Raw genomic sequence first — 114,422 nt, forward strand, 5'->3', positions numbered from 1 at the left:
CGCGGGCAACGATGTCCGTGGTGCCGCCAGCGGCAAACGGCACGATCAGGCGGATCGGCTTGTTCGGATAGGTTTGCGCCATGGCGCTGTGGCACAGGCCAAGGAGGGCCAGGCAGGCTGCGCTGCCAACATTCAGTACTGCTTTCAAGAGAGGCTCCCGAGGGTTCTAAGTATATGAGCGGACTGCTCGGCCGGGCGCGGGATACGGCGATCTGTGTCGACGTTGCCCTTGTTTATCCCGCCGACGCGCCGCAACGTTCCGCGGCAAGGGCTGCCGCGGAGCGCTGGAGTTTCTGGATTGGTTCCGTGATGCGGAACCATGTTCCGCAATGTGCTCCAGGCGCAATTCAACCGTGAAAGCTTGGCCGGCGGAATTGGTATCAACCCGCGTATGGATCGCAGCGCGGAGCGGGTAGGGCGAACGTATCGGCAGCCGCGGAAACTTGCATTGCGTGGCCTGGGCGCCGATGAGCCAAATGGAAATGAAAAAAGCCGGAAGCATTGCTGCTTCCGGCTTTTTGGAATTCGCTGGTGGGGCGTGAGTGACTCGAACACTCGACCTACGGATTAAGAGTCCGCTGCTCTACCAACTGAGCTAACGCCCCAACGAAGTCCAAGATTATAGCTAGCCGATTGTGACTATGCAATAGCTATTTTGCTGTTTTTCAAAGACCCCCTGTCTGGCCCAGAGCGAACTTGCGGCAGTGTTCGAGATAGACGACCTCGTGGCTGGCTATCAGGTCCAGCACGCTAGACCAGAGCCAGGACGGGGCATCGAGTTGCTTTGACCGGTTGCGGGCCAGTTCGGCTGGCCAGTCGCGTTGGGTGGCGAGATCCATCTGGCGCGCGTGGGCGTTGCCGAGCACCTCGCCGAGGTACATCGCGACGCGGCTGGCCTCCTCCTGGGGCAGCGTATCGATCTCCAGCTTCAGGTCCTGCGGCAGCAGTTCACGGATGAAGGGCTTCTTGCTGCTTGTCTTGGATGTCATGGTGTCGGGGGCGCCGCGCGCTGGCAAGAGGAAAGGGCCGGTCTGGCGGCGTCGGCCGTCCGGCGAACTGATGTCAGCGTACTCCATGCCATGCCGGCTCGCTGCCATTGTCACGCGCCCGTGGGCGGCCGGCGCGCATGGCCAGCGGCTACAATGCGCTCGTCTTCCATGTCCGCGGCCCCCGCTGCCGCGTCGAGCCAGAATCCGGAGCCCGTCATGCATGCCAGAGTCCTGCGCTACCTCGATGAGGTGGTGAACCGCGGTTCGATCCGCCAGGCCGCGCTGCATCTGCACGTGGCGCCGAGCGCGATCAACCGGCAGATACTGGACCTGGAGACCGAACTGGGCGCACCGCTGTTCGAGCGCATCAACAAACGCCTCCGGCTGACTCCGCTGGGCGAGATGGTGCTGGCGCACGTGCGGCAGACGCTGCGCCAGCACGAACTCTTGCGCAGCCGTATCGCGGCCGTCAAAGGTGTGCGCCAGGGCGAAGTGACAGTCGCCACGACCGCGGGGCTGGCCGGGTCGCTGATGCCTTCGCTGGTGCACGGCTTCCGCCAGCAATATCCGGGCATCCTGGTGCGCCTGCTGGATCTGCCCGTGGCGGACATCGTCAGCACCGTCGAGCGCGGCGATGCCGACCTCGGCCTTGCCTACGAACTGCCCGACATCGCCGCCTTTCGCATCCTGGCCAGCAGTGACTGGCATATCGGCGCGGTGGTCGCGCCCTCGCACGCGTTGGCTGCGCAGCCTTCGACGCTGCTAGGTGAATGCCTGGCTTACCCGGTGATCCTCCCCGCGCCGTCGCTGTCGATCCGCGCCATCCTGGACGAGGCCTTCGCGCGCGCGGCCATGGAGGTGTCGCCTGTGACCGAGACCACTTCGACGGCATTGATGCGGCGCCTGGTCATGCTTGGGTCCGGCGTCGCTTTCCTGAACCCCCTCGATGTGCTGGAGGAGCGCGCGCGCGGCGCGCTCGCATGGGTGCCCTTGCGCGACGGCAAGCTGCCGTGCCAGACGTTGCGGCTGGTGGCGCGCGCGCGCAACCCGCTGAGCCCGGCGGCGAGTCTGATGGCGGAGCGGATCGGCGCAGGCCTGGCGGAACTGTTCGGGAGCCTGCGCTAGATCGGCCCGCTGGACCTGGCCCTGGCGCAACACGGTGGCTGTGCTGTTTTTGCGTACACCGTCGGTGGAATTCGATGCTTTGCGGCTGGCCGCCGCCGTCTTAGACTGTCTGAGCCGGTCAATACGACGCCGGCTGGCCAGCCCCGGCGCTGCATCGCTATCCACCCCTGATCCGAAGATCCCGTCATGACTCTCATCCTTATCAATGCAGACATCCTGGTTACCATGGATGTGCAGCGCCGCGAGATTCCGGGCGGCGCGCTGGTAGCCCAAGGCCCGTCGATCGAATGGGTGGGCGCCAGCGCCGAGTTGCCGCAGCAATACCGCCGGCTGATCGACGAAGGCCGCGCCGAGGTGCTCGACATGCGTGGCCAGGTGGTGATTCCGGGTCTGGTCAATACGCACCACCACATGTACCAGAGCCTGACCCGCGCCGTGCCGGCCGCGCAGGACGCGGAGCTGTTCTCCTGGCTGAGCAATCTCTACATGTTGTGGTCGCACCTGACGCCGGAGATGATCGATGTGTCGACCCGGACCGCGATGGCGGAATTGATGCTGTCCGGCTGCACCACCACCAGTGACCATCTTTATCTTTACCCCAACGGCTCGCGCCTGGACGATTCGATTGCGGCCGCGGCGCAAATGGGCATGCGTTTCCATGCCGCGCGCGGATCGATGAGCGTGGGCCGCAGCAAGGGTGGCCTGCCACCCGACTCGGTGGTGGAGGAGGAGCGGGCGATCCTGAGCGACAGCCAGCGGCTGATCGAGCAATACCACGACGCTTCGCGCCATGCCATGCTGCGCGTGGTGGTGGCGCCATGCTCGCCGTTTTCCGTGTCGCGCGACCTGATGCGGGAGTCGGCGATGCTGGCGCGCAACTATGGCGTGTCGCTGCATACCCACCTTGCCGAGAACGATAACGACATCGCCTACTCGCGCGAGAAGTTCGGCCTGACGCCCGCGCAGTACGCCGAGGAACTCGGCTGGGTCGGACCCGATGTGTGGCACGCGCACTGCGTCAAGCTGGACGACGAAGGCATCGCGCTGTTCGCCCGCACCGGCACGGGCGTGGCCCATTGCCCTTGCTCCAATATGCGGCTGGCTTCAGGCATTGCGCCGGTGCGCGCGATGCGCGATGCCGGCGTGCCGGTCGGCCTGGGGGTGGACGGCAGCGCTTCGAACGATGGCGCTCATATGCTGGGCGAGGTGCGCCAGGCGATGCTGTTGCAGCGGGTAGGATACGGGCCCGCCGCCATGAGCGCGCGCGAGGCACTGGAGATTGCCACCCTGGGAGGCGCGCGCGTGCTGGGCCGCGACGATATCGGTGCCCTGGCGCCGGGCATGTCGGCTGACTTCGTGGCCTTCGACATGGGGCAGGTGGCTTACGCCGGTGCGGGCCATGATCCGGTGGCGGCGCTGGTGTTCTGCACGCCGGGCAATGTCGCTACCAGTGTGATCAACGGCAAGGTGGTGGTGCGCGACGGCGAGCTGCGCACGGTGGAATTGTCGCGCGTGCTGGCGCGGCACCGCGGGCTCGCGCGCGAATTGTTCGAGCGCGCAAGCGCAGGTTGACGCGAGTCCCGGATGCGGCGCGCGCATGACCCCACTCGAGTGGGGCTGCGTCATGTCTCCAACGTATTCACACTAGGCGACGGGACGTTCTCGGAGCGCCCCTGACCCTTCTCAGCCTGCGACAACACAATTGTCGCGGGCTTTTTTTTGTATGTTTTTATGAGGAGATTTTTTGGGGAGGGGGAGATGCGCCAATGAAAAAAGCCAGAAGCATTGCTGCTTCCGGCTTTTAGAATTCGCTGGTGGGGCGTGAGTGACTCGAACACTCGACCTACGGATTAAGAGTCCGCTGCTCTACCAACTGAGCTAACGCCCCAACGAAGAAAAAGATTGTATCATTGTTTTTGCGTTTGTCAAACCCCTTCCTGCGAATTTTTCCTGCGCGAGCGGGATCGCGGATGGCATGTACGAACTGCCCCGGTTCCTGCAGCGATGCGAAGGCGCAGGGGCTTTTTCATGCACCGGATCCATGCATTCATGCCATGGGAACTCGCCTGGTGCATCGGCAGTCATGCTTGGAGACGAGCGAGGCGTAGGCCTTTGCGGACGAGTCGGGCCGACCCATGTTAGGATGAATCTTCACTTGCAATGGAGGGCTGTACCGATGGATATCAAATTCCAAGAGCAAGATCGCTACGATATCAATAATGAAGGCTTGCTATTCCACGCTGTTGTCAACGGCGAACAAGTCACCTGCGTGGTGACGCGCGAAGCGCTGTGGGAAGGCTTCAGTGCCGACCAGGTCTTGTCGCTGGAAGAGGCTTTCCGCGCCGGACGCGAGACAATCGAGCGTGCCGCCGTGGTGCTGATCGAGCAGGGCGCCGCCCAGCCGGTGGTGGTCAAGCGCGCCCATGTGGCGCCGCTCTGAAACGGGGCTCAGGCCGGGTCGGTCATCGGTCCGATCCCGGGCTAACGTTTCATGTTGTTGCGGCTTCTCGCCGCGTGGCGCCGGTTCCACGCCGGCGTTTCTCTTTTCCGTTCCCGCGTTCATGCCTTGCCGGGTTCAGGTCACGTTCCAGATCTAGTCGTACTTTTTCCTACGCCGCGCCATGGAGCGCTCCGCCCGGGCGGCTTGCGCATTCCTCGAAGATTCGCGCCTGGCATTGCGCGCACCCGGCGGGATCCAGGCGGGCAATGATGGTGTGCAGCGCCTGCCGCTTGGTGGAGAAGATATGCCCGTCGCCCAGCTTTAGCGCAAAGCCGGTCTGATCCCAAGTCTGCAGAACCTGCGTGCGCGGACGGTGGAAATACAGGTCGCCGCCGGTGGCACGCCGTTCGGCCAGCTCGCTTTCCCACATTTCGGCGCCGGCCAGGTCGATGAAGTTCATGCTCTTGGTCATGGCCAGCAGATGGATCTGTCCAGGATGGGCGCTGCGTGCTTCGTGCAGCCGGTCGGTGACGTACTGGACAGCGCCGAAGTAGATTGCGCCTTCCATGCGCAGCAGCTTGAGTTGAGGACATTCCGGCTGCGGGCGGTGCAACTCGTCCAGCGGCGTAAAGCGGCGGTCGGGATCGTCCGCGTCGGGCACCAGGCTGCGCACAGCCGGCCGCGACGTGCGATAGAGATAGGCAACCAGCGACAAGATGGTGCCGAGCAAAACCGCCATTTCCAGACGGATGGCCAGCGTGGCGGCAAAGGTGCTGATGGCGATGGCGAATTCGGTCCGGCTCAGGCTGGCGATGCGGCGCAGCCGGGAGAAATCGAACAGGCCCCAGGCCACCAGGATCAGCATCGCGGCGATTGCCGCGAGCGGAATCCTGGCCAGCAGCGGTGCGCTTGCGGTGACCAGCACGACCAGCAGCACGGCCGAGAAAATGCTGGCCAGCGGCGTCTGCGCGCCCGCTTCATAGTTGGGCATCGAGCGGTTCAGCGAGCCGCAGGAGATATAGGCGGAGAAGAAGCCACCCGCGATATTGGACAAGCCCTGGCCGATGAACTCGCGGTTGGCGTCGATGTGCTGGCCTGAGCGCAGGGCAACCGCCTTGGCGATCGATATCGACTGGCCGAGCGCCACGATGGTGAGCGCGGCGGCGATGCCCAGCAGGTCGGGGATGGCCTGCCAGGAGATGTCGGGCACGTGCAAGGGCGGAATGGCCGACGGTATCGGGCCAACCACGTTGACGTGGCGCGCGCCTTCGCTCCAGCCCGGCGCATTGAGCAGCTGGGCGATGCCGTAGCCCGCCAGCAGGCCGATCAGCATGAAGGGCAGCCGGCGCGAGACGCGCTTGACGGCGAGCGTGACCGCCAGCGTGACCGCGGCCACGGTGAACGCGCTCCAGTTGATGGTGTCGGCGTTGTCGAGCAGGAAGCGCACTACGCCGAAGGCGCTCGTGCCCGTGGGCACGGCCAGCCCGAACAGGTCCTTGAGCGCATAGAGCCCGATCAGCGTCGCCGCGCCGCAGGTGAAGCCAAGCAGCACCGAGGGCGAGATAAAGTTGGCGAGCGAACCGAGGCGCAGGGTGCCCACGGCAAGCTGCAGCAAGCCGACCATGACGGTGACGGCAAGCGCGAGATTGATGTACTCCGGACTGCCGGCAAAGGCCACTGGACTCAGCATGGCGAACAGCGCCAGCGAGTTGGCGTTGGTCGGCCCGGACATCACGTGCCAGCTCGACCCGAACAAGGCCGCCACGATGCAGGGGATGACGGCCGCATAGATGCCGTACTGTGGAGGCAGGCCGGCGAGGGTGGCGAAGGCTACCCCCTGCGGCAGCACCAGCACGGCGCCGAGCAGGCCCGCGATCAGGTCGGCGCGCAAGGAGGCCGGGCTTACGCGGTGCCGCCATGCCGGCAGCAGGCGCCCAAGCACGCCGCCTGTTCCGCCTTGCGCTGCAGGCACGGTCATGCGCGCGGGTCTCGCTCGGTGAAGGTTTCCAGCAGTTCGTCGAGCGCGCCATAGACCTTGCCGAGCCGCTCGGCGCCGATCATCTGCTCGAGCTCCTCATAGCGCCGGTCGATCAGCGGCTCCATCTCGGCGATCACGGCGCGGCACTTGTCGGTCAGCGAGATCAGCTGGCGGCGCTGGTCCGTGGTGGAGCGGGAGCGAAGGATCAGGCCCGCTTCCTCCATGCTCGACAGCATGCGGGTCAGGCTCGGGCTCAGGATGAGGCAGGCATCGGCGACCTGGTTCGGCTCCATTTCGCCCTGCTCGCTGAGGGTGCGCACCACGCGCCATTGCTGCTCGGTCATGCCGTGCTGGCGCAGGATGGGCCTGAAGCCCGCCATCAGCGTTTCGCGGGCTTGCAGCAGCAGGTGGGGAAGGTTGCGGTGGCGGAAGGTGGCCGGTTTCATGCCCGCAAGTGTAGCTGTGCGGCGGCCCGGAAGCGAGACGGTGGCTTCCCGGATATCCCGAACGCTGGCTTGCGCATACCGCTTTAACCCAGGGCGAGCGTCGCAACCACCGGCGTGTGGTCCGACGGCTGCTCCCAGGTGCGCGGCACGCGATCGATCACGCAGGCGCTGCAAACATCGCGCAAGGCCGGCGACAGCAGGATGTGGTCGATGCGCAGGCCGGCATTGCGGCGGAAGGCGAACATGCGGTAGTCCCACCAGGAGAAGCTCTTCTCGGGCTGCTCGAACATGCGGAAGGCATCGGTCAGGCCGAGCGCCTCCAGCGCCTTGAAGGCGTCGCGCTCCGGGGGCGATACCAGGTTCTGGCCTTCCCACTTCTTGGGATCGTGCACGTCGCGGTCTTCGGGCGCGATATTGAAGTCGCCCAGCAGCGCGAGCTTCGGGTACTTCGCCATCTCCTCTTGCAGCCACGCCGTCATCGCCTGCAGCCAGCCCAGCTTGTAGGTGAACTTGTCGGAGTCCGGCGCCTGGCCGTTGGGGAAATACGCGCACACCAGGCGCACGTCGCCGTAGGTGGCCGCCACCACGCGCTGCTGGGCGTCGTCGTAGCCGGGGATATTGCGCACCACGTCGGTGGGCGCCGCCATGCTAGCGTTGCGCGCCAGGATCGCCACGCCGTTGTAAGTCTTCTGGCCGGTGAACACGCTGTGGAAGCCCGCGCTCTCCAGTTCGGCCAGCGGGTACTTGTCGTCCGGCATCTTCAGTTCCTGCAGGCACAGGGCGTCGATCGGCGTGTCGGCTTTTTCCTGCTCGATCAGCCAGCCCAGCACTTGCGGTAGCCGGACCTTGAGCGAGTTGACGTTCCAGGTGGCGATTCTCATCTTTGTTTGTCCTATTGATCTAAAGATCTAAAACGCATTTTACAGGGCTGGAACCCTTTGGCCCCGCCCGGCCTTTCACCAACGAACACCTCGTGGATCACGCTCCCGGTCCGGATCTGGCCGCCGGCCGCATCGCCTGGTCGCTGCGCTGCGTGGACGCCGCCCTGATTCAGACCCACGTTTCATGCAAATGGCGCCAGGCAACGCGGGCGTCGCCTGCAAGCACGAACAGCGCCGTGGCGCGCCGTTTGGACGCGCCCTCGTTCCAGGTCTGCGTTTCGCGGTAGGTGACCGTGGCCGAGTCAGCATCCTCGTACACGAGCGTCAACTCATCGATATCGATCCGCAGTCCGGCCCTGGCGCAACGCAGGCGTGTGAAGAGCGAGGGAAGCCGCGTTCTTCCAGCCGTGTTCCGTTCGGCGAGATCATGCTGAAGCCTGGCTCGAATCGTTGAAGCAGCTTGTCGAGTACCGGGTCGGGGCATTCGGCGTTGGACAGCCATTGCTCGATCAGCGTGTGGGTGTCCAGCGGCGCCAGGGTTTGTGCGACGCTGGAGCAGATGCCGCCTCCCACCCCCATCAATAGAAACGTACACGCGCCGCGTCGGCGCCAAGGTCCGCGGGTTCATCGACCACCTGCGCGATTCCGGCGCGCGAGGCAGTTGATTCGCACGTTGCTGGCCGGACGTAAGCCGGCGCGGCCTCAAGGCTTGAAGGAGCCCTCGATGGCATAGCGCGAGCCCGGATGCACCAGGCGCGCCAGCGTAATCGGCGAGCCCTGGCTTTCGGTGCGCCGGACCACGATCAGGCAAGGCTCGGCCGGCTTGATGCCCAGCAACTCGGCCTCCTGCTCGGTGGGCAGTTGCGCCTCGATCGAGTACTGGGCCTCCCATAGCGGTGCCACGGTCAGCAGGTAATTGGTGGGCGTGGTCTTGGTGAAGTCCACGTCCAGGTAGTCGGGTGCGCGGGCGGGGTTGACGTAGCGGTCCTCGCACAGCAGCGGCACGCCGTTCTCGCTATGGACGATCAGGGTGTGGAAGACCGGGCTGCCGACGGGCAGTCCCATGCGCTGAGCCAGGGCCTCGTTGACCACTTCGGCGCGCGCCATATGCACGTCCGAGCGATGACGGTGGCCGCGTTCGGTGATCTCGTCGTGCAAGTCGCGGATGGTCAGGGTAGACGACGCGCGGTAGGGCTGGGTGGCGAACGTGCCCACGCCCTGTACGCGCTCCACCAGCCCTTCGGCCTGCAGTTCGCGCACCGCCCGGTTGGCCGTCATGCGGCTGACGCGGAACTGCGTGACCAGTTCGGACTCCGACGGCATCAGCGTGCCCGGCGGCCAGCGCCCGGCACTGAGTCCTTCCTTGAGGTAATTCTTGATGTGCGCGTAGGCGGCGGCGGGTGGCAGGTAGGTCATGGCACGCATATTACTTGACCGGGCTTGTCTAGCCAATTTCCATTTTTCGAAGACTCCCGGGTAGCAGGGCGGCAAGGCCCGGCCCGGATCAAGGTAGTCCCGACTCGTTGATTTATTGTCCTTTCTTGTATATACAAGAATAAGCAACCGGGAAGTGACTCCCGGGTGAAATAAGAAGGATAAGAAGGGCTGCATCTCCCTGTATCCCGCGCTCGCCGCGACCTGGTTCGGCACGGCCAATCTCGGGTCCATCCTCGGGGCGCTGTATATCGCGGTCGGGGTTGCCGCGATGGCCGGCGGTAGCCTCGCGGGCTGGCTCTTCGATACCTACGGCAATTATTCGGCCGCGATTGCAGCGAGCGGATGCTGCGCGTTGGCTTCGGTAGCGTGTATTGCCCGTGCCGGCCGCCATGAAAAAAGCGGCTCGATATGAGCCGCTTTCTCCGTTACGCTTCCTTGCTTTCCCTTACCCTGCCTTATGCCACCGCCATGCCGCCGTGCCGCAGCAAGGCGTCGATCTGCGGAGCGCGGCCGCGGAATGCGGTGAAGGATTCCATGGCCGGGCGGCTGCCGCCCACTGACAGGATCTCGCGGCGGTAGCGCGCGCCGGTCTCGGCGTCCAGCACGGTGCCGGAGAGCTTTGCGGCTTCTTCGAACGCGGCGTACACGTCGGCGGACAGCACTTCGGCCCACTTGTAGCTGTAGTAGCCCGCCGCATAGCCGCCGGCGAAGATATGGCTGAAAGTATTCGGCCAGCGCGAAAGCGGGTGCTGCGGCACCACGTGGGCGTGATCGTTGATCTCCCTGGACAGCGCCAGCACGGATTTCTCGCCCGCGGGGTCGAAGCCGGTGTGCAGGTGCATGTCGAACGACGAGAACACGATCTGGCGCAGCGTCATCATGCCGTTCTGGAAATTCTTGGCGGCCAGCATGCGCTCGAACAGGTCGCGCGGCAGCGGCTCGCCGCTGTCGACGTGCGCGGTCATGTCGGCCAGCACCTCGTATTCCCAGCAGAAGTTCTCCATGAACTGCGAGGGCAGTTCCACCGCATCCCATTCCACGCCGTTGATGCCGGACACGCCCAGTTCGCCCACCTGGGTGAGCATATGGTGCAGGCCGTGGCCGAACTCATGGAACAGCGTGATCACTTCGTCGTGGGTGAACAGCGCGGGCTTGCCGCCCACGGGGGCCGTGAAGTTGCAGGTCAGGTAGGCCACCGGAGTCTGCACGCGGCCGCCATCGAGCTGCTTGCGGCCACGGGCGTCGTCCATCCACGCGCCGCCGCGCTTGCCTTCGCGGGCGTACAGGTCGATGTAGAACTGCGCCAGCAGTTCGCCTTCAGGCGATACCACGCGGAAGAAGCGCGCATCGTCGTGCCAGGTCTGGGCCTGGTCGGGCTCGATGCGCACGGAGAACAGCTTCTCCACCACGCCGAACAAGCCCTTGAGCACCTGGGGTTCCGGGAAATATTGCTTCACTTCCTGCTCGGAGAACGCGTAGCGCTGTTCGCGCAGCTTTTCCGAGGCGTAGGCCACGTCCCACGGCGCCAGTTCGGTCAGCCCGAGTTCGGCGGCGGCAAAGGCCTTGAGTTCGGCCCAGTCCTTCTCGGCGTACGGGCGCGCCTTGGCGGCCAGTTCGTCCAGGAAGCGCAGCACTTCCGCCGGCGATTCCGCCATCTTGGGCACCAGCGACACCTCGCCGAAGGAGGCGTAGCCGAGCAACTGGGCTTCCTCTCGGCGCAGCGCCAGTTGTTCGCGCATATTGGCGGTGTTGTCCCATTCGGCCTTGCCCTGGCCGTACTGCCCGGCCAGCTCCGAGGCGCGGGTGACGCTGGCTTCGTACATGGTCTGGCGCAGCGAGCGGTCGTCCGCATATTGCAGCACCGGGAAATAGGACGGGAAGTGCAGGGTGAATTTCCAGCCCGGCTTGCCGTCCTTCTCGGCGGCGGCGCGGGCGGCCTCGAGCGCGTCTTCAGGCACGCCGCCGAGCCGGCTTTCGTCCTCGATCAGCATTGCGTAGGCGTTGGTGGCATCGAGCACATGATCGGAGAAAGCCTTGGACAGCTGGGCCTGCTGTTCCTGGATCGCGGCGAAGCGGGGCTTCTTGTCTTCGGGAAGTTCGGCGCCGCCCAGGCGGAAGCCGCGCAGTTCGTTTTCCATCAACTGGCGGCGGGCCGCGCTCATGGTGGCGAATTCCGGGCTGGCGGCGATCGCCTTGTACTTGTCGTAAAGCGCCAGGCTCTGGCCGAGCGAGGACCAGAATTCGGTCATGCGCGGCAGGTTGTCGGCGTGCGCCTGGCGCAACGGCGGCGTATCCGCCACGGCGCTCAGGTGGCCGACCACGCCCCAGGCGCGTCCGAGCGGCTCGGTGGCGGCTTCCAGCGCTTCCACGGCATTGGCCCAGGTGGCAGGGGTGGCGGGATCCTCGGCGCGGTCGACCGCGGCCTGCGCGGTAGCCAGCAGCACGTCGAGCGCCGGCCCGATGTGCTCGGGGCGTATCTCGGCGAAACGCGGCAGGCCGGTGAAATCCAGCAGCGGATTGGCACCGGTTGCGGTGTTGGCTTCGTTGGCTTGGTTAGCGGCTTGGTCCATGGCGTCTCTCTTGGCGGGGCCAGTAAGGGCAATACCCCGCACATTGGGGCGGGGCGGCAGGATTTCCAGTGCGCTGCCGTGCGGGCGCGCATGACGCGCGCGCCCGCACGGCGGGCGGTCTTCAGCCGGCCGCGCGCTCGGCGGCTTCCAGCGTATTGATGAGCAGCATCGTGATGGTCATCGGACCCACACCGCCCGGTACCGGTGTGATATAGCCGGCCACTTCCTTGACGCCGTTGAAGTCGACATCGCCGCACAGCTTGCCGTTGTCGTCGCGGTTCATGCCCACGTCGATCACGGCTGCGCCCGGCTTGACCATATCGGCGGTGATGATGTTGCGCTTGCCCACGGCGGCCACGATTACGTCGGCATCCCGGGTATGCGCAGCCAGGTCGCGCGTCTTGCTATTGCAAATGGTGACGGTGGCGCCGGCCTGCAGCAACAGCATCGCCATCGGCTTGCCGACGATATTGGACGCGCCAACCACCACCGCACGGGCGCCGCGCAGCGGGAATTGCACCGATTCCAGCATCTTCATGCAGCCATAAGGCGTGCAGGGGCGGAACAGCGGGGCGCCGGTCATCAGGGCGCCGGCATTGGCCACGTGGAAGCCGTCCACGTCTTTTTCCGGGGCGATCGCTTCCAGCACTTTGTGGCTGTCGATATGCTTGGGCAGCGGCAACTGCACCAGGATGCCGTGGATATGCGGGTCGCGGTTCAGGGTGTCGATGCGCTCCAGCAGATCGGCCTCGGACAGGTCGGCCGGATAGCGGTCGAGCGAGGAGTGAAAGCCATTGTCGTCGCAGGCTTTCACCTTGTTGCGCACATAAACCTGGCTGGCCGGGTCTTCGCCCACCAGGACCACGGCCAGGCCGGGCCGGTGGCCGCGTTCGGTGAGGCTGGCGGCGCGTCGGGCGGCTTCGGTACGGAGTTGCTTGGCAAGGGCGTTGCCGTCGATCAATTGGGCGGGCATGGGATGGGCGCGGAAGGGCGGGAGGTGGTCAAAGCGGAATTATAAAGGTTGACGCAACCCGGGGCGAAGTAGCTTGGGGCGCTGGTAGCATGTCCGCATGCCTGCCCTGACTCCCCTCGTTACGCCTGGCACGCCAGCCGAACATGCCGTGCTGCTGACATTCAGCCTGGCCGGACTGGCCTGGGCGCTGAGCCGGCGCCCCTGGCAACTGCTGCGCCGCGACGCCCTGCAGAATGGTTGGCTGGGCGCGCTGGTATTGCTGGCGCTGCTGTGGACATTGAGGGCGACGCTTCCGGGCGGCATGGTGATCCAGCTGTTTGGCGCCACCCTGATGGTGACGCTGTTCGGGCTGCCGCTGGCCCTGCTGTCGCTGTTCGTGGTCGACCTGGTGTCTTTGCTCGGCCTCGGGTACCTGGCCGGGCACGGCTGGGCTCAGCTGGACTGGGCCGCGCTCTGGCCGCGTTATGTCTGGATGGGGTTGTTGCCGGCCTTGCTGTCGGCTGCGCTGCAGGGCGCCATGCGCCGGCTGTTGCCGCGCCATCCCTTTGTCTTCATCCTTGGCCACGGCTACTTTGCCGCCGGCCTGGCCGCGCTGGGCGCCGGTGCGGGGAGGGCAATCTGGCGTAGCTACAGCGTGGGCGATGGGGTGCTGTCGCTGCCCGATACGCTGACCGCGGTGCTGATCCTGGCGTTTGGCGAGGCGTTTCTCACGGGCATGCTGGTGGCGGTGTTCGTGGTCTACAAGCCGCAATGGGTCGTGACCTTCCGCGACGAGGAATATCTCAGGCGCTGAGCGGGCAGCCCGTCCGCCGGCCAGGCGAGGCCGGACTGCCGTTCTTCTTTCTGGCGCGGGCTCAGCTGCTCTTGGACAGGGCCAGGCGCAGCAGGTCGGCCACGGTGTTGACGTTGAGCTTTTCCATGATGTTGGCGCGATGCGCTTCCACGGTCTTGATGGAAATGCCCAGGTCGTCGGCGATCTGCTTGTTCAGCCGGCCTGCCACGATGCGCTCCAGCACCTGCTGTTCGCGCGTGGTGAGCTTGCCCAGCAGGTCCTTGGCGGCGCGCTGCTCGCGGGCGGCGGAGTGGTCGGTGCGGGCCTTTTGCAGCATGCGCTCCACCAGCGAGCGCAGTTCGGACTCGTCGAACGGCTTCTCGATAAAGTCGATCGCGCCCTTTTTCATGGTGGAGACCGCCATCGGCACGTCGCCGTGGCCGGTGATGAAGACGATCGGGATATTGATGTTCTCCGCGATCATGCGTTCCTGCAGCTCGGGCCCGCTCATGCCCGGCATCCGCACGTCGAGGATCAGGCAGGAAACCTGGCCCGCGTCGTAGGCGGAGAGGAACTGTTCGGCGCTGGTAAAGCTGCGAACCTGGTAGCCATTGCCCTCCAGCAGCCAGGTCAGCGAGTCGCGCATGGCTTCATCGTCGTCGACGATGAAGACGGTCTCGCCGCGGTGGGAGGTGGGGTTTGGCGTTACGGTCATGAAGTCTCCTGGGACAACAAAGTCATTTGCCGCCAAGTGTAACCGGGCCGGGCGGCAAGCAACAGGGGCCGCCCTGGGGCGCGTGGCAGGGAACCTGGCAGGCGCCTGGCGGCGCGGCCAGCGATTTACTGGTCGATATGCGCCGGCAGCAGGGGCAGCATGATCTTGAATGTGCAGCCGATGCCGTCGGGATTATTCTCCACCCACAGCCGTCCCTGGTGCGACTCGATGATGGAGCGGCAGATATTCAGCCCCATCCCCATGCCGTCGGACTTGGTGCTGAAGAACGGCTCGAACAGCCGTTCCTTGGTGGCCTCGTCCACGCCGGGGCCCTGGTCGATCACGTCGATGCGCATGACCTGACCGAACTCGCCCGGCTCCACGCGCGCGTGCAGGCGGACCACGCCGGTGGCGCGCATGGCCGGCAGGCCGGCCATGGCCTCGACGGCGTTCTTGAGCAGGTTGACCAGCACTTGCTCGATCAGTACCGGATCGACGAACAGAAGCAAAGGCGGAGCCGGCAGCCGGGTCAGGATGGTGACGCGGCGGCGGGTGGCTTCCAGGTCGGCCAGGCCGACCGCGTCAGCCACGATGTCATGCAGGGCGGCTTCGCGCCGCTGCGGCTGGCTGCGCTTCACAAAGCCCCGGATGCGGCTGATGATGGTGCCGGCGCGCACCGCCTGCGCCGAAGTCTTCTCCAGGATCGGGATCAGGTCTTCGGCGGTGCTGCGCCCGGAGCGCAGCCGGGCCACCGCGCCCATGCAATAGTTGTTGATCGCCGCCAGCGGCTGGTTCAGCTCGTGCGCCAGCGACGAAGCCATCTCGCCCATGGTGGTGAGGCGGCTGGTGAACTGGAGCCGTTCCTCATGCTGGCGCGCCATTTCCTCGGCGGCCTTGCGCACGGTGATGTCGGTGGCGATCTGCATCTGCGCCAGGTGGCCGTCCACCCACTGGATATAGCGGCGGCGCACTTCGAACCATTTCTGCATGTCGGGCACGAATACTTCACGCGCGTCCGAAGAGTAGGGCATCAGCTCCGAGGCCGGCAGGCCGGCGTAGGCGTCGACGAAGTCGGTTGCATCGCTGGAGACCTGTTCCTTGTCGATCTCGCCGCCGGCCAGCTTGAGGTGGCCCTCGGCTTCCCAGCCGAACAACTGCCGGTAGTAGCGATTGGCGAACAGCAGTTCGGGCTTGTCGGTGGCCAGCACGGACACCGCGGCATCCAGGCTTTCCAGCACCGTGGTGAAGCGGTCATGCGCCGCGGCCAGCTCTTCGCGGGCGCGCTTGGGCTCGGTGATATCCGTCATCGAGCTCATCCAGCCGGTATGCCTGCCACGGCCGTCCACCAGCGGCGACACATACATGCGGGCGAAGAAGCTGCTGCCGTCACGCCGCATCACGCGCATTTCGTAGCCGCCGGCAGGCGATTTGCCCTGCAGCGTCAGGTCGATCTGCCTCTGCATTTCCTGCTGGTCGTTGGGCGGCCAGTAGGGGAAGGGCGGCACACGGCCGACCAGGTCGGCGTCCTGCCAGCCGGTCATGCGGCAGAAGGCGGGATTGACGTAGGTGATGCGGCCATTCAGGTCGAGCGCGCGCAACCCGATCAGCATGGAGTTTTCCATCGCGCGCCGGAACGAGGTCTCGGCCAGCAGGGCGCGCTGTGCCTCGGAGCGGCGGCTGGTATGCCGCCACATGCTCCACAGGCTCCACAGGAGGAAGCACGACAGCCCGACCACCAGCCACAGCAACATGTTGTTGGGCAGGTTGGAGGCGGGTGGGTAGGCGTCCGCGCGCAATGACAGCGAATGGCCTGGCGGGTCGAGCAGTACCTCGTATGACAGCGCATTGCCGGGCACCGGCCGCAGCGAAGTGCTGGCGCGGATCTGGTTGTTCTTGTCGATCAGCGAGAAGCGGTAGCGCTCGGTCAGCTCCGGCGGCAGGAGGTGGGTCAGGATGCCATTGACGGAGTACAGCGCGCCCAGCGTGCCGAGGAACTCGTTGTCGCGCACGATCGGCACTTCCATCAGCATGAAGCTGTCGCCACGGTCGTTGACCAGTGGGCGCGAGTACACCACGCGCTGGGTTTCGCGCGCGGCGTCGAAGGTATCGAGGACTTCGGGTTCCAGCGGCTGGTCCTGGGTTTCGCGCAGGCGGCCGGCGAATTCCGAGGTGGACGGCAAGGACCAGCGCCCACGCCGGGTAGCGTCGAGCCAGTTGACGAACACGATCTCGGGGTTCTCGCGCAGGATTTCCTGCGCGGCGGTCCGATAGGCGCCCTGGTCAAGCTGGGCGGCGGCGATGTCGCGCGCCAGCGAGGCAAGCTGGTCCTGGTTGCTCAGCAGCGACAGGCGCACGCGCTGCTGGGCCCAGGCCGCGTCGCGATAAAGCGCGTCGCGTTGTTGCTGGCGCTCGGTTTCATGCAGCGACCACAGGATCACCCCCATCGCCACCGTGAACAGCACGATCGCCACCAGCGGGATGAACATGAACCAGCTGGTTGCCACCAGGTTGCGCCAGCGCAGCCACCACAAGCCGCGCGGCGGCCCGTTGACGGCCGCGGGCTCGTCCGCATGGCCGAGCGTATCGAGGTGCGTCAGCGGGCTGGGCGGCGCGGCTAGCGCAGGGTCGCCGCCGCTCGCCTTGGCGGTGCCGGAAGCGGAGGGAGGGACAATGGCGGCGCGGAGGTGGGAAAAGAAATCTTTGAAGGACGGCATGGCGGGATTGACGACTGACCGATCAGTGTAGCGGGATTGCGGGCCCGCGTCGCTTGGGGTAAGCGCCAATGCGGCAGTGCGGCATTCCTGCCGAGGACGCGCGGGGCGACCGGTGTTTCCCGGCAAGGGCTGGCGCGGTGTTGTGGTGCGCTGCGGCAATATTCCGCATTATGAGAAACCATATCGTAATTTGAAAATTAGGCTTGTTTTGCCCAATGTGCTTCCATAGAATCGGTCCGACCGAAAAGTGCGGACGGTAGTGCTGTGTCCGGTCCTGCCAGCTGTATCTGGCAAGCCCGGGCGAAGCGTTAGCGATGGGGATGCGAAACATTCGTGGCCCGCGCGCCGTACCGTAGTCACACCTTCAGGCCGGGGCTCTCACGACATGAATCAGGGGGAGCGCCGAGGCAGGAATTCACCAGGAGACAGTCATGTCAGCTGTACCAGAGCAGATCCTCGGCGCCAGCAGCGCCAACGACGCCGATCCCCAGGAAACCCACGAGTGGCTCGATGCGCTTCAGGGCGTGATCGCCGCCGAAGGCACCGACAGGGCCGCCTTCCTGATCGAGAAGCAGATCGAATACGCACGCGTGAACGGCGTCAATCAGCCGTTCCACGCTGAAACGCAGTACATCAACACCATCCCGGTGGAGCAGCAGGCCCGCATTCCCGGCGACCAGGACATCGAGCACCGCATCCGCTCGTACACCCGCTGGAACGCCATGGCGATGGTGCTGCGCGCCAACAAGCACACCAACGTTGGCGGCCATATCTCCTCGTTCGCTTCCGCGGCCACGCTGTACGACGTTGGCTACAACCACTTCTGGCATGCCCCGTCCGAGAAACACGGTGGCGACCTGGTGTTCGTGCAGGGCCATTCGGCCCCCGGCGTGTATTCGCGCGCCTTCCTGCTCGGCCGCCTGAGCACCGAGCAACTCGACAGCTTCCGCCAGGAAGTGGACGGCAAGGGCATCTCGTCCTACCCGCACCCGTGGCTGATGCCTGACTTCTGGCAATTCCCGACAGTGTCGATGGGCCTGGGCCCGATCATGGCCATCTACCAGGCCCGTTTCATGAAGTACCTGCACAGCCGCGGCCTGGTACAGACCGAAGGCCGCAAGGTATGGGCATTCCTCGGCGACGGCGAGACCGACGAGCCGGAATCCCTCGGCGCCATCGGCATGGCCGGCCGCGAGAAGCTCGACAACCTGGTGTTCGTGATCAACTGCAACCTGCAGCGCCTGGACGGCCCGGTGCGCGGCAATGGCAAGATCATCCAGGAACTGGAATCCGAGTTCCGCGGCGCCGGCTGGAACGTGATCAAGGTCGTGTGGGGCAGCCGCTGGGACCAGTTGCTGGCACGCGACAAGAAGGGCCTGCTGATGAAGCGCATGATGGATTGCGTGGACGGCGAGTACCAGACCTTCAAGGCCAAGGACGGCGCCTATGTGCGCGAGCATTTCTTCAACTCGCCCGAACTCAAGGCGATGGTGGCCGACTGGTCCGACGAGGACATCTGGCGCCTGAACCGCGGCGGCCACGATCCGCACAAGATCTTCGCCGCCTATAGCGCCGCCAACGAGCACAAGGGCCAGCCCACGCTGATCCTGGCCAAGACCATCAAGGGCTATGGCATGGGCGACGCCGGCCAGGCCATGAATATCAGCCACCAGCAGAAGAAGATGCCGGTGGACGCGATCCGCCGCTTCCGCGACCAGTTCAATATCCCTGTCGCCGACGACAAGATCGAAGAAGTGCCGTACGTCACCTTCGAGGAAGGCTCGAAGGAACTGGAATACATGCGCAGCCGCCGCATGGAGCTGGGCGGCTACCTGCCGGCCCGCCGCCAGAAGGCCGAAGCCCTGAAGGTGCCCGAGCTGTCCGCGTTCGACGCGCTGCTCAAGGCCACCAGCGAAGGCCGCGAAGTGTCCACCACCATGGCCTTCGTGCGGATCCTGAACACGCTGCTCAAGGACAAGCAGATCGGCAAGCACGTGGTGCCCATCGTGCCCGACGAGTCGCGCACCTTCGGCATGGAAGGCCTGTTCCGCCAGATCGGCATCTGGAACCAGCAAGGCCAGAAGTACGTGCCGGAAGACCATGACCAGCTGATGTTCTACAAGGAATCGCAGACTGGCCAGGTGCTGCAGGAAGGCATCAACGAAGCCGGCGCCATGTGCGACTGGATCGCCGCCGCCACGTCGTACTCGACGCACGGCATCCAGATGATCCCGTTCTACATCTACTACTCGATGTTCGGCATCCAGCGTATCGGCGACCTGTGCTGGGCGGCTGCCGACATGCGCTCGCGCGGCTTCCTGCTGGGCGGCACCTCGGGCCGCACCACGCTGAACGGCGAAGGCCTGCAGCACGAGGACGGCCACTCGCACGTGTTCCATGCCGCGATCCCGAACTGCATTTCGTATGACCCGACCTTCCAGTACGAGCTGGCTGTGGTCATGCAGGACGGCCTGCGCCGCATGTATGCCGAGCAGGAAGACGTGTACTACTACCTGACGGTGATGAACGAGAACTACGAGCATCCGGAAATGCCGGCTGGCGTAGAGGGCGACATCGTCAAGGGCATGTACCAGTTCAGGAAGGGCGTGGAAAACAGCAACGCGCCGCGCGTGCAGCTGCTGGGTTCGGGCACGATCTTCCGCGAGGTGATTGCCGCCGCCGACCTGCTCAAGAAGGACTGGGGCGTCGAATCCGACCTGTGGGGCTGCCCGAGCTTTACCGAACTGGCCCGCGAAGGCCACGACGTGGAGCGCTGGAACCTGCTGCACCCGACCGAGACGCAACGCGAATCGCACGTGACCAAGAGCCTCAAGTCCGTGCGCGGTCCGGTGATCGCCTCGACCGACTACGTGCGCGCCTTCGCCGACCAGATCCGTCCTTTCGTGCCGCGCCGCTTCGTGGTGCTCGGCACCGACGGTTTCGGCCGCTCGGACACCCGCGAAAAGCTGCGTCATTTCTTTGAGGTCGATCGTCACTGGGTGACGTTGGCCGCACTGAAAGCGCTGGCCGACGAAGGTGCGATCGGTCGCGACAAGGTGGCAGAAGCCATCAAGAAGTACAACCTCGACCCCAACAAGCCGAACCCGATGTCGGTCTAAGCAGACCGGCTGCACGAACCCCCCGCAGAAACGGTAGCGCCGCGCCGCGGGTGCCGGGCAAATGCCCGGCGCCTTGCGGCGCGGCGGCGTGACAGATGCAGGCAGTGAGGGTAACCTCACACGCTCGTGTTTGTCGCGTGCGCCGGCCTGCCCAGGAGACACTGAATGAGTCAAGCGATTGAAATCAAGGTGCCGGATATCGGCGATTACGACGCCGTTCCCGTCATTGAAGTGCACGTGAAACCGGGCGACACCATCAACGCGGAAGATGCGCTGGTGACGCTGGAATCGGACAAGGCGACGATGGACGTGCCCTCGCCCCAGGGTGGCGTGGTCAAGGAAGTCAGGATCAAGGTCGGCGACAACGTCGCCGAAGGCTCCGTGCTGGTGATGCTGGAGCCCGCCGGCGCCGCCGCGGCCGCGGCGGCCCCTGCAGCACCGGCGCCCGCGCCTGCTGCGGCCGTGCCTGCTCCTGCCGCGGCGCCTGCCGCGGCACCGGCAAGCGCCCCCGCGCCGGCCGCGGCCTCGGGCCCGGTAGAAGTCAAGGTTCCGGACATCGGCGACTATGACTCGGTCCCGGTGATCGAAGTCCACGTCAAGCCGGGCGACACCATCAGCGCGGAAGACGCGCTGGTGACGCTGGAATCCGACAAGGCCACCATGGACGTGCCGTCGCCCAGCGCCGGTGTGGTCAAGGAAGTCCGGATCAAGGTCGGTGACAATGTCTCCGAAGGCACGCTGATCCTGATCCTGGAAGGCGCCGCCGCCGCGCCGGCCAGCGCGCCTGCCGCCGCCCCGGCTCCCGCAGCCGCAGCCGCCGCCGCGGCACCGGCTCCCGCCGCCAGCGTGCCGGCGCCAGCCCCCGTGGCCGCGCCCGTCGCCGCGCCGGTCGCCGGCGTGACCGGCGCCGCCGCCCACGCCAGCCCCTCGGTGCGCAAGTTCGCGCGCGAACTTGGCGTGGACGTTTCGCGCGTGCCGGGCACCGGACCCAAGGGCCGCATCACCCAGGACGACGTGCAGGGTTACGTCAAGGGCGTGATGACTGGACTGACCGCGGCTCCGGCGCAAGCTGCTGCCGCGCCGGCTGGTGGCGGTGGCGAGCTGAACCTGCTGCCGTGGCCGAAGGTGGATTTCACCCGCTTCGGCGATGTGGAAAGCAAGCCGCTGTCGCGCATCAAGAAGCTCTCCGGTGCGAACCTGCATCGGAACTGGGTGATGATTCCGCACGTCACCAATCACGACGAAGCCGATATCACCGACCTCGAAGCCTTCCGCGTGCAGCTCAACAAGGAATACGAGAAGCAGGGCATCAAGGTCACCATGCTGGCCTTCATGATCAAGGCTGCTGTGGCGGCGCTGAAGAAATTCCCCAATTTCAACGCCTCGCTCGACGGCGACAGCCTGGTGCTGAAGAAGTACTTCAACATCGGTTTTGCCGCTGACACGCCGAATGGCCTGGTGGTGCCGGTCATCAAGAACGCCGACAAGAAGGGCGTGATCGAGATCGGCCAGGAAATGAACGAGCTGGCCAAGCTGGCGCGCGACGGCAAGTTGAAACCGGACCAGATGCAAGGCGGCTGCTTCTCGATCTCCTCGCTGGGCGGGATCGGCGGCACGTATTTCACGCCGATCATCAACGCGCCTGAAGTGGCCATCATGGGCGTTTGCAAGTCGTACCAGAAGCCGGTGTGGGATGGTAAGCAATTCGTGCCGCGCCTGACGCTGCCGCTGTCGCTGTCGTGGGATCACCGCGTCATCGACGGTGCGGAGGCGGCCCGCTTCAATACCTACTTCGGGCAACTGCTGGCCGATTTCCGCCGCATCCTGCTGTAAGGCGGGCAGGGTGCGCCTGGCCCTCGTGGCCGTGCGCGCCCTCTGCCAGACGTCTGCAACCTGCCGTCCGAAAACAGGAAGGAAGCGAGTCCATGACTACCTGCGTTGTCGTCAAGAAGGCCGGTGAGGTGGCAATTGCCGCCGACGCACTGGTGACGTTTGGCGACACCCGGCTCACGCGTGCCTACGAGCGCAACCAGAAGGTGTTTCCCGTGGGGGACAGCTTTGTCGCGCTCGCGGGCACCACCGCCCATTTTCCGGTCATGCGCAGCCTGCTGGCCGGGCTGGGCGAGGATTGCCGCCTGGGCTCGCGCGACGACGTCTTCCGGACTTTTCTCAAGGTGCATGAAAAACTCAAGAACGAGTATTTCATCAACACCAAGGAAGACGAGGACGATCCCTACGAGTCCTCGCAGATCGTGTGCCTCATCGCCAATCCGGCGGGCATATTCGGTGTCTATTCGTACCGCGAAGTCTTTTCGTTCGACCGTTTCTGGGGCATTGGCTCGGGGCGCAACTACGCGCTGGGCGCCATGCACGCGGTCTACGACCAGCCGGGCCTGAGCGCCGGGGAGATTGCGCGGATCGGCGTGGATGCAGGCGTGGAGTTCGACAAGAGTTCGGCAGGTCCGGTCGAAGTGCAGGTGGTACGGCTCGGTGACACGGCCGGCGACGGCGCAATCAATAACGATGGCGCGGCCCGTATCTGAAGCGGGGCGCGTTCTTGAGGAGCAAAACATGAGTGTGATCGAAGTCCAGGTGCCGGATATCGGCGATTTCGACGCGGTGGAAGTGATCGAAGTGCTGGTCAAGGCTGGCGATACGGTCGAGCAGGAACAGTCGCTGATCGTGCTCGAGTCGGACAAGGCCAGCATGGACGTGCCTTCGTCCGCGGCCGGCAAGGTGGTCGAAGTGCGTGTCAAGGTGGGCGACAAGGTCGCCAAGGGCGCGGTGATCTGCACGCTGGAAAGCGAAGCCGCCGCCAAACCGGTAGCCGCGCCGGCACCGGCCCCTGCGGCCGCTCCCGCGCCGGTCGCTGCTCCGGCTGCCGCACCTGTGGCGGCTTCGCATTCGGGCAGCGCGGACATCACTTGCGACATGCTGGTGCTCGGCGCCGGCCCCGGTGGCTATTCGGCTGCCTTCCGCAGCGCCGACCTCGGCATGAATACCGTGCTGGTCGAGCGCTACGGCACGCTTGGCGGCGTCTGCCTGAACGTCGGCTGCATCCCGTCCAAGGCGCTGCTCCACAACGCTGCCGTGATTGACGAAGCCAAGGCGCTGGCGGCGCACGGCATCCTGTTCGGCGAAGCCAAGATCGACCTCGACGGCCTGCGCCACTACAAGGAAACCGTGGTCGGCAAGCTGACAGGCGGCCTGTCCGGTATGGCCAAGGCACGCAAGGTGCAGGTCGTGCGCGGCATTGGCACTTTCCTGGATCCGCATCACCTCGAGGTGCAGGAAACCGAAGGCGACGCCAAGCAGACCACCGGGAAGAAGACGGTGATCCGCTTTGAGAAGGCCGTCATCGCGGCCGGCAGCCAGGCGGTCAAGCTGCCGTTCGTCCCCGAGGACCCGCGCATCGTCGACTCCACCGGCGCGCTTGAGCTGCCCGAGGTGCCGAACAAGATGCTGGTGATCGGCGGCGGCATCATCGGGCTGGAAATGGCCACGGTGTACAGCACGCTGGGCGCCAATATCGATGTTGTCGAAATGCTCGATGGCCTGATGCAGGGTGCCGACCGCGACCTGGTCAAGGTCTGGGACAAGATGAACAAGAAGCGCTTCGACAAGGTCATGCTCAAGACCAAGACGGTCGGCGTGGAAGCGAAGCCGGACGGTATCTACGTCAAGTTCGAAGGCGAGCAGGCCCCGGCCGAGCCGCAGCGCTACGATCTGGTGCTGGTGTCGGTGGGCCGCGTGCCCAACGGCAAGCGCATCGGCGCCGAGAAGGCGGGTGTGGCGGTGACGGACCGCGGCTTTATCGACGTCGACAAGCAGATGCGCACCAATGTGCCGCACATCTTCGCCATCGGCGACATCGTCGGCCAGCCCATGCTGGCTCACAAGGCGGTGCATGAGGCGCACGTTGCGGCCGAGGCAGCGCACGGCGAGAAGGCGTACTTCGATGTGAAGCAGATCCCGTCGGTGGCCTACACCGATCCGGAAGTGGCCTGGGCCGGCGTGACGGAAGACCAGTGCAAGGCGCAAGGCATCAAGTACAGCAAGAGCGTGTTCCCGTGGGCCGCTTCGGGCCGCGCGATTGCCAACGGCCGCGACGAGGGCTTTACCAAGCTGATCTTCGACGAGGAAACCCACCGCATCATTGGCGGCGGCATCGTCGGCATGCATGCCGGCGACCTGATCAGCGAAGTCTGCCTGGCCGTCGAAATGGGCGCCGATGCGGTGGATATCGGCAAGACGATCCACCCGCACCCGACGCTGGGCGAGTCCATCGGCATGGCTGCCGAGATCTACGAAGGCGTCTGCACCGACGTGCCGCCGCCGCGCAAGCGTTAAGCAACTGCCACGCATCGAGGCCCGCCGCACGGCGGGCCTTTTTATTATCTGATTTGCAATTAACCGCCAAAATTTTCCACGCACCCACTTGTGGCTTCGCCAGCCAAACCCTGCTTGCAGCAGAGGAGGACCGTGGCAGGCCGTGGATCGGCAAATAGCTGGTTTGATGCGAATGAGGGAGGCGGCCAGGCAGGGGAGCTGCATCGCGCCGAGGCTGAAATCGGCACCGCCGGCGCTTGCCGCGGCCAAAAAAAATCCCGGCACATAGCCGGGAATGAATCGATATTGGAATACAAGGAAACCAGATACCGAGGAGACATCGTTAGAGGGCAGGGCGGTTTGATCGCCGTCCGTGCTGCCTTCGTTGGCAAAATGCGCTGGCCGTGCCTGGCGCGCTTTGCCAACGAACCGGCCGAAGCCGGTCCGTTGTCCTGCCTGCGCTAGTTAGGCGGCGGCGGGGGCGGCCTTCTTGGTCGCGGTGCGAGCCGTTGCGCTGGCTTGCTGGGCGGCCTTGGTGGCGGCGCTGGCGGCTGCCTGGAAGTTGCTTTCGGCGATTTCAACAGCTTGCTTGGTGGCCTTCTGGACCGACTCGTAAGCATTGTTGGCGGCGCTGATCGCGGACTTCACGATGGCAACGGTCGACTCGGAGCCGGCCGGGGCGTTCTTGGCGAGGTTCTCGACCAGGGCTTGCACCTTCTTCGAGTTTTCAGCCAGTTGGGATTCGGCAACCTTGGTGAATTCCGACTGGGTTTCCGAGGCGATTTCGTACAGGTGGCGGCTATAGGCCAGGGCCTTTTCGGCAACCGGCTGGATCAGCGAGGACTGGATGGCCAGGAATTCCTGGGCGTCCTTCGCGGACAGGGCCTTCTTGGCGTTGTCCACGTTTTCAGCGAACGTGGCCTTGACCACTTGCAGGTTCAGTTCGACCAGCTTCTCAACGCCTTCGAAGGCTTTGGTGGTCAGGCCAAACAGGGTTTCGAGGTTGGCTTTTTGCGCTGCGGCGACTTGTTCCGGGGTGAAGCTCATGCTGGTCTCCAATAATGAAGTTCAATGTCAGACAAAATTAGGCCGCCCAGATGTCAAAGCGATGACGACGTCACTGCTTTTCGTCAGCCAGCCCCAGGCGTTTGGGGGGTTGCCGGCGCTTCCGCTTGCTCTGCAAAACAGATGGTGCGCCGCAACAATTCCAATTGTAGGGAAAAGAAAACCGGTGTCAAGAACTTCTTGTGCAATGCACAATTAAGTCCAGCTGAAGTCGCCGGAAGTCGACCTGATGCCACATATTGCGCCGCCAGAGTTGCGGATTTACACCAGCTCGGGCGCGGGAAGGGCGGTCCTGGTCGCGTACCTTCGCGCCGGCTCAGTGCTACCATCGCGGTCTGCCCGAGTCGGTGCTGCCCAAGGGTGTGCAACGCAGCGGCCTGCCGGCCAGATGTCCGCCCCAAGTTAATCCCCATGCTCGCCTTCTACGCCGACCACTTTGTCCTGCCCCTGCCAGAGGGCCATCGCTTCCCGATGCGCAAGTACAGCATGTTGAGGGAGGCGGTTGAGCGGGAAGTGGCGGGCCTGACGCTGGCCGAGGCGCCGCGTGCCGGAGACGATGCCTTGCTGCTGGCGCATACGCCAGAATATGTGGCCAGCGTCTCCCGGGGCGCACTGGACCCTGCGCGCCAGCGCGAGATCGGGTTTCCGTGGTCCGAGGCCATGGTCGAGCGATCGCGGCGCTCGGCCGGCGCCACCATCGAAGCATGCCACACCGCGCTGCGCGAGGGCATTTCGGTGAACCTGGCGGGCGGGACGCATCATGCCTATGCCGACAAGGGCGGCGGTTTCTGCGTCTTCAACGATGCGGCGATCGCGGCACGCCAGCTGCGCCGCGACGGCCGGGTGGAGCGCGTGGCGGTGGTGGACCTCGATGTGCACCAGGGCAACGGCACCGCCGCCATCCTGCGCGACGACCCATTCGTGTTCACACTGTCCCTGCACGGCGAAAAGAACTATCCCTTTCGCAAGGAAGCCAGCGACCTCGACGTGGGCCTGCCCGATGGCTGCGACGACGAGGCTTACGCCGCGGCGTTGCAGGAGGCGCTCGAAGCCCTGTTCGCGCGTTTCTCTCCGGATCTGATCATCTACCTGGCAGGCGCCGATCCCCATGAGGGCGATCGGTTGGGCCGCCTGAAGCTCACGCTCGCCGGCCTGGCCAGGCGCGATCGCCTGGTGTTTGACGCAGCCCTGGCGCGGGGGCTGCCGATCGCCGTGGCGATGGCTGGCGGCTACGGCGACCAGATCGAGGACACCGTGGCGGTGCATGCGCAGACCATTGCGCTTGCCGCTCAATATCACGAGCGTTATGCCCGGCGCAAAAGATCGGACACGTTCTCAGCCGCCAGCCAGATCGCGGTGACACGGCAATGAGCGCAACCAGCCAAGTCCGCGCAACGCGCGGCACCCTTTGGATGGCCGCCATGCCGTGGCTGTTCGTGGTGATCTGGAGTACCGGCTTTATCGTGGCCAAGTACGGTATGCCGCATGCCGAGCCGATGACCTTCCTGTTCCTGCGCTTTGTCGGCGTGCTGGTGCTGATGCTGCCCTTCGTGGTGGTGGCGCGGGTGCCCTTGCCGCAGCGCGCCGGCACCATCGACTGGCGCAGGGTGGGGCATATCGCCGTGGCCGGGCTGTTCCTGCAGGCGGGCTATCTCGGTGGCGTTTGGGCGGCGGTCAAACTCGGCATGCCGGCCGGCGTTTCCGCCCTGATCGTCGGCATGCAGCCGATCCTGACCGCGCTGGCGGCTTCGCGCATGGGCGAGACCATCGGACGGCGCCAGTGGCTGGGGCTGGCGCTGGGCATCGTGGGCGTGGGCTTGGTGGTGGCCAACAAGCTGTCGGCCAGCGGGCTGTCCGCGCCGAGCTTGCTGCTTGCCGTGGGTGCCTTGTTGTCGATCACCTTCGGTACGCTGTACCAAAAGCGCTATTGCCCGATGTTCGACCTGCGCATGGGTTCCGTGATCCAGTTTGCGGCGGCGGCGCTGGCCTGCCTGCCCTTCATGTTTCTTGCCGAGACCCGCCACGTCGAGTGGAACGCCGAAATGTTCGGCGCGCTGGCCTGGTCGGTGGTGGCGCTTTCAATCGGCGCGATTTCGCTGCTGTTCCTGTTGATCCGGGAGGGCGCGGCCACCAAGGTGTCCAGCCTGATGTATCTCACGCCGCCGACCACCGCTGTCATGGCATGGCTGCTGTTCGGCGAGAGTTTTCCGCCGCTGGCGGCACTTGGCTTGGCCCTTGCCGCTGGTGGCGTGGCCCTTGTGATTCGCCGCTAATCTTCCTCTTGCGTGCTTCCGATGAAACCGACTGCCGATACCCGTAGTGCCTACCGTCATTTCCAGCCGATCACGACGCGCTGGATGGACAACGACGTCTATGGCCACGTCAACAACGTCATCTACTACAGTTATTTCGATACCGTTGTGAACACCTACCTGATCCGGCAGGGCGTGCTCGATATCGAGGCTGGCGACACCATCGGGCTGGTGATCGAAACGCAGTGCAACTACTTCGCCGCGCTTAGCTTTCCCGACACCGTGGTGGCCGGGCTGCGCGTGGCGCGGCTGGGCAACTCGAGCGTGCGCTACGAAGTGGGCCTGTTCCGCAATGACGACGACGTCGCTGCGGCGCAAGGTCATTTCGTCCATGTTTATGTCGATCGCGCCACTCGGCGGCCAGTACCGCTGCCGCCTGCGCTGCGCAATGCCCTGCAGGCGCTGGCGTGCGAATCCGCGGACGCCGGCGCCTGATCGGGGCAGGGCACAGACGCATGAAGGAGTTGACAGTCATGGATTCGCAGCACAAGCGTGACACCGCCCTGGTAGACCATGCCATCATCACGCGCCGCTCGGTGCGCGCTTTTCTTGATACGCCGGTACCGCACGATGTGGTCAACGAGATCCTGGCGGTGGCCAGCCGGGCGCCTTCCGGCACCAACGCCCAGCCGTGGCGGGTCTATGTGCTGAGCGGTGATGCCAAGCTGAAATTGTCCGCCGACGTGTTGACCGCCTACGACGATCCGCAGCGCGACAGCAAGTACCGGGAAGAGTATCCCTACTATCCGCGCGAGTGGGTGGCGCCGTATATCGACCGCCGGCGCAAGGTGGGCTGGGACCTGTACAGCCTGCTGCAGATCAGCCGCGAGGACAAGGCGCGCATGCATGCGCAGCACTCCCGCAATTTCACCTTCTTCGGTGCGCCGGTGGGCATGATCTTCACCATCGACCGCATCCTGGAGCAGGGTAGCTGGCTGGATTACGGCATGTTTCTGCAGAGCATCATGGTGGCAGCCCGGGCGCGTGGGCTGGATACCTGCCCGCAGGCGGCTTTCACCCAGTTCCACGCGGTCATTGCCAATCACTTGCGCCTGCCGGAGGACGAGATGGTGGTCTGCGGCATGGCCCTGGGGTATGCCGACCCCGCGGCCATAGAGAATACCCTTAGTACGGAACGTGAACCTGTAAGCGGGTTCGCACGTTTCTTGTCATAAGTCTCGTTGGCCGCGAGCTATATTTCATGCATGAGCCGGCTGTGGTCCGGTTGGCTCGGAGGGCCCCGATGAGCGGGCAAGACGGGCGAATCGCTGTGGAATTACCACAGTCCGCGTCGGCCTTGCTGCACGTGTCATGTGATGAATGTGTTGTTTTTTTCATAATGTGGAATTGTTTGCAAATCGAACTTTAAAGAGGCTTCGTAAGTCTTTAATCTTGCTAACAATTTCTTTTTTTCCTAAACTGGCGCAATCCAAGTTGCGCGCTGAATGAATCATGTTCCGGTCTGATTCCCCCCTATTGTTTCGATTCTTCGGCTCTACCCCTCTTACATCGGTCGCCGCCTCTGTGCTGCTGACCGTTTCCATGCTGGCCGCCCCTGCGGTCGATGCCGCGACACAGTCGACGGACACCGCAAAAACCAGCAAAAAGTCGGTAAAAGTCGCCAAGTCCGAGAAAAAGTCGGCAAGTACCTCCTCTAAATCCGCAAAAACCAAGCAAGTCGCCAGCAGCGGCAAGGCTGAGCACGTCACTACGCGCAAGGTCGTGGTACTGAAAAACGGCAAGCGCCAGGTCGTGACGCAGCGCCAGGCTGCGCCGGTGCGCGCGGCCTTTATCCCCGCGAAACCCTCGCTGGGCGAGGCGCTCGGCTTGCGTGACACGGAGGATGCGCTCGCGCTGCGCTCCAGCGTGGCGCTGGTGATGGACCAGAACTCCAACGAAGTGCTGTTCCAGAAGAACGCCGCTGCGGTGCTGCCGATCGCCTCGATCACCAAGCTGATGACCGCCCTGGTGGTGATGGACGCGCGCCAGCCGATGGATGAGGTTCTCACCATCACCGAGGAAGACCGCGACAATGAGAAGCACAGCAGTTCGCGCCTGCGATTCGGTGCGCAGCTGAGCCGGCAGGAAGCGCTGCTGCTGGCCCTGATGTCCTCGGAGAATCGGGCGGCATCGGTGCTGGGCCGCAGCTATCCGGGCGGCCTGCCGGCGTTTGTGCAGGCCATGAACCGCAAGGCACGCGAGCTCGGCATGAACGACAGCCACTTCGTCGATTCGAACGGCTTGTCGAGCAGCAATGTATCGAGCGCGATGGACCTGGTGCGCATGGTCAATGCGGCGTACCGCAACCCCACCATCCGCGAGTACTCCACGCAGACCGAGTATGAGGTCAACGTGCTCGGGCGTACCCAGCACTATGTCAGCACCAACCGCCTGGTGCGCGGCGGCAACTGGGATATCGGCCTGCAGAAGACCGGCTTTATCTCCGAGGCTGGCCAGTGCCTGGTGATGCAGGCGAAGGTGAACGGCCGCAATGTGGTGATGGTGTTCCTGGATTCGGTTGGCAAGCTGTCGCGCTTTGCCGATGCCAACCGCGTCAAGGACTGGCTGGAACACGTGCAAACGGGTCCCGGCCGCCCTTTTCCGTCCTCCCCTAACCTGACGCAGGGGCCAGGTTCCCCCCAGGCTATCCTTTCCGCCCAGCAGCCACGCGGCATCTGATGGCGGAGCCGCAATGACCCGGCACCCACGGACCTGAGGTCATGAAAAACGCGCCGTCCCCGGCGCGTTTTTTTCGTTGGGCGCCGCGGCGTGCCCTGTGCCTACAGCAGCTTGCCCGGGTTCATGATGCCGGCCGGATCCAGCAATTGCTTGATGCCCCGCATCAGGCGCAGTTCGAGCGGGTCCTTGAGGCGCAGGAAATCATCGCGCTTGAGCTGGCCGATGCCATGCTCGGCGCTGATGCTGCCGCCGTAGCGCGCGACCTCGTCCAGCACCTCGGCGGTCAGTGCCTTGCCGTGCTGGGCGGTCCAGTCGCGCTCCGCGCCTGCCGGACGCGACAGGTTGTAGTGCAGGTTGCCGTCGCCGAAGTGCCCGAAGATGAAGGGGCGGATGCTGGGGCTGACGGCCTTGAGGCGCGTCTCCATCGATGCCATGAAGGCGGGGATCTGCTCGATCGGCAGTGAGACATCGTGCTTCAGGTGCGGCCCGTCGGCGCGCTGCGCCTCGGAGATTTCCTCGCGAAGCTTCCACAGGCTCTGCAATTGCGCCAGCGAAGCGGAGACTGCGGCATCCAGGCACAGCTCGCGCTCCAGCGCTTCCCCGATCACGCGTTCGAGCAGAGTGTTGAGGGCCTCTTCGTCCGTGGTGTCGGCCAGTTCCACCAGCACATAGGCGGGATGGCGCTGGGCGAACGGCTCCTGTACGCCTTCCGCATGCCTGAGCACCAGGTCGACGCAATCGCCGGTAAAGAACTCAAAGGCTTGCAGGCGCGCGCCACACTGGGCGAACAGCAGCTCGAAAAGCTCCAGCGCCTGCAGGGGCGACGCCACCGCGGCCAGCACCACCGAGCGCGCATCGGTGCGCGGAAACAGGCGCAGCGCCGCGGCGGTGATCACGCCGAGCGTGCCCTCGGAGCCGATCAGCAATTGTTTGAGATCGTAGCCGGTGTTGTCCTTGCGCAAGGCGCGCAGCCCGTGAAAGATCTCGCCGTTGGGCAGTACGGCCTCGACGCCCAGCACCAGTTCACGCGTCATGCCATAGCGCACCACATTGACACCACCAGCATTGGTAGCAAGGTTGCCGCCGATCTGGCAGGAGTCCTCGGCCGCCAGGCTGAGCGGCAGCAGGCGATGCGCTTCCTGGGCGGCGCGCCGCAGGTTGCCCAGGATGCAGCCCGCTTCCGCGACCATCGTGTTGGCGATGGTATCGATCGAACGGATCGCGTTCATGCGGTCCATGCTCAGCACCACGTTGACCGGACTGCTGTCAGGCGCGGCGCCGCCGCACAGGCCGGTATTGCCGCCGCGCGGCACTACCGGCACCGCGGCCTGCTGGCACAGCGCCAGGCAGCGGGCCACCTCGTCCACCGAGCGTGGCCGCACCACGGCTTGCGCATTGCCACGGTAAAGGCCGCGCCAGTCGGCGAGCCAGGGCGCGACCTGGTCGGGCTCGGTGGCAACCACGTCGGGGCCCAGTGTTTCGATCAGGCGGGGCAGGAAGTCTGTATTTTGCATGGTGGTTCTATCTGGAGAGACGATGCGGCTCAAGCCGCTGAATGGGATGGTTCCTGCCCGGCTGCGGGGGACTCGGCGCGCGCGTGCGGCCGCAGGCCCAGGCGCGCCGCCGCGCCCTGCAGATGGGACACGGCAGCGGCGCGCGCCAGTTCCGGGTCGCCGGCACGGATCGCGTGGAAGAGGGCCAGGTGCTCCTGGTGGACTTGTTCGGACAGGCCATCCTGCTGGCGCGTATTCAGCCGTGCCACATGTACGGCCTGGTGCAATTGCAGGTTCAGGTATTGGAGCAGTTGCAGGTAGTACTTGTTGTGCGTGGCGGTGGCGATTGCCACATGGAAGGCGGTGTCCGCCTCCACGCTGCGGTGAGGATCGTGCAGTTGCGCCGCCAGCCGCTCCAGCAGCGCTTGCATCTCAGCGACATCCTGCGCGGTGCGCCGTTGCGCGGCCAGCGCGGCGGCAGCGCTCTCGAGGTCGAGCCGCAATTCGTAGATGCTGGCCAGTTCGTCGCGATCGATGTCCATCTCCCGTGGCAACTGGAAACCGGCATTGCCCACGCGGGAGCACACCGTGCTGCCCACCCCCTGACGGCTTTCGATCAGGCCCTGGGAGCGCAGGTGTTCGGTCACCTCGCGGATGACGGCCGGGCTCACGCCGTAGTGCCCGGCAAGCTGCTTGCCGGTCGGCAGGCGGGCGCCAACGGGGTAAGTGCCGTTAGCGATCTCGGCGCGTAGTTGCTGGGTCACCTGTTCGGTGAGGGTGATGGCTTTGGTACGCATGCCCGGCAGAATATCGTTATTCAGGTTATCTGAAAACTAAGTGTAAACCCTTGTTGCTGCGGATCGATGCATGAATGGGGAAGTGGGGTTAAGCGCGCCGCCGGCGATTGAGGATCAATGGCAGCCGAGCGGCAACCAAGCGTCAGGCGTCAGCGAAAAAGCAGGAAAGCGGGGTGAAGGCGGTGCAGTGGCCGGGCGGGAAGGGTGTCCCGCCTATCCCCCACCCCCGCTGGGACTCAGGCGGCCACGTCGGTCGCGTAGCCCATGCCGCGCGAGATCTGCAGTGCGGTTTCCTTCAGGTTCTGCAGCCAGCTGTCCTGCAGGCGGTCGGCCGGGGCCGATAGCGAGAGCCCGGCAACCAGCCGGCGCGAATCGTCGTAGATGCCGGCTGCAATGCAGCGCACGCCGAGTTCCAGTTCCTCATTGTCGCGCGCGTAGCCGTTCGTGCGGACCCAGTTGAGTTCGCGTTCCAGCTTGATCAGGTCCGTGATCGAGGTGCGCGTATGGCCGGCCAGCCCGGTGCGGGTGGCATAGTTGCGCACCCGCGCGACTTCATCGGCCGCCAGGAACAGCTTGCCCACGGAGGTCAGGTGCAGCGGCGCCCGTCCGCCAATGGCGCGCACCACCTGCATGCCGGAGCGTTCGCTGTACGCGCGCTCGATGTAGACGATCTCATCGCCCTGGCGCACAGACAGGTTGACGGTCTGGCCCGTCACGCGATGCAGTGCGCGCATCGGCGCCAGTGCCGCGTCGCGTACCGACAGGCGGGCCTTGACCAGGTTGCCCAGTTCCAGCAACCGCATGCCAAGCCGATAGCTGCCGGGATCGGAGCGGTCGACGAAACGGCAGGCCACCATGTCGTTGAGGATGCGATGCGCTGTGGAGGGGTGCAGGCCGGTGGTCAACGACAGTTCTTTCAGGCTGACCGGATCAGCATGCTGGGCTAGCGCATCCAGCAAGGTCATCATGCGCTCGATGACCTGGATGGATGTCTTTCCTGGTGCCTTGTCTGCTTCTGCCATGGGGAAATGTTGCCGTGCGGCAAATTAAGCGGTTGCCTGATTCTATCTCGCATCGTGAAAATTTCAATAGGTGAAATGACATTACCGAAAGAAACTTCAGATTCTGCTGATGACGGATGTGCCGGGAAAGGCATGCAAAAATGCGGCGAATTCACCCGCGCCATGAACGCTTTTGTATGCCGCACGGTGCGCAAGAGCGCATAATTGCGGGGTTTCGGGGTCTGGAAAAGGGAAACAATGCGAGTCGGTCTGTTCGCCACCTGCCTGGTGGACCTCATGCGTCCGGAAATCGGCTTCTCGGTGCTCAAGCTGCTGGAGAAGGCGGGTTACGAAGTGATGGTGCCCGAGGCCCAGACCTGTTGCGGCCAACCTGCCTACAACTCGGGCGAACGCGCCGGGGCGCGCGATCTGGCGGAGAAATTCCTGCGCGAGTTCGAGATGTTCGACTATGTGGTGATTCCGTCAGGCTCATGCGGCGGCATGGTGCTGCATCACTACGCCGACCTGCTGGGCGACGATCCCGAGCTGAATGGCCGCTATGAGGGCTTGCGCTCGCGCGTGTTCGAGCTGACCGACTTCCTGGCCAACGTGGCCAAGATGGGCGAATTCGATTCCAGGTTTGCGGGCCGCATTACCTACCATGACTCCTGCTCCGGCCTGCGCGAACTCGGCGTCAAGAGCCAGCCGCGTGCCTTGCTGGCGCAATTGCCCGGCGTGCAGTTGAGCGAGATGAAGGACTGCGAGGCCTGCTGCGGATTCGGCGGCACCTTCTCGGTCAAGTACGGCAATATTTCGACAGCCATCGTCGACGAGAAGTGCGCCAACATCAAGGCCAGCGGCGCCGATGCCGTGGTGCTGGGCGACCTCGGCTGCATGCTCAATATCGAAGGGCGCCTGCGCCGGACCGGCGACACACGTACCCAGGTGCTGCACATCGCGCAAGTGCTCGCCGGCGACGCCTGAGCCCGGGCGGACGAAAAACAAACCTTGGCGAGACCCCGCTATGCAAGTTCGCAGCATGGAATTCAAGGCGCGCGCGGGCCAGAAGCTGGCCGACCAGCGCCTGCAGCAGAACCTCAAGAAGCTCTCCACCAAGTTCGTGACGGCGCGCGCCGATGCCATCCGCGACATCGATTTCGATGCCACGCGCGAGGCGCTCAAAGAGCGACGTGACCGCGCGCTGCAGAACCTCGACGTCTGGCTGGCCACTTTCGAGGAAAACGCCACGCGCCGCGGCGCCACCGTGCTGTTTGCCGAAACTACCGCGGATGCCGCGCGGCTGGTGGCGGAGATCGCGCAGAAGCATGGCGTCAAGAAGGTCATCAAGAGCAAATCGATGGTGACCGAGGAAATGCGCCTGAACCAGGTGCTTGGCGAGATGGGCGTGCAGAGCATCGAGACCGACCTCGGTGAGTACATCCTGCAGATCAATGACGCGGAGCCGCCGTCGCACATCATTGCCCCGGTGGTACACAAGGACAAGGAAGAGATCGCCGACCTGTTTGCCAGGGTGCACCACAAGCCGCGCCTGACCGATATCTCCGAGATGACGCGCGAGGCGCGCGAAGTGCTGCGGCCTGAATTCCTGTCGGCCGATATGGGCGTGACTGGCGGCAACTTCATCATTGCCGAGACCGGATCGGTGGCGGTGGTGACCAACGAAGGCAACGAGGGCATGTGCACGGTGATGCCACGGGTGCACGTAGCCGTGACCGGCATAGAGAAAGTACTGCCGACGCTGGAAGACCTGGCCACCGTGATGCGGCTGCTGCCGCGCTCGGCTACCGGGCAGGCGATCTCCAATTATTTCTCGCTGCTGACCGGCCCGCGTGCCGAGGGCGAGCGCGATGGCCCCGAGCATATGTATTTCGTGCTGGTTGACGGTGGACGCAGTGGCCTGATCGGGGGCGACTTCCAGGACATGCTGCGCTGCATCCGCTGCGGCGCTTGCATGAACCACTGCCCGGTGTACCAGAAGATCGGTGGCCATGCCTATGGCTGGGTTTATCCCGGCCCGATGGGCAGCGTGCTGACGCCGAGCTATACGGGCCTTGCCAACGCGCTGGATCTGCCACAGGCAGCCACGCTGTGCGGCGAATGCAACCGCGTGTGCCCGGCTTCCATCCCGTTGTCGGACCTGCTGCGCAAGCTGCGCGAGAAACAAATGGAACGCGGCCTGCGTCCCTGGCAGGAGCGGCTCGGGCTGCAGGTGTGGGGCTATGTGGCGCGCCGGCCGGGACTGTATGCCTTCGCCACCCGCATCGGCGCGCGCCTGCTCTCGCGCATGGGCGGCAGCAGCAAGCTGATCGCCAGGCTGCCGATGGCAGGCCGGGGCTGGACCGAGACCCGCGACCTGCCCGCACCGAGCGGACGGACCTTCCGCGAACTCTACAAGGAAAGGAGGGCCCGTTGATGGCCACGACCACTGACAATGCGCCGGCGCTGGCGGCCATGCGTGCAGCGCTTGAACAGCATATCGGCGGCCAGCTCGCCGCCGATGGCCTGGTGCGCAGCTGGCGCGAGGCAGCGCCCGCGCTGGTATTGCCGCCGATGTTCGGGCAGGCGATGGAAGAGTTGCTGCGCCGGCTGGAGATGTCGGCAGTGTTCGCGCAGGACAGCTGCTCGTTTTCGAGTTCGGCGGTGACCGACCAGCTCAAGCGCTGGCTGGACAAGGCGGCCACGGCCTGAACGTGGCCGGCCCGGAAAGCAGAAGGCCCCCGCCGAGACGGGGGCCTTCTGCGTTTTGGCCGGGGCTTAGCCTAGCAGCAACGCATCGTCATCCAGTTGCTCATGCCGTGTCTGCTCGAACATGCGCAGCAGATCCGGCACGTCCAGCCCGGCGCGTTGATCGCCCGACACGTCCAGCACGACCTGGCCCTGGTGCAGCATCACTGTGCGCTGGCCGTAGTCCAGCGCCTGGCGCATGCTGTGCGTGACCATCATGGTGGTGAGCTTGGCTTCCTCCACGATCTTGGCGGTCAGTTCCAGCACGAAGGCTGCCGTCTTCGGGTCGAGCGCGGCGGTGTGCTCGTCCAGCAGCAGGATGCGCGAAGGTTGCAGCGAAGCCATCAGCAGGCTCACGGCCTGGCGCTGGCCGCCCGAGAGCAGGCCGATACGGTCCGTCAGGCGATTTTCCAGGCCCAGGTTGAGCAGGCGCAGCTTGTCGCGGAACAGCTCGCGCGAGGGCTTGTTCAGCGCCGCGCGGAAACCGCGCCGGCTGCCGCGCGCCATGGCCAGCGCCATGTTTTCCTCGATGGTCAGCGCCTCGCAGGTGCCCGCCATCGGGTCCTGGAACACGCGTGCCACCAGCGGGGCACGGTCCCAGGCCGGCTTGCGCGTGACATCGATATCATCGATGGTGATGCGGCCCGAATCGACCATCTGGTCGCCGCTGATGGCGTTGAGGAAGGTCGACTTGCCCGCGCCATTGGAGCCGATCACGGCAACGAACTGGCCGGTCGGGATATCCAGGCTGAGGCCGCGCAGCGCGCGCGTCTCGATCGGGGTGCCGGGATTGAAGGTGAGTTTCAGGTCTTGTGCGCGCAGCATCTCAGGCACCTCCGTTCTTGCGGCCGAACAGCTTCTTGCGGGTTCCCGGCAACACCAGGGCGCCGGTCACCAGTACCGCCGTGACCAGGTTCAGGTCTTGCGCCTTGAGGCCGATGAATTCGCTGTTGAGTGCCAGCGCGATGAAGAAGCGGTAGAGGATGGCGCCCAGCACCACGGCCAGCGTGGTGTACACTAGCCGGCGCGCCGGCAGGATGCTCTCGCCGATGATCACCGCGGCCAGGCCGATCACGATGGTGCCGATGCCCATGGAGATGTCGGAGCCGCCCTGGGTCTGCGCGAACAGCGCGCCCGCGAGCGCCACCAGGCCGTTGGACAGCGCCATGCCGGCCAGCGTGGCGCGGCCCGTGGCGATGCCCTGGGAGCGCGCCATGCGCGGGTTGGCGCCGGTGGCGCGCATGGCCAGGCCGAGCTGCGAGGAGAAGAACCAGTCCAGGCCGAGCTTGGCCACCACCACCACGATCAGCAGCAAGGCCGGACGCAGCATGTAGTCAGGCAGCCAGTCAGGTTGCAGGATGGTGAAAATGGTGGACTCGGTGATCAGCGGCACGTTGGGCTTGCCCATGATGCGCAGGTTGACCGAGTACAGCGCGATCATCATCAGGATACTGGCCAGCAGGTCCATGATCTTGAGGCGCACATTGAGCCAGCCGGTGATGAAACCGGCAAAGGCGCCCGCCACGATCGCCAGCCCTGTGGCGATGAAGGGATCCTGGCCGGAAGCGATCAGCGTGGCCGCCACGGCGCCCCCCAGCGGGAAGCTGCCGTCGACGGTCAGATCGGGAAAATTGAGGATGCGGAAGGAGATCAGCACCCCCAGGGCGACGAGGCTGAAGATCAGGCCGATCTCCAGGGCGCCCAGAAGGGAAAAGAGGGACATGGGGAAATCCAGTTGCTATTTCCGGCACGGGAGGCCGGATCAGGAAAGCCTGGCGCGCTGCCCGGGTCGGGCGACGCGGTACGGGCGTTCCGGGGGCGGGCCCGGATAGAGCCACCTGCGCGCTAACGCGCAGGGTCAGCGTGCCGTGATTACTTGATGACGGTCTTCGCTTCCTTGACCAGTTCGGGCGGCAGCGTCACGCCTTGCTTCTCGGCTGCGCCGGTGTTTACGAACAGTTCCAGCTTGTCGCTGGTTTCCGAAGCAATCGCGCCGGGCTTCTCGCCCTTCAGGATACGCACCACCACCTTGCCGGTCTGATGGCCGAGGTCGCCGTAGTTGATGCCCAGCGCGGCAATGGCGCCACGCTTGACGCTGTCGGTATCGGCAGCCACCAGCGGGATCTTCGACTCGTTGGCGACCTTGACCAGGGCTTCGTACGCCGACACCACGTTGTTGTCAGTGTTGGTGTAGATCACATCGACCTTGCCGACCAGGCTCTTGGCGGCGGCGCCGATGTCGACCGTGCGCGGCGCGGCGGCTTCCTTCAGCGTCAGGCCTTCCTTGGCCAGCATCGCCTTCAGTTCCTTGACCACCACCACCGAGTTGGCTTCACCGGGGTTGTAGACCATGCCAACCGTCTTGGCCTTGGGCACCACGCGCTTGATCAGGGCAACCTGGCGGTCAAGCGGCAGCTTGTCCGACACGCCGGTCACATTGGTGCCCGATGCGCTCCAGCCCTTGACCAGCTGGGCGGCAACCGGGTCGGTCACGCCGGAGTACACCACCGGCACCGACTTGGTGGCGGCCACGACGGCCTGCGCCGACGGCGTGGCGATGGCGACGATCACATTGGGCTGGTCGCCGACGAACTTGCGCGCGATCTGCGCGGCGGTGCCGGTATTGCCCTGTGCGCTCTGGTATTCCCACTTCAGGTTCTTGTCGGCATCGTAGCCGGCGCTCTTCAGTTCGTCGCGCACGCCATCACGGATGGCGTCCAGCGCGGGATGGTCGACGATCGAGAGCACCTTGACGGTCTGGGCCTGCACGGCGCCGCCGTACAGCAGCGCGAGGGCCACGGCGCTGCCCAGGATGGTCTTGGTCGATGTCTTGAGACACTTCATAGTATGGATCTCCCCCGGGAGTGGGTTCTGGGTAATCAGCCGCTCTTGGTTTTCGATGGGTTTGGTCCGCAGTCCTGCCCGGCGGCGCGTGGCGCCGGCCGGCCGGTCCGTTGCGGGAACGACACACCAGGCGGCAGGCAGGCGGTCGCTGGAGCGCAGCGGATACGACGGCGATAAGCCTGCGAGGATACCATTTCCGAGACGCGATTTGCCCTGTTTTGCCCCGTTCTAGTGCGACAGTAAGGCAAAACGGCAGGACCGGAGCGCGCTGCGAGCGGCTCCGGCTGGTGCGCCGGTATCGGTGCGTGGAGCGCGGGAAGGCTACTGGGCGGGGTTGTGAATCTCGGCGTGGATGTGGGCGATGGCCGCGGTTGCCGCTTCGGGCAGGGGCGCCTGCCAGGCGTCGATATTCTCACGCAGTTGCTCCACCGAAGTGGCCCCGACGATCGTGCTCGCCGCGAACCAGCGCGAGTAGGTCCAGGCCAGCGCCAGCGTCGCCGGCGAGATGCCGTGCTCGCGCGCCAGCGCCACATAGCGGGCGGCCGCGGCCAGGCTTTCCGGCCGCAGGTAGCGCGGGCTCCAGTCGGGCGGGAAGCGCGTGAGCCGCCCTCTGGCCTGCGTGTCGAACACGGGATGCGCGAGATCGCCGCCCAGGTATTTCCCGGTAAGCTGCCCAAAGGCCAGCGGGCTATAGACCAGCAGGCTGACGTCGGTACGGAAGCAGGCCTCGTCCAGGCCCTGCTCGTAGCTGCGGTTGAGCAGGTTGTACGGGTTCTGGACCGTGGCGATGCGCGGCAGGCCGTGCAGCTCTGCCTGCTTGACGAACTCGGCCACGCCCCACGCCGTTTCGTTGGAGACGCCGACGTAGCGGATCTTGCCCGCGCGCACCAGTTCGCTCATGGCTTCGAGCTGCGCCTGGATCGAGGCGCACTCGCGCTCGTTTGCCGGATTGAACTGCTTCTGCCCGAAGATGGGCGCATTGCGAGCCGGCCAGTGGATCTGGTACAGGTCGATGTAATCGGTTTGCAGGCGCGCCAGCGAGGCGTCCAGCGCCGCGCGGATGCTGTCCGGTGTCAGGTCGCCGCCGTTGCGGATCCACGGCATGCGCGCCGGGCCGGCGACTTTGGTCGCCAGCACGATACGGTCGCGCTGCTGGCGCTTGAGCCAGCTGCCGACGATGCGCTCGGTGCTGCCATACGTCTCGGCGCTCGGCTTGACCGGGTACATCTCGCCGGTGTCGATAAAGTTGATGCCGCGCGACACGGCGTAGTCGAGCTGGCTATGGCCTTCGGCTTCGGTGTTCTGCTCGCCGAAGGTCATGGTGCCGAGGCAGATGCGCGAGACCTGCAGGTCGCTGCGGCCCAGACGAATGGTTTCCATTGGCTATCCTTGTCAGGCGTTGACGCCCGGTATGGGGAGGGCGGCTGTGGTATCACCGGCTGCCAGCGTCCTGGCAACCCCAATCGAAGCGCGCCTCAGGCCCGCAGGGCGGCGGCACATTCCTTGACCAGCACCGGTCCGCGGTAGATCAACCCGCTGTACACCTGTACCAGTTGCGCGCCGGCCGCAATCTTGGCTTGCGCGTCGGCGCCGCTGAAGATGCCGCCCACGCCCACGATGGGCACCGCATCCCCAACCACCTCGTGCAGGCCCTTGACGACGCGCGTGGACGACTCGAACACCGGGCGGCCCGACAGGCCGCCGGCTTCCTCGCCGTGCGGCAGCCCCTTGACCGCGTCGCGCGCGATGGTGGTGTTGGTGGCTATCACGCCATCGATGCGGTGGCGCACCAGCGCATCGCCGATATTGCGGATCTGGTCGGCGTCGAGGTCGGGCGCGATCTTGAGCGCGAGCGGCACGTAGCGCTTGTGCTGGTCGGCCAGGCGCTGCTGCGCGTCCTTGAGCGTCGAGAGCAGGCTGTCGAGTTCGCTCGCGCCCTGCAGCTGGCGCAGGTTCTTGGTGTTGGGCGACGAGATATTGACGGTGACGTAGCTGGCGTGCGGGTAGACCCGTTCCAGGCAGTGCAGATAATCATCCACCGCGCGCTCGATCGGCGTATCGGCGTTCTTGCCGATGTTCAGGCCCAGCACGCCGCCCTCGGCCTTCCAGCGCGACGCCTTGACATTGGCGATAAACGCATCGACGCCGCCATTGTTGAAGCCCATGCGGTTGATCAGCGCATCGGCCTGCGGCAGGCGGAACATGCGCGGGCGGGGGTTGCCCGGTTGCGCGCGTGGCGTCACGGTACCCACTTCGATAAAGCCGAAGCCGAACGCCGCCAGCCCGTCGATATAGGCGCCATCCTTGTCGAGCCCGGCGGCCAGGCCCACCGGATTGGGAAACCGCACGCCCATCACCGTGCGCGGGTCATCGGCGATGGTGTTGCCGATGCAGCCCGCAAGCCCCAGACGCTTGGCGCGCAGCAGGTTGTTGAGGGTGAAATGGTGGGCGTCCTCCGCATCCATCGAGAACAGGGCGGGGCGAAACAGGGGATAGAGCGCGTTAAGCACAGGGAATCAGCTTGGAAGTCGGGACCAGGGCGGCATTGTAACGGTTGGGCCGGAAGCGGTACTGCCGCGCAGGCGCGACCCGGCTCCAGCCGCCCTCCCGGATACCGGCCATCAAGTCTCCGGCGCTTCCTCGCCGGGCTGCGGCGGAATGATCGGGATGGCAGTGGGAGAGGCAACCGCGACCGCTTCCTGTGGCGAATCGAAGGGGCGCCACTGGTTGGCGGTCAGCACCTGGAGTGGCTGGTAGCGCGCCTTATAGGCCATTTTGCGGCTATCGGCGATCCAGTAGCCCAGGTACAAGTGCGGCAGGCCGAGTTCGCGGGCCTGCTGGATCTGCCACAGGATGTTGTAGGTGCCATAGCTGGCTTTGACTTCCAGCGGGTCGTAGAAGGTATAGACCGAGGAGAGCCCGTCGTCGAGCACGTCGATCATGCTGACCATGCGCAGGCGGCCGGCCTCCGGCGAGCCCGGCGGTTCGCGGAATTCGACCAGGCGCGAGTTGACCCGACTTTGCAGCAGGAACTGCTCATACTGGTCCCGGCTGTCCTGGTCCATGCCGCCACCGGCATGGCGCATCGACTGGTACAGGAGATAAAGCGAATAATGCTCTTCGACATAGGTCAGCGGCGCCACCAGGGCCTGCAGGCTCTCGTGCTGGCGCCAGGCCCGGCGCTGGCTGCGGTCGGGGTGAAACTGGTCCACCACCACGCGGCATGGCGTGCAGGCGTGGCATTCATCGCAATAGGGGCGGTAGGTAAAGATGCCGCTGCGCCGGAACCCGGCGCGCACCAGCCGCGAGTAGACGTCGGCATTGATCAGGTGGGCGGGCGTGGCCACCTGCGAGCGCGCCATGCGGCCATCGAGGTAGCTGCAAGCGTAGGGCGCCGTAGCGTAGAACTGCAGCGCGGAAAGGGGGAGTTCCTTTAGCTTGCTCATGTGTCTGCAACGGCCAGGGATGAAACAGCAACGCAGGTAAGCCGATGGCGCCGTGACCGGACGCTGCGCAGTGTGGCCGGAGGGGCGGGCCCTATGCCCGATCCTGAATCTGGGTCCATCTCTGCAGCACCGTCTTGTCGAAGCGCCACGGGTTGATATCCGGCTGGCGGGTGGCGATGCGGATATGGGCCGCGAACTCAGCACGCGGAATCGGACTCGCCCCGAGCGAAGCCAGATGATCGGTTTCCTGCTGGCAGTCTATCATCGCCACGTCGTGGTTGCCGAGGAACGCGCACAGCGCGGCCAGGGCAATCTTGGAAGCGTCCGTGCGCCGCGCGAACATCGATTCGCCGTAGAACATGCGCCCGAGCGCCACGCCATACAACCCGCCCGCGCGCTCGCCGCGGTACCAGCTCTCCACGCAATGCGCCAGGCCGTTACGGTGCAGCGCACCATAAGCGGCAATGATGTCTTCGGTGATCCATGTGCCATGCTGGCCCTCCCGCGGGGTCAGCGCGCAAGCCTGCATCACGGCGATAAAGTCATCGTCGACACGGATTTCCCAGTCGGGGTCGCGCAGCACGCGCTTGAGGGTCTTGCGGAAGGTGGCGGAAACCCGCAGCGCCTGTGGCGCAAGCACCATGCGCGGATCGGTGCTCCACCACAGCACCGGCTGGCCTTCGGCATACCAGGGGAAGATGCCTTGCCGGTAAGCCAGCAGCAGGCGCTGGGCCGACAACTCGCGGCTGGCCGCCAGCAGGCCGGGCGCGTCCGACCCGGGGCCGAGCGCACGCTCGACCGGCGGGAACGGATCATGCGGATCCAGCCAGGTGATCATGCGGGAGCGGCGGGCAACGTGCCCCTGTTCAGGGTTCGACCGTGGCCCGGCTGGTCAGCGGGCGCATCGGCTTGTCGATATCCAGGCTGTGCAGGCGGAAGGTGCCGTCGGCCAGCCGTCCCGCCGCGCGGTCGGCGAAGAAGCAGCGCAGCGAATGGATCACGGTGGGGAAGGCCAGTTCGTCCCAGGGCACGTCGGCTTCCTCGACCAGCTTCACCTCCAGGCTCTCCTCTCCCGCGGAGATATCGAGATCTTCCAGCGTGGCGAGGTAGAACATATGCACCTGATGCACATGCGGCACATTCAGGATGGAGAACAGCTCCCCGACCTTTACCCGTGCACCGGCTTCCTCGAGCGTCTCGCGCGCGGCGCCCTGCGCGGTGGTCTCGCCGATCTCCATGAAGCCGGCGGGCAGCGTCCAGAAGCCGTAGCGCGGCTCGATGGCGCGCTTGCACAGCAGGACCTTGTCCTCCCACACGGGAATGGTGCCTACTACATTGCGCGGATTGACGTAGTGGATGGTGCTGCAGTTGTCGCACACTGAACGCAGGCGCGAGTCGCCTTCTGGGATGCGCAGCACGACCGCATGGCCGCAGTTCGAGCAGAATTTCATGAGAGGCGTCCGGGAGGAATGGCGAAAGTGTATCACCGCCGATGCGGGCTGCCGGGGGTGCGATGCTAGTTTGGGAAAGGTCCGCGAACGGGGTGGCGGCCATGTAGAGAATTCGTCGCGCAAAAAACAAAAAACGCCCGGAGGGGCGTTGATTTGTTCTGCATCCGACAGCCGGTCGCGTGGATCTGCGTGGCTTTGGTTGCGGGGGCAGGACTTGAACCTGCGACCTTCGGGTTATGAGCCCGACGAGCTGCCAACTGCTCCACCCCGCGTCCGTCGAAGTAAAAGATTATAAGGCAATTCCTTTTGCTGCGCAACAGCTAATTGCGCAGCAACGGGCAAAGGCGCAAGACCATGCCCCTGCAACGCGTGCCAGCGCGATGGCGCACCGTCATTCAGTCCTTGTCGGTGCCGTCCGGGCTGCGCTGCCACGCGCTGGCCGGGAACTGAAAACTGTCTCGCTGCAGCAGGTCGTCTCGCTGCCAGATGACGCGGTCGGGACGTACCGTCAGCATCCAGGTGGTGGTCACGCGCGGGTTGGGTTCGGCGAAGGCGCGCGGCGCCAGCAGCGCGGCACAGGGGCCGTGTTCCGGATCGCGTACCGAGGTGTAGCGGATCATGGCCAGGCCCGCCTCGCGCGCCACCCGGGCCAACGCCTGGCACGCATCGTAGCGGACGGGATCGGTCCACTGCGCCGCATCCTCCACGAAGGGCGGGGCGTCGAGCGCGATGCCGTCGGTGCGAACGCTGACCTGAAACAACGTGTGCGGGCGCGCATCGATGCGCGGCAGCGCAGGACTGTCGAGCAGGAAGCGCCAGCGCCAGTAGCCAAGTTCGGCGCAGGCGGTGCGGATGTCGTCGGCGCCGTAGAACACGCCTGGATCCTGTTCGGCGCGAAAGCGCGAGCCCCACGGCGACGGGGGGTAGCGAAACGGCGTGAACAGCAGGTAATGGAGATGGCGCGCCTCGGCGGGCACGGCGGGCTTGCCGGCGTCGAGCACGGCTTCGAGCACGGCCTGTTCTTCCAGGCTGTCGACCAGCGGCATGGTCGAGACTACGTGCTGGGCCTCCACCGCGCGCCAGAGCGTGAGCGCAAAGGCCTTGCGCTCAGACGCGACCGCGGGTGGCATCCAGATAGTGAACGACACGTACCAGGCCCTCGGTTGTGCGGATCAGGTCGAGCGGTTTGCCGCCCAACGCCAGGTTTTCATTGGCAAGCCAGAGACGGGCCTGGTCGCTGTGTCCGAGGATGGCGTCGAGCGAGCGGAACAGGCGCACGAACAGCACGCCAAATTCCCATTCCTTGCGGTGTGCATCGAGCACATAGCCACCGGAAGCCATTCGGGAAACGGAGGCTGTGCTGATGCCCAGCACGTTGGCCACGCCTGCCTGGCTGATGCCGAGAAAGCCGGCGGCACGCATCACCGCCTTGGTGAGTGTGGTGCCGGGGTCCGGACTGCCGGCAGGAAGATGCTCGGGGACTTGCCTGGGTTGCATCGCCTCGCTCCTGTTTCTTCAGAAACATTATAGGCGGTTTGTTTCGTAAGGGAAGTACTAAACAACGCCGCATCTGTAGGGTTTGGTGGCTTCGGCGGCGGCAAGTTCTCCGGCAATACGATATGTGGCTGGCCAGGTCACACGAGCCCAATAGGCCTAATAAGTCTCGATGTGGAGCCGTCCCTCCGCTTTCATGCGCGCCTCCAGTTCGGCCCAGGGAAGTCCCGCATCCGCGCACGCATCCCCGAACGCGGCGAGCACGCCTTCTTCCATGCCTTTGAGACCGCAGATATAGATATGGCCGTGCGGGTCGTTCAACAGGCCGGCCACGCGCGCGCCGGCATCCCGGATGGCGTCCTGCACATAACGGCGTGGCTGTCCGGAGTCGCGCGAGAAAGCGAAGTGGATATCCAGGAAGCTCGGCGGCAGTTTCATCAGCGGGCCGAAGTAGGGCAGTTCCCGCGCATTGCGCGCGCCGAAGAACAGCATGCGCTGCCCGGCGAAATGGTCAAGGTTGCGCCGCATGCGCTCGGTCATGGCGCGCATCGGTGCCGAGCCGGTGCCGGTGCAGATCATCATCATGCTGGCTTCGCGGTGGTTCGGCATCAGGAAGGTGCTGCCGAACGGGCCGACCACGCGCACCTCGTCGCCGCGCGCGAGGTCGCACAGGAAGTTGGATGCCACGCCGCGAACCGGCCGCCCCTCGTGATCCTGCTCGACCCGCTTTACCGTCAGCGCGATGTTGTTGTAGCCCGGCCGCTCACCATCGCGCGGGCTGGCGATCGAGTACATGCGGATATAGTGCGGCTTGCCCGCCGCGTCGGTGCCGGGCGGCACGATGCCGATGGCCTGGCCTTCCAGCACCGGGAAGAATTGCTGCCCGAAATCCAGCACGATGTGGTGGACGTCGCTCGATGCGTCGTCGGCGGTCAGGCGGTAGTTGCCGGCGACAGTGGCCGTGGCGGGAGCACGCACGGCGTGCAGGTTGACGTAGGGATGCGCGGCCGACCAAGGCGCCTTGGGCGAGGTATGCCCGCTGGTTTCCACCTGTTGCGCCCGCGGCTCCTGCGCGCTTTCCGGCGCGGCCGGGTCGGGTTGGCTCTCTGCCTCGCCGGTTGCCGGCAGCGGCGTGTCGCCAGGCAGTTCATCCCAGAGCAACTGCGCCTCGATTGGATAGGCCTCGCTTTTCAGCATGGTGCGCCAGTTGTCGATGGCACCGGTAGGGCACGGCGACAGGCAGGCGCCGCAACCATTGCATACGTCGGCCTTGACCACATAGTTGCGGTCGTCGTGGGTAATCGCGTCGATCGGACAGGTGTCTTCGCAGGTGTTGCAGCGGATGCAGATTTCGGGGTCGATCAGGTGCTGCCTGATGGTCTCGGGGGCGCCCATCTCTTGTCTCCTTGGCGTGCGGCGGGTCTGTTGCCGCCGCTGCGCCGAACGTTGCCGGTGGGGCAGTCGTTGCGTCAGTTGAAGCGCACGTACTCAAAGTCCATGGGCTGGCGGTTGACGCCGACCATGGGCGGCGCGATCCAGTTGGCGTACTTGCCGGGCTCGGTCACGCGGCCCATCAGCGAGGCAACGAAGGCGCGGTCTTCTTCCGTTGCCAGCCATTCGCATTCACTCGCCTGCCATTGGGCTTCGGTGAGCAATTCGCCGGCGGGCGAGACATGCACGTTGGCAAAGCTGCCGATCTTGCGGTTGAACGCCTTGTGCGGCACCGTCATGCGGAAGTCGATCCCGTGCCTTTCAATCACCTTGTTCCAGCGCGCCACGCCGCCGATGGAATCCTTGATGTAGTCGTCGCGCAGCACCTCGTTGAGCGCGTTGAGCATGGGTACCTCGCGCTCGCCCAGGCGGCCGTCCTGGATATCGAGGATGCGGTACACGTCGCCCTTGAGCACGTGGTCGTCGTTGCGCTTGCCTTCCTCGAAGCGGCCCTTGAGCCCGGCGCTGTAGAAGGTGGCGGCGTTGGACGACTGGTCCGCGCCGAACAGGTCGATCGTTACGCTGTAATGGAAGTTGAGATAGCGCTGGATGGTTTCGAGGTCGATCACGCCTGCCGCGCGGACCTCGGCCGGATCCCGGATATCGCGTTCGCGCATCACTTCGCAGGTGCGCTGGATCACGCGTGAGACGCCGGATTCGCCCACGAACATATGGTGGGCTTCCTCGGTCAGCATGAAGCGCGTGGTGCGCGCCAGCGGATCGAAACTGGATTCGGCCAGCGCGCAAAGCTGCAACTTGCCGTCGCGGTCCGTGAAGTAGGTGAACATGAAGAAGGCCAGCCAGTCGGGCGTGCGCTCATTGAAGGCGCCGAGGATACGGGGGTTGTCCTCGTCGCCGGAGCGGCGCCCGAGCAGCGCTTCGGCTTCTTCCCGCCCGTCGCGGCCGAAGTGGCGGTGCAGCAGGTAGACCATGGCCCACAGGTGGCGGCCTTCCTCCACATTGACATGGAACAGGTTGCGCAAGTCGTACAGGGAGGGGCAGGTCACGCCGAGATGGCGCTGCTGCTCGACCGAGGCCGGCTCGGTGTCGCCCTGGGTGACGATGATGCGGCGCAGGTTGGCGCGGTGCTCGCCCGGCACCTCCTGCCAGGCCGCCTCGCCCTTGTGCTCGCCGAAGTGGATGCGGCGCGCGGGATCGGCGGGCTGGAGGAAGATGCCCCAACGGTAGTCCGGCATCTTGACGTGATCGAAGTGCGCCCAGCCGGAAGGATCGACCGAGACCGCGGTGCGCAGGTAGACATCGTGCTGGTGCGAGCCTTCTGGCCCCATGTCGCGCCACCAGTCGAGGAAAGCGGGTTGCCAGTGCTCCAGCGCGCGCTGGAGCGCGCGGTCATCCGACAGGTTGACGTTGTTGGGGATCTTCTGGCTGTAGTCGATGCTCACGGGATGTCTCCTGGTTATCTTTTTGTCTTCTTTTATTTTGTCTGTCGCGTGTCGCCTTGCGAGTGCCGGTTCAGACGCGGTCCCAGTCGAAACGGGCCTTGTTGCCCGAGCCGAAGACTTTGAGCGCGCCGTGCTCGCCAATGGCATTGGGCCGGTTGAAGATCCAGTTTTGCCAGGCGGTGAGGCGGCCGAAGATGCGGGTCTCCATGGTTTCCGCCGGCCCGAAGCGCAGGTTCGCTTCGAGCCCGGTCAGCGCGTCCGGCGACAGGCTTGCGCGCTCTTCGATGGCGATGCGGATCTCGTCTTCCCAGTCGATGTCGTCGGGCGTGGCGGTGACCAGCCCCAGCGAGGCGGCGCTGATGGCGTCGAGCGGCGCGCCGGCATGGTCCTGGACGGCCTGGATCGCGGCCTCATCCTGGTAGAAGCGCGCGGCCAGCCGCGTCAGTCCGTTGACCATCGGGTAGCGGCCAAAGTTGGCAGCGCAGGCGAACGCGCGCGGCGCGTCGTCCGGCGCGTCGGGCAGGTGCAGCATATAGCTGCGGTCGGCGGCCAGCGCCAGTTCCAGCAAGGTGCCGGCAAAGCACGAGTCCGGTTCGATCAGCGCGAACAGCGTGCGGGAGGAAACTTCCAGGCGCGCGAGCGTGCGCCGCAGCATGCCGATGGTCTCGCGCACGAACCAGTGGCCGGCATGCGCTTCCAGCAGGGCATCGGTGGCCAGCACCTGATGCGGGTCGCCTTCGGTCTTGAGAATCCAGATGCCGATGTCGAGATGATTGGCGCGCAGCGTGAGGATGGCGTCGTCGAGCTCGCGCGCCATCTTCAGCGGCCACCAGTCGGCGCCAGCGGCGAGGATCTGCGCGAGCGTCTGCGGCTGCTGTTTGCGGGGGCCGAATACCGTTAGCGTCGCCTTGCGCGCAGCCGGGTCCAGATGCACCTGGACGGTGTCATAGCGGTAGCCGTGCGCGTCCTGGCTGCGCGACAGCGGCGTGAGCCGGACGCCCGGCTGGTCCGCTGGGCGGTCGCTGTCGGCGGCGAGCGCAAGCGCGCGCTGCTGCACGTGCTCGGCGAAGCGCGCCGGCTTCACCACGGCATCGACCAGCTTCCACTCAAGCGCCCTGTGCCCGCGCACACCCTCGGTGGTGGTGCAGAAAATATCGGCACGGTCGCGCCGCACGCGGCGCTTGTCGGTGACGCGTGTCAGGCCGCCGGTGCCCGGCAGCACGCCGAGCAGCGGCACTTCGGGCAGGCTGACCGCCGAGGAGCGGTCATCGACCAGCACGATTTCGTCGCAGGCCAGGGCAAGCTCATAACCGCCGCCGGCGGTGGTGCCGTTGCAGGCCGCGATGAATTTCAGGCCTGAGTAGCGGCTGGCGTCCTCGATGCCGTTGCGGGTTTCGTTGGTGAACTTGCAGAAGTTCACCTTCCAGGCATGGGACGACTTGCCGAGCATGAAGATGTTGGCGCCCGAGCAGAAGATGCGTTCCTTGGCGCTGGTGAGCACCACGGTACGTACCTCGGGATGCTCGAAGCGGATGCGCTGCAGGGCATCGTGCAGTTCGATATCCACGCCGAGGTCGTAGGAGTTCAGCTTGAGCGCATAGCCGGGCCGCAGGCCGCCGTCCTCGTCGACATCCATGGACAGCGTGGCGACCGGACCGTCGAACGCCAGTTTCCAGTGGCGATACGTCGCGGGGTCGCGTTCGAAAGTGATGGGGGGATGCGAGGTGGTGGCAGGGACGGCCGGGGCGGACATTGTTGTCTCCTTTATGCACTATATTGTCGATCATCCTCTGTGATGAAATATAGTGCACAAATCCGGGCGGCGCAATCCTTGTGCGATAACTTTCAGGCCGGGCGGCTGGCGCACCGGGCGGCAGCCAGCGCCGCAGCTCAGCTGCCCAGCACGCGGAGCTGGGCGCGCAGCGCCTGCAGGGAGGTGTTGGGATCCTGGCCGCTGGTGTCGATCGTCACATCGGCGCGCGAGTAGAGCGGGGTGCGCGCCTGCAAGATGCGGCGCAAATCGTCCATGGCCTCCCGGTTGCCTTCCATCGGGCGCATATCACCTTGCGCCACCACGCGCGCCATATGCTCCTCGGGCGAAGTCTTTACCCAGACCGTGTAGCAGCGCGCCAGCAGCAGGTTGAAGGTGGAGGGCTCCGAGACCAGGCTGCCTGGCGTGGCAAGCACCATGCGATCGTGCTCGCGCAGCACGCGTTCGAGTGCGCGCATCTCGTAGCGGCGGTAGGCCGCCTGTCCGTACAGCGAGTGAATCTCTGCCAGGCTGGCGCCGGCTTCCTGCTCGATGACGCCGTTCAACTCCACGAAGGGTACTTCCATTGCCGCCGCCAGCGCCCGCCCGAGGGTGGACTTGCCCGCGCCGCGCAGCCCGATCAAGGTGATGCGGCGATGACGCATGTCATGGGACGCGGACGGCGCCAGCGCGTGATGGCAGGCTTCGCGCACGCGCGCCAGGTCACCGGCGGGCAGTTGGGCCAGCCATTGCACCAGTTGCGAGAATTCGGAGGCCGGCTGGCCACCAGGGGCATGTTCCGTTTCCATCTCCGCAAGCACCACCGGCAGGGGCACGTCGAGCGCGCGCGCGACCTGCCGCAGCAGCAGCACGGAAGCATTGCCGGTACCGGTTTCCAGGTTGGCGAGATAGCGCTCCGAAACCTCCGCGCCGCGAGCCAGGTCCTTGCGCGACATGCCACGCGCCGCTCGCAGCGAGCGAATGCGCTCCCCGAGTTGCGTCAGGTAGGGATCGCGCTCGCCGGCGGGGCGGGAATCGGAGGAGTCTGGGGCCAGCAGGGGATCTGGATCGCGGCGCATGGACGGCTTTACGTGTCAATGAGATCCGGGAGGCATCCGGATCGGGGTTGCGATTATAAGGGACGGTACGCGCGTGCCATATAGTGCATTACTCTGCTTGCATAATAGTTGATATGCAATAAAATGCATCAACAAAAGAAAGAACAGAAGACACAACAAATACCTGACTCCGTTTCCCCATGACCAAGCGTGACCCGGGGGACGGCATCGAGGAGTGGAGACATGACGCCCCCTGTTGCATCCCCGCCCCCGGTGGCCGGGGCGGGTTTGCCGCCGGCTGCCGTCGCAGTGCTGCCGGCACGGTACAACGCGGCCGCGGACCTGCTGACGCGCAACCTCACCGCCGCCCGCGCCGGCAAGATCGCCTATGTGGACGATGCCGGCACGCTCACCTTTGCCGCGCTCGACCAGCGCAGCAGGTGTTTTGCCGCCGCGCTGCTGGCGTCCGGTGTGCGGCCGGAGGAGCGCTTGCTGTTGTGCGCCATCGACACCACCGATTTCCCCACGGTCTTCCTCGGGTGCCTGCTGGCTGGCGTGGTACCCGTGGCCGTGAACACACTGCTGACGGTCGACGACTACGCTTATATGCTGGGGCACAGCGGCGCGCGCGCGGTAGTGGTGTCGGCGCCGCTGGCAGCCACGATGCGCGAGGCCATCGGCAAGGCCGGCACGGATCCCGCGCTGATGCTGGCCGGGCCCGATGACGCATCCGCCGGCCCGGCGCCCAGCGTGGCCGGGATGGCAGGGAAGGGCGCACCGCTGGAAGGCGCTGCCGCCACGCGACCGGACGACATTGCCTTCTGGCTCTATTCGTCCGGCTCCACGGGGCGGCCGAAGGGCACCGTGCATACGCATGGCAACCTGTTCCATACCGCCGATCTCTATGCGCGCCAGGTGCTCGGCCTGCGTGAAGACGATGTGGTTTTTTCCGCGGCGAAGCTGTTCTTTGCCTATGGCCTGGGCAATGCGCTGACGTTCCCGCTCGCTGTTGGCGCCACCACGGTGCTGATGGCCGAGCGCCCCACGCCGCAGGCTGTATTCCGGCGCCTGCGCGAGCACCGGCCCACGGTTTTCTGCGGCGTGCCGACGCTTTACGCAGGCATGCTGGCCGCAAGCGACCTGCCGGCGCGGGCGGAAGTCGCACTGCGGGTTTGCACCTCGGCGGGAGAAGCGCTGCCCAAGGATATGGGCGATCGTTTCCAGGCGCATTTCGGCTGCGACATCCTCGATGGGATCGGCTCCACGGAGATGCTGCACATCTTTCTCTCGAACCGTCCCGGCGACGTGCGCTACGGCACCACCGGCAAGCCGGTGCCCGGCTATGCGCTGAAGCTGCTCGACGAAGCGGGCCAGCCGTGCGCGCCGGGCGAGATCGGCGACCTCTTTATCAAGGGTCCGAGCGCCGCGCTGATGTACTGGGGGAACCGCGACAAGAGTCGCGACACCTTCGTTGGCGAATGGACCCGCAGCGGCGATAAATACCTGCAGGACGCGGACGGCTATTTCATCTACGCCGGGCGCAGCGACGACATGCTCAAGGTGGGCGGCATCTATGTCTCGCCATTCGAGGTCGAGGCTGTGCTGGCGCAGCACCCGGCCGTGCTGGAGGCCGCGGTGATCGGCGTGACCGATGCCGACGGGCTGGTCAAGCCCAAGGGCTTCGTGGTGATGCGCCCCGGCCATTCGTGGCATGAGGACATGGCGGCGGAGTTGCAGGTCTTTGTCAAATCGCGGCTGGCCCCCTACAAATATCCGCGCCAGATCGAATGCGTGGCCGAGTTGCCGAAGACGGCCACCGGCAAGATCCAGCGTTTCCGCCTGCGCCAGCGCGAGGAAGCTGCGCTGGCCGGGGGCTGACAATCAAAGTCCAAGGCAAGAAACAAAGACATAAGCAAAGGCAAAAGCATGCAAAGCGAGTTGGTGGAAATTCCTTTCGACGGCCGCCGTATCCAGGTGGAAGTGCAGTGGCTGCGCCCGGACCGGCAGGAGCGCCCGCTGGTGGTCTTCCTGCATGAAGGGCTGGGTTCAATCAGCATGTGGCGCGACTATCCGGCCTCCCTGTGCGAGGCCGGCGATTTTCGCGGGCTGGTGCTGTCGCGCTACGGCTATGGCCGCTCCACGCCGCGTCCCGCGGAGGAAAAGTGGGGCGTCGACTTCATGCACCGGCAGGCGAGCGAGGCCTTGCCGGCGCTGTTCGATGCACTTCAGATCGGGCCCGGCCGCAGCCGCGGCATGCCCTGGCTGTTCGGTCACAGCGACGGCGGCTCGATCGCCCTGATCTACGCCGCCAGCTTCCCGCAGGCAGTCGACGGGATCACCGTGCTGGCGCCTCACATCATGGTCGAGGACGTGTCGGTGAACAGCATCCGGGCCACCCGCGAAACCTACCTGCAGACCGATCTGCGCTGCAAGCTGGCACGCCATCATGCCGACGTGGATTCGGCCTTCTGGGGCTGGAACGACATCTGGCTCGATCCCGCCTTCCGCACCTTCGATCTGCGACCCTTGCTGCCGCAATTGCGTTGCCCTGTGCTCGCCGTGCAAGGCGAAGACGACGAATACGGCACCATGGCACAGATTGAGGGTATCCATCGATATGCGCCACAAACCGTCCTGCTTAAACTCCCGCGATGCGGCCACTCGCCGCACCGCGACCAGCCAGGGCCGTTGACGGATGCGGCGGTCCGGTTTATAACGGCGCATACTTCATACCTAAAATAATTTCGCGCCCCCTGCACGTTAGCCTGCATTTCCAGCGATTCCGGCAGTTCGCGAAGTCCGCGATTGCCGCGAGTGGCCCGGAAGCCCGCAGGCCGGCGATGCCGGCCCAGGCGACGGAAGTCGGCTTGACCACCAGGAGACATCCATGCATCGCTTCACATCGCGCGGGCTGGCGCCCGCATGCCTTGCCATTGCTGCATCCTTCGCCTTCGCCGCGGGCGCCAGCGCCCAAGGCACCGGCAAGATCAAGGTTGGCTTCATGCTGCCCTACACGGGTACTTACGCCTCCCTCGGCAATGCCATCGAGAATGGCTTCAAGATGTACGTGCAGGAGCAGGGCGGCAAGCTGGGCGGGCGAGAGATCGAGTACTTCAAGGTGGATGACGAGTCCGATCCCGCCAAGGCGCCGGAGAACGCCACCAAGCTGATCAAGCGCGACCAGGTCGATGTGGTGGTAGGCACGGTGCACTCGGGTGTGCAGATGGGCATTGTCAAGGTAGCCAAGGAAAACAACACGCTGCTGATCATTCCCAATGCGGGCGTGGACGAAGCCACAGGCCCGCTGTGCGGCCCCAATATCTTCCGTTCTTCGTTCTCGAACTGGCAGCCGGGCTATGCCATGGGCCACGTGCTGGCCGAACGCGGCATGAAGAAGGTGGTCACGCTGACGTGGAAGTACGCGGCCGGGGAGCAGTCGGTCAAGGGCTTCAAGGAGGCCTTCGAAGCCAAGGGCGGCAAGGTGGTGAAAGAGTTGAGCCTGCCCTTCCCCAACGTCGAGTTCCAGGCGCTGATCACCGAGGTGGCGTCGATCAAGCCCGATGCGGTGTTCGTCTTCTTTGCCGGCGGCGGCGCCGTCAAGTTCGTCAAGGACTGGGCCGCGGCGGGCCTCAAGGACAAGATCCCGCTCTACGCCTCGGGTTTCCTTACCGATGGCACGCTGGAAGCGCAGGGCAATGCGGCGCAAGGCCTGGAAACCACGCTGCACTATGCCGACGGCCTGTCCAACGCGCGCGACAAGGGCTTCCGCCTGGAGTACGCCAAGACCTACAAGCTGCAGCCGGACGTGTACGCCGTGCAAGGCTACGACGCCGCCCAGCTGCTGGCCGCCGGCGCCAGCGCGGTGAAGGGCGACATGACCAAGAAGGCCGAGGTCATCAAGGCGATGGAGCAGACCAGGGTCGACAGTCCGCGCGGCGCCTTTACGCTGTCGAAGGCGCACAATCCGGTGCAGGATTTCTACCTGCGCAAGGTGGACGGCCGCGAGAACAAGGTCGGCGCGATTGCCGTAAAGGGGCTGGCCGATCCGGCGCGCGGTTGCCGTCTCTGAGCGGTTGAACGCTGTGGCCCGGCGCCGCTCCCGCGGCACCGGGCAGAAGTCCGGCCCGCCATGCCGTGTCCCGTCCGGGCCGGTAGCGGCGGAGCCGCATACCGCAACCGAGTTGCCGCTTTGCCGCATGGATATCCATGGATATCGTTTCCTTCTTCATACAGTGCCTTAACAGCATCCAGTACGGTTTGCTGCTCTTCCTCGTGGCGAGCGGCCTGACCCTGATCTTCGGCATCATGGGCGTGATCAACCTTGCCCACGGCAGCTTCTACATGCTGGGTGCCTACCTGGCCTTCACCCTGGCCGGGCTGACCGGCAACCTGTTGATCGCCATCCCGCTGGGCATCGTGCTGGCGGTGGCATTCGGCTATGTGCTGGAGTGGGTGTTTTTCAGCTACCTCTACGAGCGCGAGCATCTGCAGCAAGTGCTGATGACCTACGGCCTGATCCTGGTGTTCGAAGAGATGCGCAGCATCCTGGTGGACGACGACGTGCACGGCGTGACGGTGCCGGCGATGCTCGACTGGGCGCTGCCGATCGGCAACGACATGACCTATCCGGTCTATCGCCTGTTTATCTCGGCGATCTGCCTGCTGGTGGCCGCGGCCATGTACCTGGTGATCCGCCGCACGCGGCTGGGCATGATGATCCGCGCCGGTGCCACCAACCGCGAGATGGTGCAGTCGCTGGGCATTAACGTCACGGTGCTGTACCGCTTCGTGTTCGCCCTCGGGGTGGCGCTGGCGGTGCTGGCCGGCATGATCGCCGCACCGGTGTCCTCGGTCTATCCCGGCATGGGCAGCCAGGTGCTGATCGTGTGCTTCGTGGTAGTGGTGATCGGCGGCATCGGCTCGGTCAAGGGGGCCATGGTCGCCTCGCTGCTGCTGGGTTTTGTCGACACGTTTGGCAAGGTGTTCTGGCAAGAGGCCTCCGGCGTGCTGATCTACCTGTTGATGGCACTCATCCTGCTCTGGAAACCCCAGGGCTTGTTCAAGGCGGGGTAAGGATATGCCGAGCGATATCAACGCACTGGACCGCCCGCTGCGCGCGCGTGGCGGATCCGCGCACTGGCTGGGCGGCCTGGGATGGCTGGCGGCTTTTGCCGTGCTCGCGGTGCTGCCGCTGTTGCTGAATGCGGACGGGCAACGTTTCTATATCGAGCTGCTCAGCAAGGTCATGATCATGGCCATCTTCGCGCTGTCGCTCCAATTGCTGATCGGCTACACCGGGCTGGTCAGCCTGGGTCACGCCGCCTACTTCGCCATGGCCGCCTATGCCACCGCGATGATGGCACCGCAGGCCGGGCCGGGCAATGGCTGGCTCTTGCTGCTGGGCGCGCTTGGCGCGGCGGCGCTGCTGGCGCTGGTGGTGGGCGCGCTGGTGCTGCGCACGCGCGGCATCTATTTCATCATGGTCACGCTCGCCTTCGCCCAGATGGTGTACTTCGTGTTCCACGACACCAAGATCGCAGGCGGCAGCGACGGCACCTATATCTATTTCCGTCCCGAGTTCGGCTTGTTGGGGGCGCGGCCGTTCGATGTCAACGACGTCACGCATTTCTACTGGCTGGTGCTCGCCGCGCTAGCGCTGACGGTGGCCGGCCTGGCGGTGGTGCTGCGCTCGCGGTTCGGCCATGCGCTGGTGGGCATCAAGCATAACGAGCAGCGCATGCGCGCCGCCGGCTACGCCACCTACCGCTATCAGCTCGGCGCCTTCGTAGTGGCCGGCACGTTTGCCGGCCTGGCGGGCTATCTGTATGCCATCCAGTATGGCTTCGTCAATCCGGAGATCGCATCCTGGCACCAGTCCGGCAACGCCATGCTGATGGTGATCCTGGGCGGCGCCGGAAGCCTGGCCGGGGCGGTGCTGGGCGCTTTTTCCTTCGTGCTGCTCGCGGAATGGTTCAGCACGCTGACGAAGCACTGGCAACTGCTGATGGGCGGTTTTGTCATCGTGGCGGTGGCCTTGCTGCCGCATGGACTGGTCAGCCTGGCGCGCGGGGTTGCGCGCCGGCGCCAAGGGGGATCCCGATGAATGCACCTGTCTTGTCGGCCCGCAAGCTGACCCGCCGCTTCGGTGGCCTCACGGCGGTGGGCGACGTGGATATCGACCTCGCCTTGCATGAGATCCACGCGGTGATCGGCACCAATGGCGCGGGCAAGTCGACGCTGATCAATATGCTGTCGGGCGAACTGCCGCCTTCGTCGGGCAGGCTGCAACTGCAGGGGCGCGACGTGACCGGCTGGTCGCAGCCGCGCCTGGCGCGCGAAGGCGTTGGCCGCAGCTACCAGCGCAACAATATCTTCCTGCCGCTGACGGTGCGCGAAAACTGCCGGCTGGCGGCCCAGTCGCGCGCGCAGCGGGCCTGGCGGCTGTGGGAAGACGCGCAGCGCTGCCGCACCAGCCGCGCGCTGGGCGACGAGGCGCTGGAGTGCGCCGGCCTGGCGGGTTGTGCCGATACCGTCGCCACGGCCTTGTCGCATGGCCAGAAGCGCCAGCTCGAGGTCGCCATGTGCCTGGCCACCCAACCTACTGTGCTGCTGCTGGATGAGCCGCTGGCGGGCATGGGCGCGGAGGAGTCGGCCCGCATGCTGGCCCTGTTGCGCTCGCTGCGCGATGGCCATGCGGTACTGCTGGTCGAGCACGATATGGAGGCGGTCTTCTCGGTCGCCGACCGTATCACTGTGATGGTCAACGGCGCCGTTATCGCCTCGGGCGAACCGGACGCGATCCGCGTCAACCGCGAAGTCCAGCAGGCTTATCTTGGCGAAGAGGGCGTGGAGGGGGTGGCGACCCCCGTGCAAGCGGCGCCACGCAGGGAGCAAGCGGCATGAGCGCGATGATTCAAGCGAGCGGCGTGCACGCCTGGTATGGCAGCAGCCATGTCCTGCGCGGGGTCGATTTCAGCGTTGGCGCGGGCGAGACCGTGGGATTGCTCGGGCGCAACGGCATGGGCAAGAGCACGTTGCTGCGCACCTTGCTCGGCCATGTGCGGCAGCGCGAGGGTACCATTCTTGCCGCCGGGCGCGACGTTTCGCGCGCGCAGCCCTTTGAGGTGGCGCGCCTCGGAGTGGCCTATGTGCCCGAAGGGCGCGGGATTTTCCCCAACCTCTCCGTGCGCGAGAACCTGGTGATGGCGGCGCGCAAGGGCCCGTCAGGACGGCTGGACTGGGACGAGGCAAGGGTGCTGGATCTCTTTCCGCGTCTCAAGGAGCGCCTTGGTCATGGCGGGCAACAGCTTTCCGGCGGCGAGCAGCAGATGCTGTCGATCGGGCGCGCCCTGATGACGAATCCCGACTGCCTGATCCTGGACGAGGCGACCGAAGGCCTGGCGCCGCGTATCGTCGCCGAGATCTGGCAGGTCATTGCCACCGTGCGTGCCACCGGCATTGCCTCCGTGGTGGTGGATCGCAACTACCGCACGGTACTGGCCAATGCCGACCGCGTGGTGGTGCTGGAGAAGGGCGCGGTTGTCATGAACGGTCCCGCCGCGGAACTGGCGGTGCAACCGGGCCTGCTGGATCGCTATTTAGGCGTCTAATTGTGCCTAAATCCACACAAATTGTGGTGGTGTAGCAACGGCAAGACGCATGCATGGCTCCGCCAGCTTTGTGGTTCAAGGCGCGCAAAGCGCTTGACCGGCCGGGACTTCCCTCTCATGCTTGATGCGTCATCAGCATATGGCAGGTTTCCAGGCAGGATGCTCCCCAGTGGTCGTCACCCGGCACTTCATCTAGAATGGCGCGCGTTTGTGCAATGCAATAGCGGCGCGTTGCCGTTGCGCCCGATCAGGCGCACGCGCCGTGTGCCGAGGGCGTTGCGCGAGCCCTTCAACCAGACCTTTATCCATGACCCAGCCCGCAACCACCAGTCATTATTTTGTAGAAAGTCCCAGCAGGCGCGCGCTGGTGATCGGGGCAATCGGCGTCGTCTTCGGCGATATCGGTACCAGCCCGTTGTATGCGTTGAAGGAGTGCTTCAGTAGCGAGCATGGCATTCCCTTCAGCGACGCGGCCGTGATGGGCATCATTTCCATGCTGTTCTGGGCGATGATCATCGTGGTGTCGCTCAAGTACGTGATGTTCGTCATGCGGGCCGACAACGACGGCGAGGGCGGCATCCTGGCCCTGATGGCGCTGGCGCTGCGCACCGCTGCGCCGCGTTCGCGGATGGCGAAACTGCTGATGATGTTCGGCATCTTCGGCGCCTGCATGTTCTATGGCGACGCGGTGATCACGCCCGCGATCTCGGTGCTGTCCGCCGTCGAGGGCCTGGAAATCGCCGCGCCCGGGCTTTCTCACTTTGTCATACCGATCACCCTGGTGATCCTTGTGGCCCTTTTCATGATCCAGCGCAGCGGCACCGCCGCGGTGGGCAAGCTGTTCGGGCCGATCATGATGGTGTGGTTCGTGGCGCTCGGTGCGCTGGGCGTGTACCACATGGTGCATGCGCCCGGGATCCTGATGGCGGTGAATCCGTACTATGGGGTCATTTTCCTGATGGAGCATTCGCTGCAGGCCTTCGTGGTGCTCGGCTCGGTGTTCCTGGTGCTGACCGGCGCGGAAGCGCTCTATGCCGACATGGGCCACTTCGGCATCCGTCCGATCCGCATGGGCTGGTTCGCGGTGGTGATGCCGTGCCTGATGCTCAACTATTTCGGCCAGGGTGCCATGCTGCTGCAGAACCCCGAAGCCATCAGCAACCCGTTTTACCTGATGGTGCCGCAGCCTTTGCTGATCCCCATGGTGCTGCTGGCCACCTGCGCGACGGTGATTGCCTCGCAGGCGGTGATCTCGGGTGCCTTCTCACTGACCAGCCAGGCCATCCAGCTTGGCTTCGTGCCGCGCATGCGCATCCGCTATACCTCGGACGCGGAAATCGGCCAGATCTACCTGCCGGTCATCAACTGGCTTCTGCTGGTGCTGGTGGTGATCGTGGTGGTGGCCTTCAAGAAGTCCGACAATCTGGCGGCTGCGTACGGCATCGCGGTGACCACCACCATGGTGATCACCACTTTCCTCGCCGCCGTGGTCATGCGCAATGTGTGGAAATGGAACCCGGTGCTGGTGACGCTGATCGGCCTGACGTTCCTGCTGGTCGACCTGGCCTTCTTCTCCGCCAACCTGCTGAAGATCGCCGAGGGCGGCTGGTTCCCGCTGCTGATGGGCGGCAGCGCCTTCTTCCTGCTGATGACCTGGCACAGCGGCCGCAAGCTGCTGCGCGCGCGCAGCCTGGAGGATGGCATTCCGCTCGAGCCCTTCATCGGCGGCCTGCTGGCGCACCCACCGCACCGGGTCGAAGGGACGGCCGTCTTCCTGACCGGCAATACGGAGTCGGTGCCGGTCTCGCTGCTGCACAACCTCAAGCACAACCGCGTGCTGCATGAACGCGTGGTGTTCCTGAGCTTTGTGACGCGCGACGTGCCCTACGTGGACGACGATCATCGCCTCACGTGCAAGGACCTTGGCGGCGGCGTGTTTATCCTCAAGTCAGAATACGGCTTCAAGGAAACACCGGATGTGCAGCGGGTGCTGGACCTGGCCCAGCGCAAGCTCAATATGCAGTTCGAGTTGATGGAGACGTCGTTCTTCATCGCCCGCGAGTCGGTCATTCCTTCAAAGCTGCCGGGCATGTCGATGTGGCGCGAGAGCTTGTTCGCCTGGATGCATCAGAACGGTGCCAAACCTTCGGATTTCTTCCAGATCCCGGCCAACCGGGTGGTGGAGCTTGGTACCAAGGTGGAGATCTGACGGCAGGTTTGAGGGCTCGCATGCGCTGACGAGCCACCGCCGTTCAAACTGAATGCTTGATGCCCTAGGGCTACAGGATCCGGCAGTTCCCGGGTCTTGTAGCCCTAGGGCATCTTTTTTTGGTTTGATGTCTGTTGTCCACCGGCTACAACAGGTCACACGCAACCGGCATTATGACGGAGCTACCCTTTGACCCGGACAGCACCTTCTGCGAACGCAGGAGTGGCGACGCCCAATGACCCGCCGGGTGGCGGTTGGCTAGTTTGTGCGCGGGACCGGCCTCCGCACGTTTCGGATGGCCTGGGTTCGGGTACATCGAACTCTCGCTTGAGCCACTTACGCGTGCAAAAGGGCCCAAACGGTCCATGGATAGCTGGCTGTAAGCTAGCCTCTGCCGTATCGGTAGCCGGCGCACGTTTGCTCCTGGCTACGTGTTGCCCCGGAATCAGCGATGCGCTAGTATGTATATACGTTAATGTATATCATAGGAGGGGCGGTGAACCTGCAAATCGCGAAATGGGGCAATAGCCTCGCGCTACGTATCCCCGCTGATTACGTTCGCCACGCTGGTCTCAAGGAGGGCGACCAAGTGCAGGCCAACCTGACCGTGGATGGCGGTATAAGCATTCGCGCGGCCAAATGGGACCGGAAGGCTTTCGCGCAAGAACTGGAGTCGACTCGCGAGGCGATGCCGATGACGGAGTCGGTCATGAAGGAGTTGCGGCACGGAGCGCGCTACTGATGGTGTACGTTGACACGAGTGTACTGGTGGCGCTCTGCGTGAATGAGCCAATGAGTCCCGCTGTTTCGCAGTGGTACGCGGCGTGTACCGAAGAAATGGCCTCTGCCGCGTGGTGTGTCACCGAATTCGCGAGCGCCCTTGGCATCAAGCAGCGGACAAAACAACTGTCGGTCGAACAGGGGGCATCTGCATGGCAGGCATTCGAACGCCTGTGTGCTGGCGACCTACAGTTACTGCCAGTCGAACCGCAGACATTCCATCGCGCTGCAGTGCTAACCCTGGATGCGTCCGCGGGGCTCCGTGCGGGCGATGCGCTGCACCTTGCCTCTGCGCTGGATGCCAAGGCTAAGACCATGGCGACGCTCGATGACGTGCTGGCCCGCAATGCGAAGCGAATGAAGATTAATCCGCTCGAGTTTTGAGCGCCGCCTGCCGGGGCGCTCCTTATCGCCTACCTCGCAGATTCACGTCTCCAAGGGTTAACTCCGTCATACTGCCGCACACGCAACGAAAGAAGCCCCTGTGCATGGCACAGGGGCTTTTATCCACGGGCGCCTGACGCTCAGCGCTTGAGCTTGGCGAACGCCGCCGCCATCGCGCCGGACGGCTCTGCTTCGCGGCGCTGGCCGCCGACGCCCTTGCCCTGGCCGGGGCGCTGCCCCTGTCCCTGGCGCGGGCCGTTGCCGCGGTCCGATTGTCCCGCGCGGGCCGGGCCCTGGCCGGGCTCGTCGTCCAGGCGCATGGTCAGGCCGATACGATTGCGCTTGACGTCCACCTCCATCACCTTGACCTTGACGATCTGGCCGGCCTTGACCGCCTCGTGCGCGTCCTTGATGAACTTGGTGGACAGGGCGGAGATGTGGACCAGGCCGTCCTGGTGCACGCCGATATCGACGAATGCGCCAAAGGCCGCGACGTTGGTGACAACGCCTTCGAGCACCATGCCCGGTTGCAGGTCCTTGATGTCCTCCACGCCGTCCTGGAACGTCGCGGTCTTGAACTCGGGACGCGGGTCGCGGCCGGGCTTCTCCAGTTCGGAGAGAATGTCGCGTACCGTCGGCAGGCCGAAGGTCTCATCGGTGAAGGTCGTCGGCGACAGGCCGCGCAGCGCGTCGCGGTTGCCCATCACGTCGGGCAGGCCCTTCTTGATATGGTCTAGGATGCGCTTGACCACGGGGTAGGCTTCCGGGTGCACCGAGGACCGGTCCAGCGGATTGTCGCCATCGTTGACGCGCAGGAAGCCGGCGGCTTGTTCGAACGTCTTGTCGCCCAGGCGCGGCACGTTTTTCAGCGCATCGCGGTTGGCGAATGCGCCGTTGGCATCGCGGTACTCGACGATATTGCGCGCGAGCACAGTGTTCAGGCCCGATACGCGCGCCAGCAACGGGGCCGAGGCGGTATTCACGTCCACGCCCACGGCATTCACGCAATCCTCCACCACGGCGTCCAGCGCGCGAGCCAGCTCGCGCTGGTTGACGTCATGCTGGTACTGGCCCACGCCGATCGACTTAGGGTCGATCTTGACCAGCTCGGCGAGCGGATCCTGCAAACGGCGCGCGATCGAAACCGCGCCGCGGATCGACACGTCCAGATCGGGGAATTCCTTGGCCGCCAGTTCCGATGCGGAGTACACCGAGGCGCCGGCTTCGCTGACCACGATCTTGGTCAGCTTGGCCTCGGGGAGCTGTTTCATCAGGTCCTGCACCAGCTTGTCGGTCTCGCGGCTGGCCGTGCCGTTGCCGATCGAGACCAGCATCACATTGTGCTGCTTGGCCATGCGCGCCAGCGTGGCGAGCGAGCCGTTCCAGTCGCGGCGCGGCTCGTGCGGGTAGATGGTGGCGGTGTCGATGAGCTTGCCGGTGGTGTCGACCACGGCCACCTTGCAGCCGGTGCGGATGCCCGGGTCGATGCCCATCACCGACTTCGGACCGGCCGGCGCGGCCAGCAGCAGTTCGTGCAGGTTGCGGCCGAACACCTTGATGGCTTCGCTCTCTGCGGTTTCGCGCAGTTGCGTCAGCAGCTCGGTCTCAAGGTGCGGCTGCACCTTGACGCGCCAGCACCAGCGGCACGCGTCGGCCAGCCACTTGTCGGCGGGACGGTTCTGGTTCTGGATGCCGACGTGGCGGGCGATCATGCCTTCGCACGGGTGCGGCACCATGGCGTCCTGTTCCTCGCCCAGGCCGAGCTTGACCATCAGCACGCCCGCATTGCGGCCGCGGAACAGTGCCAGCGCGCGGTGCGACGGAATAGTGCGGATGGTCTCGCTGTATTCGTAGTAGTCGCGGAATTTCTCTTCCTCCGCGCCTTCCTTGCCTTCCATCACGGACGAACTCACCATGCCGTTGTTCCACAGGTGCTCGCGCACCTTGCCGAGCAGTTCGGCGGTTTCGCCGAATTGCTCCGACAGGATGTCGCGTGCGCCGTCGAGTGCGGCCTTGACGTCGGGCACGCCGCCATCGGCGGTGGGATTGCCGTTGACATACTTGGCAGCCTCGGCCTGCGGGTCCAGCGTGGGATCGGCCAGCAGGGCAAGAGCCAGCGGCTCGAGCCCGCACTCGCGCGCGATCTGGGCACGGGTACGGCGCTTGGGCTTGTAGGGCAGGTACAGATCTTCCAGGGCCTGCTTGGTCTCGGCGCCTTCGACGGCCGCGCGCAGTTCCGGCGTCAGCTTGCCTTGCTCCTCGATGGAAGCGAGGATGGTGGCGCGGCGCTCTTCCATCTCGCGCAGATAAAGCAGGCGCTCTTCCAGGTTACGCAGATGCGTGTCGTCCAGGTTGCCGGTGACCTCCTTGCGGTAGCGCGCAATGAAAGGCACGGTCGCGCCTTCGTCGAGCAGTTCTACGGCCGCGGCCACCTGGCGGGGTTGGACGGAGAGTTCGGCCGCGATGAGCGACACGATCTTTTGCATGACGGAAGCTGGCAGATTGGACATCAGGAAAACAGTCGGTCGAAAGCGGGGCATTTTGCCACAAGCTCGCCGCGGCGCGGCGCGGTGTTCAGGGCAGGGCACAGCCGGCGTTCCGGCGGAGGCTGGCCAGGCATCAATAAGCCGCCGTGCCCTGGGGCAAGAAGCGGGGCGGATGTTAGAATCCAGGCATGATCGTCAAGCCACATCCGGCCCCACTCGCGGCCGCGTTATCCGACTGCTCCGCCCCGGCCAAGACCCGCTCTCTGTCCGCGCTGCTGCGGCTTGCCTTGCTGTGCGCCGGCCTGGCGGTGTTGCTCATGCCAATGCGCGGCCACGCGCAGGCGGCCCTGGGCGCCCCTGCCCAGGCAACTGAGGCGCAAGCGCCGCAGCCGCCGTCGCGGGATTTCGCCGCGGAGCGCAAGGCCATCGCCGATTCGCGTGCCTGGACCGATTATCGCTACGGCAAGGCGGAGCACGATTGTTACAACAGTTTTTTTGTTACGCACTGCATCGACAAGGCCAAGGATGTGCGGCGCGGGGAACTGCAGGTGCTGCGCAAGCGGGAACTGGAAGTTGGAGAAGCGGAGCGCGCCTTCAAGGCGGTCGAACGCGACCAGGCACAGGCCATCAAGCGTGCCGAGTACGAAGCCGGCCAGCCTGCCCGCGAAGCCAACGAACGCGCCAGCCGCGAGAGTTTCGAGCGCAAGCAGCAGGAACAGCAACTGCGCGATGCGCAGCATCAGGCTGATGCTCCGCAGCGTGCCGCCAATGCCGAGGCTTACAACAAGAAGCAGGCTGACTTCGATGCGCGCGTCAGGGCAGCGCAGGAGCAGGGCGCGCAGCAGGCCAGGCAGCGGCAGGAAAATGTAAAGGCGTTCGAGGCGAAGCAGCGCGAAGCCGAACAACGGCAAAAAGACGTCGACGAGCGCCGCGCCAAGGCCAAGGATCAGCAGGGGCAGGCCACGACGCCGCGTCCCTTCGGTTTCTGAGCGGTGCGAGCCGCGCCCACAGCCGGGGGCAATACCGGCGACAATGGCCGGTGCAAGACGACGCGACGCGCCACGCGGTGCCAGCGTCGGAAGCCATACCGGCCCGCCGGCGCCAGCGCCGGCTTTGATCGGGGGAGCCCATGGACCGCAACCTGAATACCTTATCGCGGCAGATCATGGAGTTGCAGATCGAACACCGCGATCTCGATTACCTGATCGACCGCATGGCGGCAGACGCCACGCACGACGAGCTGCAGTTGCGGCGCCTGAAAAAGCGCCGCCTCAAGCTCAAGGATGCGATTACCTTGCTCCAGCTTCAGCTCGAGCCGGACGTGCCCGCCTGATTCCCCTTGTCCACCGGCCGTCGCTGAAGCGGCCCGCCATAAAGCCTCGCCTTGCCCGCCTCCGAAGAAGACCTTTCCGCCACGCCCGCGGTCCCCGTAACGACCACTGTATCCGCTGCGGCCGACACGCCAGAAACGCCCGCAATGCCGGCCGCCAGCGGTACCGGGCCGTCCGGCGCCGCGGTATCGCATGCCGCCGAACTGGCTACCATCTTCGCCCCGACCGGGACCCTGGCGCAGGGCATCGAAGGCTACCGCCCGCGCGAGGCGCAAGAGCACATGGCCGAGGCCGTGGCCAGCGCGATCGAGCGCGCCGACACGGTCATCGTCGAGGCCGGTACCGGTACCGGCAAGACCTTTGCCTATCTGGTCCCCGCCATGTTGTGGGGCGGCAAGGTCATCCTCTCCACCGGTACCAAGAACCTGCAGGACCAGCTCTTCCTGCGCGACATCCCGACCGTGCGGCGCGCGCTCAATGTGCCGGTGTCGGTTGCGCTGCTCAAGGGGCGGGCCAACTATCTCTGCCACTACCATCTGGAACGCGCCGAGATCCAGGGCCGCCTGGCCTCGCGGCAGGACGCCGCATGGCTGCGCGAGATCGCCCGGTTTGCCAAGGTGACGTCCACGGGCGACAAGGCCGAGCTTGCCTCGGTGCCGGAAAACGCGCCGGTATGGCAACTGGTCACTTCGACTCGCGACAACTGTCTCGGCACGGAGTGCCCGAACTACAAAGAGTGCTTTGTCATGCGCGCGCGCAAGGAGGCGCAGCAAGCCGACCTGGTCGTGGTCAACCATCACCTGTTTTTTGCCGACGTCGTGCTGCGCGACACGGGCATGGCGGAGCTGCTGCCGGCGGCCAACACAGTGATCTTCGACGAGGCGCACCAGTTGCCGGAGACGGCCACGCTGTTCTTTGGCGACAGCCTGTCGACCAGCCAGTTGCTGGAGCTCGCGCGGGATACCGTGGCCGAAGGCCTCTCGCACGCGCGGGACGCCGCCGACTGGGTGCGCATCGCGGCACCCCTGGAGCGTGCCGCGCGGGATTTGCGGCTGGCCTTTACCAAGGACAATGCGCGCCTGGCGGTGAACCAGATCGAAGCGGATCCGCGTATCAGCAAGCCCTTTTTTGAGACGCTGGATGCGCTCGAAAGTGCGCTGGGGGAGTTCGTGACCCTGCTGGAAAGCCAGGCAGAGCGTGCCGAGTCGCTGGAGCAGTGCCACCGCCGCGCGGTGGAACTCGATCAGCGCCTGGCCGCCTGGCGCAGCGAATCCAAGGCCGCGCCGCAGCCCGCCGCGACCGGTGCGCAAGATGGCGCGGTGGCGGCCCCTGCAGCCGCCTTCGGGCCGGACACGGTGCGCTGGGTGGAGGTGTTCTCCCACACGGTGCAGTTGCACCGCACCCCGTTGTCGATCGCGCCGATCTTCACGCGTCAGCGTGAGGGCCACCCGCGAGCCTGGGTATTTACCTCGGCCACGCTCTCGGTGAAGGGCAATTTCAGCCACTACGCTGCCCAGCTCGGGCTGGACAAGGACAGGTCGCTGACCTTGCCAAGCCCGTTCGACTACGCCGAGCAGGGGCTGCTCTATGTGCCGCGAGACCTGCCGGCGCCGCAGTCGCCCCAGTTCACGGAAGCGGTGGTGCAAACCGCGCTGCCGCTGATCGAGGCGGCGGGCGGTCGCGCCTTTCTGCTCTGCACCACGCTGCGGGCGGTGCAGCGCGCCTCCGATATGCTTTACGAGGCCTTCGCCGAGCGCGGCCTGGCGCTACCCCTGCTGGTCCAGGGCCAGGCCAGCCGCACAGAACTGCTCGATCGTTTCCGTGAGCTTGGCAATGCGGTGCTGGTTGGCAGCCAGAGTTTCTGGGAGGGTGTCGACGTGCGTGGCGAGGCGCTGTCACTGGTGATCATCGATAAACTGCCGTTTGCGCCACCCGACGATCCCGTGCTGGCGGCACGCATGGAAGTGCTGCAGAAAAAAGGCCTGAGCCCGTTCGCCGTGCACCAGTTGCCGCATGCGGTGATCACGCTCAAGCAGGGCGCGGGGCGCCTGATCCGCTCCGAGACAGACCGTGGGGTGCTGGTGATCTGCGATACCAGACTGGTGGAGAAGCCCTATGGCCGCCAGATCTGGCAGAGCCTGCCGCCCTTCAAGCGGACGCGCGAGGCCGAGACCGTGATCCGCTTCCTGGAATCGATCCGGGACGGCGGGGAGGCGCCAGCGGCGGGCCAAGGGGGCGAAGCGAAGGCCAATTGAGCAGGCAACAAAAAGCCCGGTCGAAACCGGGCTTTTTGTTGCCGGGGGCTTGCGCCGCCGGCATATTCAAATACATGCCTGCCGTTCAGAACACTTCCCACCAGGACTTGTCCTTGCGGCGTTCTCCATACTTGATGTAATCGCTGTTGGGGAAGTTCTTTTCCATCACGCGGGCGGTATCGTCGCGCAAATCCTTCATGCCCAGCGAGTCGTAGGAACGGATCATGATGTACAGCGCTTCTTCGTTGGCCGGGGCGCCATCATATTCCTTGAGCGCCTGCTGGGCGCGGTTGGCGGCGGCCAGGTAGGCGCCACGCTTGTAGTAGTAGCGTGCCGCATGGACCTCGTGCTGGGCCAGCGCGTTCACGATGTACTGCATGCGCGCGGCGGAATCCGGCGTGTACTTGCTGTCAGGGAAGCGCGTGACGAGGGTGTTGAATGCGTCATACGCGGCGCGCGCGGCCTTGGGGTCGCGCTCGCTCAGGTCCTGGCCGGAAAAGCGGCCGAGCCAGCCCAAGTTATCATTGAAGTTGATCAGGCCCTTCAGGTAATAGGCATAATCCACGTTCGGGTGATTCGGATGCAACTGGATGAAGCGGTCAACCGAGGCCAGGGCCGCGGCGGTTTCGCCATCCTTGTAGCTGGCGTAGGCGGAATCGATCTGCGCCTGCTGCGCGAAACGGCCGAAGGGGTAACGTCCTTCCAGCTTATCGTACAGCTTGACTGCACGGGTGAAGTCGCCGGAATCGAGTGCGTCCTTGGCTTCCGAATATAATTTGTTAGCCGACCAGCCGGCAGTCTCGTCTGGTTGATCCGACAGCAGGCCGCACGCCGATAGCATGACGCAGCCGCCTGCGAGCAGAATCGCTCCAATTCTTGCGCGCCAGTTGGCGCGCTTCATGCTCATCGATTGCATGGGCAACATATCCCGGATGAAAAATAGCGTCAAGCATTATAGCCCAAGCCCCTTGCCGGCAACCGCCGCCAAGGGCATCGCGCAGCAAGCTGCCGATTCAGCCGACACTTTGAACGAAGTGGAGGACCTGGAAGACCTGACCGATGTGGCCGCGCTAGGCGGCCTGGAGGCTGGTGCGCAGGCATCGCCGATCGAGTTGGAAATGCAGCAAGTGGAGTTTGAAGTGGATGGCGCATCACATGGCGAGCGCCTCGATAAATTGCTGGCCCGCCATCTCAGCGGATTTTCGCGCAGCCGCCTGCAGCAATGGATCGAGAGCGGCGCGGTGCTGGTCGACGGCGAGGTACGCCGCTCGAAGGCTTCGGTGCAGATGGGCGAGCGCGTCGTGGTGCGGCCGCAGGCCCCGGCCGAATCGCGCGCCTTCGTGCCGGAGGACGTGCCGCTCGAGGTGGTGTACGAGGACGCGGCAATGCTGGTCATCGACAAGCCAGCCGGGCTGGTGGTGCATCCCGCTGCCGGCAACTGGGGCGGCACGGTGCTCAACGGCCTGCTGCACCGCTATCCCGAGGCCGTGGGCCTGCCGCGCGCCGGCATTGTCCACCGGCTCGACAAGGAAACCTCCGGGCTGATGGTGGTGGCGCGCACGCTTACCGCCCAGACCGATCTCGTGCGCCAGTTGCAGGCGCGTACCGTCAAACGTACCTATCTGGCGCTGGTGTGGGGCGAGACGCCCGAATCGGGCACCATCGATGCGCCGATCGGCCGCGATCCACGCGAGCGGATCCGCATGGCGATCGTGCTCACCAACAGCGGCAAGCCTTCGCGCACCCATTTCCGCACGCTGAGCACGGTGCCGCTCGGGCGGGGCCATGTCTCGATGGTGATGTGCCAGCTCGAAACCGGCCGCACGCACCAGATCCGCGTGCATTTCGAATCGATCGGCCACCCCCTGGTCGGCGATCCGGTCTACCATCGCGCCGCCACCCAGCGCGGCCAGCGCCCGGCCATCAAGGCGCCGCTGCCGGTGCCGCTGGGGCGCCAGGCGCTGCACGCCTTCCGGTTGGGGCTGGTGCATCCGACGACCGGCAAGTCCATGTCGTGGGAGGCGCCGCCGCCCGACGACCTGCAGGCATTGATCGAAGCGCTCGATTTCGACCGCGCCGATGATGAAGACGAGGATGACGGCTGGGTGGAGGGCGAGGACGGAGCATGGGAGTACGGCGATGACGACTGAGGCGCCGTGGCTGGTTCCTGACTGGCCGGCCCCGGCGCGGGTGCGCGCGTTGTCCACCACCCGTCAGGGCGGCTTGAGCCAGGCCCCCTACGGCCTGGCGGACGGCAGCCCGGGCGGGCTTAACCTCGGCACCCACGTGGGCGACGATCCCTCGGCGGTCGCTGGCAACCGGGCGCGCCTGGCCGCGCGGCTGCCGGCCGCGCCAGGCTGGCTGGAGCAGGTGCATGGCTGCGCGATCGCCACCGAGGACCAGTTCGCGGCCGATGGCGTGGTTCCACAGGCGGACGCAAGCATTGCCACGACCCCTGCGCGGGTCTGCGCCGTAATGACCGCGGATTGCCTGCCGGTGCTGCTCTGCGATCGCGCCGGCACGGTGGTGGGCGCGGCGCACGCTGGCTGGCGCGGGTTGTGCGGCGGGGTGATCGAATCCACGGTGGCACGCATGGGCGAGCGGGCAGGTGCGCAGGCCGAGTGGCTGGCCTGGCTTGGCCCTGCGATCGGTCCGCAAGCCTTCGAGGTCGGCGCCGAAGTCCGGCAGGCCTTTCTTGCCCAGGCGCTGCCCGAAGAAGCGGGACCGGTGGATCGCGCATTCCGCGCCGGCGCGGGCGGCAAGTATTTCGCGGATATCTACGCGCTTGCCCGCATCCGCCTCGCGCGGGCGGGCTGCACCGCGGTGTATGGCGGCGACGCATGCACCGTCAGCGATGCGCAGCGCTTCTACTCTTACCGGCGCGACGGCGTCACTGGCCGCATGGCCAGCCTGGTCTGGCTGGCCGCCTGAATTCTCCCGCCGTTAGTCCCGGGCAGGCGGCCGGGCTTGTCCCGCGCCCGTCGCCTGGGCGGGTTGGGTCGCCTCGGGCTCCCCGGCGGCCGCGGGGTCCGGCTCGCTCCTGGCCTGCCTTGCTTCCTCGGCCTTGCGCCGGCGCCGGCGTCCAGGCGTGCCCATGATGTACACCAGGATCGCCACCGGGAACAGGCCATAAAAGACGAAAGTGGCCACGCCCGCGACCACGGTATGTTCGGTAATGGCCATCATCAGGACCACGTACAGCCAACCGATTGCAACGATGTACATCAGAAAGTCATCCTTCTCGTGCAAGCTTGCCCCGGGGCCGGAGTGGCTGCGCCGGGCTGCCTGCAGATTCGCGCCGGGCGCATTTTGCCATTAGCGCCGGTCCGCGCAATTTTCCGCATTGACAGGCAGAACATTGCAAGGCAACAATGGCCTCGAATAGCTTGCGATTGTGTGTTCGCGAGCATTCGCGGGCTCCGCTGGAACCATCTGGTCCGCGGAGAGGCGTGTCCGGCAAGCATACCGCATGACGTCACCAGCCGAGGGTGTCAGCGCGGGCCGGTTCCGAAGCTGGAGGTGGGGGAGAGTCCCGCAGTGGTGGCACGCCGCCCAGCCAGCTTTCAAATAAGTGACGGCAGAGAGACGAAACATCATGGCAACCGGCAAAGGTGCGGCAGCTTCCGCCAAGGAAGACAAGTCCCAACCGTTTTCATTTGCTTCGGGGCCATTCGATCCAGCGACATGGCTGGAATGGACCCGTCAGGCACAGGCCAACGGTATGACGACCCAGCAGGGCATGTCCGGCATGCCCGGCATTCCCGGCATTCCCGGTTTCGAGGCTTTGACGGGTTCCGCCATGGCGGGCGTGAAGATCGCGCCCGATCAGCTGGCCGGTATCCAGCAGCGCTACATGAAGGACTTCAGCGAGCTGTGGCGAAGCATGGCCGATGGCGGCGCCAATCCGGCGGAGGCACTGGCCGACCGCCGCTTTGCCGGCGATGCCTGGCGCAGCAGCGCGGCCTTCCACTACGCGGCTGCTTTCTACCTGATCAACGCACGCGCCATGAATGAGCTGGCCGACGCGGTCGAGGCCGACGCCAAGACCCGCCAGCGCATCCGCTTCGCGGTCTCGCAGTGGGTCGATGCCATGTCGCCGGCCAATTTCCTCGTCACCAATCCGGAGGCGCAGAAAAAGCTGATCGAGTCGGGCGGTGAATCGCTGCGGGTTGGCGTGCTCAACATGCTGGAGGACCTTGGCCGCGGCAAGATCTCGCAGACCGACGAATCCGCCTTCGAAGTGGGCCGCAACGTGGCTGTCACCGAGGGCGCGGTCGTCTACGAGAACCCCTACTTCCAGTTGCTGCAATACAAGCCGACCACCGAAAAGGTGTTCACGCGCCCGCTGCTGCTGGTGCCGCCGTGCATCAACAAGTACTACATCCTCGACCTGCAGCCGCAGACCTCGCTGGTGAACTACATGGTGGAGCAGGGGCACACGGTCTACATGGTGTCCTGGCGCAATCCGGATGCCTCGATGGCCGAGATCAGCTGGGATGACTACATCGAGCATGCCGCCATCCGCGCCATCGAAGTCACGCGCGAGATCAGCGGTCAGGACCAGATCAACGTGCTGGGCTTCTGCGTGGGCGGCACCATCGTGTCCACCGCGCTGGCGGTGCTGGCCAAGCGGGGCGTGCGGCCCGCGGCCAGCCTGACATTGCTGACCACGCTGCTGGATTTCGCCGAGACCGGCGTGCTGGATGTGTTTGTCGACGAAGCCCACGTCAAGCTGCGCGAAGCCACCCTGGGCGGCGCCGGGGGCGCGCCATGCGCGTTGCTGCGCGGCGTGGAACTGGCCAACACGTTCTCCTTCCTACGCCCCAACGACCTGGTCTGGAACTATGTCGTCGACAACTACCTGAAGGGCAATACTCCGGTACCGTTTGACCTGCTGTTCTGGAACGGCGACGCCACCAACTTGCCGGGACCCTGGTATTGCTGGTACCTGCGCCATACCTACCTGCAGAACGAACTCAAGGAGCCGGGCAAGCTGACCGTGTGCAATGCGCCGGTGGACCTGGGCAGCATCGACGTGCCGACCTATATCTACGGCTCGCGCGAGGACCACATCGTGCCCTGGGCATCGGCCTACGCCTCGACCGCGCTGCTCAAGAACAAACTGCGTTTCGTGCTTGGGGCATCGGGCCATATTGCCGGTGTGATCAACCCGCCGGCCAAGAAGAAGCGCAGCCACTGGACCAACGACAAGCTTCCGGTGTCGCCAGAGGACTGGCTCAGCGATGCCACCGAGCATGCCGGCAGCTGGTGGCCCGACTGGGCGTCCTGGCTGGGCAAGCACGCCGGCGCGCGCAAGGCAGCGCCCACCGACTACGGCAACAAGGATTACCGCGCCATCGAGCCGGCACCGGGCCGCTACGTCAAGGCGAAGGCATAGGATTTGTCCGGGCCGGCACGCCTGTGCAGCCGGCCTCTTTCACCCCTTATCCGCATTCAACTCGAGAGGACCTCCCAATGACTGACATCGTCATCGTATCCGCTGCCCGCACTGCGGTGGGCAAGTTCGGCGGCTCGCTCGCCAAGATCCCCGCACCTGAACTCGGGGCCATTGTCATCAAGGCTGCGCTCGAGCGCGCCGGCGTCAAGCCCGAGCAGGTCAGCGAAGTGATCATGGGCCAGGTGCTGACCGCCGGCTCCGGCCAGAACCCGGCGCGCCAGGCCGCGCTGAAGGCTGGCCTGCCCGTGATGGTGCCGGCCATGACCATCAACAAGGTCTGCGGCTCCGGCCTGAAGGCCGTGATGCTGGCGGCCAACGCCATTGCCGCGGGCGATGCCGAGATCGTGGTGGCGGGCGGCCAGGAAAACATGAGTGCCGCGCCGCACGTACTGCCGGGCTCGCGCGACGGCTTCCGCATGGGCGATGCCAAGCTGGTCGACAGCATGATCGTGGACGGCCTGTGGGACGTCTACAACCAGTACCACATGGGTGTCACCGCCGAGAACGTCGCCAAGGAATACGGCATCACACGCGAAGCCCAGGACGCGTTCGCGGCGGCCTCGCAGAACAAGGCCGAAGCTGCCCAGAAGGCTGGCAGGTTTGACGAGGAAATCGTGCCGGTGCCGATTCCCCAGCGCAAGGGCGATCCGGTGCAGTTCGCCACCGACGAGTTCGTGCGCCACGGCGTCACGCAGGATGCGCTGGCCGGCCTGAAGCCCGCCTTCGACAAGGCCGGCACGGTGACCGCGGCCAATGCCTCGGGGCTGAACGACGGTGCCGCCGCGGTAGTGGTGATGTCGGCTGCCAAGGCCAAGGAACTCGGCCTGACTCCGCTGGCGACCATCCGCGCCTACGGTACCGCCGGTGTCGATCCCAAGGTAATGGGCATGGGCCCGGTGCCTGCATCGCAGCGTTGCCTGTCGCGCGCCGGCTGGAGCGTGGAAGAGCTCGACCTGATGGAAATCAACGAAGCCTTCGCTGCCCAGGCCCTGGCCGTGCACAAGCAGATGGGCTGGGACACGTCCAAGGTCAACGTCAATGGCGGTGCTATTGCCATCGGGCATCCGATCGGCGCGTCGGGCTGCCGCGTGCTGGTCACGCTGCTGCACGAGATGAAGCGCCGCGGTTCGCGCAAGGGCCTGGCCTCGCTGTGCATCGGCGGCGGCATGGGTGTGGCGCTGGCGGTGGAACGCGAGTGACAATCTGCATCGCTTGCCGCAACGCATAGCGCGCAAGCTGGTCTGAGGGGTGTGCCGGCGGGGAGAAGGCTTCTCCCCGCTGGTTTCAATAAAAACTAGCCATCAAGGAGTAGATATGACTCAGCGCATTGCATACGTAACCGGTGGCATGGGTGGCATTGGAACGGCCATCTGCCAGCGTCTGGCCAAGGATGGCTACAAAGTGGTGGCCGGTTGCGGCCCCAACTCGCCGCGCCGTGAAAAATGGCTCGAGCAGCAGAAGGCCCTGGGCTTTGATTTCATCGCGTCGGAAGGCAACGTTGCCGACTGGGATTCGACCAAGGCCGCATTCGACAAGGTCAAGGCCGAAGTCGGTGAAGTCGACGTCCTGATCAACAACGCCGGCATCACGCGTGACGTGGTGTTCCGCAAGATGACGCGCGCCGACTGGGACGCCGTGATCGATACCAACCTGACCTCGCTGTTCAACGTGACCAAGCAGGTCATCGACGGCATGGCGGATCGTGGCTTCGGCCGCATCGTCAATATTTCGTCGGTCAATGGGCAGAAGGGCCAGTTCGGGCAAACCAACTACTCCACCGCGAAGGCAGGCCTGCACGGCTTCACCATGGCGCTGGCGCAGGAAGTGGCGACCAAGGGCGTGACCGTGAACACGGTGTCGCCCGGGTACATTGCTACCGACATGGTCAAGTCGATCCGCCAGGATGTGCTGGACAAGATCGTCGGCACCATTCCCGTCAAGCGCCTTGGCGCGCCCGAGGAAATTGCATCGATCTGCGCCTGGCTGGCGTCCGATGAGTCGGGGTTCTCGACCGGTGCGGATTTCTCGCTGAACGGGGGCTTGCATATGGGGTGATGGGCGAGGGCCGCCTTTGGTATTCGGGTGGCTTTTTGTCTTGGGAGGTCCTCTTCGGAGGGCCTTTTTGTTTTTGGTGGCGGAGCTCGCAGGGCTGCCAATCCAGGCAATCAACCGAAGTCCCCACATGTTCGCCAAATAGACCTTGAGCCGCCCTGTTCCCCGCAGCAATATTGCATTGCACTCCCTGCACCGCACCAAACCGCCTGGACCGGGTAAAAACCTGCCCCCGCATTTCCCGCAAACCATTGCCCCGTGCGGGTTTTCCTTAACGGCCCCGGCTTTCAATAGTGCCTTGTTGGGCATAGAATCAGGGCAGCGGCTTGCCCGCACCAAAATAGATCATGCGTTGCAGGTCAACACGTTGTATCCCCCGCTGCCGGTTTCGATTTTGCGCACCGCACAGCATGCGGTGCAGCAGCATGCAACAGTGACGATAAAAGGATAGAGCACGATGGCTACCACCAAGAAAGGCGCAGAGCGACTGATCAAGAAGTATCCTAATCGCCGGCTCTACGATACGCAGACCAGCACCTACATCACGCTAGCCGACGTCAAGCAGCTCGTGATGGACACCGAGGATTTCAAGGTGATCGACGCCAAGTCAGGCGACGAGCTCACGCGCAGCATCCTGCTGCAGATCATCCTGGAAGAAGAGACCGGCGGCGTGCCGATGTTCTCCAGCTCCATGCTGTCGCAGATCATCCGCTACTACGGCCATGCCATGCAGGGCATGATGGGGACCTACCTGGAGAAGAACATCCAGGCCTTTATCGATATCCAGAACAAGCTGGCCGAAAACTCCAAGGGGCTGTACTCCGGCGAGCCGTTCAGCCCCGACATGTGGTCCCAGTTCATGAACATGCAGGGCCCGATGATGCAGGGCATGATGAGCAACTACATCGAGCAGAGCAAGAACCTGTTCGTGCAAATGCAGGAACAGATGCAGAGCCAGGCCAAGAACATGTTCGGCACGTTCCCGTTCAACCAGCCGGACAAGAAGTAAGCCGGTGCCGGCCGCCCTGGCGAGGCGGCGCTGGCCGACGCGCCGACGCGCCGGCGCTCTTCGATATCGATCCGGCATCCGGCACCCCGAAAGGGGGGGCGGAGATCATGGCAACCCGCATCGGGCGCCACAAAGCAAAAACCCCGCGCAAGGCGGGACAGGACCGGGCAGGTGCGGACGCCGAACGTGCCACTTGCAAGCGCAACGCACTGTGAAATCCTGTTGCGTCCCGGCGCGAAAATCCTGCCGAGATTTGCTGGTTGGGGCGATCGGTTAAAATCACGCATATCCGGGTGACGCGCGGCATCATCGCGCTGGCTACCCCTTTCAAATGTGGCGATTCATATCGAGGACTCGCCTGCACAGCGCGAATCCCAATGCCTTCCGAAATCCAGGACATTCACCAGGTGCTTGCCGCCGAGGCCAGGCCCGTTCCGGCGGCCGGTTTCGTGTTTTCCGGTTTGCCGGCATTTCGCCGGGATAAGCGCGACCCTTCGGCGCCAGCTTTCGCATGAGCCGGCTGTTTCTTGCCCCCATGGAAGGGCTTGCGGACTACGTGTTGCGCGACATGCTGACCGGCACAGGCGGATACGATGGGTGTGTGTCCGAATTCGTCAGGGTGACGGGCTCTCTGCTTCCCGAGCGCGTCTACGAGAGGGACACCCCCGAGATCCTCGACGGAGGCCATACCCCTGGCGGCACGCCGATGGTGATCCAGCTGCTCGGGAGCGATCCTGAATGGCTGGCGCTGAACGCCGCCCAGGCAGCGACGTTGTCGCCGCATGGACTCGACCTGAACTTCGGTTGTCCCGCCAAAGTCGTCAACAGGCACGGTGGCGGGGCCATGTTGCTGGCGGACCCTGAACTGCTGAACCGGATTGTTTCGTCCGTTCGCGCCGCGGTGCCTGCCAGCATCGCCGTAACGGCAAAAATGCGGCTTGGCGTGTCCGATACCTCGCTGGCGATCGACTGCGCCACCGCGCTGGCGGAAGGCGGCGCGGCTTCCCTCGTCGTGCATGCCAGAACGCGCGACCATGGCTACCGGCCGCCGGCCCACTGGGAGTGGATCGCGCGTATCGATGCTGCCGTGGACGTGCCTGTCGTTGCCAACGGAGAAGTCTGGACGGTCGCCGACTGGGAGCGCTGTCGGGCTGTCAGCGGCTGTGCCGACGTGATGATAGGGCGGGGCGCCGTATCCGATCCTTTCCTGGCCTTGCGGATACGCGGACTGATGGAAAGGGTGGCATCCGGTGAGGAATGGCCGCTCGTGCTTCGTCACATTGCCGACTACCTGAAAAAGTTGCAGGCCCGTGTCGAATGCCGTCATGAGCACGGACGCGTCAAATTGTGGCTCAGCTATCTGAAGCGGACCTGGCCGCAGGCTGCCGAGCTGCATGCGGCCATCCGGCGCCTGCAAGACTCGTTCGAGATTCAAGACGTGATTGAGCGTGCCCTGGCGGACATGCCAGGGACTTCATCCGCGCGGATGTGACGCCGCCGCGCAGGGCAGGCTGGAGCATTGATGCGATGAGACTGGTTGCAACAGGTTTACAGCGGCATGTCGGGGATCAGGCGCCGAGAAACTTTGGCGAGCGGTTAAAATGCGCGATTGGCTTTGTACCGCCAGGCGGCCATGTCCCGCCTCGCCCGCCCCACATTTGGAAGTAACCGTGAAAAACCCTTCAGAATCAACGACTAATAAAGACCATATTCCAAATGTGGGATTCGTGAGCCTTGGATGTCCAAAGGCGCTTGTGGATTCCGAGCAGATCATTACCCAGCTTCGCGCCGAAGGCTATGCCATCAGTGGCACCTATGACGGTGCCGACCTGGTGGTCGTCAACACCTGCGGCTTTATCGACGAGGCGGTGCAGGAAAGTCTGGACGCAATCGGCGAGGCGCTGGCCGAAAACGGCAAGGTCATCGTTACCGGATGCCTGGGCGCCAAGAAGAACGCGGCGGGCGAGGACATCATCACCTCCGTCCACCCGAAGGTGCTGGCCGTGACCGGCCCGCATGCGCTGGGCGAGGTGATGCAGGCCGTGCACACGCACCTGCCCAAGCCCCATGACCCGTTCCTCGACCTGGTGCCGCCCGCCGGGATCAAGCTCACGCCCAAGCACTACGCTTACCTGAAGATTTCCGAGGGCTGCAACCATCGCTGCTCTTTCTGCATCATCCCTTCGATGCGCGGCGACCTGGTCTCGCGCCCAGTGGCGGAAGTCATGCTGGAAGCCGAGAACCTGTTCAAGTCCGGCGTCAAGGAACTGCTGGTGATCTCGCAGGACACCAGCGCGTACGGCGTGGATGTGAAGTACCGCACCGGCTTCTGGGACGGCCGCCCGCTCAAGACGCGCATGACCGAACTGGTCGCGGCGCTGGGCGAACTCGCCGCCAGGTACGGCGCCTGGGTCCGCCTGCATTACGTGTACCCGTACCCGCACGTCGACGAGATCATTCCGCTGATGTCGCAAGGCCATGTGCTGCCTTACCTGGATGTGCCGTTGCAGCACGCCCACCCGGACGTGCTCAAGCGCATGAAGCGCCCGGCCAATGCCGAGAAGACCATGGACCGCATCCGGGCCTGGCGCGAGATCTGCCCCGAACTGACCATCCGCAGCACCTTTATCGCGGGCTTCCCCGGCGAGACGGAGGAAGAGTTCCAGACGCTGCTGGACTTTATCGCCGAGGCCGAACTGGACCGCGTGGGCTGCTTTGCCTATTCGCCCGTAGAGGGCGCCACCGCCAACGATCTGCCAGGCGCCTTGCCCGACGAGGTCCGCGAAGAGCGCCGCGCGCGCTTCATGGAAGTGGCGGAGGAAGTTTCAGCCCGGCGGCTGCAGCGCAAGGTCGGCCAGACCCTGCGCGTGCTGGTCGACGAGGTCAACCAGGATGGCGGCATCGGCCGTTCCTCGGCTGATGCGCCGGAAATCGACGGCCTGGTTTATATCGACCCGCCGGCGCAGGACTCGCCGCGCTACAAGGTCGGGGAATTCGTCTCGGTGAAGATCACCGGCGCCGATGGCCACGACCTCTGGGGCGAGGTCTGAGCCAGGCGAGGTCCGTGCGTTGCGATAGGTAAAAGTACGATCGTTCGTTTTGCGCGGCGTGCCGTTATACTGTGCGCTGCAACATCAGCCCAGGAGACACAAAATGACGCGTGAAGTGGTGGTGGTGAGCGGTGTCCGGACCGCAATCGGTACCTTTGGCGGCAGCCTGAAGGATCTTTCCCCGACCCAGATGGGCGCCATGGTCGTGCGCGAGGCGCTGGCCCGCGCGCAGGTCAGCGGCGATGACGTAGGCCACGTGGTGTTCGGCAACGTCATCCAGACCGAGCCCAGGGACATGTACCTGGGCCGCGTGGCGGCAGTGGAGGGCGGCGTCACGATCGATGCGCCGGCACTGACCGTCAACCGCCTGTGCGGCTCGGGCCTGCAGGCCATTGTCAGCGCGGCGCAGACCATCATGCTGGGCGATACCGATGTGGCCATCGGCGGCGGGGCGGAGAGCATGAGCCGTGCTCCCTACCTGGCGCAATCGGCCCGCTGGGGCGCGCGCATGGGCGACGCCAAGATGCTCGACATGATGCTGGGCGCGCTCCACGATCCCTTCCACGGGATCCACATGGGCGTCACCGCCGAGAACGTGGCCAAGGAATACGACATCAGCCGCGGCCAGCAGGACGAGGCCGCGCTGGAGTCCCATCGCCGCGCCTCGGCAGCCATCCGTGCCGGCCACTTCAAGGACCAGATCCTGCCGGTCACGCTGAAGGGCCGCAAGGGCGACGTCACCTTCGACACCGACGAGCACGTGCGCCACGACGCGGTCCTGGAAGACATGACCAAGCTCAAGCCGGTCTTCGTGAAGGAAAACGGCACAGTCACCGCGGGCAACGCCTCGGGCCTGAACGACGCCGCTGCCGCCGTGGTGCTGATGGAGCGTGCCGAGGCCGAGAAGCGCGGCCTCAAGCCGCTGGCCCGCCTGGTTTCCTACGCCCATGCCGGCGTCGATCCCAAGAGCATGGGCATCGGCCCCGTGCCGGCCACGAAGAAGGCGCTGGAGCGTGCCGGTCTGACCGTGGCGGACCTCGACGTGATCGAAGCCAACGAAGCCTTTGCCGCGCAAGCCTGCGCTGTTACCAAGGCGCTCGGGCTGGATCCGGCCAAGGTCAATCCGAACGGTTCGGGCATCTCACTGGGCCACCCGATCGGCGCCACCGGCGCGCTGATCACCGTCAAGGCGCTGTACGAGCTGCAGCGGGTGCAAGGCCGCTATGCACTGGTCACCATGTGCATCGGCGGCGGCCAGGGTATTGCGGCCATCTTCGAGCGTATCTGATCCGAGGCTGACTTGCGGCGCGTAGCGACTTTGTCCCAGTCCGTTTCCCTGTCACTGGCAACCGGACTGGCAGCGGCAACGCTGGCTGGCGCCGCGCTGGCCGCCGGCGGTACCGAGCTGTCCACGGGCACGCCCGGCACCGGCACTGCCGGCGATAGTGCGGGCAGCCCAGAGGGCTTCGGCATCAACCAGGCGATCCGCGAGGGCGAGTCGAAACGCGGCACCCAGCTTTCCACCGGCGCGGTGCCCAAGGCGCTGGCGCCGCGCCCCGAATACGCATCATTACCGGTCTACGTGGGCACGCTCGGCGACCAGCCGGTGCGCCTGCGGCTCGGACCCAAGCCCGACGAGCGCGACAGCGTACATGGCGAGTACAGCGTCGGCCGTGCCGGCGGCGTGCGCCTGCTGGCCGGCGAATATGAGAATGGCGCCTTCCTGATGGAAGAGTCCAATGACGGCACGCACGTCACTGGCAATTGGGAAGGCACCATCGACGGCGCCGGCGTGGTTCATGGCAACTGGACCGACCCCGTCAACCCGGCCATCGTGCTGCCCTTCATGATCCGGCCTTTGGGCGTGCTGGTGATCCCGCCCTTCGACATGACCCCGAGCAGCGGCATTACCTACGCGCCGCCGCCGAAATCGTCGATTTCCGGCCGCTGAGGGAGCGGGGCGGATAGCGCCGGGTAAGGCGCACGCAAGCCAACACGCCCCCGATTGCTGGTAAGCTCGAACGTTCATCGAGTCATTGCCAGACAAGGAATCGCCGTGTCCGACCACCAGCCTCCCGAGAAGTCCGCTGCCCAACCCGCCTACCTGCAGACCGTGGCTGTCCAGCCCGAACTGGATATCGCACCCGGCTTCGCTTCGTTTTCCCCTCCCACGCATCGCGGCTCCACCGTGGTCTTCCGCAACCTGGCGGAGTTGCGCGCACACGGCGACGGCGCCACGACCTACTGGCGCTACGGACTGCATGCCACGCCCACCAGCGAGGCGCTGTGCCAGCATCTCGCGCTGATCGAGGGCGCGCGCAGGACGCTGCTGCTGCCATCCGGCCTCGCCGCTATCTCGCAAGTGTATTTCGCCCTGGTCAAGTCGGGCGACGACGTGCTGGTCCCGGACAACGTCTACGGCCCTAACCGCGACCACGGCGAATGGCTGGCGCGGGACTTCGGCGTGTCGGTCCGCTATTACGATCCGATGATCGGCGCCGGGATTGCCGGCCTGATCCGCCCCAATACCCGCCTGATCTGGATGGAGTCGCCGGGGTCGGTGACGATGGAAGTGCCCGACACCGAGGCCATCGTGGCCGCGGCGAAGGCGCGTGGCGTGCTGACCGCGATCGACAACACCTGGTCGGCGGGCGTCTATTTCCGGCCTTTCGACAAGGGCATCGACATCTCGGTGCAAGCGCTGACCAAATACCAGTCGGGCGGCGGCGACGTGCTGATGGGCGCCGTGCTGACCCGCGACGAAAAGCTCCACGACCGCCTCAGGCGTGCCCGCATGCTGATGGGCTGGGGCGTATCGGCGGACGATTGCTACCTGGTGCTGCGCTCGCTGCCGAGCATGCCGGTCAGGCTCGCGGCACACGACCGCGCCGCGCGCGAAGTGGCCGAATGGCTCTGCCAGCGCCCGGAGGTGGTCAAGGTCCTGCACCCGGCCTTGCCGGACTGTCCGGGACATGACTTCTGGCGGCGCGATTTCAGCGGCGCCACCGGCTTGTTCTCGATCGTGCTGCATGCGCGCTATGCGCGGGCCCAGGTCGATGCCTTTGTCGAGGCGCTGCGGCTGTTCGCGATCGGCTGGTCGTGGGGCGGAGCGCACAGCCTGGCGCTGCCATATCACGTCCAGAGCATGCGCCCCCAGGGCAGCTGGCCGCCGGCGGGCTGGCAGAACGCCGGCGAACTGGTACGCCTCTACATCGGGCTGGAGGATACCCGCGACCTGATCGCCGACTTGCGCGACGCGATGGAATCGCAACTGGTGGCATGACATGGAACGGGCCGCGCCGGACAGGATCCGGGGCGGCCCGTCACTTGGTCACTTAGTCACTTAATGCGGGAACAGTTGCAGCAAGCCGTCCAGCCCGACGTGGTTGAACGCAACGCTTGCCTGCGCGCGTACCACGGGCTTGGCCCGGAAGGCCACCGACAGGCCGGCCACGGCCATCATCTTGAGATCGTTGGAGCCATCGCCCATGACGATGGCCCGGGACGGCTCCACGCCGATCTGCGCGCACACTTCCTGCACCGCGCGGGCCTTGACGTCGGCATTGACGATCTCCCCCAGCACCTGGCCGGTGAGCTTGCCGTCAATGATCTCCAGCGTATTCGCGCGGGTGACATCGAGTTTCAGCCGAGGCTTGAGCTTCTCGGTGAAATGCACGAAGCCGCCTGAAACCAACAGGGTGCGGATGCCCAGCGCCTGCACGGTCCGCAGCATGTTTTCCGCGCCGGGCGACAGGCGCAGGCGCTCTTCGTACACGCGGTCCAGCACGCTGGCGTCCAACCCCTTGAGCAGGGCCACGCGGCGGCGCAGGCTTTCGTTGAAGTCGGTGATCTCGCCGCGCATGGCGGCTTCGGTGATGGCCGAGACCTCGGCCTTGAGGCCGCAGAAATCGGCGATCTCATCGATGCACTCGATGGTGATCAGCGTGGAGTCCATATCCATCGCCACCAGCTTGAAATCCGAGAGCTTGCGGCCGGCGGGCACGATGGCCCAGTCGATGGCGCGGGGGCTGCAGTAGGCGTCGAGCGCTTCGCGCAGGGCGGGAGTAAGCGGTGCGCTGTCGCTGGCTGTTGCCACGGTTTCGTCACGCAGCGCGAGCGATGGCGCGTGGGCAAGCGTGCGGATGGCATCGATATCGGCTGAGGCGAGCGGGGCGAGGCTTTGCAGGATCAGGGGCATGACGGGTGCGTCGCGCGGCGAGGGCGTGGCGGCGGGTGTGTTGAGTGCGGAGACCGTGCCGCGCTAGGCGGCGAAGGACAGTATTGTAACTGCCCCTGTGCCTGCCTCATAACGGGAAGCGAATTCGAGGTTGGCAGGTCCGTTGGGCGCACAGCCAGCTGCTATTTGCAGTGAGCTATGGCTAAAGTCGCGTGCGTTAGGAAAGCTGTGGTCCCTGCCGGCGCGAAGACGACAAGTGACCGATCGCCGTACAGCGCGACGCACATTGTGTCCCTTTTCAATCTGACTAAGCACTTACCCGACGGGATTGCCTGCGGTCGTGGCCTATCGTGCCCCATCATCAGCACTTCCTTCTCCTTCGAGCTTCCGGCGCAGTGCCGTCATCACGCTGCGTGTCGTCTCGATGTCTTCGACCTGAAGCCCCTCCGAGAGCCTATTGATCCATGGCGCTTGCAAGCGCATCGCAGCACCGAACGCCTGCTTTCCCTTGTCCGTAAGCACGACGAGCGGCGCTCGCCGATGGTGCGGATTCGGCTCCAGGCTGACGAAACCCTCGCCGGCCAAGTCGTTGACGATGCGCTGGACATTCTGACGGCTGGCACCCATATCGCGGGCATACCACGCTACCGGTTGCGGCTGGGTCGCCGCGACAATGGTGCCAAGCACCTGCCAGCGCGCGCTCGTCAGGCCTAGTTCGGCGACCAGCCGGTCGCCTGCGGCAAGCATCCGGTTGTTAAGGCGGAATAGATCGAGAATGAGATCAGTCACGGCAGATCCGGCCGGGGTTCGCTTGGTCTCGCGCATGCAGCACCATGTGTCGTATTTGGTTTTATATGTCTATATTGACATCATAGTGTCAATTTCCTAGGCTTGTATCACCATCACTTCGGTTAGCTGTTTACCAACGGAGACTGCCATGTCACTGATTCTCGCACTTGACCCCGCCTTTCCGATCGAGCGCCAGATCGCCGTCGAAGCTTCCCCCGTCGTGCTGGTGAGTGTTTTCATGATGGACCAGGCGGACGAGCAGACCTTCCTCCGGGCGTGGCAGGACGATGCGGTATTCATGAAGCGGCAGCCGGGCTTCATCTCGACCCAGCTTCACCGCGCGCTCGGAGACAATCCGACGTATCTGAACTATGCCGTCTGGCAATCGACGGCCAACTTTCGGGCTGCCTTCACCCATCCCGAGTTTCAGGCGAAACTCCCGGCCTATCCATCCTCGGCCGTAGCCACCCCTCATCTGTTCCAGAAGATCGCAGTTCCCGACATCTGCGTTGCGTAGCCAACGCGCGCTGGGAGAGAAGTTGGAGGTCAGGTAGACGACTAGTTGTCTGTGCGGCGTGGGCGTGCTCTTCGAGAAATGGACCCAGAGCGCCAAATTGCCGGCCAGCGGCTCGGGCGATTCGGCCAAGGCGAACGGATGATCAAGACGGACGGAGACGTGATTGCTGCGCTCCGCGCCGGCATGTCGTTGCCCGATGCAACGTTCGAGGCCCTGTTTCGATCAGCGACGATTGTGGTCCGCGAGCGCGGCTTCGTTCCGGCCGCAGATGTCGATGCCTTTCTCGCAGCAAGCTACACGCGCCAGAACGTCCTCCACATGATCCTCGGGGTGCGACGAGAGTCATAAGCACCTCCACGAACCACATTGTCCAGACCGAATACGAGCATGACGGGAAGCAAGTGCGAAGAGCTGCCTTGGCGCAAGTGGCTTGGCTCACTGCAGTATCTGTTTCAGCTCTGCAACGGTCTGGTTCGGAAACTGACGAAATAGGCGCGCCGCAAACGCTGCTGCCCCCTTCGAGTAGCAGGGGCGTGCTGGTCTGACCTGTCTTCGGCGGGGAGGCCGCTGTAAAAGAAATCCCCCGAGGCTGTTAATCGGGGGATATGCTTGGCTAGTGGCTGTGAACGCTGAGCGCCGACCGCGTGTTCTTCTGCGGACTCTTCTGTCATTCCTTACATGCTGTCCTCAACCAGTCCATTGCGGCTGGTGATTCATGCGCCATCGGTGAAGGTGTCTCGCCTATCCGTGACTCTCGCCCCATCTGAATAGACGTCAAACTTTGTGCTCCTCGCCCCATCGGAATATGGGTCTCGCGGCCCCATCACGCTAGCGCCGTCGGTGTATATATCGCGCGCCCCGGTGCCGCCATAGGCTACCCCGGCGCCAAGCGCCGCACCCGCCGCAGCGAGCAGTAAGACTGTTTTTAGCATTTTTTTCACCTCTTTTTCAGGTGGTTGCAAAAACACCGAAACGAATCCTTTTCGCTCCAGCGCCGTAGCCTTGTACGAAACCAATGTATGCCCTGACGGTAAGCGTATGAATAAGGTCTTCTTCCGAAAAGAGGCTAGGGGATTGCCCTATTGGATGGGTAGGGCGGATTCCGCCCTATTGGGCACGGCTGCCAAGGTCGACGATGTCACGCAAGCGGGTGCATTGCTGCACGGCGAGGAGAGCAACGTGTTCGCCAACGCGCAACTGCATACGCTATCTGGCCTGAGCAATCTGCGGATGATGCGCGATCGCCCCCAGGTGCCAAGGACCAACTGCGCCCTGATTCTGGCCGAAGACCCGCAACCCGGCACGACTCGTGCTCATACGAAGTATGGCGTCCAACCCGGACGGTATAGCTCATCGAATCCACCGGCTACGCTTACAGCACAGGGGGGTTCTGACGTAGATTCATAGTAATCCTGCAGCACCATGGATTCGCAGCACTTCGCCTGGCACAGACTCGGTGCAAACACGTGATTTGCCACAGGTGAATCGGACTCTAACTTTCGCAAGAGTATCGTCATTGCGGCTAACGAGAAAATGACTGGATGTGGCAGGGGCAGTCCCCAGGATTTGAAGCGAACAATGGTCATCATTCCGCGCAACTCGAAGCTTAGACTCTTCGTTCACACCGGATTTGTCGCATTGGCGTATTACGCCGGTGCAAAGCTGGGACTTGCTTATGCGGTAGTGGGCGGGGCAGTGTCTCTGGTGTGGCTTTCCAGCGGCATCGCCCTCGTTGCGCTGCTCGTCATGGGCCTCGCTGTTGCCCCCGGAATTGCCATTGGCTCCGTGTTGGCCAATATGTCGGTGGGCGTGCCGCTACCAGTGGCCGCGGTGATTAGCCTCGGTGCGACGGCTGCAGCCTTGACGGCTACCTTATTGTTAAAGCGGGTAGCCCGATTCCAGATCACCTTGGACCGCATCAAAGACGTGTTAGCTTTCATCATCCTGGCTGCGACGGTCAGCACGGCAGTGAGTGCGCTGATCGGTGCGACCGCCCTCCTTGGAGGGGGCTTGCTATCAGTCACCGAGTACGGCGCAGCCTTTCTGAAATGGTGGCTCGGTGACATGATGGGGGTGCTCGTGGTGGCCCCGCCGCTGCTCAGCTTGCTTACGTATCCGAGCCCTATCCGCTCCGTAAAGCAGGCCGTGGAAGCGTGCGGACTGACCGTTACGGTCTTCTGGGTGAGTTACGTCATCTTCGGCGCCACCGAACTTACTGGGCACGGCTACTATCCGGCAGCCTTGGCGATTTTTCCGTTCATTATCTGGGCGGCTCTCCGATTCGGTCATCTGGGCACCAGCCTCTCAACCTTGCTGGTCTCAATCGTGGCCATTTTGGGCACCACGAACGGCACCGGTCCCTTTGCCGCCGAATCTCCGGTGGATAGCCTCGTGAGATGGTGCGCCTTCGCGAATGTCGTGGCAGTAACTGGACTGCTGCTGGTGGCGGCACATGCTCAGGAAAAGCGCATCCATAGCCTCCTGCTGGCATCCCATGTCGAGTTGGAACGGCGCGTGCAAGAGCGAACCCAGGACTTGGAGCTAGCGAACATTGAACTGGAGCAGGAGATGGCGCGACGTCGTCTGCTGGAAGCAGAACTGGTCAGAATCGGCGATCAGCAGCAGAGACTCATCGGCCGGGAACTGCATGACGGCCTCGGGCAGCACCTCACCAGCTTGGGCTTTTACTGCGCCACCTTGACTCAAGAACTACAGAAGCATAGCCACCCAGCCGCCCCGATGGCGGCTACCATCGTCGAATTGGTGAAGCAGGCGTCCTTGATGACTCGCAAGATTGCCCATGGCCTGGATCCGGTCGCCATGGAATCTGGTGGCCTTACGATCGCCTTGCAAGGGTTGGCACAGACGACCCGCGCGCTGAATGGCATAGGCTGCACGCTCCGCATCGAGTCAAATGTGGACTTACTCGATCCGCCGATGCAGATTAACCTTTACCGTGCGGCACAGGAAGCAGTCAATAACGCGCTGAAATATAGCCAGTGCCGCCACATTTGGATCGACCTGGAGCGCGAACGCGGAAGGCAGAGGCTTTCCATCAGTGACAATGGGATGGGGGTCGACCTGGAACAAATGGAGCGTGCCTCGGGACTGGGGCTTCACAACCTGCGCCACCGGGCGAGCCTCTTGGGCGGCTCTTGCATGGTCACCCGCAATGCATTGGGTGGTACCACGGTTGCCATCAGCTATCCGATACCGGAGAGTCCAGGACATGAAAGGGAAGCCATCTAGCCTGGGCCACGCGACTCAGATCCTGATCGTGGACGACCACCCCATCCTCCGGGAGGGGTTAACCCACTTGCTGAATCTGCATGAGGATCTGCACGTCTGCGGTGCGGCCGGCAGTGCCGAAGAAGCTCTGGCGGTGATGGCCTGCCAGCCCGACTTGGCCATTGTGGACCTCAGTCTGCACTCGAACTCCGGCCTGGATCTTGTCAAAACGCTCCGGCAACACTATCCAAATCTGGCAATCCTCGTCCTCAGCATGCATGACGAAACCCTGTTTGCCGAACGCGCACTGCGGGCTGGAGCAAACGGATATCTGATGAAACTCGAGGCCACAGAGCATATTATGAACGCCGTCCGCGAGGTGCTGGCGGGTAATATTTACCTGAGCGCCGCCATGCATGAAAAGCTGGCGCGGGCTCTGACGGTTCCCCAGCGAACTCCGACGGGCTCAATCGCGAGCCTTTCGGAAAGGGAGTTCGAGGTCCTGCACCTGATCGGACTCGGCTTCAGCACCCGCGAGATCGCCGAGAAACTGAGTCGGAGCGTCAAGACCATCGAGGCACATCAGGCCAACATCAAGGAAAAGCTGGATATTCCTAACGGCAAGGAACTGATGCGCTTCGCCATTCATTGGATCGAGAGCCAATAGAGCGGAGTCCGCCTCACCGAATAAGGCAATCCCCTGGAGACCTTTGAGCATTTTGTCTCGGAAGAGCCATCACTACGGTAACTGCGCCGATGGCAGGTGCTGCGCCAATGTCTAGCTTATGTCAGAAGGCGCACGCAACGAAGCAAGGCATGTCGCCTCCCTCTCGGACGTGTCCGGTGAGAGGCTCCAGGCGGTCATCCGGGCTGAGTCGGCGATCGATTGCTATGTAATGAGTAGATACCGACAGCGGAAGATTTGCGTGGACGTGACATGTAAGGCCCGCTTGGTTTTTCGAAGTAGCGGCCTGCTCGATAAGGGCTATGCCGCGGTCGCGCGACGATAGGCAATCGGGGAACAAGATCGTGGATCGCCTCAGCCTTCCAGGCAGACGAGATCATCCCGGCCACCGTCTGCCCGGCAATCACCCCTATCGCTGCGCCATAGTCATATAGTCGACCGTCAAACCGGCCAACGCCCTGACCCCATTCACCAACGCGGCCTCATCCACATAGAACTCCGGCGAATGGTTGGAGGGCGCCTTGTTCACATCCATCCCCTTGGGCGTCACCCCCAGGTTAAAGAACAATCCCGGCACCTTCTCCTGGTAGAACGAGAAGTCCTCAGAAGCCGTCAGCTTCGGGCTGATCATCCAATTCCCGTCTCCCGCTACACGCTTGAGCGTGGGCGCCATCTTCTCGGTCAGCGCCGGCTGGTTGACGGTGGCGTTGTAGAGCTCCAGCACCTTGAAATTCGCCTCGGCGCCGGCGCTGGCGGCGATGGCTTCGGTGGTGCGCTTCATGCGGGCATGGATGTCCTTCTTCATGCCTTCGTCATAGGTGCGGATGGTGCCCATCATCTCGACCGTTTCAGGCACGATGTTCATGCGGTTGCCGCCATGGATGGTGCCCACGGTGATGACGGACGGTTCCAGCATGGCGTCGACCTGGCGGCTCTGGATGGTCTGCAGGCCGAGCACGATCTGGGAGGCTACCACGATAGGGTCGATGCCTCCCCAGGGCTTGGCGCCGTGGGTCTGGCGGCCTTTGACGTCGATCCAGAACTGGTCGGCGGCGGCCATGGCGGGGCCGCTGCGCCAGCCGAGCTTGCCGGATTCGATGCTGCTGGTCACGTGCAGGCCGAAGATGGCATCCACCTTCGGGTTGTCCAGCACGCCTTCGGCCACCATCTGCTTGGCGCCCCACATATTGCTGCCGTTGGGCTCGAAATCCGCCGGGCTTTCCTCGGCCGGCTGGAAGATAAACTTGACCGTGCCGGGCAACTGGTCTTTCATGCCGGCCAGCACCTCTGCCGTTGCCATCAGGATCGCGACGTGCGTGTCATGCCCGCAGGCGTGCATCACGTCCACCTCCTTGCCCAGGAACAGGCCCTTGGCCTTGGAGGCGAAGGGCACGTCCACGCGTTCCTTGACCGGCAGCGCATCCATGTCCGCGCGCAGCGCCACCACCGGACCCGGCTTGCCGCCCTTGAGCACGCCTACCACGCCGGTCTTGGCTACGCCCGTCTTCACCTCCATGCCGAGCTTGCGCAGGTGGTCCGCCACCAGCCTGGAGGTGCGGACTTCGTAGTTGCCAAGCTCCGGGTGCTGGTGGATGTCGCGGCGCCAGGCGATCAGTTGCGCCTCGACCGCCTTGGCTCGGGTGTCGATCTGCGCCTGCAGGCTTTCGCCGCTGGCGCCTTGTGCCTGTGCGGCGGCGGGGACGAGGCAGAGCAGGCCGGCGGCCAGCGAGAGTGCGGACAGGCCAGCACGCAGTGTGGAGCGCGTGGACGTTTGGGAACGATGGGCTTGTTGCGCAGCCATGAAGAGGTCTCCTTGAATTTGCTGTCGAGCCTGAAGAACGGGGCCTGGCCCGGCCCCGCAACCGTATGCGTACCGCGCCTCAGCGGATGCCCAGGCGCACGCGCGTCTGGCCCAGCGCCACCAGGCTCACCACAGCGCAGGCCATCAGGTAGAAGCTCGGCGCCAGCTTGCTGCCGGTGGCGCCGATCAGCCAGGTCAGGATGAAGGGCGCAAAGCCGCCGAACAGCGTCACCGCGATGTTGTAGGACAGTGAAAGGCCGGTGGTGCGCGTCTTGACCGGGAAGATCTCCGACGCCAGCGCGGGCAGCGCGCCGAAGTACAGCGTCATCATCAGCCCCAGCGCCACCTGCACCGCCAGCATCATGCCGAAGCCAGGATAGTGGTTGAGCAGCCAGAACAGCGGCCAGATCGATACCAGCAGGAGGACCGCGGCGACGCGCATGGGCGCGATGCGGCCATAGCGATCCGACCAGTGCCCGACCAGCGGCGAGAACAGCATCTGCACCACGCCCGTGGCTAGAGTGGCAGCGAATGCGGTGGAGGGTGGCAGGCCCAGCTGCTTGACGGCATAGGTCGGCATGTACAGCACGAGATAGGTCGACACCGTGGCGACGATCACCACGCCCATTGCCAGCAGCAGGCGCTCTTTCTGGTGGCCGAGCGTGTCGCGCAGCGGCGTGTCGGTGGTTTCGGCATGGAGGAATTCGGGCGTTTCGTCGACATGGCGGCGGATGTAGTAAGCCACCGGGCCGATCAGCAGGCCGAACAGGAAGGGCACGCGCCAGCCCCAGGATTGCATCTGCTCGGGCGCGAGCGTGGTGGTGAGCACGGCGCCGAAGCCCGCCGCGAGCAGGGTGGTCAGGCCCTGGCTGGCGACCTGGAAGCTCGAGTAAAAGCCGCGCCGGTCGGGCGCATGCTCGGCTAGGAAAGCCGTCGCGCTGCCGAACTCGCCGCCTGCGGAGAAGCCCTGGATCATGCGCGCCAGCACGATGCCGACAGGCGCCAGCACGCCAATCGAGGCATAGGTGGGCAGCAGCGCGATGATCAGCGTGCCCACCATCATCAGCAGGATCGACAGCGTCAGCGCGGCGCGGCGGCCTTTGCGGTCGGCATAGACGCCGATCACGATGGCGCCCAGCGGGCGCATGAAGAACGACACGCCGAACGTGCCCAGCGTCAGCAACAGCGAGGTGGTTTCGTCGTGGCTGGGAAAGAACAGCGCGGAGATGGTGACGGCGAAGAAGCCGTAGACGACCAGGTCGAACCACTCCAGGGCATTGCCGATGGAGGCCGATATCACCGCGCGCCAGGGATGGCGCGAAGCGGGCGCGGCCGCCTGCGCCGCGCCGGTGTTGCCGGTACCGCTTGTCGATACTGCTGTCATGGTGTCTCCCTGTTATTTTTGGACATGACGCAACAACCGGCCCGCCGCGGAGGCGGGCCGTCAACAACGCAAAAAACGGCTTAGTTCACCCGCAGGCTGTCGACCACCTTGTGCAGGAAGGACTCGCAGGCGGCGAGTTGTTCCAGTTCGACGAACTCGTCGGGCTTGTGCGCCTGCTGGATATCGCCGGGGCCGCACACCACGGCCGGGATGCCGGCGCGCTGGAACAGGCCGGCCTCGGTGCCATAGGCGACCTTGTTGACGTCACGGTCGGCGGTGAGCGCGCGCACCAGTTGCGTGATGGCTTCCTGCTCGGCCACGTCGAGCGACGGCGCGGCGGCGATCTTGCTGATGGTGAGGCCGGCGTCGCCGTGCTCGGCGCGCATCTTGGGCAGCAGCACCTCGTTGGCGTAGCTCTGGATGCGGGCGAAGATGGCTTCGGGATCGACCCCCGGCAGGTTGCGGAACTCGAACACGAACTCGCACAGCGCCGGGATGGTGTTGAGCGCGATACCGCCCTGTATGGTGCCGGTCTGGGCGGTGGTGAAGGGCACGTCGAAGTCGCGGTCGTAGGGGCCGTTGGCCTTGAACTCGTCGGCGATGTCGCGGATGAAGCAGATCAGGCGCGCGGCGTACTCGATGGCATTGACGCCCTTGGGCGTGAGCGACGAATGCGCGGCCTGGCCCTTGACGCAGCAGCGGTAGGCATTGATGCCCTTGTGCGCCACGATCACGCGCATGCTGGTGGGCTCTCCCACGATGCAGCCGGCCGGGCGTACGCCGCGATCGCGCAGTTCGGCCAGCAGATAGGGCGCGCCCATGCAGCCGATCTCTTCGTCGAAGGACAGCGCGTAGTGCACCGGCTCGCGCAGCTTGGCCTGCAGGATGGTGGGCAGCAGCGCCAGGCTGGTGCCGATAAAGCCTTTCATGTCGCAGGTGCCGCGGCCGTACAGGCGGCCGTCGCGGATCACCGGCTTGAACGGATCCGAGGTCCAGTTCTGGCCGTCCACCGGTACCACGTCGGTGTGGCCCGACAGCACGATGCCGCCATCGGTGCTGCCGTCGGCGGCGGGCACGGTGACGAACAGGTTGGCCTTGTCGCCTTGCGGGTTGTAGGTCAGGTGGGGGCGCAGGCCCTTGGCCAGGAAATGATCGCGTACCGCTTCGATCAGGCCGAGGTTGGAATGGCGGCTGGTGGTGTCGTAGCTGACCAGGCGCTGGGTCCAGTCGAGCGCGCTGCCACGGTTGGCGGCATCGGCAGGCTTGCTGAGGGTATCGGCTTGCATGGCTTGGGGCCTTTGGCTTTGGGTAACGTGTTAACGTGTTAAGTGAACGATGCTACACCGCGGCGGGCCGAAGGTCCATGCACGGTGCACCATCGCCGCCCGCTCCGGCGGCAATGCGCTGCAAGCGGGGAGCGGGGTAGCGCAGAGCAATGATCAGGCCAGTTGGCGCAACGTATGCTTGATCGTCTGCGCGCGCACTGCAATATCCGGCATCTTGGCCTCGATGCGCAGCTTGTCCTGGCCGGCGAGCTTGATGTGCCGGTTCTTCTGCACCAGGTCGATGATCTTCATCGCATCGATCGGCGGGTTGGGCAGGAACTGCATGCTGATCGCCGCATCGCTGGCGTCGATCTTGCGCACGCCCAGCGGCACGGCGGTAATGCGCAGCCGGTGGGTTTCGATCAGCGCCTGCGCCTGCGGCGGCAGCCGGCCGAAGCGGTCGATCAGCTCCTCCTGGATATCGTCCACGCGCTCGGCCGCTTCGCAGTTGGCCAGGCGCTTGTACAGCGACAGGCGTTCGTGCACGTCGATGCAATAGTCGCTAGGCAGCAGGGCCGGGGTGCCGAGGTTGATTTCGGTGGTGGCCGCCAGCGGCGCCATCAGGTCGGGCTCCTTGCCGGCCTTGAGCGCCTTGACGGCGGCATTGAGCATGTCGGTGTAGAGCTGGAAGCCGATCTCGTGGATCTCGCCGGATTGCTTGTCGCCCAGCACTTCGCCCGCGCCGCGGATCTCCAGGTCGTGCATGGCCAGGTAGAAGCCCGAGCCCAGTTCTTCCATCTGCTGGATGGCTTCGAGCCGGCGCTGCGCCAGCTTGCTCAGGCCGTCCACATCGTGCACCAGCATGTAGGCGTAGGCCTGGTGGTGCGAGCGCCCGACGCGGCCGCGCAGCTGGTGCAGCTGCGCCAGGCCGAATTTGTCGGAACGATGGATCAGGATGGTGTTGGCGGTCGGCACGTCGATGCCGGTCTCGATGATGGTGGTGCACAGCAGGATGTTGTCGCGGCGCGCGACGAAGTCCCGCATCACGCGCTCCAGTTCGCGCTCGTGCATCTGCCCGTGCGCCACCGCGATGCGCGCTTCCGGCACCAGCTCGGCGAGCTTGGCGCGCTTGTTCTCGATGGTGTCGACTTCGTTGTGCAGGAAGTAGACCTGCCCGCCGCGCTTGAGCTCGCGCAGGATGGCCTCGCGCACCACGCCGTCTTCCTCGCGCCGCACGAAGGTCTTGATGGCCAGGCGCTTTTGCGGCGCGGTGGCGATCACCGAGAAATCGCGCAGGCCTTCGAGCGCCATGCCCAGCGTGCGGGGGATTGGCGTGGCGGTCAGGGTCAGCACGTCGACCTCGGCGCGCAAGGTCTTCAGCATCTCCTTCTGGCGCACGCCGAACCGGTGCTCCTCATCGATGACGACCAGCCCGAGGCGCTGGAACTTGACATCGTCCGACAGCATCTTGTGCGTGCCGATCACGACGTCGGCGGTGCCGTCGTTGATCTGCTTGATGGCGCCGTCGATCTCCTTCTTGGTCTTGAAGCGCGACAGCTCCACGATCCGCACCGGCCATTCGGCGAAGCGGTCGGAGAGATTCTGGAAATGCTGCTCGGCCAGCAGCGTGGTGGGCGCCAGGATGGCCACCTGCTTGCCGCCCATGACCGCCACGAAGGCGGCGCGCAACGCGACTTCGGTCTTGCCGAAGCCCACGTCGCCGCATACCAGGCGATCCATCGGCTTGCCCGAGGTCATGTCGGCAATCACCGCGGCGATGGCGGCGGCCTGGTCCGGCGTTTCCTCGAAGCCGAAGCTCTCGGCGAATTTCTCGTAGTCCCTGGGCGTGAGTTCGAAGGCATGGCCCTGGCGCAAGGCGCGGCGCGCGTACAGGTTGAGCAGTTCGGCGGCCGTATCGCGGATTTGCTGCGCGGCTTTGCGTTTCGCGCGGTCCCACTGGCCGGAGCCGAGCTGGTGCAGCGGCGCGGTGTCCGGATCGGCGCCGGAGTAGCGCGAGATCACGTGCAACTGGTGCACCGGCACGTACAGCTTGCTGCCTTTCTCGTAATCCAGGTGCAGGAATTCCTCTTCGCCCTGGCCCATGTCGAGCGTGACCAGGCCCTGATAGCGGCCGATGCCGTGTTCGCTGTGCACCACGGGGTCGCCGATCTTGAGCTCGGCCAGGTCGCGCACCATCGAGTCGACGGCGCTAGCTTGTTCCTGCTTGCGCCGGCCCGTGCGGCGCGCGGTGCCGGCATACAGCTCGGCCTCGGTGACAAAGGCCAGCGGTGCGATGCCGTCCGCGCCGGCCAGGGCGAAGCCGCTTTGCAGCGGCGCCACCACGATGGAGAAATGCGAGTCGCCGGCCAGGAAGGCGGCGAAGTCGTCGATCGGCTGCGGGCGCAGCCCGCTTTCGCCGAACAGCTGCAGCAGGGTTTCGCGGCGGCCGGCCGAGTCGGCGCACATCAGCACACGCCGGTCCTTCTTCAGCAGCAGGGCTTCGAGGTTGACCAGCGGGTCTTCGGCGCGGCGGTTGACCGAGACATCGGGCAGCGGCTCGGCCAGCGGCGTAGTGTCCGCACTGGCGGCAGCCTGCAGCACCAGCCGCGCCAGCGGCTTGGCGCCGGCGAAGAACTGCTCCTCCAGCAGGAACAGCGCCGCGGGCGGCAGCAGGGGCCGCTCGCGGTCATGGCGCATGAAGTTGTAGCGCTGCGTGGTATCGGCCCAGAAACGGCGGATCGCCTCGTGTACATCGCCGACGAAGGCGATCTGGCTATCGGCAGGCAGGTAATCGAAGACGGTAGCCGAGCTTTCGAAGAACAGCGGCAGGTAGTACTCGATGCCGGCCGACGGCACGCCGTTGCCAATATCCTTGTAGATCGTCGATTTGCTCGGATCGCCTTCGAACAGTTCGCGCCAGCGGCCGCGGAAGGCGGTGCGCGCGGCTTCGTCGAGCGGAAACTCGCGGCCCGGCAGCAAGCGCACTTCCTTGACCGGGTAAAGGCTGCGCTGGGTGTCGGGGTCGAAGGCGCGGATGGTTTCGATTTCCTCGCCGAACAGGTCGATCCGGTACGGCAGCGGCGAGCCCATCGGGAACAGGTCGATCAGGCCGCCGCGCACGCTGTACTCGCCGGGCCGCATGACGGCGCTGACATGCTCGTATCCGGCCAGCGTGAACTGTGCCTTGAGCGCGGCTTCGTCGAGCTTCTCGCCCTGCTTGAAGAAGAATGTGTAGGCCGCCAGGAAAGCAGGCGGCGCCAGCCGGTAGAGCGCGGTCTGCGCCGGCACCAGCATGATGTCGCACTGGCCGCCCTGGATGTCGTGCAAGGTGGCCAGCCGCTCGGAGACCAGGTCCTGGTGCGGCGAGAAACTGTCGTAGGGCAGGGTTTCCCAGTCGGGCAGCAGGCGCACCCGCAAGTCCGGCGCGAACCAGGGGATTTCCTCGGCCAGCCGCTGGGCGTCGATTGCATTGGCGCACATCACCGCCAGCATCGGCACGCGCTCGCGGTGCTGGCTAGCGTAGGCGGCCAGCGCCAGGGCGTCGGCGGAGCCGGCCAGGCCGGACACGGTGTTGCGCTGGCCGGCCTTGACCAAAGGGAGGTTGGCGAAGGGGGCGGGACGATTGGCTTCAGGCATCGGGTGCGGGCTGGCTTGTTGGCTTGCTTGGGGCGTTGCGGACGTTGCAGGGGTACCTGCTGTGCGTGTGCGTACGGTTGCGGGCAAGAAAGCGTGCCATGCAACAGCGACACCCCGCCGGCGTTGCGGGCGGGGTGCAGGCGGAGCAGGCGGCGCTCACAGGAACAAAGGCACTGCGCTTTCGTCGCCCGCATGTCCGCGGGCGAAGGCCGTATTATAGAATGCGCTCCGAAATCCGCGTTTTCAATGCCTCGCCTCGAGCCCGCCAGTTGGGTAGAGAGGGTGGACATCTTGAAAGCCTTGCGCCGTGCCCCGTGCACGGCACCCACCTTGCCCCTTGCTCGCTATCCGTGTCTGCTCGCCGTTTTGCCCTGATCCCCTGTGCCGGTACCGGCAGCCGCGCCGGCGGCAGCTTGCCCAAGCAATACCAGACCGTGGCCGGCCGGCCGATGATCTGGTATGCGCTGGCCGCCTTCGCGGCCTGCGATGCCATCAGCGCCACCGCGCTGGTGCTGGCGCCGGACGATATGCCGCTGGAGTCCCGCTTCGGCGCGGCGGCCTTTGCCGGCCTGCGTTTTGACACCGCCTTCGTGGGCGGCGACACGCGTCATGCTTCCGTGCTGGCGGGCTTGCATCACCTGGCACAGCTCGGCGCCACCGACCGCGACTGGGTGCTGGTGCACGATGCCGCGCGTCCCGGCCTCACGCCTGCCATGATCCACTCGCTGGTGCGCGCGGTGGAGGGCGAGAGTGGCGCGGAAGAAGATAGCCCCGACGCCGCCATCGGCGGCATCCTGGCGGTGCCGGTGCCCGATACGCTCAAGCGCGCCGACCCGGCACCCGGCGGCCAGCCGGCTGCCGTGGTGCGCATCGGCGCCACGGTGCCGCGCGAGGGCTTGTGGCAGGCGCAGACGCCGCAGATGTTCCGCGTCGGCGTGCTCCGGCAGGCGCTGCAGGAAGCGCTGGCGGCGGGCGCCGTGGTGACCGACGAGGCCAGCGCGATCGAGCGGCTGGGCCTGCATCCGCGGCTGGTCAACGGCTCGCTGCGCAATTTCAAGGTGACCTATCCCGAAGACTTCGCCCTGGCCGAGCTGCTGCTGGGCGAAGACGCCGCCACGAAGCCCTGAAACCCATTTCCTAACCCGATCCTGAAGGAGTGCCGCTCCCATGACCCCATTCGATATCCGCGTCGGCCAAGGCTACGACGTGCACGCGCTGGTGCCCGGCCGCAAGCTCATCCTGGGCGGCGTGGACATCCCCCACGATCGCGGCCTGCTCGGGCATTCCGACGCTGACGCGTTGCTCCATGCGATTACCGATGCATTGTTCGGCGCGGCAGGCCTGGGCGACATCGGCCGGCATTTCCCGGATACCGATGCGCGTTTCGCGGGGGCGGACAGCCGTGCGTTGCTGCGCGAGGCCGCTCGGCGGGTGCGCGAGGCCGGCTACGAAATCGGCAATGTGGACGCGACCGTGATTGCGCAGGCGCCGAAGCTGGCGCCGCATATCGGCGCCATGGTGGCAAACCTGGCCGAAGACCTCGGCTTGCCGCCGGCAAGCTGCAACGTCAAGGCCAAGACCAATGAGAAGCTGGGCTTCGAGGGAAAGCAGGAAGGCATCGTGGCGCAGGCCGTGGTGCTGATCTGGCGCGGCACGATCGCGAGCACGCAGGACTAAGGCTGACGGCGGGGACGGTGACCGCCGGAGCGGCGTCCGGCTATCCCGGTGTTCAGCCTTTGGACGTTGTGCCGGCCTCCGCCGTTTTTTCGGACGACAGGGTGTAGACGTAGTCGATCAACCGGGCCATCTGCCCTGAGCGCGCACCAGCCTCCGTGCGTTTGGCAAAGCCCATTTGCTCGCAGAGCCGGTTGGCGGATTTCATTTCCGGCATGGTCCGCACCAGCAATGCGCTGGCGCCGATATCGCGCGCGCGCTGGATGCAGACCTGCATCAGCGTGCGGCCCAGCCCAAGGCCCCGCGCCTGCGGGTTCACCGCCAGCAGGCGTGCTTCCGGCAGGCCTAACGTGATGGTGCTGCCGTCCAGTGCCTGCAGGGTGGCGCCCGGATGGCAGAACAACACCGCACCGCTGATGCCGTGATCGGTCTCAGCCACCCACCATTCCATTTCCGAGGTTGTTGCCGCCAGCACGGATTTCATGCCTTGCTGGAAGGACGCCCGGCAATCCTCCATGATCTCCAGCTCGTATTGGCCATAGGCCTGCTGGGTCACCGCGGCAATGTCGCCCCAGTCGTGCACGGCGGCGAGCCGGTAGTGGAAGCGCGGGGAGGTATGCGAGGGAAGGGAGCTCATGGCGGAGGGGTGAAGACTGTGACCTTTGCTGGATTGTAGGCTCTTCGGTGCACAAATGCAGTCAGTGAATCACCGACTTGGCACACCGGCCACAGGCTTGCATCGACACGAGCAGAACGCGTGGCGGGGCCCGTCGGCATGACGCCGCGGGGCCCCGTGGACGCATCATGAAAGCCGGGCCGGCGCGTGCCGGCCTGCGGCCCTGTGCGGCCTTATTCCGCGGCGATCACATTGGCGGCGGCCACTACGACGGCAGCAATGCGGCCCACGTCGCGCAGTTGCTGCGCGGTCATGCCTTGCTCGTTCTTGAGCAGCGCGTAGTGCGACTTGATGCAGAAATGGCACTTGCCGACGATGGAGGCAGCCAGCGCATACATCTCGAAGCGGCGCTTGTCCACGCCGCCATGCGTGGCGTACGCATTCATGCGCAGGCCGGCCGGCTGGGTGGCCAGATCGGGGTCGTCCGCCATTTCAACGAACGGATACCAGACGTTATTCATCCCCATCAGCGCGGCGGCGGTCAGCACCCCGTTGGTTTCCTCGGGCGACAGCACGCCGGCATTGCGGATCGCATCGACGATCACGCGGCTCTTGGCGGCAAACGCCGCAGCCATGGCTACCGCTACCGCATCGTTGCCCTCGAGTGAGGAGCGGGCGATGGTGCCGTCAAGGTTCAGGCGGATGTCCTTGGCGTAGTCTGGGATGAGGCCTTTAATCGTGCTGAGGAATTCCATATAAATCTCCTATCGATAGGGGCTCAAAAAACCCGCCAGAGCGGGTTTCGAGGTGCGGGCCGGGGCCCGCCGCGCAATTCGTCACAAACCACCGGCCATTCAGCACCGGCAGTTTGTTTAGCATGCCAACTGGTCGACAGCTTACAGCGTGGAGCCGCCAACAGCGCGGTTGCACGGGCACAGCTCGTCGGTTTGCAGGCCGTCGAGGATACGCAGCACTTCGTCCGGGTTACGGCCGACGTTCAGGTTGTTCACCGACACGTGCTGGATGACATTGTCCGGATCGACGATGAAGGTAGCGCGCAGTGCGACGCCGGCAGCGTGGTCACGCACGCCAAGCTGGTCGATCAGCGAGCCGGTCACGTCGGCGAATTGCCATTGGTTCAGCTTGTTCAGGTCCTTGTGCTCACGGCGCCATGCCAGCTTCACGAACTCGTTGTCGGTCGAGCCGCCCAGCACGATCGCGTCGCGGTCGGCGAAGTCGCCGTTCAGCTTGGCGAAGGCAACGATTTCGGTCGGGCACACGAAGGTGAAGTCCTTCGGGTAGAAGTAAATGATCTTCCACTTGCCTTCGAACGATTTTTCGGTGATGTCTTCGAAGGCCGACTGGCCGTTCTCTTCATGGTTGTTGAAACCCGGCTTGACACCGACGACGTGGAAGGCTTCGATCTTGTCACCAACGGTCTTCATAGACTGCTCCTGGATACGGTTGAAGAGAGACGCTCGCGCTGCCAGCCAGGCCTTGAGGCCCGGGCTGCCGCGCAAGGAACATGGATTATGCGTCATCCCCGGAGGCGGGGCTAATTGATATTCTCAAAGAGCCCGATAGCCAGGCGCGGGGAGCCGCGCGTCCGGCAGCACGCGCGCCGATCGACGATGGTGGCGGCGCCATGTTGCGGCGCGATGTCAGCCGCCTCCGCCGCTCGCGCAGCCCTGCCGGAAGGGGGAGTCTACCTCAGCAGGGCCGCCGTGGTGTACCTCAGACCGTCCTGGCCACCGGTTCGGCATAGACGTGCTGCCGTCCGCCGCGGAAAATCACCAGCGTGGCGATAAGCCCGCATGCAGCGGCGAACATCAGCCACAGGCCGGGCGCGGCCTTGTTGCCGGTGCTGTGGATCAGGTAGGTCGAGATGGCCGGCGTGAAGCCGCCGAACAAGGCCGTGGCGAGGCTGTAGGCCAGGGAGAAGCCGGCAGTGCGCACTGCGGGCGGCATCACTTCGGTCAGCGTCACCACCATCGCGCCGTTGTAGCTGCCATACAGGAAGGACAGCCACAGCTCGACCATCAGCAGGCGGCCGAAAGACGGCTCGGCCACCAGCCAGGACACTGCCGGATAGGCCGTGAGCAAGGTGAGGATGGTGAAGATCACCAGCAGGGGCTTGCGGCCCACGCGATCCGACAAGGCACCCATCAGCGGCAGCCAGATGAAGTTGGACAGCCCCACGCACATGGTGACGATCAGGTTGTCCACGTCGTCGAGCTTGAGCACGGTCTTGCCGAAGGTCGGCGTGTAGGCGGTGATCATGTAGAACGACACCGTCGTCATCACGACCATCATGCAGCCGGCGATGATGATGCGCCAGTTCTCAAGCATCGAGCGGTAGATCTCGCTGATGGCGGGGCGATGCTTGCGCGTCTTGAATTCCTCGGTTTCTTCCAGCGAGCGGCGGATCAGGAACAGGAAGGGCACGATCAGGCAGCCGATCAGGAACGGCACGCGCCAGCCCCATTCACCCATCTGCTCGGGCGACAGCATGGCATGCAGGACCACGCCGAGCAGGCCGGCAAAGATCACCGCCACCTGCTGGCTGGCCGACTGCCAGGCCACGTAGAAGCCCTTCTTGCCGGGCTTGGCGATCTCCGCGAGGTAGACCGATACGCCGCCCAGTTCCACCCCGGCGGAGAAGCCCTGCAGCAAGCGGCCCGCCAGCACCAGCAATGGCGCGGCCACGCCGATCGAGGCATAGCCGGGCACGCAGGCGATCAGCAAGGTGCCCAGCGCCATCAGGACCAGGGTCAGGATCAGCCCCTTGCGGCGGCCGTGATGGTCGATATACGCGCCGAGGATGATGGCGCCGAGCGGACGCATCAGGAAGCCCGCGCCGAAGGTCGCGAGCGAGAGCATCAGCGACGCGAACTCGTTGCCGCTGGGGAAGAACGTCTTGGCGATGGCGGCGGCATAAAAGCCGTACACCATGAAGTCGTACATTTCCAGGAAGTTGCCGCTGACGACGCGGAACACGGTGCGGAACCCGTGTTGCTGGGTGGGGGAGTTTGACATTTGGCTGTCTCTCGCGATGCCGCCGGTTGGTTCCGGAGGCTTGATTTTGGTCGGCTGCCAGCCAGGATTCGGGATCAGCTATGCGGGGGACTGGCCTTGGCTGGGCTTGGGTTTGGGGGTGTCCTGCTGATGGCGGCAAGTTTGCGCCAGGGGGGCTGTCATTACGCTGTCAAATGGCTTTCAGTTTGATATCAAATGCTGTCGAAAGCCTGTCACTGGAGGGGGCGGTGGGGTGTTGTTGGCGTTTGTGATTTAACGTCAACTGCAACTGCTTAACTTCAAAGTCAACGGCTTAAAGTCAAAGGCAGTTTCACCTCCCCTGCGGGGAGGCGACCTACTTTCTTGTCTCGCCAAGAAAGTAGGCAAAGAAGGTGACCCGGATGGGGCGAAAGACTCCTCGTCGTCGGACCAAAAGAGCGGCCGGGACCCAAACTCCCATCGCCTTATGGCGATACTCAAACATGGGTCCCTCTTTTCCGCTCTTTTGGCCCGACGACGAGGCGCCCCATACGGGATGGGCAAACCTTCACGGCTCGCTTCGCATCGCGGGATGGTGTGGCCCGCCCCTCGGGCGCTTCACACGGCTAAACCGAATCGTGGATCGGTTGCGGCGCTCCGATTTGAGATTTTGCGCAGTGCGAACGCTGGGGTTCGCGGTCGGCTTGCCAGTGCGCGCTTTACGCCCGACGGAAAAATGCGCTGACCACCAAGCCCGTAGCCGGCGCTGGCCGGTTCGCCAACATCAATCGCCCGCCATTCCGCTGCAGGATACGGTTGACAATCGACATCCCCAATCCCGCCCCCTTCGCTTCGCTGCGCGCGCCATCCAGTCGGTAGAACGGCCGCGTCAACAAAGGCAACTGGGCTTCCGGCACACCATTGCCATGGTCGGCCACCGTCAGCACGGCTTCTTTGTCTTCTATCCGCGTACTGATCTCGACGACCGCCACCCCGTTGTCCTCATCCTTGGCATAGCGCCGCGCGTTTTCAACGAGGTTGTCGAGGATGCGCTGCACTTCCATGCGGTTGGCAACGGCCATCACGGGGGCGCTGGCGCGTACATGCACGCGCACATCGTCGTGCGCGCCATAGACGCCGACAGCGTCCTGGACAAGGGCGGACAGGTCGACTGGTTCGACGGTCTCCAGCGCCGGCCGGGCGTAGTTGAGGAATTGCCCGATGATGGCGTCCATCTGTTCGACGTCGGCGATCATGGCTTCCCGCGTGGTGTCATCCACGGGCGACATTTCGGTTTCCAGCCGCAGCCGCGTGAGCGGTGTGCGCAGGTCGTGCGAAATGCCGGCCAGCATGACCACGCGGTCGTCGTCGAGCTGGCGCAGGTCGCGCACCATCTGGTTGAAGCTGTGGTTGGCCTGCGCCACTTCGCTGGCGCCGTGCTCGGGCAGGGTGGGCGGGTCGCCCCCGCCGCCGATGGCGCGCGCCGCGTTGGCCAGACGCTTGAGCGGGTGGTTGACCAGCGACGTGATAAAGGCGGCGCCGATGATCGACAGCAGCAGCGCGGCAATACTCCACCAGAGCCACTGGATGCCGGGCACGCGTTCGAACCGTTCGGGGCTGATCGCGACCCAGTAGTCGTCGCCTTCGATCTCGAAGCTGACCCAGACACCCGGTATGTCGTTCACCGTGGTCGCGATCACGGTGCCTTCGCCTAGCCGGCTGCGAATCTCCTGCTGCACCAGTGGGGTCAGGAAGGGGTTTGTCGTCGCTACGGTGAAATCGTCGTCTTTCTCGCGCGGGTAGACCTTGATGCCTTCGTTCTGCACCAGGTCGAGCAGCAGGAAGCGCCGCCGCGCGGGGTCGGAATAGAGCAGGGCTGCGCGCGTGAGCTTGACCACGCTGACCACCTGCATGGCGACCTGCTGGGCGCGCGGAGCGCGTTCGAAGAGCCGATAGCTCTGGAACCAGATACCCAGCGAGATCGCCAGCAAGAGGGCGATCAGCATGAAAGTTCGCCAGAACAGCGAACCGAACAGGCGCGTAGCCGTGCGGCTGATGACAGTCGCCACGATCCGCGGCGCCTTACTTCACGCCATCGGGGATGAAGACGTAGCCGAGGCCCCAGACCGTTTGTATGAAACGCGGGTTGCCCGGATCGGGCTCGATGAGCTTGCGCAGGCGCGAGATCTGCACGTCGAGACTGCGGTCGAATACCTCGTACTCGCGGCCACGCGCCATTTCCATGAGCTTCTCGCGCGACAGCGGCTGGCGCGGATGCCGGGCGAAGACCTTGAGCACCGAGAACTCGCCGGTGGTCAGGGTGATCTCTTCGTCGTTCTTGGTCAGCGTGCGCGTAGCAAGGTTGAGCACGAAGTCGCCGAAAGCGAAGGTTTCCGGCGTTTCGGAGGGCGCGCCTGGGACTTCGGCGGGGCCCTTGCGGCGCAGCACCGCGTGGATCCGCGCAATCAGCTCGCGCGGGTTGAAGGGCTTGGGCAGGTAGTCGTCGGCACCCATCTCGAGGCCGACGATGCGATCGACATCCTCACCCTTGGCGGTAAGCATGATGATGGGCGTCTGGTCGTTGGCGCCACGCAGCCGGCGGCAGATCGACAGGCCATCCTCGCCCGGCATCATCAGGTCGAGTACTAGCAGGTCGAAACGCTCGCGCAACCAAAGCTTGTTCATCGCGGTGGCGTTTTCTGCTACCAGTACCGTGAAGCCCTGTTCGCCAAGGTAGCGGCGCAGCAGGTCGCGCAGACGGGGGTCGTCGTCTACGACGAGAATCTTGTGACTGGTATTTTCCATGGCGGTATCTTAGCGACAAACGCTTTCGGTCAAAATGGCTTAACAAAAGGTTACATACTTTACCGCGTGGTATGCGGGCGCGCATCTACCCTGCGTTTACACTGCCGCATACCGTTTCCGCAGCCAGTCCCACGGGGTTTTCGTGGGTTTCCGCCGTGAAAACTCACTGCCATGAGGCGGCGAGGCGGAGCTACCGGATTTCCGGCTTCCGGAGGTTCTGCCACTGCCGCTTCCGAAGCCAAAACCGCCATTATCAATGAAAGTCACCCGCAAGCGCGCCGGGCGTACCCTTTACCGCGCCGGCGCGGCTGTCGCGCTGCTGCTTGCCGCCAGTGCGGGACACCCGCAATCGCCCGGCATGGCGCACTTGCTGCCTGGTTCCGGCAAGGCCGGAGCCCGTGATGGCGGCCTGCACAACGGGCAAGATGAGGCACGCGCGCGCGCCGGAAAGTACCGCACCGAGCGCGATCTGAACGAGCGTTTGCCCCGCGCACTCCCAAACGACAAGCTCTCGCCGGACGAGCGGCGCAAGCTGCGCCAGAATCTGTATGAACTGGGGCGGGAGATGTACCAAGGCGGCTAGGCTGCACATATGACGCAGCTTGGCACAGTGCGCGGCATCCGGGTATCGGGGTGCGTCCTACTTCTGGCCTGTACGCCCGCCCGCAGCCGCCGCAGGCGTCCAGCCCGCGGCGTCCCGCTCCTCCCCAAGACTTTCCCGCCGGTTGCCGTGCCGGCGCCTTTCAGGGCAGGCCAGCGTGCGGCACTTCCACTTCGGTCATCAGGATATGGCCCAGGCGGGAGGCGCGGCGCTCGGCCTCATCGAAATTCGGCGCCGCGGCAAGGAACAGCGTGGTGCCTCGCGGGCCACCCAGGGCTGCGGCGGATATGCCCGTCCCGCAGGCGATCTCTTCAGCGATACGGTCGCCGGGCGTCACCCGCAATACACGATTACCGATAGGACAGGTCGGCATGCACGCTGAGGCTGCCGTCCGGTTCGCGCCGCAGCAGCTTGCGGTCGCGCATCGAGACGATCAGCAGGCGCCCGTCCGGCAGCCAGCCCAGGCCCGAAGGCTGCTGCGGCACCTCGGCGATCGGCTCGACGGTGCCATCCAGGCTCACCGCCGTTACCCTATGCGCGTAGAAATCCGAGAGCCAGAGCCGGCCCTCGTGCCAGCGCGGCCCTTCCAGGAAGGTGTGTCCCTCGGTCAGTAGCGACATTTCGCGGCGCGCCATGCGTGTCTCCTTTGTGATCTTTCGATCTTGTGATTGGATGTGCCTACATCCAATACGATTTGTGCCGGGATCGCAAGCGTGCCGCAGGGGGTGTCAGGCGCGGGGCTGGAAATGCCGCAGGAAGTCGACGAAGGCCTCGGCGGCCTGCTGGGCGTCGTCCGCGGTGATGGTCTCAAGCGGGTTGTGGCTGATGCCGCCATTGCCGCAGCGCACGAAGAGCATCGCCACGTCGGTGATGCGCTGCATCATCATGGCGTCGTGCCCCGCGCCCGAGGGCAGCTCATAGGCTTGCAGGCCGCGCTTTTTCAGCACGGCGCCAAACTGGTCCATCAGCCAGCGCGCGCAGGGCGCGTTGTTCACCGGCGGCACGCGTTCCACCTCGGCAACGAGGCCGCGGCGCGTGGCGATCGCATGGATGCCGGCCACGATGTCGGCAATGGCGGCCTCGCGGATGCCATCCTCGCCAGCGCGGATGTCCATCGAGAACACGCATTCGGCGGGGATGACGTTGCTTGAGCCGTTCGGCACCTGCACCTGGCCCACCGTGCCGACCAGCGTAGGGACCTCGGCGCAGCGCCGTTCCACCAGCAGCACCATTTCGGCGGCGGCCGCGGCGGCGTCCTTGCGCATGGTCATGGGGGTGGTGCCGGCGTGGCTGGCCAGACCTTGCACGCGTACCTGGAAGCGGCTGCTGCCTGCAATCTGCGTGACCACGCCGAGCGGCAGGCCGTGGTGCAGCAATACCGGGCCTTGCTCGATATGGACTTCGACAAAGCCATGCAGGGTAGCGGGGTCCACCGCCGCGGCTTGCAGGGCTTCAATGCTCCCCGCGCCCGGCAGGCCGGAGGCGGCCAGCGCTTCTCGCAGCGTCACGCCATCGGTGTCGGTGCGGTCCAGCAAAGTCGGGTCGAAGCGCCCGGCCAGCACGCTGCTGGCCAGGAAGCTGGTCTTGAAGCGCAGCCCTTCCTCTTCGGCGAAACCCACCACATCAAAGTGATAGGGCAGGCGGATGCCGGCGGCATTGAGCGCGCCCACCACGGCAACCGGCAGCAGGATGCCGAGCCGGCCGTCATAGCGGCCGCCGTTGCGCACCGTGTCGAAGTGCGAGCCGGTCATCAGCACGCGCGCCGCATCGGCCACGGCCGCATCGGCCACGGCCGGATCGGCGGCATAGCGGCCGATCACATTGCCGATGGCATCGATGCGAACCTGCATCCCCGCCGCCTCCATCCATTCGGCCAGCCGGTCCTGCGCGGCGCGGTGGGCGGGGGTCAGGTAGGCACAAGTCAGGCCACCCTCCATGTCCGAGAAGCGCGCCAGGGCGGCAGCCTGGTCAAGAATGGCCTGGCCAAGCGGAAAGGGGGGCTGGGGAGATTGGGTCATGGCAGTTGCGCGGAAGGGAAGGCAGGGACGATGCGGAAATCCGCGCGCCCGGAAGCGGGCGTGCGGACTCGTGATGATACCGGGCAAGCGCCGCCAGATGCCCGTCGCGCCCGGCTGGTGCTCAGGCGGCAGTCAGCGATTGCCCATCCAGGTCTTCCATGCGATCCACAGCTTGCGCATCGGCGTCAGCGAGATGCGCTGGTTCAGTACCTGGAAGCCGCTGGCCTCGACTTCATCGAGCAGTGTCTGGTAGATCGCGCCCATCACCAGGCCGGCGCGCTGGGCGCGGCGATCGGCGCGGGGCAGCAGCGCCAGCGCTTCCCGGTAGAGCGTGCGGGCCTGTTCGGCCTGGTGGCGCATCAACGTCACGAAGCGGTCCGAATGGGTGGCCTGGTTGATCTCGGAGACGGGTACCTGGAAGCGCTGCAGCGTGTTGACCGGCACATAGATCCGGCCGCGCCGGGCGTCCTCGCCGACATCGCGCAGGATATTGACCATCTGCAGCGACAAGCCCAGCTTTTCCGCGAATTCGAGCGTGCGCGGATCCTGGTAGCCCAGGATGCGCGCGCTCATGGTGCCGACCACGCCGGCCACGCAATGGCAATAACGCGCGAGCGCGATGTCATCAAGGTAGCGCGACTGGGTCAGGTCCATCTCCATGCCTTCGAGCACTTCGCCGAACATCGACTGCGTCAGGCCGTATGCCTGCACGTGCGGCTGGAGCGCCTTGGTGACGGGGTGGGTGGGTGCGCCATTGAACATCTGGCCAAGCTCGCTGCGCCACCAGGCCAGCTGTTGGTGGGCAACGCTGGCGTCCTGGGTGTCGTCCACCACATCGTCGACTTCCCTGCACCAGGCGTAGAGCGCGGTGATGGCCTGCCGCCGCTCCGGCGGCAGGAACAGGAAGCTGTAATAGAAACTGGAGCCGCTCTGCGCGGCTTTCTCTTGGCAATACTGATCGGGCGTCACGCCGGTCTCGGGTCGGTGATTGGGGGCTTTATGCCTGCTGGCGTCGCGGCGGCCTGCCTGGCGGAGCATGGGGTGCCGGCCTGGGGTGCTATCGGCAGCACGCGTTTTCGCGGGGCGCGCCATGGCAGCGCCGAGAGCCGGGAACGTGGGCGAAAGCCGCCCCGCGATTCGTGGCGAGGCCGCGCGAGCGACGGGCCGGATTGTAGCATTTGCCCTCTAATGGCCTTGCGGCGCGTCATCGGCGCTAGCCAGCAGCGATGGCTGGCGCGGCAGGCGCGCGCCAGCCGGCAACGATGGCGTCTGCGACATTACGCCGCGCCACGCACCGATTTTTGCGCCACATTGGCTCGCAGGCTTGTTTGTTACCTGAATAGTGCTTTTTTCGATACATGCTTTGCCGGGGTGGTTTGACGCATTCGGGTGGTCCCCTATATATTGCTGACCGGCGAGTTATTAACTGACGAGCCGCTTTCCGCAGTGCCCGCTGTTTCACCGATTCCTCGCTTAACTCATGCCAGTGCCTTCTCCCAGGCCGGAAGTTGCGGCCGTCGATGTGCCTTTTTCCACTCTGGTGGATGCCAGCGGGGCTGCTGCGGCGATGGCGGATACCGCTCGCCGCGCGCTGCCGGCCCGCGCGCGGCTCATGGTGCCGGTACTTGCCGGCCTGCTGGTGCTGGGCGGCTGCAATCGCCAGCCCGAGCGCCCACCTGAAATCCGCCCCGTGCGGTTGATGCAGGTGCAGCCCGGCGCGGGCAAGACCGATCTCGAGTTCTCCGGCGACGTGCGGCCCCGGATCGAATCACGGCTGGGCTTTCGCGTTGGGGGCAAGATCGCTGCCCGCCTGGTTGATGTGGGCGCCACCGTCCGCAAGGGCCAGCCGCTCGCACGGCTCGATCCCACCGACCTGAGCCTGGCGGAAGCGGGCTCGCGTGCCCAGTACGACGCGGCCAAGACCGATCGCGACCTCGCCGAGGCCGATCTCAAGCGTTACAACGAGCTGTTTGCCAAGAAATTCATCAGCGCCGCCGAGCAGCAACGTCGCCAGGCTACCTATGACTCCGCCGTCTCCCGCCTGCGCCAGGCCGAGGCCGGGCTGCGCAACCAGTCCAACCAGACTGCCTATGGCGTCCTGACCGCCGACGCCGACGGCGTGGTGACGCTGATCGAAGCGGAGGTTGGGCAGGTAGTCGCGGCAGGCCAGTCGGTTGTCCGCGTGGCGCAAACCGCCGAGAAAGAGGTGGCGGTCGGGTTGCCGGAAGACCAAGTCGAGCGCTTGCGCGGCGTTTCCGACGTGACGGTGCGGACCTGGGCCGAGCCCGGCCGTCCCCTGCCAGGCCGCGTGCGGGAGATATCCCCGATGGCCGACCCGGTTACGCGTACTTATGCGGCCCGCATCAGCGTGCCCAACCCGCCGCCTGACTTCAAGTTCGGCATGACCGCCGTGGTGACATTCACCCGCACTGGCGACAACGCCACGCTGCGCGTGCCGCTTTCCGCGCTGCTGCAGCAACAGGGCAGCAACCAGGTCTGGGTGTATGACGCTGCGGCGGGCACCGTGCAGCCGGTCGCGGTCACCCTGGGCGAACTGCAGGGCAACGAGGTCCAGGTCAGGCAGGGGCTGTCCGCCGGGCAAACCATCGTCACCGCGGGCGTGCACCTGCTCAAGCCCGGCCAGAAAGTGAGGCCGCTGCAGGCGGTGGCGTCCGCGCCGGCCGTGCGCAACTAGGGCGCGCAGCATGGACCATTCCCGTTTCAATCTCTCCCGCTGGGCCCTGGAGCACCAGCCGCTGACCCGTTACCTGCTGGTGGTGCTGCTGCTGGGCGGGCTCTTTGCGTTCTTCCAGCTCGGCCAGGACGAAGACCCGCCCTTTACCTTCCGGGTGATGGTGGTGCAGGCGTTCTGGCCCGGCGCCACCGCCGAGCAGATCGCGGTGCAGGTCACCGACAAGATCGAGCGCCAGTTGCAGGAAGTGCCCTACGCCGACAAGATCCGCAGCTTCTCCAAGCCCGGCGAGACCACGGTGATCTTCCAGCTCAAGGACATCGCGCCGGCAAAGGACACCGCGCAGATCTGGTACACGGTGCGCAAGAAGGTCGGCGACATCGCGCAGACGCTGCCGCCGGGCGTGCGCGGGCCGTTCTTCAACGACGAGTTCGGCGACGTGTACGGCTCGATCTACGCGCTGTCCGCCGATGGCTTCAACTACAAGGAACTGCGCGAATACGCCGACCTGGTGCGCCAGCAACTGCTGCGCGTGCCGTCGGTGGCCAAGGTCGCGCTGATCGGGCTGCAGGACGAGAAGGTCTATATCGAATTCAACCAGGCACGCTTTGCCCAGCTTGGCCTGGACATCAATGCAATCGCGGACCAGATCTCCCAGCAGAACAGCATGACCGCCAGCGGCGTGCTGGTGACGCCCGGCGACAACCTGCAGGTGCGCCTGTCGGGACAGTTCGCCAAGGTGGCCGACCTGGAAAACCTGGTGCTGCGCGGCCCCAACGGCACTGCCAACATCCGCCTGGGCGATATCGCCCACGTCTACCGCGGCTATGTCGATCCGCCGGCGAGCAAGATGCGCTTCCAGGGCAAGGAAGTGATCGGGCTGGGTATCTCGATGGAGAAGGGCGGCGACATCATCGCGCTGGGCAAGAACCTGCGCGCCGCGACGGATGGCTTGCGCGGGCAGTTGCCGGTGGGCATCGAGCTGGATCAGGTGCAGAACCAGCCCGACGCGGTCGAGCGCTCGGTCGGCGAGTTCGTGCACGTTTTGATCGAAGCGGTGGTGATCGTGCTGGGCGTGAGCTTTGTCTCGCTCGGCCTGCATACCAGGCCGCTGCGGCTGGATGTGCGGCCGGGGCTAGTGGTGGCGCTGACCATTCCGCTGGTGCTCGCCGTCACGTTCCTCTTCATGAACATGTTCGGCATCGGCCTGCACAAGATATCGCTCGGGGCACTGATCGTGGCGCTCGGGCTGCTGGTCGACGACGCCATCATCGCGGTGGAGATGATGGTGCGCAAGCTGGAGGAGGGCTTCTCCAAGATGGAGGCGGCCACCTTCGCCTACACCTCCACCGCGATGCCGATGCTGACCGGCACGCTGATCACCGCCGCCGGCTTCCTGCCAGTGGGGCTGGCGCGTTCGACCGTGGGCGAGTACACCTTCGCCATCTTTGCCGTGACCGCGATGGCGCTGGTGCTGTCCTGGCTGGCCGCTGTCTACTTCACGCCCTACCTGGGCTACCTGCTGCTCAAGTCCCGGCCGGCCGGCGAGGGCGAGCAGCATGAGGTATTCGACACGCCGTTCTACAACCGCTTCCGCCAGTTGGTGAACTGGTGCGTGACCTGGCGCAAGACGGTGATCGTCATTACCCTGGTGGCCTTCGGCCTTGGCCTGTACGCCTTCAAGTTCGTCGAGAAACAGTTCTTCCCGGATTCGAGCCGGCCGGAGCTGATGGTGGAATTGTGGATGCCCGAGGGCACCAGCTTCGCGCAGACCGAGGCCGAGGCCAAACGCTTCGAGGCCGCGCTGCGCGGGGACCGCGAGATCGCCAGCCTGACTACGTTCGTGGGCAGCGGCGCGCCGCGCTTCTACCTGCCCCTCGACCAGATCTTCCCGCAGACCAATGTGGCGCAGGTGATCGTGATGCCGGCCGGGGTGGCACTGCGCGACCGCGTGCGGCAGCGCGTCGTCAGCCTGCTGGCGAGCGATTTCCCGCAGTTGCGCGGACGCGTCAAGCTATTGCCGAACGGGCCGCCGGTACCTTATCCGGTGCAGTTCCGGGTCATCGGGCCGGATGCCGCCGGCGTGCGCAAGCTGGCCGACGAAGTCAAGGCCGTGATGAGCGCCAACCCGAACACGCTGGGCGTCAATGACAACTGGAACGAGAGCGTCAAGGTGCTGCGCCTGGATATCGACCAGGACAAGGCACGCGCGCTCGGCGTCAGCACCATTGCCATCGCGCGCGTGACGCAGACCGTGCTGAGCGGCGTGGCCGTGGGGCAATATCGCGATGGCGACAAGCTGATCGACATCCTGATGCGCGCGCCGCGCAACGAACGCGACGCCATGTCCGACCTGCAGAACATGCAGGTACCCACCGCCAGCGGCCGCGTGGTGCCGCTGACCCAGGTAGCGCGCATCGCCTTCCGCTCCGAGCCTGGCGTGATCTGGCGCGAGAACCGCGACTTCGGCGTGACCGTGCAGTCCGATGTGGTGGAAGGCATCCAGGGCCCCACCGTGACGGCGCAGATCAATCCCAGGCTGGACAAGCTGCGCGCCACGCTGCCGGCGGGCTACCGCATCACCGTGGCCGGGGCGGAAGAGGAAAGCGGCAAGGCGGGCGCGTCGATTGCCGCGCAGTTGCCGCTGTGCATCTTCATCATCTTCACGCTGCTGATGCTGCAGTTGCACAGCTTCTCGCGCTCGCTGATGGTGTTCCTGACCGGACCGTTGGGGCTGATCGGGGCGGCCGCCACGCTGCTGCTGCTGAGCGCGCCGATGGGCTTTGTGGCGCAGCTTGGCATCACCGCGCTGCTGGGCATGATCATCCGCAACTCGGTGATCCTGGTCGACCAGATCGAGCAGGACATCAGCGCGGGCGCGCCGGTCTGGGAAGCCATCGTCGAGTCAGCCGTGCGTCGCTGCCGCCCGATCATCCTGACCGCCGCGGCTGCTGTGCTGGCCATGATCCCGTTGTCGCGCTCGGTGTTCTGGGGACCGATGGCGGTGGCGATCATGGGCGGGCTGGTGATTGCCACGGCGTTGACGCTGTTGTTCCTGCCGGCGCTGTATGCGGCGTGGTTCCGGGTGAAGGCGCCGGAGCCGGTGAGGGTGCCGGGGACGGCAGTGCTGGCGCGCTGAACATGCCCTGGATCGTGCTCGGACGGCTGACGCCGCCGAGCACGCATCGCGCGCCTTACATCAACTCAAAACTCACATCCTGCGCCCCTTCCCACAGCACCTTGGTGCCCAGCGCGCGCAGGTTCTCCTTGCCTTCCACGATCGTCAGGAAATGGTTGCCCGCCAGTTGCCCCATCTTGCTGGCGAAGCAGCAACTGCCGTACGCCAGGATGATCTCGGTTTCGCTGTAGCCGCCGGGGTAGAACAGGATGTCGCCCACC

General features: G+C 65.0%; 101 protein-coding genes, 3 tRNA genes and 1 pseudogene (2 of these 105 running past the window's edge). 51 read left to right on the top strand and 54 right to left on the bottom strand.

Annotation, left to right across the window (positions count from 1 at the left end; translation table 11 throughout):
- The 3 genes from ACZY0R_RS22575 to ACZY0R_RS22585 all read right to left on the bottom strand — a co-directional run.
- Positions 1–148: the start of a tripartite tricarboxylate transporter substrate binding protein BugE gene (locus ACZY0R_RS22575; protein WP_045240072.1), read on the bottom strand. Its footprint begins 827 nt before the window's first position; 148 of the gene's 975 nt are visible here — the first part of the coding sequence; its start codon is at positions 146–148; the stop codon falls past the left edge of the window.
- 381 nt (positions 149–529) lie between these two features.
- Positions 530–605, bottom strand: a tRNA-Lys gene (locus tag ACZY0R_RS22580).
- A gap of 60 nt (positions 606–665) precedes the next feature.
- Complete coding sequence (locus ACZY0R_RS22585; protein WP_488861346.1) at positions 666–989, bottom strand: DUF2252 family protein; 324 nt, start codon at positions 987–989, stop codon at positions 666–668.
- A 216-nt stretch (positions 990–1,205) separates the two neighbouring features.
- Between ACZY0R_RS22585 and ACZY0R_RS22590 the strand changes: the two genes are divergently transcribed.
- Positions 1,206–2,114, top strand: coding sequence for a LysR substrate-binding domain-containing protein (locus ACZY0R_RS22590; protein ID WP_488861348.1), 909 nt, complete (start codon positions 1,206–1,208; stop codon positions 2,112–2,114).
- 186 nt (positions 2,115–2,300) lie between these two features.
- Complete coding sequence (locus ACZY0R_RS22595; protein WP_488861350.1) at positions 2,301–3,686, top strand: 8-oxoguanine deaminase; 1,386 nt, start codon at positions 2,301–2,303, stop codon at positions 3,684–3,686.
- Between the two features lie 240 nt (positions 3,687–3,926).
- Here the strand turns inward: ACZY0R_RS22595 and ACZY0R_RS22600 are convergent.
- Positions 3,927–4,002 (bottom strand) — tRNA-Lys (locus ACZY0R_RS22600).
- A 288-nt stretch (positions 4,003–4,290) separates the two neighbouring features.
- Here ACZY0R_RS22600 and ACZY0R_RS22605 point away from each other — a divergent pair.
- Positions 4,291–4,554, top strand: coding sequence for a DUF1488 family protein (locus ACZY0R_RS22605; RefSeq protein WP_045240075.1), 264 nt, complete (start codon positions 4,291–4,293; stop codon positions 4,552–4,554).
- A gap of 169 nt (positions 4,555–4,723) precedes the next feature.
- Here ACZY0R_RS22605 and ACZY0R_RS22610 read toward each other — a convergent pair whose 3' ends face one another.
- The 8 genes from ACZY0R_RS22610 to folD all read right to left on the bottom strand — a co-directional run bounded on the left by ACZY0R_RS22610 (position 4,724) and on the right by folD (position 12,839).
- On the bottom strand, positions 4,724–6,532 hold the full coding sequence (locus ACZY0R_RS22610) for a SulP family inorganic anion transporter (protein ID WP_488861352.1): 1,809 nt from the start codon (positions 6,530–6,532) through the stop codon (positions 4,724–4,726).
- Positions 6,529–6,978 (bottom strand): homoprotocatechuate degradation operon regulator HpaR, encoded by a 450-nt coding sequence (gene hpaR, locus ACZY0R_RS22615; RefSeq protein WP_488861354.1) that lies wholly within the window; start codon positions 6,976–6,978, stop codon positions 6,529–6,531. Before hpaR ends, ACZY0R_RS22610 begins: the two co-directional genes overlap by 4 nt.
- A gap of 83 nt (positions 6,979–7,061) precedes the next feature.
- On the bottom strand, positions 7,062–7,859 hold the full coding sequence (gene xth / locus ACZY0R_RS22620; protein ID WP_488861356.1) for an exodeoxyribonuclease III: 798 nt from the start codon (positions 7,857–7,859) through the stop codon (positions 7,062–7,064).
- Between the two features lie 169 nt (positions 7,860–8,028).
- Entirely contained in the window at positions 8,029–8,178 is a 150-nt protein-coding gene (locus ACZY0R_RS22625; RefSeq protein WP_488861358.1) for a hypothetical protein, read from the bottom strand.
- Positions 8,179–8,183: 5 nt separating this feature from the next.
- Positions 8,184–8,438, bottom strand: coding sequence for a hypothetical protein (locus ACZY0R_RS22630; protein WP_488861360.1), 255 nt, complete (start codon positions 8,436–8,438; stop codon positions 8,184–8,186).
- Positions 8,439–8,561: 123 nt separating this feature from the next.
- Positions 8,562–9,275 (bottom strand): histidine utilization transcriptional repressor HutC, encoded by a 714-nt coding sequence (gene hutC / locus ACZY0R_RS22635; protein WP_082095066.1) that lies wholly within the window; start codon positions 9,273–9,275, stop codon positions 8,562–8,564.
- A gap of 476 nt (positions 9,276–9,751) precedes the next feature.
- On the bottom strand, positions 9,752–11,866 hold the full coding sequence (locus ACZY0R_RS22640) for a M3 family metallopeptidase (protein ID WP_488861362.1): 2,115 nt from the start codon (positions 11,864–11,866) through the stop codon (positions 9,752–9,754).
- Positions 11,867–11,987: 121 nt separating this feature from the next.
- Positions 11,988–12,839, bottom strand: coding sequence for a bifunctional methylenetetrahydrofolate dehydrogenase/methenyltetrahydrofolate cyclohydrolase FolD (gene folD, locus ACZY0R_RS22645; protein ID WP_488861364.1), 852 nt, complete (start codon positions 12,837–12,839; stop codon positions 11,988–11,990).
- 97 nt (positions 12,840–12,936) lie between these two features.
- Between folD and ACZY0R_RS22650 the strand changes: the two genes are divergently transcribed.
- Positions 12,937–13,632: a hypothetical protein gene (locus ACZY0R_RS22650; protein WP_488861366.1), complete on the top strand. Its 696-nt coding sequence runs from the start codon at positions 12,937–12,939 to the stop codon at positions 13,630–13,632.
- A gap of 61 nt (positions 13,633–13,693) precedes the next feature.
- On the opposite strand, the gene ACZY0R_RS22655 is transcribed toward ACZY0R_RS22650, so the two are convergent.
- Together ACZY0R_RS22655 and ACZY0R_RS22660 are read right to left on the bottom strand one after the other, a co-directional pair.
- The gene (locus tag ACZY0R_RS22655) at positions 13,694–14,326 is read right to left on the bottom strand and encodes a response regulator transcription factor (RefSeq protein WP_045240083.1); all 633 of its coding nucleotides are present in this window, start codon (positions 14,324–14,326) and stop codon (positions 13,694–13,696) included.
- Positions 14,327–14,451: 125 nt separating this feature from the next.
- Positions 14,452–17,040 carry a PAS domain S-box protein gene (locus ACZY0R_RS22660; protein WP_488861368.1) on the bottom strand — a complete coding sequence of 863 codons (2,589 nt, stop codon included), beginning with the start codon at positions 17,038–17,040 and terminating at the stop codon, positions 14,452–14,454.
- 431 nt (positions 17,041–17,471) lie between these two features.
- Between ACZY0R_RS22660 and aceE the strand changes: the two genes are divergently transcribed.
- The 5 genes from aceE to ACZY0R_RS22685 all read left to right on the top strand — a co-directional run bounded on the left by aceE (position 17,472) and on the right by ACZY0R_RS22685 (position 24,953).
- Positions 17,472–20,159, top strand: coding sequence for a pyruvate dehydrogenase (acetyl-transferring), homodimeric type (gene aceE, locus ACZY0R_RS22665; protein WP_488861370.1), 2,688 nt, complete (start codon positions 17,472–17,474; stop codon positions 20,157–20,159).
- Between the two features lie 165 nt (positions 20,160–20,324).
- Positions 20,325–21,992, top strand: a complete 1,668-nt coding sequence (gene aceF / locus ACZY0R_RS22670) for a dihydrolipoyllysine-residue acetyltransferase (protein ID WP_488861372.1) — start codon at positions 20,325–20,327, stop codon at positions 21,990–21,992.
- A 92-nt stretch (positions 21,993–22,084) separates the two neighbouring features.
- Positions 22,085–22,702 carry an MFS transporter gene (locus ACZY0R_RS22675; RefSeq protein WP_488861374.1) on the top strand — a complete coding sequence of 206 codons (618 nt, stop codon included), beginning with the start codon at positions 22,085–22,087 and terminating at the stop codon, positions 22,700–22,702.
- A 28-nt stretch (positions 22,703–22,730) separates the two neighbouring features.
- Positions 22,731–24,509 carry a dihydrolipoyl dehydrogenase gene (gene lpdA / locus ACZY0R_RS22680; RefSeq protein WP_488861376.1) on the top strand — a complete coding sequence of 593 codons (1,779 nt, stop codon included), beginning with the start codon at positions 22,731–22,733 and terminating at the stop codon, positions 24,507–24,509.
- A 132-nt stretch (positions 24,510–24,641) separates the two neighbouring features.
- Positions 24,642–24,953 carry a hypothetical protein gene (locus ACZY0R_RS22685; protein WP_488861378.1) on the top strand — a complete coding sequence of 104 codons (312 nt, stop codon included), beginning with the start codon at positions 24,642–24,644 and terminating at the stop codon, positions 24,951–24,953.
- Here the strand turns inward: ACZY0R_RS22685 and phaP1 are convergent, their stop codons facing one another.
- Positions 24,954–25,535, bottom strand: coding sequence for a TIGR01841 family phasin PhaP1 (phaP1, locus tag ACZY0R_RS22690; protein WP_035860043.1), 582 nt, complete (start codon positions 25,533–25,535; stop codon positions 24,954–24,956).
- A gap of 429 nt (positions 25,536–25,964) precedes the next feature.
- Between phaP1 and ACZY0R_RS22695 the strand changes: the two genes are divergently transcribed.
- The 5 genes from ACZY0R_RS22695 (at position 25,965) to pbpG (ending at position 30,544) form a co-directional block, all read left to right on the top strand.
- Entirely contained in the window at positions 25,965–26,924 is a 960-nt protein-coding gene (locus ACZY0R_RS22695; RefSeq protein ID WP_488861380.1) for a histone deacetylase family protein, read from the top strand.
- Complete coding sequence (locus tag ACZY0R_RS22700; RefSeq protein ID WP_488861382.1) at positions 26,921–27,826, top strand: DMT family transporter; 906 nt, start codon at positions 26,921–26,923, stop codon at positions 27,824–27,826. The genes ACZY0R_RS22695 and ACZY0R_RS22700 overlap by 4 nt, the downstream gene beginning before the upstream one ends.
- Positions 27,827–27,847: 21 nt before the next feature.
- Positions 27,848–28,300: an acyl-CoA thioesterase gene (locus ACZY0R_RS22705; protein ID WP_488861384.1), complete on the top strand. Its 453-nt coding sequence runs from the start codon at positions 27,848–27,850 to the stop codon at positions 28,298–28,300.
- 38 nt (positions 28,301–28,338) lie between these two features.
- Positions 28,339–29,040: a nitroreductase gene (locus ACZY0R_RS22710; RefSeq protein WP_045241751.1), complete on the top strand. Its 702-nt coding sequence runs from the start codon at positions 28,339–28,341 to the stop codon at positions 29,038–29,040.
- Between the two features lie 277 nt (positions 29,041–29,317).
- Positions 29,318–30,544 (top strand): D-alanyl-D-alanine endopeptidase, encoded by a 1,227-nt coding sequence (gene pbpG / locus ACZY0R_RS22715; protein ID WP_488861386.1) that lies wholly within the window; start codon positions 29,318–29,320, stop codon positions 30,542–30,544.
- A 101-nt stretch (positions 30,545–30,645) separates the two neighbouring features.
- Here pbpG and ACZY0R_RS22720 read toward each other — a convergent pair whose 3' ends face one another.
- The 3 genes from ACZY0R_RS22720 to ACZY0R_RS22730 form a co-directional block, all read right to left on the bottom strand.
- Positions 30,646–32,058, bottom strand: coding sequence for an FAD-binding oxidoreductase (locus ACZY0R_RS22720; protein WP_488861388.1), 1,413 nt, complete (start codon positions 32,056–32,058; stop codon positions 30,646–30,648).
- Positions 32,059–32,087: 29 nt separating this feature from the next.
- A complete protein-coding gene (locus ACZY0R_RS22725) occupies positions 32,088–32,834 on the bottom strand; it encodes a FadR/GntR family transcriptional regulator (protein WP_488861390.1) in 747 nt (248 codons plus the stop codon).
- A gap of 236 nt (positions 32,835–33,070) precedes the next feature.
- Complete coding sequence (locus tag ACZY0R_RS22730) at positions 33,071–33,856, bottom strand: IclR family transcriptional regulator (RefSeq protein WP_006155981.1); 786 nt, start codon at positions 33,854–33,856, stop codon at positions 33,071–33,073.
- 237 nt (positions 33,857–34,093) lie between these two features.
- Between ACZY0R_RS22730 and ACZY0R_RS22735 the strand changes: the two genes are divergently transcribed.
- Genes ACZY0R_RS22735 through ACZY0R_RS22745 form a run of 3 tightly spaced genes read left to right on the top strand, consistent with a single transcriptional unit; the run spans position 34,094 to position 36,544 of the window.
- Positions 34,094–34,819 carry a (Fe-S)-binding protein gene (locus tag ACZY0R_RS22735; protein WP_488861392.1) on the top strand — a complete coding sequence of 242 codons (726 nt, stop codon included), beginning with the start codon at positions 34,094–34,096 and terminating at the stop codon, positions 34,817–34,819.
- Positions 34,820–34,859: 40 nt separating this feature from the next.
- Positions 34,860–36,269 carry a LutB/LldF family L-lactate oxidation iron-sulfur protein gene (locus ACZY0R_RS22740; protein ID WP_488861394.1) on the top strand — a complete coding sequence of 470 codons (1,410 nt, stop codon included), beginning with the start codon at positions 34,860–34,862 and terminating at the stop codon, positions 36,267–36,269.
- Entirely contained in the window at positions 36,269–36,544 is a 276-nt protein-coding gene (locus tag ACZY0R_RS22745; protein WP_276289200.1) for a hypothetical protein, read from the top strand. Before ACZY0R_RS22740 ends, ACZY0R_RS22745 begins: the two co-directional genes overlap by 1 nt.
- A 66-nt stretch (positions 36,545–36,610) precedes the next feature.
- Here the strand turns inward: ACZY0R_RS22745 and ACZY0R_RS22750 are convergent, their stop codons facing one another.
- The 15 genes from ACZY0R_RS22750 to ACZY0R_RS22820 all read right to left on the bottom strand — a co-directional run bounded on the left by ACZY0R_RS22750 (position 36,611) and on the right by ACZY0R_RS22820 (position 51,538).
- Positions 36,611–37,405, bottom strand: a complete 795-nt coding sequence (locus tag ACZY0R_RS22750; RefSeq protein WP_035860073.1) for an ABC transporter ATP-binding protein — start codon at positions 37,403–37,405, stop codon at positions 36,611–36,613.
- 1 nt (position 37,406) lies between these two features.
- Positions 37,407–38,303, bottom strand: a complete 897-nt coding sequence (locus ACZY0R_RS22755; RefSeq protein ID WP_035860075.1) for an ABC transporter permease — start codon at positions 38,301–38,303, stop codon at positions 37,407–37,409.
- A 149-nt stretch (positions 38,304–38,452) separates the two neighbouring features.
- Positions 38,453–39,424 (bottom strand): ABC transporter substrate-binding protein, encoded by a 972-nt coding sequence (locus ACZY0R_RS22760; RefSeq protein WP_488861398.1) that lies wholly within the window; start codon positions 39,422–39,424, stop codon positions 38,453–38,455.
- A 321-nt stretch (positions 39,425–39,745) separates the two neighbouring features.
- Complete coding sequence (locus tag ACZY0R_RS22765) at positions 39,746–40,804, bottom strand: aldo/keto reductase (protein ID WP_488861400.1); 1,059 nt, start codon at positions 40,802–40,804, stop codon at positions 39,746–39,748.
- A gap of 95 nt (positions 40,805–40,899) precedes the next feature.
- Entirely contained in the window at positions 40,900–41,934 is a 1,035-nt protein-coding gene (locus tag ACZY0R_RS22770; RefSeq protein WP_488861402.1) for a quinone-dependent dihydroorotate dehydrogenase, read from the bottom strand.
- A 111-nt stretch (positions 41,935–42,045) separates the two neighbouring features.
- Complete coding sequence (locus ACZY0R_RS22775; RefSeq protein WP_488861404.1) at positions 42,046–42,870, bottom strand: arginyltransferase; 825 nt, start codon at positions 42,868–42,870, stop codon at positions 42,046–42,048.
- Positions 42,871–42,961: 91 nt separating this feature from the next.
- The gene (aat, locus tag ACZY0R_RS22780; protein WP_045241742.1) at positions 42,962–43,708 is read right to left on the bottom strand and encodes a leucyl/phenylalanyl-tRNA--protein transferase; all 747 of its coding nucleotides are present in this window, start codon (positions 43,706–43,708) and stop codon (positions 42,962–42,964) included.
- A gap of 28 nt (positions 43,709–43,736) precedes the next feature.
- Entirely contained in the window at positions 43,737–44,321 is a 585-nt protein-coding gene (locus ACZY0R_RS22785) for an NUDIX hydrolase (protein WP_045241741.1), read from the bottom strand.
- A gap of 196 nt (positions 44,322–44,517) precedes the next feature.
- Positions 44,518–44,593, bottom strand: a tRNA-Met gene (locus tag ACZY0R_RS22790).
- A gap of 123 nt (positions 44,594–44,716) precedes the next feature.
- Positions 44,717–45,469 carry an RES family NAD+ phosphorylase gene (locus tag ACZY0R_RS22795; RefSeq protein ID WP_488861407.1) on the bottom strand — a complete coding sequence of 251 codons (753 nt, stop codon included), beginning with the start codon at positions 45,467–45,469 and terminating at the stop codon, positions 44,717–44,719.
- A complete protein-coding gene (locus ACZY0R_RS22800; RefSeq protein WP_035860093.1) occupies positions 45,429–45,818 on the bottom strand; it encodes an MbcA/ParS/Xre antitoxin family protein in 390 nt (129 codons plus the stop codon). Before ACZY0R_RS22800 ends, ACZY0R_RS22795 begins: the two co-directional genes overlap by 41 nt.
- Before the next feature lie 156 nt (positions 45,819–45,974).
- Positions 45,975–47,210: a benzoyl-CoA 2,3-epoxidase subunit BoxA gene (gene boxA / locus ACZY0R_RS22805; RefSeq protein WP_488861409.1), complete on the bottom strand. Its 1,236-nt coding sequence runs from the start codon at positions 47,208–47,210 to the stop codon at positions 45,975–45,977.
- A gap of 74 nt (positions 47,211–47,284) precedes the next feature.
- A complete protein-coding gene (gene boxB, locus ACZY0R_RS22810; RefSeq protein ID WP_488861411.1) occupies positions 47,285–48,709 on the bottom strand; it encodes a benzoyl-CoA 2,3-epoxidase subunit BoxB in 1,425 nt (474 codons plus the stop codon).
- Positions 48,710–48,779: 70 nt separating this feature from the next.
- On the bottom strand, positions 48,780–50,462 hold the full coding sequence (gene boxC, locus ACZY0R_RS22815; protein ID WP_488861413.1) for a 2,3-epoxybenzoyl-CoA dihydrolase: 1,683 nt from the start codon (positions 50,460–50,462) through the stop codon (positions 48,780–48,782).
- Between the two features lie 137 nt (positions 50,463–50,599).
- Positions 50,600–51,538, bottom strand: coding sequence for a helix-turn-helix transcriptional regulator (locus ACZY0R_RS22820; protein WP_488861415.1), 939 nt, complete (start codon positions 51,536–51,538; stop codon positions 50,600–50,602).
- A 222-nt stretch (positions 51,539–51,760) separates the two neighbouring features.
- Between ACZY0R_RS22820 and ACZY0R_RS22825 the strand changes: the two genes are divergently transcribed.
- The 10 genes from ACZY0R_RS22825 (at position 51,761) to ACZY0R_RS22870 (ending at position 62,500) form a co-directional block, all read left to right on the top strand.
- The gene (locus ACZY0R_RS22825) at positions 51,761–53,395 is read left to right on the top strand and encodes a benzoate-CoA ligase family protein (protein ID WP_488861417.1); all 1,635 of its coding nucleotides are present in this window, start codon (positions 51,761–51,763) and stop codon (positions 53,393–53,395) included.
- 48 nt (positions 53,396–53,443) lie between these two features.
- Entirely contained in the window at positions 53,444–54,259 is an 816-nt protein-coding gene (locus ACZY0R_RS22830; RefSeq protein WP_488861419.1) for an alpha/beta fold hydrolase, read from the top strand.
- A gap of 145 nt (positions 54,260–54,404) precedes the next feature.
- Entirely contained in the window at positions 54,405–55,586 is a 1,182-nt protein-coding gene (locus tag ACZY0R_RS22835) for an ABC transporter substrate-binding protein (RefSeq protein ID WP_488861421.1), read from the top strand.
- A 137-nt stretch (positions 55,587–55,723) separates the two neighbouring features.
- Positions 55,724–56,590, top strand: coding sequence for a branched-chain amino acid ABC transporter permease (locus tag ACZY0R_RS22840; protein WP_488861423.1), 867 nt, complete (start codon positions 55,724–55,726; stop codon positions 56,588–56,590).
- A gap of 4 nt (positions 56,591–56,594) precedes the next feature.
- The gene (locus ACZY0R_RS22845; protein ID WP_488861425.1) at positions 56,595–57,620 is read left to right on the top strand and encodes a branched-chain amino acid ABC transporter permease; all 1,026 of its coding nucleotides are present in this window, start codon (positions 56,595–56,597) and stop codon (positions 57,618–57,620) included.
- Positions 57,617–58,420, top strand: a complete 804-nt coding sequence (locus tag ACZY0R_RS22850; protein WP_488861427.1) for an ABC transporter ATP-binding protein — start codon at positions 57,617–57,619, stop codon at positions 58,418–58,420. Before ACZY0R_RS22845 ends, ACZY0R_RS22850 begins: the two co-directional genes overlap by 4 nt.
- Before the next feature lie 5 nt (positions 58,421–58,425).
- Positions 58,426–59,127, top strand: a complete 702-nt coding sequence (locus ACZY0R_RS22855; protein ID WP_488866108.1) for an ABC transporter ATP-binding protein — start codon at positions 58,426–58,428, stop codon at positions 59,125–59,127.
- 307 nt (positions 59,128–59,434) lie between these two features.
- A complete protein-coding gene (locus tag ACZY0R_RS22860) occupies positions 59,435–61,336 on the top strand; it encodes a potassium transporter Kup (protein ID WP_035860122.1) in 1,902 nt (633 codons plus the stop codon).
- Positions 61,337–61,832: 496 nt separating this feature from the next.
- On the top strand, positions 61,833–62,078 hold the full coding sequence (locus ACZY0R_RS22865; RefSeq protein ID WP_052686225.1) for an AbrB/MazE/SpoVT family DNA-binding domain-containing protein: 246 nt from the start codon (positions 61,833–61,835) through the stop codon (positions 62,076–62,078).
- Positions 62,078–62,500: a type II toxin-antitoxin system VapC family toxin gene (locus ACZY0R_RS22870; RefSeq protein WP_045241731.1), complete on the top strand. Its 423-nt coding sequence runs from the start codon at positions 62,078–62,080 to the stop codon at positions 62,498–62,500. The genes ACZY0R_RS22865 and ACZY0R_RS22870 overlap by 1 nt, the downstream gene beginning before the upstream one ends.
- A gap of 140 nt (positions 62,501–62,640) precedes the next feature.
- Here ACZY0R_RS22870 and ACZY0R_RS22875 read toward each other — a convergent pair whose 3' ends face one another.
- The gene (locus ACZY0R_RS22875; RefSeq protein ID WP_488861430.1) at positions 62,641–65,010 is read right to left on the bottom strand and encodes a Tex family protein; all 2,370 of its coding nucleotides are present in this window, start codon (positions 65,008–65,010) and stop codon (positions 62,641–62,643) included.
- A 164-nt stretch (positions 65,011–65,174) separates the two neighbouring features.
- On the opposite strand from ACZY0R_RS22875, the gene ACZY0R_RS22880 reads away from it, so the two are divergent.
- The 3 genes from ACZY0R_RS22880 (at position 65,175) to yoaA (ending at position 68,572) form a co-directional block, all read left to right on the top strand.
- Positions 65,175–65,975 carry a hypothetical protein gene (locus tag ACZY0R_RS22880; RefSeq protein WP_488861432.1) on the top strand — a complete coding sequence of 267 codons (801 nt, stop codon included), beginning with the start codon at positions 65,175–65,177 and terminating at the stop codon, positions 65,973–65,975.
- A gap of 140 nt (positions 65,976–66,115) precedes the next feature.
- Positions 66,116–66,319, top strand: a complete 204-nt coding sequence (locus tag ACZY0R_RS22885) for a DUF465 domain-containing protein (protein WP_035860131.1) — start codon at positions 66,116–66,118, stop codon at positions 66,317–66,319.
- 144 nt (positions 66,320–66,463) lie between these two features.
- Positions 66,464–68,572: a DNA repair helicase YoaA gene (gene yoaA, locus ACZY0R_RS22890; protein WP_488861434.1), complete on the top strand. Its 2,109-nt coding sequence runs from the start codon at positions 66,464–66,466 to the stop codon at positions 68,570–68,572.
- Between the two features lie 85 nt (positions 68,573–68,657).
- Here the strand turns inward: yoaA and ACZY0R_RS22895 are convergent, their stop codons facing one another.
- The gene (locus ACZY0R_RS22895) at positions 68,658–69,488 is read right to left on the bottom strand and encodes an outer membrane protein assembly factor BamD (RefSeq protein WP_035860133.1); all 831 of its coding nucleotides are present in this window, start codon (positions 69,486–69,488) and stop codon (positions 68,658–68,660) included.
- A gap of 16 nt (positions 69,489–69,504) precedes the next feature.
- On the opposite strand from ACZY0R_RS22895, the gene ACZY0R_RS22900 reads away from it, so the two are divergent.
- Both ACZY0R_RS22900 and pgeF read left to right on the top strand, forming a co-directional pair.
- On the top strand, positions 69,505–70,722 hold the full coding sequence (locus tag ACZY0R_RS22900; protein WP_488861436.1) for an RluA family pseudouridine synthase: 1,218 nt from the start codon (positions 69,505–69,507) through the stop codon (positions 70,720–70,722).
- Positions 70,712–71,503 (top strand): peptidoglycan editing factor PgeF, encoded by a 792-nt coding sequence (pgeF, locus tag ACZY0R_RS22905; RefSeq protein ID WP_488861438.1) that lies wholly within the window; start codon positions 70,712–70,714, stop codon positions 71,501–71,503. The genes ACZY0R_RS22900 and pgeF overlap by 11 nt, the downstream gene beginning before the upstream one ends.
- Positions 71,504–71,515: 12 nt before the next feature.
- Here pgeF and ACZY0R_RS22910 read toward each other — a convergent pair whose 3' ends face one another.
- The gene (locus ACZY0R_RS22910) at positions 71,516–71,797 is read right to left on the bottom strand and encodes a hypothetical protein (RefSeq protein WP_488861440.1); all 282 of its coding nucleotides are present in this window, start codon (positions 71,795–71,797) and stop codon (positions 71,516–71,518) included.
- Between the two features lie 370 nt (positions 71,798–72,167).
- Between ACZY0R_RS22910 and phaC the strand changes: the two genes are divergently transcribed.
- The 9 genes from phaC (at position 72,168) to ACZY0R_RS22955 (ending at position 83,424) form a co-directional block, all read left to right on the top strand.
- On the top strand, positions 72,168–73,970 hold the full coding sequence (phaC, locus tag ACZY0R_RS22915) for a class I poly(R)-hydroxyalkanoic acid synthase (RefSeq protein ID WP_488861442.1): 1,803 nt from the start codon (positions 72,168–72,170) through the stop codon (positions 73,968–73,970).
- A 77-nt stretch (positions 73,971–74,047) separates the two neighbouring features.
- Positions 74,048–75,229, top strand: coding sequence for an acetyl-CoA C-acetyltransferase (locus ACZY0R_RS22920; protein ID WP_488861444.1), 1,182 nt, complete (start codon positions 74,048–74,050; stop codon positions 75,227–75,229).
- Between the two features lie 115 nt (positions 75,230–75,344).
- On the top strand, positions 75,345–76,085 hold the full coding sequence (locus tag ACZY0R_RS22925) for a 3-ketoacyl-ACP reductase (protein ID WP_035860140.1): 741 nt from the start codon (positions 75,345–75,347) through the stop codon (positions 76,083–76,085).
- Positions 76,086–76,539: 454 nt separating this feature from the next.
- Complete coding sequence (gene phaR / locus ACZY0R_RS22930) at positions 76,540–77,091, top strand: polyhydroxyalkanoate synthesis repressor PhaR (protein WP_035860143.1); 552 nt, start codon at positions 76,540–76,542, stop codon at positions 77,089–77,091.
- A 511-nt stretch (positions 77,092–77,602) separates the two neighbouring features.
- Positions 77,603–78,583 (top strand): tRNA dihydrouridine synthase, encoded by a 981-nt coding sequence (locus ACZY0R_RS22935; protein ID WP_488861446.1) that lies wholly within the window; start codon positions 77,603–77,605, stop codon positions 78,581–78,583.
- A 178-nt stretch (positions 78,584–78,761) separates the two neighbouring features.
- Complete coding sequence (rimO, locus tag ACZY0R_RS22940) at positions 78,762–80,141, top strand: 30S ribosomal protein S12 methylthiotransferase RimO (protein ID WP_488861448.1); 1,380 nt, start codon at positions 78,762–78,764, stop codon at positions 80,139–80,141.
- Positions 80,142–80,244: 103 nt separating this feature from the next.
- On the top strand, positions 80,245–81,429 hold the full coding sequence (gene bktB, locus ACZY0R_RS22945; protein WP_488861449.1) for a beta-ketothiolase BktB: 1,185 nt from the start codon (positions 80,245–80,247) through the stop codon (positions 81,427–81,429).
- A gap of 30 nt (positions 81,430–81,459) precedes the next feature.
- Positions 81,460–82,092 (top strand): hypothetical protein, encoded by a 633-nt coding sequence (locus ACZY0R_RS22950; protein WP_488861451.1) that lies wholly within the window; start codon positions 81,460–81,462, stop codon positions 82,090–82,092.
- Positions 82,093–82,197: 105 nt separating this feature from the next.
- Positions 82,198–83,424, top strand: a complete 1,227-nt coding sequence (locus ACZY0R_RS22955; protein ID WP_488861453.1) for a cystathionine beta-lyase — start codon at positions 82,198–82,200, stop codon at positions 83,422–83,424.
- A 60-nt stretch (positions 83,425–83,484) separates the two neighbouring features.
- Here ACZY0R_RS22955 and serB read toward each other — a convergent pair whose 3' ends face one another.
- Both serB and ACZY0R_RS22965 read right to left on the bottom strand, forming a co-directional pair.
- Positions 83,485–84,339 carry a phosphoserine phosphatase SerB gene (gene serB / locus ACZY0R_RS22960; RefSeq protein ID WP_488861455.1) on the bottom strand — a complete coding sequence of 285 codons (855 nt, stop codon included), beginning with the start codon at positions 84,337–84,339 and terminating at the stop codon, positions 83,485–83,487.
- 324 nt (positions 84,340–84,663) lie between these two features.
- Positions 84,664–85,107, bottom strand: a complete 444-nt coding sequence (locus tag ACZY0R_RS22965) for a MarR family winged helix-turn-helix transcriptional regulator (RefSeq protein ID WP_488861457.1) — start codon at positions 85,105–85,107, stop codon at positions 84,664–84,666.
- Between the two features lie 148 nt (positions 85,108–85,255).
- On the opposite strand from ACZY0R_RS22965, the gene ACZY0R_RS22970 reads away from it, so the two are divergent.
- Both ACZY0R_RS22970 and ACZY0R_RS22975 read left to right on the top strand, forming a co-directional pair.
- Positions 85,256–85,624: an antibiotic biosynthesis monooxygenase family protein gene (locus tag ACZY0R_RS22970; protein WP_488861459.1), complete on the top strand. Its 369-nt coding sequence runs from the start codon at positions 85,256–85,258 to the stop codon at positions 85,622–85,624.
- Positions 85,625–85,762: 138 nt separating this feature from the next.
- On the top strand, positions 85,763–85,972 hold the full coding sequence (locus ACZY0R_RS22975; protein WP_488861461.1) for a hypothetical protein: 210 nt from the start codon (positions 85,763–85,765) through the stop codon (positions 85,970–85,972).
- Positions 85,973–86,337: 365 nt separating this feature from the next.
- Here the strand turns inward: ACZY0R_RS22975 and ACZY0R_RS22980 are convergent, their stop codons facing one another.
- Complete coding sequence (locus tag ACZY0R_RS22980; protein WP_488866110.1) at positions 86,338–86,556, bottom strand: hypothetical protein; 219 nt, start codon at positions 86,554–86,556, stop codon at positions 86,338–86,340.
- Between the two features lie 163 nt (positions 86,557–86,719).
- On the opposite strand from ACZY0R_RS22980, the pseudogene ACZY0R_RS22985 reads away from it, so the two are divergent.
- The 3 genes and pseudogenes from ACZY0R_RS22985 to ACZY0R_RS22995 all read left to right on the top strand — a co-directional run.
- Positions 86,720–86,818, top strand: a pseudogene (locus tag ACZY0R_RS22985) (IS5/IS1182 family transposase); the annotation flags it as partial.
- A 384-nt stretch (positions 86,819–87,202) separates the two neighbouring features.
- Positions 87,203–88,873 carry an MASE1 domain-containing protein gene (locus ACZY0R_RS22990; protein ID WP_488861463.1) on the top strand — a complete coding sequence of 557 codons (1,671 nt, stop codon included), beginning with the start codon at positions 87,203–87,205 and terminating at the stop codon, positions 88,871–88,873.
- Complete coding sequence (locus ACZY0R_RS22995) at positions 88,854–89,519, top strand: response regulator (RefSeq protein WP_488861465.1); 666 nt, start codon at positions 88,854–88,856, stop codon at positions 89,517–89,519. The genes ACZY0R_RS22990 and ACZY0R_RS22995 overlap by 20 nt, the downstream gene beginning before the upstream one ends.
- Before the next feature lie 427 nt (positions 89,520–89,946).
- On the opposite strand, the gene ACZY0R_RS23000 is transcribed toward ACZY0R_RS22995, so the two are convergent.
- The 4 genes from ACZY0R_RS23000 to mfd all read right to left on the bottom strand — a co-directional run bounded on the left by ACZY0R_RS23000 (position 89,947) and on the right by mfd (position 97,623).
- Entirely contained in the window at positions 89,947–91,338 is a 1,392-nt protein-coding gene (locus ACZY0R_RS23000) for an amidohydrolase (protein WP_488861467.1), read from the bottom strand.
- Between the two features lie 79 nt (positions 91,339–91,417).
- A complete protein-coding gene (locus ACZY0R_RS23005) occupies positions 91,418–92,722 on the bottom strand; it encodes an MFS transporter (protein WP_488861469.1) in 1,305 nt (434 codons plus the stop codon).
- Between the two features lie 80 nt (positions 92,723–92,802).
- Positions 92,803–94,008 (bottom strand): acetylornithine deacetylase, encoded by a 1,206-nt coding sequence (gene argE / locus ACZY0R_RS23010; protein ID WP_488861471.1) that lies wholly within the window; start codon positions 94,006–94,008, stop codon positions 92,803–92,805.
- 153 nt (positions 94,009–94,161) lie between these two features.
- A complete protein-coding gene (mfd, locus tag ACZY0R_RS23015) occupies positions 94,162–97,623 on the bottom strand; it encodes a transcription-repair coupling factor (protein WP_488861473.1) in 3,462 nt (1,153 codons plus the stop codon).
- Between the two features lie 350 nt (positions 97,624–97,973).
- Between mfd and ispD the strand changes: the two genes are divergently transcribed.
- Entirely contained in the window at positions 97,974–98,750 is a 777-nt protein-coding gene (ispD, locus tag ACZY0R_RS23020; protein ID WP_488861475.1) for a 2-C-methyl-D-erythritol 4-phosphate cytidylyltransferase, read from the top strand.
- 40 nt (positions 98,751–98,790) lie between these two features.
- A complete protein-coding gene (gene ispF / locus ACZY0R_RS23025; RefSeq protein WP_488861477.1) occupies positions 98,791–99,300 on the top strand; it encodes a 2-C-methyl-D-erythritol 2,4-cyclodiphosphate synthase in 510 nt (169 codons plus the stop codon).
- Positions 99,301–99,352: 52 nt separating this feature from the next.
- On the opposite strand, the gene ACZY0R_RS23030 is transcribed toward ispF, so the two are convergent.
- The 6 genes from ACZY0R_RS23030 to ompR all read right to left on the bottom strand — a co-directional run bounded on the left by ACZY0R_RS23030 (position 99,353) and on the right by ompR (position 105,712).
- On the bottom strand, positions 99,353–99,934 hold the full coding sequence (locus tag ACZY0R_RS23030; RefSeq protein WP_488861479.1) for a GNAT family N-acetyltransferase: 582 nt from the start codon (positions 99,932–99,934) through the stop codon (positions 99,353–99,355).
- A gap of 212 nt (positions 99,935–100,146) precedes the next feature.
- Complete coding sequence (locus tag ACZY0R_RS23035) at positions 100,147–100,668, bottom strand: carboxymuconolactone decarboxylase family protein (protein ID WP_488861481.1); 522 nt, start codon at positions 100,666–100,668, stop codon at positions 100,147–100,149.
- A gap of 141 nt (positions 100,669–100,809) precedes the next feature.
- Positions 100,810–101,358, bottom strand: coding sequence for a peroxiredoxin (locus ACZY0R_RS23040; protein WP_045241706.1), 549 nt, complete (start codon positions 101,356–101,358; stop codon positions 100,810–100,812).
- Between the two features lie 289 nt (positions 101,359–101,647).
- A complete protein-coding gene (locus ACZY0R_RS23045) occupies positions 101,648–102,949 on the bottom strand; it encodes an MFS transporter (RefSeq protein WP_488861483.1) in 1,302 nt (433 codons plus the stop codon).
- Positions 102,950–103,626: 677 nt separating this feature from the next.
- Positions 103,627–104,976, bottom strand: coding sequence for an ATP-binding protein (locus ACZY0R_RS23050; protein ID WP_045241704.1), 1,350 nt, complete (start codon positions 104,974–104,976; stop codon positions 103,627–103,629).
- Between the two features lie 13 nt (positions 104,977–104,989).
- Positions 104,990–105,712: an osmolarity response regulator transcription factor OmpR gene (gene ompR / locus ACZY0R_RS23055; RefSeq protein ID WP_006576352.1), complete on the bottom strand. Its 723-nt coding sequence runs from the start codon at positions 105,710–105,712 to the stop codon at positions 104,990–104,992.
- Positions 105,713–105,968: 256 nt separating this feature from the next.
- Here ompR and ACZY0R_RS23060 point away from each other — a divergent pair, with 256 nt between their 5' ends.
- The gene (locus ACZY0R_RS23060; RefSeq protein WP_488861488.1) at positions 105,969–106,295 is read left to right on the top strand and encodes a hypothetical protein; all 327 of its coding nucleotides are present in this window, start codon (positions 105,969–105,971) and stop codon (positions 106,293–106,295) included.
- Positions 106,296–106,455: 160 nt separating this feature from the next.
- Here the strand turns inward: ACZY0R_RS23060 and ACZY0R_RS23065 are convergent, their stop codons facing one another.
- From ACZY0R_RS23065 to hpnD, 4 genes are all read right to left on the bottom strand, one after another.
- Positions 106,456–106,686, bottom strand: a complete 231-nt coding sequence (locus ACZY0R_RS23065; protein WP_488861490.1) for a hypothetical protein — start codon at positions 106,684–106,686, stop codon at positions 106,456–106,458.
- Positions 106,664–106,948: an SMP-30/gluconolactonase/LRE family protein gene (locus tag ACZY0R_RS23070; protein WP_488861492.1), complete on the bottom strand. Its 285-nt coding sequence runs from the start codon at positions 106,946–106,948 to the stop codon at positions 106,664–106,666. Before ACZY0R_RS23070 ends, ACZY0R_RS23065 begins: the two co-directional genes overlap by 23 nt.
- A gap of 93 nt (positions 106,949–107,041) precedes the next feature.
- A complete protein-coding gene (locus tag ACZY0R_RS23075; protein ID WP_488861494.1) occupies positions 107,042–108,331 on the bottom strand; it encodes a Zn-dependent hydrolase in 1,290 nt (429 codons plus the stop codon).
- Positions 108,332–108,463: 132 nt separating this feature from the next.
- Complete coding sequence (hpnD, locus tag ACZY0R_RS23080; protein WP_488861496.1) at positions 108,464–109,300, bottom strand: presqualene diphosphate synthase HpnD; 837 nt, start codon at positions 109,298–109,300, stop codon at positions 108,464–108,466.
- Positions 109,301–109,898: 598 nt separating this feature from the next.
- Between hpnD and ACZY0R_RS23085 the strand changes: the two genes are divergently transcribed.
- Entirely contained in the window at positions 109,899–111,026 is a 1,128-nt protein-coding gene (locus tag ACZY0R_RS23085) for an efflux RND transporter periplasmic adaptor subunit (RefSeq protein WP_488866112.1), read from the top strand.
- Between the two features lie 10 nt (positions 111,027–111,036).
- A complete protein-coding gene (locus ACZY0R_RS23090) occupies positions 111,037–114,162 on the top strand; it encodes an efflux RND transporter permease subunit (protein WP_488861498.1) in 3,126 nt (1,041 codons plus the stop codon).
- A gap of 55 nt (positions 114,163–114,217) precedes the next feature.
- Here ACZY0R_RS23090 and ACZY0R_RS23095 read toward each other — a convergent pair whose 3' ends face one another.
- A protein-coding gene (locus ACZY0R_RS23095) for a DUF3830 family protein (RefSeq protein ID WP_488861500.1) crosses the window boundary here: on the bottom strand, positions 114,218–114,422 show its end. It continues 206 nt past the right edge of the window; 205 of the gene's 411 nt are visible here — the last part of the coding sequence; its start codon lies beyond the right edge, outside the window; its stop codon occupies positions 114,218–114,220.

This window comes from Cupriavidus sp. F041 (genome assembly GCF_057814235.1).

Coding starts and splice junctions, on each gene's coding strand:
- yoaA (WP_488861434.1), top strand. CDS start 66,464: ATGCCGGCCGCCAGCGGTACCGGGCCGTCCGGCGCCGCGGTATCGCAT.
- aat (WP_045241742.1), bottom strand. CDS start 43,708: ATGATCACCTGGCTGGATCCGCATGATCCGTTCCCGCCGGTCGAGCGT.
- ACZY0R_RS22785 (WP_045241741.1), bottom strand. CDS start 44,321: ATGAAATTCTGCTCGAACTGCGGCCATGCGGTCGTGCTGCGCATCCCA.
- ACZY0R_RS22840 (WP_488861423.1), top strand. CDS start 55,724: ATGGATATCGTTTCCTTCTTCATACAGTGCCTTAACAGCATCCAGTAC.
- ACZY0R_RS22725 (WP_488861390.1), bottom strand. CDS start 32,834: ATGCGTACCAAAGCCATCACCCTCACCGAACAGGTGACCCAGCAACTA.
- aceF (WP_488861372.1), top strand. CDS start 20,325: ATGAGTCAAGCGATTGAAATCAAGGTGCCGGATATCGGCGATTACGAC.
- ACZY0R_RS22990 (WP_488861463.1), top strand. CDS start 87,203: ATGGTCATCATTCCGCGCAACTCGAAGCTTAGACTCTTCGTTCACACC.
- ACZY0R_RS22920 (WP_488861444.1), top strand. CDS start 74,048: ATGACTGACATCGTCATCGTATCCGCTGCCCGCACTGCGGTGGGCAAG.
- ACZY0R_RS22660 (WP_488861368.1), bottom strand. CDS start 17,040: ATGCCGTCCTTCAAAGATTTCTTTTCCCACCTCCGCGCCGCCATTGTC.
- ACZY0R_RS22900 (WP_488861436.1), top strand. CDS start 69,505: ATGAAAAATAGCGTCAAGCATTATAGCCCAAGCCCCTTGCCGGCAACC.
- ACZY0R_RS22765 (WP_488861400.1), bottom strand. CDS start 40,804: ATGGAAACCATTCGTCTGGGCCGCAGCGACCTGCAGGTCTCGCGCATC.
- ACZY0R_RS22755 (WP_035860075.1), bottom strand. CDS start 38,303: ATGTCCCTCTTTTCCCTTCTGGGCGCCCTGGAGATCGGCCTGATCTTC.
- ACZY0R_RS22980 (WP_488866110.1), bottom strand. CDS start 86,556: ATGCTAAAAACAGTCTTACTGCTCGCTGCGGCGGGTGCGGCGCTTGGC.
- ACZY0R_RS22675 (WP_488861374.1), top strand. CDS start 22,085: ATGACTACCTGCGTTGTCGTCAAGAAGGCCGGTGAGGTGGCAATTGCC.
- ACZY0R_RS22760 (WP_488861398.1), bottom strand. CDS start 39,424: ATGAAGTGTCTCAAGACATCGACCAAGACCATCCTGGGCAGCGCCGTG.
- ACZY0R_RS22750 (WP_035860073.1), bottom strand. CDS start 37,405: ATGCTGCGCGCACAAGACCTGAAACTCACCTTCAATCCCGGCACCCCG.
- ACZY0R_RS22585 (WP_488861346.1), bottom strand. CDS start 989: ATGACATCCAAGACAAGCAGCAAGAAGCCCTTCATCCGTGAACTGCTG.
- ACZY0R_RS22610 (WP_488861352.1), bottom strand. CDS start 6,532: ATGACCGTGCCTGCAGCGCAAGGCGGAACAGGCGGCGTGCTTGGGCGC.
- hpaR (WP_488861354.1), bottom strand. CDS start 6,978: ATGAAACCGGCCACCTTCCGCCACCGCAACCTTCCCCACCTGCTGCTG.
- pgeF (WP_488861438.1), top strand. CDS start 70,712: ATGACGACTGAGGCGCCGTGGCTGGTTCCTGACTGGCCGGCCCCGGCG.
- ACZY0R_RS22800 (WP_035860093.1), bottom strand. CDS start 45,818: ATGCAACCCAGGCAAGTCCCCGAGCATCTTCCTGCCGGCAGTCCGGAC.
- ACZY0R_RS22740 (WP_488861394.1), top strand. CDS start 34,860: ATGCAAGTTCGCAGCATGGAATTCAAGGCGCGCGCGGGCCAGAAGCTG.
- ACZY0R_RS23085 (WP_488866112.1), top strand. CDS start 109,899: ATGGCGGATACCGCTCGCCGCGCGCTGCCGGCCCGCGCGCGGCTCATG.
- ACZY0R_RS22885 (WP_035860131.1), top strand. CDS start 66,116: ATGGACCGCAACCTGAATACCTTATCGCGGCAGATCATGGAGTTGCAG.
- phaP1 (WP_035860043.1), bottom strand. CDS start 25,535: ATGAGCTTCACCCCGGAACAAGTCGCCGCAGCGCAAAAAGCCAACCTC.
- ACZY0R_RS23090 (WP_488861498.1), top strand. CDS start 111,037: ATGGACCATTCCCGTTTCAATCTCTCCCGCTGGGCCCTGGAGCACCAG.
- ACZY0R_RS22630 (WP_488861360.1), bottom strand. CDS start 8,438: ATGGGGGTGGGAGGCGGCATCTGCTCCAGCGTCGCACAAACCCTGGCG.
- ACZY0R_RS22700 (WP_488861382.1), top strand. CDS start 26,921: ATGAGCGCAACCAGCCAAGTCCGCGCAACGCGCGGCACCCTTTGGATG.
- ACZY0R_RS22720 (WP_488861388.1), bottom strand. CDS start 32,058: ATGCAAAATACAGACTTCCTGCCCCGCCTGATCGAAACACTGGGCCCC.
- hutC (WP_082095066.1), bottom strand. CDS start 9,275: ATGACCTACCTGCCACCCGCCGCCGCCTACGCGCACATCAAGAATTAC.
- ACZY0R_RS22925 (WP_035860140.1), top strand. CDS start 75,345: ATGACTCAGCGCATTGCATACGTAACCGGTGGCATGGGTGGCATTGGA.
- ACZY0R_RS22595 (WP_488861350.1), top strand. CDS start 2,301: ATGACTCTCATCCTTATCAATGCAGACATCCTGGTTACCATGGATGTG.
- argE (WP_488861471.1), bottom strand. CDS start 94,008: ATGCAAGCCGATACCCTCAGCAAGCCTGCCGATGCCGCCAACCGTGGC.
- ACZY0R_RS22705 (WP_488861384.1), top strand. CDS start 27,848: ATGAAACCGACTGCCGATACCCGTAGTGCCTACCGTCATTTCCAGCCG.
- ACZY0R_RS22875 (WP_488861430.1), bottom strand. CDS start 65,010: ATGTCCAATCTGCCAGCTTCCGTCATGCAAAAGATCGTGTCGCTCATC.
- ACZY0R_RS22850 (WP_488861427.1), top strand. CDS start 57,617: ATGAATGCACCTGTCTTGTCGGCCCGCAAGCTGACCCGCCGCTTCGGT.
- ACZY0R_RS22590 (WP_488861348.1), top strand. CDS start 1,206: ATGCATGCCAGAGTCCTGCGCTACCTCGATGAGGTGGTGAACCGCGGT.
- boxA (WP_488861409.1), bottom strand. CDS start 47,210: ATGGGCGCCCCCGAGACCATCAGGCAGCACCTGATCGACCCCGAAATC.
- ACZY0R_RS22820 (WP_488861415.1), bottom strand. CDS start 51,538: ATGCGCCGCGATCCAGATCCCCTGCTGGCCCCAGACTCCTCCGATTCC.
- ACZY0R_RS23005 (WP_488861469.1), bottom strand. CDS start 92,722: ATGACAGCAGTATCGACAAGCGGTACCGGCAACACCGGCGCGGCGCAG.
- ACZY0R_RS22855 (WP_488866108.1), top strand. CDS start 58,426: ATGATTCAAGCGAGCGGCGTGCACGCCTGGTATGGCAGCAGCCATGTC.
- ACZY0R_RS23070 (WP_488861492.1), bottom strand. CDS start 106,948: ATGGCGCGCCGCGAAATGTCGCTACTGACCGAGGGACACACCTTCCTG.
- ACZY0R_RS22895 (WP_035860133.1), bottom strand. CDS start 69,488: ATGCAATCGATGAGCATGAAGCGCGCCAACTGGCGCGCAAGAATTGGA.
- ACZY0R_RS22605 (WP_045240075.1), top strand. CDS start 4,291: ATGGATATCAAATTCCAAGAGCAAGATCGCTACGATATCAATAATGAA.
- ACZY0R_RS22995 (WP_488861465.1), top strand. CDS start 88,854: ATGAAAGGGAAGCCATCTAGCCTGGGCCACGCGACTCAGATCCTGATC.
- ACZY0R_RS23000 (WP_488861467.1), bottom strand. CDS start 91,338: ATGGCTGCGCAACAAGCCCATCGTTCCCAAACGTCCACGCGCTCCACA.
- ACZY0R_RS23030 (WP_488861479.1), bottom strand. CDS start 99,934: ATGAGCTCCCTTCCCTCGCATACCTCCCCGCGCTTCCACTACCGGCTC.
- ACZY0R_RS23035 (WP_488861481.1), bottom strand. CDS start 100,668: ATGGAATTCCTCAGCACGATTAAAGGCCTCATCCCAGACTACGCCAAG.
- ACZY0R_RS22650 (WP_488861366.1), top strand. CDS start 12,937: ATGCCTGCCCTGACTCCCCTCGTTACGCCTGGCACGCCAGCCGAACAT.
- ACZY0R_RS22710 (WP_045241751.1), top strand. CDS start 28,339: ATGGATTCGCAGCACAAGCGTGACACCGCCCTGGTAGACCATGCCATC.
- ACZY0R_RS22655 (WP_045240083.1), bottom strand. CDS start 14,326: ATGACCGTAACGCCAAACCCCACCTCCCACCGCGGCGAGACCGTCTTC.
- ACZY0R_RS22775 (WP_488861404.1), bottom strand. CDS start 42,870: ATGAGCAAGCTAAAGGAACTCCCCCTTTCCGCGCTGCAGTTCTACGCT.
- ACZY0R_RS22935 (WP_488861446.1), top strand. CDS start 77,603: ATGAGCCGGCTGTTTCTTGCCCCCATGGAAGGGCTTGCGGACTACGTG.
- serB (WP_488861455.1), bottom strand. CDS start 84,339: ATGCCCCTGATCCTGCAAAGCCTCGCCCCGCTCGCCTCAGCCGATATC.
- ACZY0R_RS22640 (WP_488861362.1), bottom strand. CDS start 11,866: ATGGACCAAGCCGCTAACCAAGCCAACGAAGCCAACACCGCAACCGGT.
- ACZY0R_RS22910 (WP_488861440.1), bottom strand. CDS start 71,797: ATGTACATCGTTGCAATCGGTTGGCTGTACGTGGTCCTGATGATGGCC.
- boxC (WP_488861413.1), bottom strand. CDS start 50,462: ATGTCCGCCCCGGCCGTCCCTGCCACCACCTCGCATCCCCCCATCACT.
- ispF (WP_488861477.1), top strand. CDS start 98,791: ATGACCCCATTCGATATCCGCGTCGGCCAAGGCTACGACGTGCACGCG.
- phaC (WP_488861442.1), top strand. CDS start 72,168: ATGGCAACCGGCAAAGGTGCGGCAGCTTCCGCCAAGGAAGACAAGTCC.
- ACZY0R_RS22825 (WP_488861417.1), top strand. CDS start 51,761: ATGACGCCCCCTGTTGCATCCCCGCCCCCGGTGGCCGGGGCGGGTTTG.
- phaR (WP_035860143.1), top strand. CDS start 76,540: ATGGCTACCACCAAGAAAGGCGCAGAGCGACTGATCAAGAAGTATCCT.
- ACZY0R_RS22975 (WP_488861461.1), top strand. CDS start 85,763: ATGATCAAGACGGACGGAGACGTGATTGCTGCGCTCCGCGCCGGCATG.
- lpdA (WP_488861376.1), top strand. CDS start 22,731: ATGAGTGTGATCGAAGTCCAGGTGCCGGATATCGGCGATTTCGACGCG.
- ACZY0R_RS22845 (WP_488861425.1), top strand. CDS start 56,595: ATGCCGAGCGATATCAACGCACTGGACCGCCCGCTGCGCGCGCGTGGC.
- ACZY0R_RS22735 (WP_488861392.1), top strand. CDS start 34,094: ATGCGAGTCGGTCTGTTCGCCACCTGCCTGGTGGACCTCATGCGTCCG.
- aceE (WP_488861370.1), top strand. CDS start 17,472: ATGTCAGCTGTACCAGAGCAGATCCTCGGCGCCAGCAGCGCCAACGAC.
- pbpG (WP_488861386.1), top strand. CDS start 29,318: ATGTTCCGGTCTGATTCCCCCCTATTGTTTCGATTCTTCGGCTCTACC.
- folD (WP_488861364.1), bottom strand. CDS start 12,839: ATGCCCGCCCAATTGATCGACGGCAACGCCCTTGCCAAGCAACTCCGT.
- bktB (WP_488861449.1), top strand. CDS start 80,245: ATGACGCGTGAAGTGGTGGTGGTGAGCGGTGTCCGGACCGCAATCGGT.
- ACZY0R_RS22695 (WP_488861380.1), top strand. CDS start 25,965: ATGCTCGCCTTCTACGCCGACCACTTTGTCCTGCCCCTGCCAGAGGGC.
- mfd (WP_488861473.1), bottom strand. CDS start 97,623: ATGCCTGAAGCCAATCGTCCCGCCCCCTTCGCCAACCTCCCTTTGGTC.
- ACZY0R_RS22830 (WP_488861419.1), top strand. CDS start 53,444: ATGCAAAGCGAGTTGGTGGAAATTCCTTTCGACGGCCGCCGTATCCAG.
- ACZY0R_RS23045 (WP_488861483.1), bottom strand. CDS start 102,949: ATGTCAAACTCCCCCACCCAGCAACACGGGTTCCGCACCGTGTTCCGC.
- ACZY0R_RS23075 (WP_488861494.1), bottom strand. CDS start 108,331: ATGACCCAATCTCCCCAGCCCCCCTTTCCGCTTGGCCAGGCCATTCTT.
- xth (WP_488861356.1), bottom strand. CDS start 7,859: ATGAGAATCGCCACCTGGAACGTCAACTCGCTCAAGGTCCGGCTACCG.
- ACZY0R_RS22730 (WP_006155981.1), bottom strand. CDS start 33,856: ATGGCAGAAGCAGACAAGGCACCAGGAAAGACATCCATCCAGGTCATC.
- ACZY0R_RS22860 (WP_035860122.1), top strand. CDS start 59,435: ATGACCCAGCCCGCAACCACCAGTCATTATTTTGTAGAAAGTCCCAGC.
- ompR (WP_006576352.1), bottom strand. CDS start 105,712: ATGGAAAATACCAGTCACAAGATTCTCGTCGTAGACGACGACCCCCGT.
- ACZY0R_RS22745 (WP_276289200.1), top strand. CDS start 36,269: ATGGCCACGACCACTGACAATGCGCCGGCGCTGGCGGCCATGCGTGCA.
- ACZY0R_RS23040 (WP_045241706.1), bottom strand. CDS start 101,358: ATGAAGACCGTTGGTGACAAGATCGAAGCCTTCCACGTCGTCGGTGTC.
- ACZY0R_RS22870 (WP_045241731.1), top strand. CDS start 62,078: ATGGTGTACGTTGACACGAGTGTACTGGTGGCGCTCTGCGTGAATGAG.
- ACZY0R_RS22970 (WP_488861459.1), top strand. CDS start 85,256: ATGTCACTGATTCTCGCACTTGACCCCGCCTTTCCGATCGAGCGCCAG.
- ACZY0R_RS23065 (WP_488861490.1), bottom strand. CDS start 106,686: ATGCCGACCTGTCCTATCGGTAATCGTGTATTGCGGGTGACGCCCGGC.
- ACZY0R_RS22880 (WP_488861432.1), top strand. CDS start 65,175: ATGATCGTCAAGCCACATCCGGCCCCACTCGCGGCCGCGTTATCCGAC.
- ACZY0R_RS22835 (WP_488861421.1), top strand. CDS start 54,405: ATGCATCGCTTCACATCGCGCGGGCTGGCGCCCGCATGCCTTGCCATT.
- ACZY0R_RS23060 (WP_488861488.1), top strand. CDS start 105,969: ATGAAAGTCACCCGCAAGCGCGCCGGGCGTACCCTTTACCGCGCCGGC.